At 56.1% G+C, this 115,343-nt stretch carries 101 protein-coding genes and 9 pseudogenes (2 of these 110 cut by a window edge); 39 read left to right on the forward strand and 71 right to left on the reverse strand.

All coding sequences use genetic code 11. The features are described from left to right. Positions 1–351: the 5' end (the start) of a TonB-dependent receptor gene (locus ACHQGU_RS07725; RefSeq protein ID WP_395494550.1), read on the reverse strand. The gene continues 2,205 nt to the left of window position 1, outside the view; only the first 351 of its 2,556 coding nucleotides appear in the window; its start codon is at positions 349–351; the stop codon falls past the left edge of the window. Positions 352–796: 445 nt separating this feature from the next. Here ACHQGU_RS07725 and ACHQGU_RS07730 point away from each other — a divergent pair, with 445 nt between their 5' ends. Both ACHQGU_RS07730 and ACHQGU_RS07735 read left to right on the forward strand, forming a co-directional pair. Next, on the forward strand, positions 797–1,213 hold the full coding sequence (locus ACHQGU_RS07730) for an RNA polymerase sigma factor (protein WP_395494551.1): 417 nt from the start codon (positions 797–799) through the stop codon (positions 1,211–1,213). A 46-nt stretch (positions 1,214–1,259) separates the two neighbouring features. Next, the gene (locus tag ACHQGU_RS07735; RefSeq protein WP_395494552.1) at positions 1,260–2,213 is read left to right on the forward strand and encodes a FecR/PupR family sigma factor regulator; all 954 of its coding nucleotides are present in this window, start codon (positions 1,260–1,262) and stop codon (positions 2,211–2,213) included. Between the two features lie 85 nt (positions 2,214–2,298). Here the strand turns inward: ACHQGU_RS07735 and ACHQGU_RS07740 are convergent, their stop codons facing one another. Together ACHQGU_RS07740 and ACHQGU_RS07745 are read right to left on the reverse strand one after the other, a co-directional pair. Further along, positions 2,299–3,762, reverse strand: coding sequence for an NAD(P)-binding domain-containing protein (locus tag ACHQGU_RS07740; protein ID WP_395494553.1), 1,464 nt, complete (start codon positions 3,760–3,762; stop codon positions 2,299–2,301). Beyond that, the gene (locus ACHQGU_RS07745; protein ID WP_062250009.1) at positions 3,759–4,766 is read right to left on the reverse strand and encodes a LysR family transcriptional regulator; all 1,008 of its coding nucleotides are present in this window, start codon (positions 4,764–4,766) and stop codon (positions 3,759–3,761) included. Before ACHQGU_RS07745 ends, ACHQGU_RS07740 begins: the two co-directional genes overlap by 4 nt. A 130-nt stretch (positions 4,767–4,896) precedes the next feature. On the opposite strand from ACHQGU_RS07745, the gene ACHQGU_RS07750 reads away from it, so the two are divergent. The 3 genes from ACHQGU_RS07750 (at position 4,897) to ACHQGU_RS07760 (ending at position 9,961) form a co-directional block, all read left to right on the forward strand. Continuing rightward, positions 4,897–6,018: a peroxidase-related enzyme gene (locus ACHQGU_RS07750; protein ID WP_395494554.1), complete on the forward strand. Its 1,122-nt coding sequence runs from the start codon at positions 4,897–4,899 to the stop codon at positions 6,016–6,018. A gap of 41 nt (positions 6,019–6,059) precedes the next feature. Beyond that, complete coding sequence (locus ACHQGU_RS07755) at positions 6,060–7,352, forward strand: MFS transporter (protein ID WP_395494555.1); 1,293 nt, start codon at positions 6,060–6,062, stop codon at positions 7,350–7,352. A gap of 149 nt (positions 7,353–7,501) precedes the next feature. Next, positions 7,502–9,961, forward strand: a complete 2,460-nt coding sequence (locus tag ACHQGU_RS07760; protein WP_395494556.1) for a TonB-dependent receptor plug domain-containing protein — start codon at positions 7,502–7,504, stop codon at positions 9,959–9,961. Between the two features lie 106 nt (positions 9,962–10,067). Here ACHQGU_RS07760 and ACHQGU_RS07765 read toward each other — a convergent pair whose 3' ends face one another. From ACHQGU_RS07765 to ACHQGU_RS07790, 6 genes are all read right to left on the reverse strand, one after another. Next, entirely contained in the window at positions 10,068–11,483 is a 1,416-nt protein-coding gene (locus tag ACHQGU_RS07765; protein ID WP_395494557.1) for an efflux transporter outer membrane subunit, read from the reverse strand. Positions 11,484–11,511: 28 nt separating this feature from the next. Continuing rightward, positions 11,512–14,550, reverse strand: a complete 3,039-nt coding sequence (locus ACHQGU_RS07770) for an efflux RND transporter permease subunit (RefSeq protein WP_395494558.1) — start codon at positions 14,548–14,550, stop codon at positions 11,512–11,514. After that, positions 14,550–15,578 carry an efflux RND transporter periplasmic adaptor subunit gene (locus ACHQGU_RS07775; RefSeq protein ID WP_395494559.1) on the reverse strand — a complete coding sequence of 343 codons (1,029 nt, stop codon included), beginning with the start codon at positions 15,576–15,578 and terminating at the stop codon, positions 14,550–14,552. The genes ACHQGU_RS07770 and ACHQGU_RS07775 overlap by 1 nt, the downstream gene beginning before the upstream one ends. A gap of 99 nt (positions 15,579–15,677) precedes the next feature. After that, positions 15,678–15,995 carry a multidrug efflux SMR transporter gene (locus ACHQGU_RS07780; RefSeq protein WP_062272424.1) on the reverse strand — a complete coding sequence of 106 codons (318 nt, stop codon included), beginning with the start codon at positions 15,993–15,995 and terminating at the stop codon, positions 15,678–15,680. A gap of 1 nt (position 15,996) precedes the next feature. After that, complete coding sequence (locus ACHQGU_RS07785) at positions 15,997–16,572, reverse strand: TetR/AcrR family transcriptional regulator (RefSeq protein WP_395494560.1); 576 nt, start codon at positions 16,570–16,572, stop codon at positions 15,997–15,999. A gap of 229 nt (positions 16,573–16,801) precedes the next feature. Then, positions 16,802–19,123, reverse strand: coding sequence for a TonB-dependent hemoglobin/transferrin/lactoferrin family receptor (locus ACHQGU_RS07790; RefSeq protein WP_215755303.1), 2,322 nt, complete (start codon positions 19,121–19,123; stop codon positions 16,802–16,804). Between the two features lie 159 nt (positions 19,124–19,282). On the opposite strand from ACHQGU_RS07790, the gene ACHQGU_RS07795 reads away from it, so the two are divergent. After that, positions 19,283–19,870 (forward strand): biliverdin-producing heme oxygenase, encoded by a 588-nt coding sequence (locus ACHQGU_RS07795; RefSeq protein WP_395494561.1) that lies wholly within the window; start codon positions 19,283–19,285, stop codon positions 19,868–19,870. A gap of 79 nt (positions 19,871–19,949) precedes the next feature. On the opposite strand, the gene ACHQGU_RS07800 is transcribed toward ACHQGU_RS07795, so the two are convergent. From ACHQGU_RS07800 to ACHQGU_RS07840, 9 genes are all read right to left on the reverse strand, one after another. Continuing rightward, a complete protein-coding gene (locus ACHQGU_RS07800) occupies positions 19,950–20,270 on the reverse strand; it encodes an antibiotic biosynthesis monooxygenase (RefSeq protein ID WP_253559305.1) in 321 nt (106 codons plus the stop codon). 23 nt (positions 20,271–20,293) lie between these two features. Next, positions 20,294–21,103, reverse strand: coding sequence for an ATP-binding cassette domain-containing protein (locus ACHQGU_RS07805; RefSeq protein WP_395494562.1), 810 nt, complete (start codon positions 21,101–21,103; stop codon positions 20,294–20,296). After that, on the reverse strand, positions 21,100–22,152 hold the full coding sequence (locus ACHQGU_RS07810; protein WP_395494563.1) for a FecCD family ABC transporter permease: 1,053 nt from the start codon (positions 22,150–22,152) through the stop codon (positions 21,100–21,102). Before ACHQGU_RS07810 ends, ACHQGU_RS07805 begins: the two co-directional genes overlap by 4 nt. Beyond that, positions 22,149–23,135: a hemin ABC transporter substrate-binding protein gene (locus tag ACHQGU_RS07815; RefSeq protein WP_395494564.1), complete on the reverse strand. Its 987-nt coding sequence runs from the start codon at positions 23,133–23,135 to the stop codon at positions 22,149–22,151. The genes ACHQGU_RS07810 and ACHQGU_RS07815 overlap by 4 nt, the downstream gene beginning before the upstream one ends. Next, entirely contained in the window at positions 23,135–23,416 is a 282-nt protein-coding gene (locus ACHQGU_RS07820) for an antibiotic biosynthesis monooxygenase family protein (RefSeq protein WP_395494565.1), read from the reverse strand. The genes ACHQGU_RS07815 and ACHQGU_RS07820 overlap by 1 nt, the downstream gene beginning before the upstream one ends. A 357-nt stretch (positions 23,417–23,773) precedes the next feature. Further along, complete coding sequence (locus ACHQGU_RS07825; RefSeq protein ID WP_395494566.1) at positions 23,774–24,661, reverse strand: TauD/TfdA dioxygenase family protein; 888 nt, start codon at positions 24,659–24,661, stop codon at positions 23,774–23,776. Positions 24,662–24,676: 15 nt separating this feature from the next. Then, positions 24,677–25,963 (reverse strand): MFS transporter, encoded by a 1,287-nt coding sequence (locus tag ACHQGU_RS07830; protein WP_395494567.1) that lies wholly within the window; start codon positions 25,961–25,963, stop codon positions 24,677–24,679. Positions 25,964–25,976: 13 nt separating this feature from the next. After that, positions 25,977–27,335 (reverse strand): LLM class flavin-dependent oxidoreductase, encoded by a 1,359-nt coding sequence (locus tag ACHQGU_RS07835; RefSeq protein ID WP_395494568.1) that lies wholly within the window; start codon positions 27,333–27,335, stop codon positions 25,977–25,979. Between the two features lie 97 nt (positions 27,336–27,432). Then, positions 27,433–28,674, reverse strand: coding sequence for an acyl-CoA dehydrogenase family protein (locus tag ACHQGU_RS07840; protein ID WP_395494569.1), 1,242 nt, complete (start codon positions 28,672–28,674; stop codon positions 27,433–27,435). A gap of 300 nt (positions 28,675–28,974) precedes the next feature. On the opposite strand from ACHQGU_RS07840, the gene ACHQGU_RS07845 reads away from it, so the two are divergent. Both ACHQGU_RS07845 and ACHQGU_RS07850 read left to right on the forward strand, forming a co-directional pair. Then, positions 28,975–31,413: a TonB-dependent receptor gene (locus ACHQGU_RS07845; RefSeq protein ID WP_395494570.1), complete on the forward strand. Its 2,439-nt coding sequence runs from the start codon at positions 28,975–28,977 to the stop codon at positions 31,411–31,413. After that, positions 31,413–31,940 (forward strand): flavin reductase, encoded by a 528-nt coding sequence (locus ACHQGU_RS07850; protein ID WP_395494571.1) that lies wholly within the window; start codon positions 31,413–31,415, stop codon positions 31,938–31,940. The genes ACHQGU_RS07845 and ACHQGU_RS07850 overlap by 1 nt, the downstream gene beginning before the upstream one ends. Here ACHQGU_RS07850 and ACHQGU_RS07855 read toward each other — a convergent pair. After that, entirely contained in the window at positions 31,910–32,299 is a 390-nt protein-coding gene (locus tag ACHQGU_RS07855) for a MurR/RpiR family transcriptional regulator (protein WP_395494572.1), read from the reverse strand. The genes ACHQGU_RS07850 and ACHQGU_RS07855 overlap by 31 nt on opposite strands. A 282-nt stretch (positions 32,300–32,581) precedes the next feature. Next, positions 32,582–33,377: pseudogene (locus ACHQGU_RS07860) on the reverse strand (IS5 family transposase). Between the two features lie 180 nt (positions 33,378–33,557). On the opposite strand from ACHQGU_RS07860, the gene ACHQGU_RS07865 reads away from it, so the two are divergent. From ACHQGU_RS07865 to ACHQGU_RS07875, 3 genes are read left to right on the forward strand one after another with little or no spacing between them, the layout of a single operon-like run. Next, complete coding sequence (locus ACHQGU_RS07865) at positions 33,558–36,761, forward strand: efflux RND transporter permease subunit (RefSeq protein WP_395494573.1); 3,204 nt, start codon at positions 33,558–33,560, stop codon at positions 36,759–36,761. Continuing rightward, positions 36,761–37,957: an efflux RND transporter periplasmic adaptor subunit gene (locus tag ACHQGU_RS07870; protein ID WP_253551184.1), complete on the forward strand. Its 1,197-nt coding sequence runs from the start codon at positions 36,761–36,763 to the stop codon at positions 37,955–37,957. The genes ACHQGU_RS07865 and ACHQGU_RS07870 overlap by 1 nt, the downstream gene beginning before the upstream one ends. Next, positions 37,954–39,588 (forward strand): efflux transporter outer membrane subunit, encoded by a 1,635-nt coding sequence (locus tag ACHQGU_RS07875; RefSeq protein ID WP_395494574.1) that lies wholly within the window; start codon positions 37,954–37,956, stop codon positions 39,586–39,588. Before ACHQGU_RS07870 ends, ACHQGU_RS07875 begins: the two co-directional genes overlap by 4 nt. 343 nt (positions 39,589–39,931) lie before the next feature. Here ACHQGU_RS07875 and ACHQGU_RS07880 read toward each other — a convergent pair. Beyond that, positions 39,932–40,328: pseudogene (locus ACHQGU_RS07880) on the reverse strand (SDR family oxidoreductase); the annotation flags it as partial. On the opposite strand from ACHQGU_RS07880, the pseudogene ACHQGU_RS07885 reads away from it, so the two are divergent. Continuing rightward, positions 40,322–40,477, forward strand: a pseudogene (locus ACHQGU_RS07885) (helix-turn-helix domain-containing protein); the annotation flags it as partial. The pseudogenes ACHQGU_RS07880 and ACHQGU_RS07885 sit on opposite strands and share 7 nt — an antisense overlap. 53 nt (positions 40,478–40,530) lie before the next feature. Here the strand turns inward: ACHQGU_RS07885 and ACHQGU_RS07890 are convergent. Together ACHQGU_RS07890 and ACHQGU_RS07895 are read right to left on the reverse strand one after the other, a co-directional pair. After that, on the reverse strand, positions 40,531–41,838 hold the full coding sequence (locus tag ACHQGU_RS07890) for an MFS transporter (protein WP_395494575.1): 1,308 nt from the start codon (positions 41,836–41,838) through the stop codon (positions 40,531–40,533). A 218-nt stretch (positions 41,839–42,056) separates the two neighbouring features. After that, positions 42,057–42,896 carry an alpha/beta fold hydrolase gene (locus ACHQGU_RS07895; protein WP_395494576.1) on the reverse strand — a complete coding sequence of 280 codons (840 nt, stop codon included), beginning with the start codon at positions 42,894–42,896 and terminating at the stop codon, positions 42,057–42,059. A 731-nt stretch (positions 42,897–43,627) separates the two neighbouring features. On the opposite strand from ACHQGU_RS07895, the gene ACHQGU_RS07900 reads away from it, so the two are divergent. Then, positions 43,628–44,701: an alkene reductase gene (locus ACHQGU_RS07900; RefSeq protein ID WP_395494577.1), complete on the forward strand. Its 1,074-nt coding sequence runs from the start codon at positions 43,628–43,630 to the stop codon at positions 44,699–44,701. A gap of 11 nt (positions 44,702–44,712) precedes the next feature. Further along, a complete protein-coding gene (locus tag ACHQGU_RS07905) occupies positions 44,713–45,183 on the forward strand; it encodes a hypothetical protein (RefSeq protein WP_395494578.1) in 471 nt (156 codons plus the stop codon). Here ACHQGU_RS07905 and ACHQGU_RS07910 read toward each other — a convergent pair. From ACHQGU_RS07910 to ACHQGU_RS07930, 5 genes are all read right to left on the reverse strand, one after another. After that, positions 45,134–46,792 (reverse strand): recombinase family protein, encoded by a 1,659-nt coding sequence (locus ACHQGU_RS07910; RefSeq protein ID WP_395494579.1) that lies wholly within the window; start codon positions 46,790–46,792, stop codon positions 45,134–45,136. The genes ACHQGU_RS07905 and ACHQGU_RS07910 overlap by 50 nt on opposite strands. Then, positions 46,789–47,010 carry a hypothetical protein gene (locus ACHQGU_RS07915; protein WP_395494580.1) on the reverse strand — a complete coding sequence of 74 codons (222 nt, stop codon included), beginning with the start codon at positions 47,008–47,010 and terminating at the stop codon, positions 46,789–46,791. The genes ACHQGU_RS07910 and ACHQGU_RS07915 overlap by 4 nt, the downstream gene beginning before the upstream one ends. A gap of 327 nt (positions 47,011–47,337) precedes the next feature. Next, on the reverse strand, positions 47,338–47,976 hold the full coding sequence (locus tag ACHQGU_RS07920; protein WP_395494581.1) for a hypothetical protein: 639 nt from the start codon (positions 47,974–47,976) through the stop codon (positions 47,338–47,340). Between the two features lie 123 nt (positions 47,977–48,099). Next, the gene (locus ACHQGU_RS07925; RefSeq protein ID WP_045542134.1) at positions 48,100–48,321 is read right to left on the reverse strand and encodes a hypothetical protein; all 222 of its coding nucleotides are present in this window, start codon (positions 48,319–48,321) and stop codon (positions 48,100–48,102) included. Between the two features lie 106 nt (positions 48,322–48,427). Further along, entirely contained in the window at positions 48,428–48,724 is a 297-nt protein-coding gene (locus ACHQGU_RS07930) for a hypothetical protein (protein WP_395494582.1), read from the reverse strand. Positions 48,725–48,910: 186 nt separating this feature from the next. On the opposite strand from ACHQGU_RS07930, the pseudogene ACHQGU_RS07935 reads away from it, so the two are divergent. From ACHQGU_RS07935 to ACHQGU_RS07960, 6 genes and pseudogenes are all read left to right on the forward strand, one after another. Further along, positions 48,911–49,159: pseudogene (locus ACHQGU_RS07935) on the forward strand (hypothetical protein); the annotation flags it as partial. A gap of 245 nt (positions 49,160–49,404) precedes the next feature. Continuing rightward, positions 49,405–49,815, forward strand: a complete 411-nt coding sequence (locus ACHQGU_RS07940; protein WP_395494583.1) for an AAA family ATPase — start codon at positions 49,405–49,407, stop codon at positions 49,813–49,815. Further along, complete coding sequence (locus tag ACHQGU_RS07945; protein ID WP_395494584.1) at positions 49,724–50,584, forward strand: DUF1837 domain-containing protein; 861 nt, start codon at positions 49,724–49,726, stop codon at positions 50,582–50,584. The genes ACHQGU_RS07940 and ACHQGU_RS07945 overlap by 92 nt, the downstream gene beginning before the upstream one ends. Then, a complete protein-coding gene (locus ACHQGU_RS07950) occupies positions 50,571–54,074 on the forward strand; it encodes a DEAD/DEAH box helicase (RefSeq protein ID WP_395494585.1) in 3,504 nt (1,167 codons plus the stop codon). Before ACHQGU_RS07945 ends, ACHQGU_RS07950 begins: the two co-directional genes overlap by 14 nt. A 38-nt stretch (positions 54,075–54,112) precedes the next feature. Next, positions 54,113–54,769, forward strand: coding sequence for a hypothetical protein (locus tag ACHQGU_RS07955; protein ID WP_395494586.1), 657 nt, complete (start codon positions 54,113–54,115; stop codon positions 54,767–54,769). After that, positions 54,769–55,458: a PIN domain-containing protein gene (locus ACHQGU_RS07960; RefSeq protein WP_395494587.1), complete on the forward strand. Its 690-nt coding sequence runs from the start codon at positions 54,769–54,771 to the stop codon at positions 55,456–55,458. The genes ACHQGU_RS07955 and ACHQGU_RS07960 overlap by 1 nt, the downstream gene beginning before the upstream one ends. 401 nt (positions 55,459–55,859) lie before the next feature. On the opposite strand, the gene ACHQGU_RS07965 is transcribed toward ACHQGU_RS07960, so the two are convergent. Continuing rightward, positions 55,860–56,468 carry a TetR/AcrR family transcriptional regulator gene (locus ACHQGU_RS07965; RefSeq protein WP_395494588.1) on the reverse strand — a complete coding sequence of 203 codons (609 nt, stop codon included), beginning with the start codon at positions 56,466–56,468 and terminating at the stop codon, positions 55,860–55,862. Between the two features lie 100 nt (positions 56,469–56,568). On the opposite strand from ACHQGU_RS07965, the gene ACHQGU_RS07970 reads away from it, so the two are divergent. The 3 genes from ACHQGU_RS07970 to ACHQGU_RS07980 all read left to right on the forward strand — a co-directional run bounded on the left by ACHQGU_RS07970 (position 56,569) and on the right by ACHQGU_RS07980 (position 59,118). Then, positions 56,569–57,975 (forward strand): coniferyl aldehyde dehydrogenase, encoded by a 1,407-nt coding sequence (locus ACHQGU_RS07970; RefSeq protein ID WP_395494589.1) that lies wholly within the window; start codon positions 56,569–56,571, stop codon positions 57,973–57,975. After that, positions 57,972–58,643, forward strand: a complete 672-nt coding sequence (locus tag ACHQGU_RS07975) for an NAD-dependent epimerase/dehydratase family protein (protein WP_395494590.1) — start codon at positions 57,972–57,974, stop codon at positions 58,641–58,643. The genes ACHQGU_RS07970 and ACHQGU_RS07975 overlap by 4 nt, the downstream gene beginning before the upstream one ends. A 79-nt stretch (positions 58,644–58,722) precedes the next feature. Then, positions 58,723–59,118, forward strand: coding sequence for a hypothetical protein (locus ACHQGU_RS07980; protein ID WP_395494591.1), 396 nt, complete (start codon positions 58,723–58,725; stop codon positions 59,116–59,118). Positions 59,119–59,462: 344 nt separating this feature from the next. On the opposite strand, the gene ACHQGU_RS07985 is transcribed toward ACHQGU_RS07980, so the two are convergent. Both ACHQGU_RS07985 and ACHQGU_RS07990 read right to left on the reverse strand, forming a co-directional pair. Then, positions 59,463–60,257, reverse strand: a complete 795-nt coding sequence (locus ACHQGU_RS07985; RefSeq protein ID WP_395494592.1) for a hypothetical protein — start codon at positions 60,255–60,257, stop codon at positions 59,463–59,465. Between the two features lie 348 nt (positions 60,258–60,605). Further along, positions 60,606–61,601: a TIR domain-containing protein gene (locus ACHQGU_RS07990; RefSeq protein WP_395494593.1), complete on the reverse strand. Its 996-nt coding sequence runs from the start codon at positions 61,599–61,601 to the stop codon at positions 60,606–60,608. A 197-nt stretch (positions 61,602–61,798) separates the two neighbouring features. Here ACHQGU_RS07990 and ACHQGU_RS07995 point away from each other — a divergent pair, with 197 nt between their 5' ends. Continuing rightward, positions 61,799–62,407: a hypothetical protein gene (locus tag ACHQGU_RS07995; RefSeq protein ID WP_395494594.1), complete on the forward strand. Its 609-nt coding sequence runs from the start codon at positions 61,799–61,801 to the stop codon at positions 62,405–62,407. A gap of 528 nt (positions 62,408–62,935) precedes the next feature. Here the strand turns inward: ACHQGU_RS07995 and ACHQGU_RS08000 are convergent. The 6 genes and pseudogenes from ACHQGU_RS08000 to ACHQGU_RS08025 form a co-directional block, all read right to left on the reverse strand. Further along, positions 62,936–63,712, reverse strand: coding sequence for a hypothetical protein (locus ACHQGU_RS08000; RefSeq protein ID WP_395494595.1), 777 nt, complete (start codon positions 63,710–63,712; stop codon positions 62,936–62,938). Positions 63,713–64,342: 630 nt separating this feature from the next. Next, positions 64,343–65,719, reverse strand: coding sequence for an esterase/lipase family protein (locus ACHQGU_RS08005; RefSeq protein WP_395494596.1), 1,377 nt, complete (start codon positions 65,717–65,719; stop codon positions 64,343–64,345). Further along, positions 65,716–66,360, reverse strand: a complete 645-nt coding sequence (locus ACHQGU_RS08010; protein ID WP_395494597.1) for a hypothetical protein — start codon at positions 66,358–66,360, stop codon at positions 65,716–65,718. The genes ACHQGU_RS08005 and ACHQGU_RS08010 overlap by 4 nt, the downstream gene beginning before the upstream one ends. A 131-nt stretch (positions 66,361–66,491) precedes the next feature. Next, positions 66,492–67,580: a CHAT domain-containing protein gene (locus ACHQGU_RS08015; RefSeq protein ID WP_395494598.1), complete on the reverse strand. Its 1,089-nt coding sequence runs from the start codon at positions 67,578–67,580 to the stop codon at positions 66,492–66,494. Positions 67,581–67,678: 98 nt separating this feature from the next. Further along, positions 67,679–67,954 (reverse strand): annotated as a pseudogene (locus ACHQGU_RS08020) (type II restriction endonuclease); the annotation flags it as partial. 555 nt (positions 67,955–68,509) lie between these two features. Continuing rightward, on the reverse strand, positions 68,510–69,145 hold the full coding sequence (locus ACHQGU_RS08025; protein ID WP_395494599.1) for a TetR/AcrR family transcriptional regulator: 636 nt from the start codon (positions 69,143–69,145) through the stop codon (positions 68,510–68,512). A gap of 105 nt (positions 69,146–69,250) precedes the next feature. Here ACHQGU_RS08025 and ACHQGU_RS08030 point away from each other — a divergent pair, with 105 nt between their 5' ends. Then, positions 69,251–69,820 carry a hydrolase gene (locus tag ACHQGU_RS08030; RefSeq protein ID WP_395494600.1) on the forward strand — a complete coding sequence of 190 codons (570 nt, stop codon included), beginning with the start codon at positions 69,251–69,253 and terminating at the stop codon, positions 69,818–69,820. Between the two features lie 95 nt (positions 69,821–69,915). Further along, on the forward strand, positions 69,916–71,235 hold the full coding sequence (locus tag ACHQGU_RS08035; RefSeq protein ID WP_395496400.1) for a DHA2 family efflux MFS transporter permease subunit: 1,320 nt from the start codon (positions 69,916–69,918) through the stop codon (positions 71,233–71,235). A 3-nt stretch (positions 71,236–71,238) separates the two neighbouring features. On the opposite strand, the gene ACHQGU_RS08040 is transcribed toward ACHQGU_RS08035, so the two are convergent. Then, positions 71,239–71,817: a TetR/AcrR family transcriptional regulator gene (locus ACHQGU_RS08040; protein ID WP_395496401.1), complete on the reverse strand. Its 579-nt coding sequence runs from the start codon at positions 71,815–71,817 to the stop codon at positions 71,239–71,241. A 134-nt stretch (positions 71,818–71,951) separates the two neighbouring features. On the opposite strand from ACHQGU_RS08040, the gene ACHQGU_RS08045 reads away from it, so the two are divergent. Together ACHQGU_RS08045 and ACHQGU_RS08050 are read left to right on the forward strand one after the other, a co-directional pair. After that, positions 71,952–72,935 carry an SDR family NAD(P)-dependent oxidoreductase gene (locus ACHQGU_RS08045; RefSeq protein WP_395496402.1) on the forward strand — a complete coding sequence of 328 codons (984 nt, stop codon included), beginning with the start codon at positions 71,952–71,954 and terminating at the stop codon, positions 72,933–72,935. 62 nt (positions 72,936–72,997) lie between these two features. Beyond that, on the forward strand, positions 72,998–73,204 hold the full coding sequence (locus tag ACHQGU_RS08050; RefSeq protein ID WP_395494601.1) for a hypothetical protein: 207 nt from the start codon (positions 72,998–73,000) through the stop codon (positions 73,202–73,204). A 277-nt stretch (positions 73,205–73,481) separates the two neighbouring features. Here the strand turns inward: ACHQGU_RS08050 and ACHQGU_RS08055 are convergent, their stop codons facing one another. Further along, the gene (locus ACHQGU_RS08055; protein WP_395494602.1) at positions 73,482–74,378 is read right to left on the reverse strand and encodes a LysR substrate-binding domain-containing protein; all 897 of its coding nucleotides are present in this window, start codon (positions 74,376–74,378) and stop codon (positions 73,482–73,484) included. 98 nt (positions 74,379–74,476) lie between these two features. Here ACHQGU_RS08055 and ACHQGU_RS08060 point away from each other — a divergent pair, with 98 nt between their 5' ends. Both ACHQGU_RS08060 and ACHQGU_RS08065 read left to right on the forward strand, forming a co-directional pair. Beyond that, positions 74,477–75,670: an MFS transporter gene (locus tag ACHQGU_RS08060; RefSeq protein WP_395494603.1), complete on the forward strand. Its 1,194-nt coding sequence runs from the start codon at positions 74,477–74,479 to the stop codon at positions 75,668–75,670. Positions 75,671–75,737: 67 nt separating this feature from the next. Beyond that, positions 75,738–76,190, forward strand: a complete 453-nt coding sequence (locus ACHQGU_RS08065; protein ID WP_395494604.1) for a GFA family protein — start codon at positions 75,738–75,740, stop codon at positions 76,188–76,190. 179 nt (positions 76,191–76,369) lie between these two features. Here the strand turns inward: ACHQGU_RS08065 and ACHQGU_RS08070 are convergent, their stop codons facing one another. Then, complete coding sequence (locus ACHQGU_RS08070; protein ID WP_395494605.1) at positions 76,370–77,266, reverse strand: AraC family transcriptional regulator N-terminal domain-containing protein; 897 nt, start codon at positions 77,264–77,266, stop codon at positions 76,370–76,372. A 219-nt stretch (positions 77,267–77,485) separates the two neighbouring features. Here ACHQGU_RS08070 and ACHQGU_RS08075 point away from each other — a divergent pair, with 219 nt between their 5' ends. Together ACHQGU_RS08075 and ACHQGU_RS08080 are read left to right on the forward strand one after the other, a co-directional pair. Next, positions 77,486–78,400 carry an SDR family oxidoreductase gene (locus ACHQGU_RS08075; RefSeq protein ID WP_395494606.1) on the forward strand — a complete coding sequence of 305 codons (915 nt, stop codon included), beginning with the start codon at positions 77,486–77,488 and terminating at the stop codon, positions 78,398–78,400. 5 nt (positions 78,401–78,405) lie between these two features. Then, positions 78,406–78,765, forward strand: a complete 360-nt coding sequence (locus tag ACHQGU_RS08080) for a hypothetical protein (RefSeq protein WP_395494607.1) — start codon at positions 78,406–78,408, stop codon at positions 78,763–78,765. 19 nt (positions 78,766–78,784) lie between these two features. Here the strand turns inward: ACHQGU_RS08080 and ACHQGU_RS08085 are convergent. The 5 genes and pseudogenes from ACHQGU_RS08085 to ACHQGU_RS08105 all read right to left on the reverse strand — a co-directional run. Then, positions 78,785–78,906 (reverse strand): annotated as a pseudogene (locus tag ACHQGU_RS08085) (TetR family transcriptional regulator); the annotation flags it as partial. A 51-nt stretch (positions 78,907–78,957) separates the two neighbouring features. Further along, positions 78,958–79,113, reverse strand: a complete 156-nt coding sequence (locus tag ACHQGU_RS08090) for a hypothetical protein (RefSeq protein WP_395494608.1) — start codon at positions 79,111–79,113, stop codon at positions 78,958–78,960. Positions 79,114–79,273: 160 nt separating this feature from the next. Beyond that, positions 79,274–80,514: pseudogene (gene tnpC / locus ACHQGU_RS08095) on the reverse strand (IS66 family transposase); the annotation flags it as partial. Positions 80,515–80,632: 118 nt separating this feature from the next. Then, positions 80,633–80,740, reverse strand: a pseudogene (locus ACHQGU_RS08100) (hypothetical protein); the annotation flags it as partial. A 41-nt stretch (positions 80,741–80,781) separates the two neighbouring features. After that, positions 80,782–81,381, reverse strand: coding sequence for an SDR family NAD(P)-dependent oxidoreductase (locus tag ACHQGU_RS08105; RefSeq protein WP_395494609.1), 600 nt, complete (start codon positions 81,379–81,381; stop codon positions 80,782–80,784). A 66-nt stretch (positions 81,382–81,447) separates the two neighbouring features. Here ACHQGU_RS08105 and ACHQGU_RS08110 point away from each other — a divergent pair. After that, positions 81,448–82,634, forward strand: a protein-coding gene (locus ACHQGU_RS08110; RefSeq protein ID WP_172155878.1) for an IS3 family transposase whose coding sequence is annotated in 2 segments (ribosomal slippage) — positions 81,448–81,718 and positions 81,718–82,634 — 1,188 coding nt in all. Because the reading frame shifts where the segments join, the coding sequence is not laid out codon by codon here. 20 nt (positions 82,635–82,654) lie between these two features. Here the strand turns inward: ACHQGU_RS08110 and ACHQGU_RS08115 are convergent. Both ACHQGU_RS08115 and ACHQGU_RS08120 read right to left on the reverse strand, forming a co-directional pair. Further along, positions 82,655–83,251, reverse strand: coding sequence for a hypothetical protein (locus ACHQGU_RS08115; RefSeq protein WP_395494610.1), 597 nt, complete (start codon positions 83,249–83,251; stop codon positions 82,655–82,657). Between the two features lie 328 nt (positions 83,252–83,579). Beyond that, a complete protein-coding gene (locus ACHQGU_RS08120) occupies positions 83,580–84,209 on the reverse strand; it encodes an HD domain-containing protein (RefSeq protein WP_240283618.1) in 630 nt (209 codons plus the stop codon). Positions 84,210–84,303: 94 nt separating this feature from the next. On the opposite strand from ACHQGU_RS08120, the gene ACHQGU_RS08125 reads away from it, so the two are divergent. Next, the gene (locus ACHQGU_RS08125; RefSeq protein ID WP_395494611.1) at positions 84,304–85,296 is read left to right on the forward strand and encodes a GlxA family transcriptional regulator; all 993 of its coding nucleotides are present in this window, start codon (positions 84,304–84,306) and stop codon (positions 85,294–85,296) included. A gap of 565 nt (positions 85,297–85,861) precedes the next feature. Continuing rightward, positions 85,862–86,797 carry a LysR family transcriptional regulator gene (locus tag ACHQGU_RS08130; RefSeq protein WP_395494612.1) on the forward strand — a complete coding sequence of 312 codons (936 nt, stop codon included), beginning with the start codon at positions 85,862–85,864 and terminating at the stop codon, positions 86,795–86,797. Here the strand turns inward: ACHQGU_RS08130 and ACHQGU_RS08135 are convergent. From ACHQGU_RS08135 to ACHQGU_RS08190, 12 genes are all read right to left on the reverse strand, one after another. Next, entirely contained in the window at positions 86,794–87,018 is a 225-nt protein-coding gene (locus tag ACHQGU_RS08135; protein WP_395494613.1) for a DUF2274 domain-containing protein, read from the reverse strand. The genes ACHQGU_RS08130 and ACHQGU_RS08135 overlap by 4 nt on opposite strands. A 2-nt stretch (positions 87,019–87,020) precedes the next feature. Continuing rightward, positions 87,021–88,223 carry a TrbI/VirB10 family protein gene (locus ACHQGU_RS08140; protein WP_395494614.1) on the reverse strand — a complete coding sequence of 401 codons (1,203 nt, stop codon included), beginning with the start codon at positions 88,221–88,223 and terminating at the stop codon, positions 87,021–87,023. Continuing rightward, on the reverse strand, positions 88,220–89,221 hold the full coding sequence (gene trbG, locus ACHQGU_RS08145; protein WP_395494615.1) for a P-type conjugative transfer protein TrbG: 1,002 nt from the start codon (positions 89,219–89,221) through the stop codon (positions 88,220–88,222). Before trbG ends, ACHQGU_RS08140 begins: the two co-directional genes overlap by 4 nt. Continuing rightward, complete coding sequence (trbF, locus tag ACHQGU_RS08150) at positions 89,218–89,901, reverse strand: conjugal transfer protein TrbF (protein ID WP_039733100.1); 684 nt, start codon at positions 89,899–89,901, stop codon at positions 89,218–89,220. Before trbF ends, trbG begins: the two co-directional genes overlap by 4 nt. Before the next feature lie 5 nt (positions 89,902–89,906). Further along, positions 89,907–91,292, reverse strand: coding sequence for a P-type conjugative transfer protein TrbL (gene trbL / locus ACHQGU_RS08155; protein ID WP_395494616.1), 1,386 nt, complete (start codon positions 91,290–91,292; stop codon positions 89,907–89,909). Between the two features lie 5 nt (positions 91,293–91,297). Further along, positions 91,298–92,071 carry a P-type conjugative transfer protein TrbJ gene (gene trbJ, locus ACHQGU_RS08160; protein WP_395494617.1) on the reverse strand — a complete coding sequence of 258 codons (774 nt, stop codon included), beginning with the start codon at positions 92,069–92,071 and terminating at the stop codon, positions 91,298–91,300. Continuing rightward, entirely contained in the window at positions 92,068–94,521 is a 2,454-nt protein-coding gene (trbE, locus tag ACHQGU_RS08165; protein ID WP_395494618.1) for a conjugal transfer protein TrbE, read from the reverse strand. The genes trbJ and trbE overlap by 4 nt, the downstream gene beginning before the upstream one ends. Positions 94,522–94,535: 14 nt before the next feature. After that, a complete protein-coding gene (locus ACHQGU_RS08170; RefSeq protein WP_395494619.1) occupies positions 94,536–94,820 on the reverse strand; it encodes a VirB3 family type IV secretion system protein in 285 nt (94 codons plus the stop codon). After that, the gene (locus ACHQGU_RS08175) at positions 94,820–95,188 is read right to left on the reverse strand and encodes a TrbC/VirB2 family protein (protein WP_395494620.1); all 369 of its coding nucleotides are present in this window, start codon (positions 95,186–95,188) and stop codon (positions 94,820–94,822) included. The genes ACHQGU_RS08170 and ACHQGU_RS08175 overlap by 1 nt, the downstream gene beginning before the upstream one ends. Beyond that, entirely contained in the window at positions 95,185–96,189 is a 1,005-nt protein-coding gene (gene trbB, locus ACHQGU_RS08180) for a P-type conjugative transfer ATPase TrbB (RefSeq protein WP_395494621.1), read from the reverse strand. Before trbB ends, ACHQGU_RS08175 begins: the two co-directional genes overlap by 4 nt. A gap of 147 nt (positions 96,190–96,336) precedes the next feature. After that, complete coding sequence (locus ACHQGU_RS08185; protein WP_395496403.1) at positions 96,337–96,768, reverse strand: CopG family transcriptional regulator; 432 nt, start codon at positions 96,766–96,768, stop codon at positions 96,337–96,339. Between the two features lie 7 nt (positions 96,769–96,775). Further along, a complete protein-coding gene (locus ACHQGU_RS08190) occupies positions 96,776–98,776 on the reverse strand; it encodes a conjugal transfer protein TraG (RefSeq protein WP_395494622.1) in 2,001 nt (666 codons plus the stop codon). A 188-nt stretch (positions 98,777–98,964) separates the two neighbouring features. Here ACHQGU_RS08190 and ACHQGU_RS08195 point away from each other — a divergent pair, with 188 nt between their 5' ends. Further along, complete coding sequence (locus ACHQGU_RS08195; RefSeq protein ID WP_012222748.1) at positions 98,965–99,216, forward strand: type II toxin-antitoxin system Phd/YefM family antitoxin; 252 nt, start codon at positions 98,965–98,967, stop codon at positions 99,214–99,216. Positions 99,217–99,225: 9 nt separating this feature from the next. Next, positions 99,226–99,657 (forward strand): hypothetical protein, encoded by a 432-nt coding sequence (locus tag ACHQGU_RS08200; RefSeq protein ID WP_019086293.1) that lies wholly within the window; start codon positions 99,226–99,228, stop codon positions 99,655–99,657. A gap of 11 nt (positions 99,658–99,668) precedes the next feature. Here ACHQGU_RS08200 and ACHQGU_RS08205 read toward each other — a convergent pair whose 3' ends face one another. The 11 genes and pseudogenes from ACHQGU_RS08205 to ACHQGU_RS08255 all read right to left on the reverse strand — a co-directional run. After that, complete coding sequence (locus ACHQGU_RS08205) at positions 99,669–100,226, reverse strand: flavin reductase family protein (protein WP_026018703.1); 558 nt, start codon at positions 100,224–100,226, stop codon at positions 99,669–99,671. Positions 100,227–100,355: 129 nt separating this feature from the next. Further along, positions 100,356–102,095, reverse strand: coding sequence for a VirD2 family relaxase/mobilization nuclease (locus tag ACHQGU_RS08210; RefSeq protein WP_217412160.1), 1,740 nt, complete (start codon positions 102,093–102,095; stop codon positions 100,356–100,358). A 201-nt stretch (positions 102,096–102,296) separates the two neighbouring features. Continuing rightward, positions 102,297–102,965 carry a lytic transglycosylase domain-containing protein gene (locus tag ACHQGU_RS08215; RefSeq protein ID WP_176643574.1) on the reverse strand — a complete coding sequence of 223 codons (669 nt, stop codon included), beginning with the start codon at positions 102,963–102,965 and terminating at the stop codon, positions 102,297–102,299. A gap of 106 nt (positions 102,966–103,071) precedes the next feature. Further along, complete coding sequence (locus ACHQGU_RS08220) at positions 103,072–103,410, reverse strand: DUF736 domain-containing protein (RefSeq protein WP_010516012.1); 339 nt, start codon at positions 103,408–103,410, stop codon at positions 103,072–103,074. A gap of 43 nt (positions 103,411–103,453) precedes the next feature. Further along, on the reverse strand, positions 103,454–104,041 hold the full coding sequence (locus ACHQGU_RS08225) for a S26 family signal peptidase (RefSeq protein ID WP_010516013.1): 588 nt from the start codon (positions 104,039–104,041) through the stop codon (positions 103,454–103,456). Next, positions 104,038–104,514 carry a DUF2840 domain-containing protein gene (locus ACHQGU_RS08230; protein ID WP_176643553.1) on the reverse strand — a complete coding sequence of 159 codons (477 nt, stop codon included), beginning with the start codon at positions 104,512–104,514 and terminating at the stop codon, positions 104,038–104,040. The genes ACHQGU_RS08225 and ACHQGU_RS08230 overlap by 4 nt, the downstream gene beginning before the upstream one ends. Beyond that, positions 104,511–105,560, reverse strand: a complete 1,050-nt coding sequence (locus tag ACHQGU_RS08235; protein WP_395494623.1) for a replication initiator protein A — start codon at positions 105,558–105,560, stop codon at positions 104,511–104,513. The genes ACHQGU_RS08230 and ACHQGU_RS08235 overlap by 4 nt, the downstream gene beginning before the upstream one ends. Beyond that, positions 105,557–105,853, reverse strand: a complete 297-nt coding sequence (locus ACHQGU_RS08240; protein ID WP_026018701.1) for an AlpA family transcriptional regulator — start codon at positions 105,851–105,853, stop codon at positions 105,557–105,559. The genes ACHQGU_RS08235 and ACHQGU_RS08240 overlap by 4 nt, the downstream gene beginning before the upstream one ends. 97 nt (positions 105,854–105,950) lie before the next feature. Further along, positions 105,951–106,421, reverse strand: coding sequence for a DNA -binding domain-containing protein (locus ACHQGU_RS08245; RefSeq protein ID WP_395494624.1), 471 nt, complete (start codon positions 106,419–106,421; stop codon positions 105,951–105,953). A gap of 112 nt (positions 106,422–106,533) precedes the next feature. Continuing rightward, on the reverse strand, positions 106,534–106,734 hold the full coding sequence (locus tag ACHQGU_RS08250) for a transcriptional regulator domain-containing protein (RefSeq protein ID WP_010516021.1): 201 nt from the start codon (positions 106,732–106,734) through the stop codon (positions 106,534–106,536). A gap of 374 nt (positions 106,735–107,108) precedes the next feature. Continuing rightward, positions 107,109–107,891 (reverse strand): annotated as a pseudogene (locus ACHQGU_RS08255) (ParB/RepB/Spo0J family partition protein); the annotation flags it as partial. Positions 107,892–108,544: 653 nt separating this feature from the next. Here ACHQGU_RS08255 and ACHQGU_RS08260 point away from each other — a divergent pair. After that, positions 108,545–109,795: a DNA repair exonuclease gene (locus tag ACHQGU_RS08260; protein WP_176643545.1), complete on the forward strand. Its 1,251-nt coding sequence runs from the start codon at positions 108,545–108,547 to the stop codon at positions 109,793–109,795. A 2-nt stretch (positions 109,796–109,797) separates the two neighbouring features. Next, positions 109,798–113,238: an AAA family ATPase gene (locus tag ACHQGU_RS08265; protein WP_395494625.1), complete on the forward strand. Its 3,441-nt coding sequence runs from the start codon at positions 109,798–109,800 to the stop codon at positions 113,236–113,238. A gap of 171 nt (positions 113,239–113,409) precedes the next feature. On the opposite strand, the gene ACHQGU_RS08270 is transcribed toward ACHQGU_RS08265, so the two are convergent. Next, a protein-coding gene (locus tag ACHQGU_RS08270) for an AAA family ATPase (protein ID WP_176643543.1) crosses the window boundary here: on the reverse strand, positions 113,410–115,343 show its 3' portion. The gene runs 364 nt beyond the window's last position; the window shows 1,934 of its 2,298 coding nt (coding positions 365–2,298); its start codon lies off the right edge, out of view; its stop codon occupies positions 113,410–113,412.

Consider the following 115,343-nt stretch of genomic DNA (forward strand, 5'->3'; position numbering starts at 1 on the left):
TACGACATCCACATTTTCACCGCTTGCCCTGGCTTCCCGCGGAAGTTTTCTTTCGACAATAACAAAGTGAGAGCCCTGATTCTGCCGGCTGACCTGCAGGGTTGTGCCAGACAGCAGCTTTTGCAGCGCAACCTGATCATCCATCATGCCATGCACAGAGGACACTCTGACATTCCGGAAGTCTTTGGCTTTGGCAATTACCCCGGACCCGGACTGCTTCTGGAAAACAGAAAGGGCTTCCGGGACTGTGCCCGCAGGAATGTTGAACATGTGCGTCGCACCAAACGCCATGTTGCACGTGACGGTAGAGGACAGCAGTGTAAGTGTGCTGATTGTCTTAACTGAACGCATGAGAGGACCATTACCTTCGGACACGGTGCAAAATTCACTCTCTAAGATGAACCACCGCCCGCATTTCCCCCCTCATGGAGGCCAGAAATTCTGTTAAGGTTTTATGACGAAAGGAAACTTTCCTTTCCGGCGAAACCAAAATTCGTTTTGGAACAGCGTGTTACAACACGTTTTCCGGAACCCCCGGTCAACTTGCTTCAGCCCCTGAGCGCGGTGTAAGTCACTCCCACACCCGCCCCTCCCCTGATGGTAAGACGGCCTCATGCTCATGGATGCATCCCTAGATTGTGATACAGGTGAGCACAGCACGCACGATCCCTCACCACCACAGTGTGATGCACTGCCCCTCCTACCGGATGCAGACCGTATGACATGGATCACGCAGAACGTCATGCCGTATGAGCCCGCAATACGGGGCTGGCTCAACCGGACAACTCTGCCCGGCATGACGGCAGATGACATTATTCAGGAGTGTTACGCCCGCTTCTGTTCAGCGCCCTATCAGGAGATCCAGAACGGTCGGGCTTATTTTTTCTCCTGCGCCCGAAATCTGGTTTTTGAACACGCCAGACGCGCAAAAATTGTTTATATTGATACAAGTTTAGGTCTGGAAGCGCATAACGTGGCGGATACCCAGCCGAACCCGGAGCAGAATTTCTCCTCTCGTCAGCGGCTTGACTGGCTTAAAGAACAAATGATGACACTCCCCAGTCCCTGCAAAGATGTTTTTATTCTTCGGAAAATCTACAATTACAGTCATGCCACGATCGCCCAGAAACTCGGCCTTTCACTACGGGCGGTTGAGCGACACGTTAGTCGCGGCCTGCAGAGGCTGATAGAAGCCGGGCAAAGCCTCGAGTAACGTATTTTGCTTTGCATGATCCTCTTGATAATAGAATGAGAGTGCCTTGCTGTATTCTTCTCCCGTAGCAGACGGCAAGACGCGTCAGGCAGACGCAACGCACTGGGTTGCTCTCGCTGATGCTCGAGACCTCTCTCCAAGCGAACAGCAGGACCTTGCAGCATGGCTCAACGCCGATGCCCGCAACCTTGGCGCTTACGTACAAGCAAAAAGTGTTTATCAGGCTCTAAACTATAGAACTACTGCACAGAACGAACGATCGACCGCTCATCGTTCGGCTCCAACCACCACCCGCCGACTGTTTATGGGGTCGGCAGTGGCTGCAGGATTGGTCGGCCTATGCATGCCGGAAAAAGTGCATGACCATTTTGTTATGCGCTATAGGGGGCGACAGGCACCTCAACAGTATGTCTGGAACGGCAATCGCGTCACCGTAGACGCGCGCTCAGGCGCCTATTTCTCGTCATCAAAAACAAAAAATATCATGCAGGTTGCCGATGGGCGTATTGGGATGGAGATCCGGCGCAATCAAACGTGGATTTCCGCTGGTGCGTTAAAGCTTGTCGGAAAAAACACTAATTTTGATATTAAATTACAAGGAGAGACCATTATTCTGTCTCTCTATGCCGGAACGATGAACTGGCTTAGGGAGGCACAACACCACGCCATCACATCTCCGCAGGTTTTCCATTTTTCTAATTCAAAAAGTGATTGTCCAGAGCTTATTAAAAGCCATCCCCTCACCGGAGATGCATTGCTCGTGCAGCAAGCATGGCGAAACGGGCAGATTATTTTAAATAATTCTACACTTCAGGCCGCTGTCGAGGAATTCAATCAGTATTCCGACACACAATGTCTGATTTCCAGCAACAGTCTGAACCAACGCAAAATTTCAGGCAGCTTTGATTTATTGAAAATAAAGGATTTTGCGCAGGCAGTCTCATTTTTGCTTGGATGCAAAACAAAATACGAAAAAGGGAAAATATTGTTTTATGTTTGATTGCTTTCTTCCGGGAAACAAGAAGCAGACACTCCCCGACCATCTGCCGATAAGCAGATGGTCATAGTCAAAAAGCTAAACTCGCTCAGAACCCAACATCCTGCCATTCATCTCCCTGCAACTCTGACGTGTTGAACTGCTCCAGATTGCGATAATGAATAGCTCGATCTTCAACAAACAAGCTGCTGACAATCCCCTTAGCCAGTCTGTCTGCGCCGTCACTAATAGCCGGAATATCCCCACTCACTTTTCCATGGGAAAGTGTTGCCGGAAAGCAAAAGCAGTGAATTTTTTCAAGTGCCGGACAAACAACGCCGTCTTTCGGCTGAAACTCAAACGCTGGCCCCAGATCGGGGGAAAATTCCAGCTCAGGATTCAGGTAACCCGAAGGATTATCTTCCGGCGCAGGCGTAAAGCGATCTTTCCAGAAGCGAATGCTCGGTGCGATTGATTTTAGTTCCGGCCTCTGGTCAAGATCAACCGCAAAGCCCGTCGCCGCGATAAGGAAATCTGTTTCAAACACGCCGCGAGGCGTTGTCACACGCAGATGATCGTCCTCCACCGCAACAGCCTCCACCGGGCAACCAAGATGGAAAAACGCATTAGGGTGTTTTGAAACACGTAAGGTGCTGGGCCGTGGCGGCGGTGTTTGTGCCGCAAGGGTATAATCCAGAAAACGCCATTTCCACGCATCAGGCAACGCCTGAAAACCGTGAACAACACCCTGACTCCCAATGCCCGTAAACTTGTTGATCCGCGGAATATCCTTCCGGCGTATCAGCATATCCACCCGGGCTGCTCCGGCCTCAAGTGCGGCGGCTGCATTATCCATTGCAGAGGCACCAGCCCCAATAACAGTCACCCTGCGGCCCCGGAGTGCTTCAAAATCAATCGCATCTTCCGAGTGCGCACGGAACGCCGGCGGCAAGGCTTTGAAAATTTCCGGTATATAGCCGCCACCCAGACCATCGCGGCCGGTGGCCAGTGCAAGGTGCCGCGCCAAAACACTTTCTTCCCGCCCCTGCTGGCGCAGGAGAAGATCCAGAAGACCATCGTCCCGATAGCGGATATCCAGAAGCTCTGTCTCGTTTTCAACAGGAAGATCGAGAACCTTTCTAAACCAGCGCAGATATTCCATCCACGTTTCGCGCGGGATAAAGCCTAGCTCTGCCCAGGCATCCACACCAAAGCGGGACTCGTACCATGCACGGAAGGTTAGCGCAGGCAGACCAAGGCAGGGGCCAGTCAGCGTTTTGGGGGAACGTAAGGTTTCCATGCGGGCATATGTCACCCATGGCCCTTCACGCCCTGCGGGAGCGCGATCATACACAACATGATTCCGCACCCCATAGCGCGTCAGCATGCCGGACGCTGTCAGCCCTGCCATCCCCCCACCAATAATGACCACATCGCGCACAGTGCGATTGTCGACACACCGTTGCGGCACCCAGCTTTTTGCAGGCAGTTCCAGCCAGGACAGATCCTGCTTAAGCCGTTCCTCAAGCTTTTCAAGGCCACCAGGTAATTCAGAGGGGGAGGAAAGCGTCATACCTGCCAGTCTCCGGGCAATGGGGATGAGGAAGGGCCACCCAGACCATGCAGGGCCTCTTCCGTAATTTCAGCGCTGACACGTTCATGCAGCACAAAGTCTGGTAATTGTGCCGCAGATGCTGTGCGCAAAGCATCCACGACTGCCTCCAGACCCGGCGTAAGCGGGCGACCGGAGGCCTTCACAATGCCAAAAAAGAAAGGAATAGCCGTATCCAGCGGCCTGACTACCGTATCCTGCAATAGCAGGCCGCACGCTGTGGCTGGCTCTACAATAGCAACCCCCAGCTGGGCCCGCACCATGGCCAGAGCCGTGACACTGGTGTTCGTGTCAATAATGGAGGCAGGGAAAGCGCCTATTTTCAAAAACGCTTTTTCCACGCGGTTACGAAGGCGATACGGGTTGGCAATCGTCACCAGTCTGCGGGAAACTAGGTCCGCCAGCCTTACAACCGGACAGGACACCAGAGGATCTGCACGATCCAGCACAGCCACGCAACGGGACTGCCCCACCCATAACACATCGAGTTCCGGATGACTGACTGGAAAGCTCGCCGCGCCCAGATCTGCCCGGCGCTCCATAACAGACTGCACAACCTGTTCAGCACTGACTGACTGAACATGGATCGCGTCCGGCAGAAGATTGGCAGGCAGTTGCGCCAGAGCATAGGGGATTAACCCAGTAGCCAGCGCGGGAATTGCCGCGATTTCAAAGGACGCGGTCTGATTTTGCGCAATGGCTTCCACGCGTTCATGCAGACGGCGGACATTCGCCAGAAGCCTCTCGGCATCCACATGAAACTGCATCCCCTGCTCTGTGGGCACAATGCGCGGCCCATTGCGATGAAACAGCGCAAAGCCGAGGGATGCTTCCAGATCCTGAATAAGCCGCGTCATGGCGGGTTGCGAGCGCTCCAGAAGACGCGCAGCCCCCGTCAGACTGCCTACGGCGACCACCGCGCAGAAGGCTTCTAGCTGTTTGAGATCCGGAAGATCAGTTTTCATGACTCAGGACTGTATGCGCGCAGCGAACAGCCAGCAAGAAAGAATTTGGAAAATGAATGATAATCTTCTTGCTATGCGCAATCCGGATCAATATCGTGCGGAATAGAAACGATTATGGACCCGCTTCTGCATGGATATCTCGTCATTCCTGTCTGCCATTGCGGCATCTGCGCGCACCGGGGCTCAAAGAAATGAGCTGCCCGACGTCGTAAGGATGCGCTCTGATATTCTGAGCATGAGCGCACAGGCGAACGCTGCTGTCGTTTCTCCGCAGAAGCCGGGTTGCCTCACACACAGCATCCGTACGGCTCTGGCCGCCCGTATGGCGCGCCAGTCCTGCGCGCCCATGCTGGCCTCTGTTTACCTAGAAGCGTTGGAAACGCTTGCGCCGCCCCCTGCCCTGACTGCGCTGGCGCATGAAGAAGCCGCTTCAGAGCAGGATGTATTTCTGGCAGCCCTTACCCAGTATGCAGACCTCGTCACGCTGCGCCCAAAAGACGCAACCCGCGCCGATATTCTGAGCCTCCGAAATGCCGGACTGACGGATGCGGAAATAGTACATCTGGCTGAATTGATTGCTTGCGTTTGCTATCTGGCTCGCATCACGCTTGGTATGCAGGCCATGGCAGGCACATTGTCCCCTGCACAGACGGCTGAACCTGAAGCAGTTACCGGTTCGGAGAGCGTCGGCTTTACAGCCGAACCACTGGACTGGGTCCCCTACCTTCAGCCCGTGCGACTGGAAGACGCGACCCAAGAACAGCGGGCCGCAATGAAAATCACGCCCTCCAATACAAAAATTTCGGACTATGTGCTGACTTTGGCACATGACCCGGAAAGCCTTGCCGTGCGCTCTCCCTTATTCAACGCCATTATGTACGGGCGGGATGGCCTTTCTCGCGCAGGCCGTGAAATGGGTGCGCTTGGCTGTTCCCTCATCAATCACTGCCTGTATTGCGCCTCTGTTCATGCCCGGCGCTTTATCCAGCTGACAAAAAGACCGGAACTGGTGGAAATCATTTTTGCAGAAGGTCCGGAGGCCTGCCTGAATGATGAATACTGGCAGCCGATTTTTGATTTTTCTGTCAAACTGACCCGATCCCCCGGAACATTTGCGTGCTCTGATGTCGCCTTTCTAAAAGACCACGGACTATCTGATCTGGAAATTTTTGATCTGATTTGCGCCGTCGGCATTTTTGGCTGGGCCAATCGTCTGATGCATACGCTGGGCCACTCCACCTTAGCCCCCTGAGAGTGGCATTTGCCTCAACGGCGTTTTTGAAAGACACCGACATGACGGACAGACCGCATACAGCCCGAACACGCTGGGGTGCCATTATCGGATCAATCGGCGGCAATGCGCTGGAATGGTACGATTTCACCATTTTTTCGTACATGATCCCTATTATCAGCACATTGTTTTTTCCAAAGTCTGCCGGAAGTGTCTCAGCCATTCTTATGTCTACGGCCCTGTTTGGCGTGGGCTTTTTCACCCGTCCGCTAGGCGGCATTTGCCTTGGGTTATATGCAGACCGCCGCAGCAGGCAGGAAGCCATGACACTCGGCATGGGCTTAATGGCCGTTGCCGTAGCCCTTATCACCTGCGCCCCCACTTATGAACAGGCCGGGATAACAGGCGCGATCATGATTGCCGTCGCCAGACTGCTGCAGGGATTTTCCGTTGGTGGAGAGTTTGCAACGTCCACGACCTTTCTGGTGGAAATGGCGCCTGCTGGCCGCAAAGGTTTTTTCGGATCCTGGCAGATTACGGGCCAGATTATTGCGCAGGTTCTCGGCGGCAGCGTTGGTTATCTGATGACAACATGGTGCACGCCGGAACAGGTGCATGCCTGGGCCTGGCGGCTTCCATTTGCTTTTGGCCTCTTCATCATTCCCCTCATCCTGACAATTCGCCTTAAAATGTCAGGCACCGCTGCGGGTAAACGTAAATCTACACAATCCCCAGGCATGATGAAAAGCCTGACAACGCAATGGCGTGAAATTCTGACCGGGATGGGACTGGTTACTGCCAGCACGGTCTCTTTCTACATTATTTACGGATATGTCGTGACATACGCGACAAAAATTCTGCATCTCTCCCTCACCGGCTCTTACCTTGTGCAGATGTCAGCTGCTGCGTCCATGCTCCTTGTGGTTCCTTTCAGCGGATATCTTTCTGATTTTCTAAACAAGAAGGTCATTATTTTCGTAAGCCTTGCGACCTACCTTGCTATCCTCTGGCCTCTTTACGCATGGCTCGTGGCCGCCCCTTCCATTACCCGCCTGATTATCATGCAGGTCAGTCTTTCTTTTGTCAGTGGGATGTTTCTCGGATCTTACTGCACACTCATCACGCAGATTCTCTCTCCTGCGTCCCGCACCACCATGCTTGCCATTGTGAATAACATGGTGGTTCTGGTAGTCGGCGGTTTTTCTCAGCTGATCGTAACATGGCTTATCAGTATCAGCGGAAAAGCCATGGCTCCCGCTATCTTTGTCATGAGTGGCGTTGCAATCGGTCTGATTGCTGCAACCTACCTGCTTTTTAGCTCAATTTCCGAGAAATTTCCTGAAAGGGTAAGTTGATAGAAAGAGGTTTCCTATCCTTTTATATTCCACTACATATTTTAGTTGTATAATTATTTTACTAAATTTAATGAGTTTTTGTTTGTCGTTTTGAAATCATTCCATATAATCAGAAATTATTCGATTCACCCCTTTTTCTGGTATGGCACATGATGAAGAAAAACCTTGCTCTTGGTGTTATTGCCAGTCTGGATCTGGCGGGATCAGCTTACGCAGCAACCAGCACCACAACAAAAACACAGGTTGCTGAACCGGAATCCGTTCTGGTCTCCGGCGCTGTAACAACCGGTATTGGCGCACTTTCCAACAATACGCGGCGACACAGCACCACGCATGTGGACGTTGTGACTGCCAAGGAACTCATGGCCACCGGGCAGACCAATGTTATTGCCGCGCTGGCGCAGATGGCCCCTGCCATTAACTCCCCCCCGGCAGGCGGCATTGGTTCAAACAACGTGGCCCGACTGATGATCCTGCGAAATCTGGGGCCGGATGAAACCCTTGTGCTGGTGAATGGTAAACGGCGGCATCTGGGAGCAAACTTCAATTTCAATACTGGACCTGCCACGGGCTCTCAGCCCACAGATATCAGCCTGATTCCCATCAGTGCGATCGACCATGTTGAAATTATCATGGATGGCGCAACAGCCCTTTACGGGCAGGAAGCTATTGGTGGGGCGGTCAATATCGTTTTGAAATCCACGCCGGGTAAAGGCTCTATCAACCTGCAGGATAGTGGGTACTATGCTGGCGATGGCGTCGGCATTGACGGCTACGGGGATTATAATTTTGCGCTTGGCCACCACGGAGGCTTTCTGGACCTTGCCACGCAAATAACCCATCAGCAGCCCACTAATCGTTCCGGTTTAAATACGACTCAGAAGTATTTCAGCCTGCCTGATGGCTCTCTGGATCCGCGTGAGCAGAAAATCGGGAATGACGTTAACCGTATTCAGGGTATCAGCCGTTCGCTGTCCGAACTTTTTAGCGCAAACGGCTCTCTGCCGCTGACCGATAAAATTTCGCTCTACACCACCACCACCTATAGCCACCGGGATGTGGATGCTCCCGGCTTTTTCCGCACAGCCAATAATGATGCAAATGTCCGGGCAATTTTCCCCAACGGATTTTCCCCGCATCTGACAACGGAAGAAAACGACTTTCAGGTTAATGGTGGTATTCGTGGCCGGGATTTCTATGGCTGGAACTGGGATGCCTATGTGCTGTATGGGCGCGACCAGCTTCGCTATGGCGCGTATGATACAATCAGTCCCACCTACGGCCTGAACAGTCAGACGAAATTTTATAATGGCACCAATATTGCGTCAGACCTGACCGCAGGTTTCAAAATGTCCCGCGATATCCCTTCTGCCATTCTGGCAAAGCCGCTGGGTGTGGAACTGGGAGGAGAATACCGGCACGATACCTTCCAGATGACGCAGGGCGATACACAATCCTGGGGCGATGGCGGCGTTGCCATTCTGGACGGCCCTGATGCGGGACAGGCTGCGGCTCCCGGTGCGTCAGCCTATTCTGGTACCCCGCCTTCCGCTGCCGGCAACCATTACCGTGATATTTTTGATGGTCACATCAATCTTGATTTATGGGCCACCAAAAAATGGGAATGGACGCTCGGTGGCCACGCCACAAACTATTCGGATACGATTACGGCGTTTACCGGGTCTATCGGCACACGCTACAATTTTAACAAACGCTGGGCCATCCGCGCCAACATCAATACCGGATATCGGCCACCTACCCTCGCTGGACTGTATTACAGCACTATTTTCTCCACGCCGGGGTATCAGTCTGCTTATGCCTCTTCCACCAGTCAGATTGCCCGCCTATTGGGTGCAGAAGGCCGCAAGGGCGAATATTCACGCAGTTACAGTGTAGGAATAGACGCAACCCCGGTCGATAATTTCCATGTCACCGCCAATCTCTACCGCATTGGTATTAATGACCGCCTGGAAAGCACGTCCAACTTTGGTGGTGCGTCTATTGAAGGACTGCTGGAAAGCGCTGGCATCTCCGGCGTTCGGTATGTGCAATATTACACCAATCCCGTTGATACCGTGACCAATGGCGGGGATGTCAACGCAACCTATCTGCTGAATTTGCCGCAGGGCCACAGCTTGCAGTTCGGTGTTAATGTTAATATCGCTGATACGCAGATTTCCCGTTATCGCAAGACGCCGGAAATTCTGGCTGCTTACGGACAGGATTATTACAATAAATTCTCCCAGAACGATCTTCTGCATACCTCTCCCAAGAACCGGGAAACACTGTCTCTGGTCTGGCACAAGGGCCGTTATACGCTGAGCATTCAGGAGCAGCGTTATGGTAGTGTGACGTTTATTGTCAGCCCGTCTCAGCCCTCATCCACCTGGACCAAGGTTCGCCCGCAATGGAATACGGATATCAATCTGGATGTCGGTATTACAGAGCGTGCGCATGTTTCTGTGGGCGCCAACAACCTGTTTAACAAATACCCTACACAGGTAAGCCGTGCGGCTGCTGCCCCAACAGGCTCTTACCGATACGCCACATATTCTCCGTCCGGATTTATGGGCGGTTACTACTATGTGCGTGGGTCCTTTAATTTCTAACGTGCGAAGCAACACCCGCGCGATAACGAATACCGGCTGACCGCCAGAGAAGGGTGGTCAGCCGGTGCCGGTGCCCCTCCCCCTACAGCGCCTTTGTTAATGGCCCTTAATTCCCCACTGCTGTTTTGAGATCAACCACATTGGTCAAAAGCTCGGCATGTGTCCGAGCCAGATTTTCTGCACTATCACTTTCAGAAAAAGAGGCTGTCAGCAGATCTTCTTGTGAAATATCACCATGCTGGTAGCGTTTCTGAAGAACGGCCATACGGTTTTTTTCACTATCAAGCAGAACGCGCTGTCTCTGATACTGTGATCTAAATACGTTCTCGCGGGATAAGAGGTTTTCAATTTCAATCCACGCATTCAGAACAACGCCTTGATAAGAGATGCCTGCACTTCGCTGCTCGGAATGGCGGAGTTCAAGCTGGCGAGACAGCCGCCCGCCATTAAAAATCGGGAGTGAAAGCGTGGGACCAAAAGATGTATTGCGTGCATTCCACCCCAGTTCGGCAACAGTCAGAGCATCAAGGCTGATCTGCCCCGTCAGGGTAATCTGCGGGTAGAAATCGGCCTGTGCCATGCCAATCGTTGCCGTGGCGGCATGAAGGCGAGCCTCTGTTGCCCGAATATCCGGACGTTTTCTGGCCATCTCGGAAGGAATACCAGCAGCAACTTCTGGAATTTTCATCTCAAGAAGGCTTGCGGGCTTTGCCAGTTCGGGTATTTCCACATCCGGCCGCCCTGCGGCAAGCACGGCCAGAGCCCGATGGAGGGAAGCCTGTTGCGCGGCAAGAGCCTCTTTTTCGCCGAGAGCCGTCTGGTAGAAATTTTGCTGTTTTTCCAGATCGACACTCGCAAGAAGACCCCGTGCGCGAACTGCTTCCGCTATAGTGAGGAGTTGCTTCGCACGGTCCACCGCTTTGTCTGCTCTGTTCAGACGATCAGAAACCCATAGCCATTGGAAATAGGTCCTTGCCAGTTCTGCCTGTGTCGAGAGATGCATGGCGTCCATATCGGCCTGCACAGCAGAGTATTCCGCCTTTGCTGCTTCCCGCAAGCGGCGCTGGCGCCCCCAAAGGTCAAGCTCCCATGACGCAACCGCGCCAATACTATAGTTCGTATAGGAAACGCCCTCCGGCTCGTGTAACCCTGCTTCCGGAGAAAGCCCCAACAGAGGCTGCAAAACCTGCCCTACCCCCGCTGTTCCAAGGCGCTCATGTGTATAGGACGCCTGCCCATTTAGTGACGGCAGGCTTTCAGCCGAGGCAGCGCGGCGTTGTATTCTGGCAGTCCTGATCCGCTCACGCGCCAGCGCCATATCAAGATTGCCGTTTTCCGCACGACGCATGAGGCTATCCAGCACGGGATCGTTAAAAATCCCCCACCACGGCGCAGAAGAAGGCTGAGAAGCCGCATTGTTCACTGCATTTTGCCAGTGGTCCGGTAACACCGGTTTAGGCGGCACGAAATCTGGCCCCATGGCGCACCCTGCCACCGCGAACAACGCTGGAAACAGGAACATGCCTATTCTGCAAGAAGGAAAGCGCTTTTCAGACATGAGCGGATACGTCCTGAACCGGCACGTTACGGTCAAACAACACAGCGTAAAATGCCGGTACAGCAATCAATGTCAGCACCGTTCCGCCAACAAGACCGCCAATCATGACAATAGCCATTGGTCCCCAGAACACATTGAAGCTGAGCGGAATAAAAGCCAGAACAGCAGCTACAGCCGTCAGGCAGACTGGGCGTGCGCGCGTTAAAGTCGCATCAATAATGGCATCATGGAGAGACACGCTGTTGCTGTGATTGAACTGGATCTGGTCAACCAGCAGGATCGTATTACGCATGATCATGCCAGCCAGCGCAATCAGACCCAGCAACGCTACAAAGCCAAAGGGAGCACCGGTCATCAGCAGCCCAGACACCATCCCAATCAGACCAAGGGGCGCCGAAAACAGCACAAGCAGAGAACGACTGAAGCTTTGCAACTGGATCATCAAAACCAGCAGCATCAGCCCTCCAGTCAGCGGAAGAAACGCGAAAATCGCATTATCGGCCGTTGAGGAAAGCTCGACGTCTCCCCCCGTTTCAAGTCTGTAGCCTGCCGGCAGTCTCTTCCGCAGAGCTTCTATTGCTGGGATTGCACGTTCCACCACTGTCGCGGGCTGGATGCCGGTGGCGACACCTGACTGCACGGTCATGCAGAGTTCGCCATTTCTCTGCCAGAGAATGGGAAAATCGTTCGTCACCCTTAGAGTTCCAAGCTGACTGAGCGGCACGACGGCGGCTCCCGTTACGATGGGAAGGTTCCCCCACACTCCCGGATCAGAACGCACAGCACGGGAGGCGCGCACAAGGACCGGAATATGATGGTGACCATCGGGAATATCGCCGGCAATTTCTCCGGAAATAGCAGCCTGTAGCTGGGCGGCGACGCTGACGCGATCTGTTTCAAAATATGCCAGTTTCTCGGCATCAGCATCCAAAGTCAGACTAGGTGTCCGGTTTCCCCAGTCTGCCTGCACGGAAACGGCCCCCTCGGTATCCCGCAGAATGGCATCAACCTCCTGAGCAAGTGAACGCAACGTCTCCGGGTCCGGTCCTACAATGCGATATTGCACCGGGAAATCCGCCGTTGGCCCCAGAGACAGACGCTGCACATGCAGATGCACTCCTACAGGAAGAGACAGTCCTTCAATCTGGTGAATAAGGTCTTCTCGCGCTGTCAGGTCCTGTGCGACAAGAAGAAGTGTGGCGTGCGCAGCGCTCGGCGTGGCAGGGGCATAGGGAAGATAAAAGCGCGGGGCGCCATCACCAATATGCGCTTCCATATGCCGCAGCGCAGGGCTCCCCATAAGACGCTTTTCCAGAATGCGCACCGCCTTGTTGGTTTCCCCCAGAGCTGTCCCCGGTGGCATGGCAACGTCCACAATCACTTCCGGGCGATCTGACTGAGGGAAAAACTGCTGGTCAACAAACAGGAAGCCACCACATGCCAGGACCAGTAAAAGCACAGTCCCGCCTGCCACGGTTTTCTTGTAACGCAGGCTCGTTCCCAGAATAAGGCGCAAGAGTGTCGTCACCCCATGCTCATAAGAGACCGACCTATGCTTTTTGGGCTCAGGGAGAAGATGAACACCCAGAAAAGGGATGAAAAACACCGCGACAATCCAGCTGAAGAGCAGCGCCGCGCCACTCACCCAGAAAATCTCCCCGGCATATTCACCCGTTGTCGACTGAGCCAGGCCCACCGGCAGAAAGCTGATAACCGTCAGCACTGTGCCTGTCAGCATCGGAAAGGCCGTATGGCTCCATGCAAAGGATGCCGCTTCTTCCCGGCTACGCCCCAGTTCCAGCTGCACAACCATGGCTTCGATACTGATAATGGCATCGTCCACCAGTAGCCCGAGCGAGAGGATGAGTGCGCCAAGCGAGATACGGTCCAGCCCGATATGCTCCATACCCATGTAGAGGCTGACGCCGGACAATGTCAGCGGCACGGAGCAGGCCACAATAATCCCGGCTTTCCAGCCCAGACTGACAAAGGCCACCAGAAGAACAACACTCAGAGCCACAACAAACTTGATCAGGAACGTATTCACCGCCTCACGGATCACGCTGCTCTGGTCCTCCACCTGCGTCAGCATCATGCCTGCGGGAAGTTCTGCCGAAGCCGCCGCCTTCTGAAGCGCCTTGCCGAGCGTCAGTCCATCTGCGCCGTCTGCCATTGCGACTGCGATAACAACGGCGGGCTTCCCACTGTAGCGGATTAGCGAAGGCGCAGGATCTGCATAGTCACGGCTGACCTGCGCAATATCTCTGACCCGCACAGTGCCGGAATGGCCGGTTATTGGCGTATTTTCTACCGACCGGACGCCATCAAGGGCTCCGGAAACACTCAGAGGAACAACGGTCGTAAAATCCACCGAACCGCCAGAAGCCAGTCCTGATCGGCTCTGAAGCGATCTGGCAACCTGCTCGAGACTTATACTCTTTGCGGCACTCTGCTGCGGATCAATATCGACCGTAATCTGCTGAGGAATTTCGCCGCTAATCTGGACTTTCCCCACACCATGAACGGTCTGGAAAATCTTCTTCAAATATTCAGATGTTTTTATGAGTTCAGCATTTTCTCCACCAGTCAGTGCAAACACGTACCCATAGACATCCGCATAATCATCATTGGCAGCAAGAGCGACGCCAGACGGCAAGCTGGGACCAAGATCGGATAACTTGTTGCGGATCTTCTGCCAGATACCCGGAACACGTTCCTTTCTCTCATCATCCTTGAGAAAAACCTGCGTCACACACGCAGCCGGGACGCAATAGGTGCTGAGAATATCTATAGCTTCGACATCACGCAGCCCCTGTTCAAGCGGCTCCGCAACCTGCCTTTGCATCTGCTGCGCACTTGCCCCCGGCCATTGCGCAGAAACAATCATGTTCTTGAGCGTAAAAGCCGGATCCTCTGCACGCCCAAGGTGAAAAAAACCGTATCCCCCAGCAAGAAACAAACAGGCCATCATGAAGCTGACAAGTGCTGGGTGTCCGACAGCCCACCGCGAGACGTTGAAACGCTCCATCATCAGCGTTCACTCACCTGACTGACACACTGAACCGCCTGATCCTGATGGAACGACGCATCACTATTGGTGACAATCCGTTCCCCGGCCTTCAGTCCTTCCACTAACGCATCTGCCCCTCTCAACCCGGCAATTTTTACGTGTCGCAGAACAAGACGAGGCTCCTGCCCTTCTGTCACCCCCCACAAATGCGCATGTACCTGATCCTCTGAAACCAGAGCTGTGAGCGGCACCCGCGCCACACGGGACACCTCATGCGGTGCAAGACGAACCGTGACGAGGCTGTTGACTGCCACAGGCAGCGGATGGGCCAGCTGCAGTTTTATCTCCTGCGTCTGACTTGCCTCATCCACACTGCCAACGTCTCTGATAAGAGCGGGAACGGACTGGCCATGCTGGCTGGCAGGCACACTTACCTCCGCCGCATCCCCAACCGTCCAGGACGAGGATGAGGGAACCTTGAAGTGGACTTCAGCCGCGCCTGCAGACTGCCGGATGATTTCACTTCCGGCCCCAACGAGGCTTCCCGGAATGCCCGTGACGCTGATGATCTGACCATCTTCGGGAGCCCGCACTCTGGTTTCAGCCACCTGAATCTGAGCCTGCGTTAAAGCTGCAAGGGCTGATTTGTATTTTCCCTCAGCCAGCCGCCATGAAGCTGCACGCTCTTCGACTGTTCCAGAGGACAGTCCCCCTATCGCGTCCAGCCCCCGGCTTCTTTTGTAGGTCGCTGCGGCCTGATTGAGTTCGGCGCGGGCAGCATCAACTTCGCCCTGAGCCTGCGCTTCCACCTTCAGCAGAAGTCTGTCTTCAAATACCGCCAGAACATCGCCCTGATGAACATACTGGCCGTTGACGACAGAGATTGCTGTAAGACGCCCCGCCTGCGTTGGAGCAAGAGGAATACTTCTGCTCGCCCTGTATCGCCCAACAAAAACAGTCTTCCCAGATGAGGCATCCTGCACCTTGAGAACCCGCACAGCAGGAAGAGACAGATGCTTTACCGGAGACGATGTCGGTTTGCAGCCCAAAAGGCAGCAGACCGCAAACAGAGGCAGCGTCCTTTTCAGGATCTCTGAACAGGTTCGACACAACATGGTAATTTCCGAAAGTAAAGGCAGACTTCGTTTTTACTGCGGAGCAGCAATAACCGAAATGCCGACCAAGATAAGAAGTATTCCGGCAGCCTGATGCCCACTAAGCTGATCCCGAAAGTAAATCCACCCTGCAAGATTAGCCAAAACAATAGAAAGACCAGCAGAGCCTGCGTAGACAATGCCCATAGGAACAAGGCGAAGAGACAGGGCAAGAAATATAAAGGAGGAGATGTAGCCAATCACCATGACGATTGTGGGAAGAATCCTGGTAAAATCCAGAGCTTCTTTTTGAGCGGCAGTCGCCACAACCTCTGAAAGCACTGTCATGAAGATAAAGAAATATCCTCGCATTTTAGTGCGCTTTCCCTGGAGGCTGCGTTAACTGCGCCATGAGGCTATGGAGATCCTCACGGGTGTTCTGGTCAAGAATATCAGCTTCCAGAATGTCCCAGAGAGAAAGGCCATCAGCAGCCATGCAGGCAAGCAAAAGCGCTGGCGTCATGCCATCAAACAGGCCAACAGATCGGATAACGCTCCAGTAATGCTGTATCCATTCCTGGCTGAGTTGTGGGTCAATCAACATAGCGGCCAGCAGATGGCGAATGATGACTGGCGTCTCATGTGTGCTAACCTGATTGAGGCCAATATAAGCCCGCGCAGCACGCCCGAACTCGACCGGGTCATTCTGTATCGACGTCAGAATTTCATGCTTAAACAGGTCCATCTCACGCATAAACAGACCATCAAGCAACGCTTTCTTATTAGGGAAATGGTGCAGCAAACCGCCTTTACTGACGCTTGCCTCTTTTGCCACCAGTTCCAGCGTAAAAGCCTGAATACCATTCGTGACGAGTATCCGCCCTGCCGCATTAAGCAGATCGTTTTTCACCACATCTGGTTTGTTGACGCGTTTTGGTTTCCTGTTCATGAAAATTCACATACCGTCCAGACGGTATGTTTTCAAGGAAAAGAATGAGGGGATGATGGAATATCTCCCCCTTAGGGCGGAGGAAAGCGCAAATTTCTGCGCTCCCCCTCACCTTGCTGATCATAAACCTAACATTAAAATATTTTTCCAATCCATTGATATATAATAATATTTCTCCGAAAAATAGACTGCTCCATTTCTTAAAATTTCCATACAAAATTCAGAGGCTTCAAAACTCAATCCGGGCTGTCACTTTGAAAGAGCGCCCCGGCTGCGTGTAGTACCGCTCGGAGAGAGAGCTGGATGACTGACCATATGGCAGAGAAGCCGCATTATAATACGCCTTGTCAAAAATATTATACATCCCGGCCTGAATACGCAGCGGCTTATAAAATGACGGGCTATACCAGCCCGTCATGTCAAAAATAACATAGCCGGGCGTTTTCCACTGGTTGGTTAATGTGCCGGTTGAAGTCAGATATTTGGCATTGTCACGCCCGGACGCAAACGTGCCCGACAGATCAGCACCCCAGCGTTTTGTCTTATACCCAAACCCGATAATACCGCGAAAAGGGGAAACCGAACTCAGGTGGAAATTCCGATCCTGGTCACGGCCATCCGCATATGCCAGTGATCCCCATACATGCCAGTGGTCATCAAACGCCCAGTTGCCGCTGGCTTCCACCCCATAAATACGGACATGCGCCAGATTAGTAGAGCCGTAGCACAGCATATAACCAGTGCAGCCGCTGATCCCCATCATGTCTATGAAGTTATGATAGTGGTTATCATAGAAGGAAATTTTTGCACCGCGTTCTGAATTTCCATATTTCATACCAACTTCCCATCCCCGGCTATTTTCAGGCTTAAGGTCCGGGTTACCAACAACCTGATAAACAGGCGGGGTGCTGTAATTCAGATATTCCTCGGTTGCAGAGGGTGCACGATATGCTTCGGCATACTGCCCATACAGAATAAGGTCTTTGGCAATACGCGCTTCTACCAGAACCTTTGGGGAAAAGTGAGATCCATGCGCCCCGTGGGGCAGTCCTGCATAACCGGCATTAGCCATGTAGGAAGCCGTATTGTGCGGGTCACGCTGGAAGTAATCAAACCGGAAACCGGGCGTAATATGCAGCCATTCACCCCGACCAATGCCAATACGATCCTGAACAATGGCCCCCATATCCGTCCCATGGACTTTGGGCATGTCGGAAAAATTATCGTGGGTATAGGCGTTTGATACAGCCCGCTGGCCCGTTTGAGTCTGATAGGTATCCGTCAGAAAGACTTCCCCACCATAAGTCAGCACGTGATGCAGAGGACCAGTGAAAATGTTGTTTGTGGCTGAGCCAGTTACACCATAGGACTCTACAGGCAAAGTCAGGTGCTGGTGCATATAGGCCGTAGGTCTGGCGGGGTCATTGTTTGTAATATCCGTATCGGTCTGAATGCTTTGCCAATACGCCAGAAAATGGGCCTCGCTAAACAGGGCGGTAGGACTACTCGCCTGATAATCGTAATTAGCAGATACACGAGACCGCTGGTTCTCACTGCGTGTACGATAGACATTTGTCGCCGTTGTTTCTGATGTCCTCGTACGTTCGTCATAGTTTCGGTCAAACCATTCGCCAGTCAGACCAATCCTATGGCCGCCCGCAAAATAATGCCGGATTTTCCCCAGAAAACTCCCCTGATCATATGAGGCAGGGTTTCTTGCAGTTCGTGTCCGTCCATATCCGTAAATATCGCCGCGGTTGCCGGTTTCGCTCCCGTTCTGATAGCCTCCCTGGAGCAGAAAGACCGTGTTTTTATAACGTGCAGCAAACGCCTGATTCAGCAATGCCGCCTCACTGGCTCCATTGTAGGTCAGTTTGGTCAGCCCCCCGAAGGTTTTGCCCGGTTTAAGCAAGTCTTCCGGATCCAGCGTGCGCAGGGCTATCACTCCTCCCAGCGCGCCTGTGCCAAAAAAGCTGGAATCTGCGCTTTTAACCACGTCGATGGCGCCAAGCGCATTGAAGTCGAAATTATTGACGCCCCCCTGAGCAGAATTGAAAGACCCTGCATAGGCTCCATCATTTGCCCAGGGCATACGCACACCGTCTATGGTGGTCAGAATGCGGTTCTGATCAAGGCCACGAATGTTGATACTGGAATTACCATTACTGTAGTTAACCGAAGCATCTACTCGTCGAGCAAAGTCTTCCAGGCTGTCTATCTGTCGGTCACGTAATGTTTTGAGGGTAGTTGTGGTTGTCAGCACCCCCGCCTTCCCCACCGCACTATGATCCTTGTCTGGATTAAACTTCATGGAATCCAGAATATCAGTCTTGCCCTGCACTTTTACGGGCCCCAGCACGACTGTAGCGGGCGAAACCGAGGGGGATTTTTGACTATTTTTACCTGCACTGGCCTTGGTTGATGTTTCTGTTTTGGCGGGAACGGGTTCCGTCGTGGCCGCAAAAACCGGTGTTACGCAAGCATACGCCAGTGCTGTTGTCGCCAGCATCCGGTAACGCATGGCCCGGCAGAAAAGAGGCAGCGTTATCATTGTGCATCCGTCATGTTATTAATTGAGAATCATTCTCATTTTATGATGCACAGCAGATCAGGTTTCAGCAAGCCCTTATTGCATATGATTCTCATTTGCGTTAAATAAGACACACATTCGCATCGTTCTGAATGCGTTTATGTCGTAAGGGCCAAAAACATGACCAGAACGTCTGACCCCCTCTCCCTTTCTCTACGCCTAAAAGACGCCACTTACACGCTTCATGAGGATCTGGATAAAGGCATCATGGCGCATGGCCTGTTCTCCAACGCTGATAAATACAAGAGCTTTGTGAAACTACAGTATCTGTTTCACAGGGATGCTAATGCTCTGTACAACCATGCTCAGCTGCTGGAGATCATCCCGGATCTGACCGCCAGAAACCGCTTTACACACGTTTGTCAGGATATGCAGGATCTCGGCCTGCCCTTCCCCGAGGACGTGAGCCCCGTAGACACACCGGATGCGTCTACCGCTGCCGGGTGGCTCTACGTGGCAGAAGGATCCAAACTGGGTGCTAATTTTCTAACAAAGCTTGTTGAGAAAATAGGCTTTACCGATACCTTCGGTGCCCGCCACCTTGCCGCAGATCCGGGAGGACGAGGCGCATCCTGGAACGCATTCAAAAGCGCTATTGACCATGCAGGGTTTGACCCTGTTCTGGCGACAACCGGTGCGCGAGCAGCCTTTATGCGCGTCAAAAAATATATGACGACACCGGATTTAGTGATCAGCATACCTGCTTAACCACCCAAACAATAGAATGGCCTGAAATCCCGAGGGAGTTTCAGGCCATTAAAATTTTCTTATACTACAATTTTAAATATCAGGCTGTGACATCCTGCAACACGGTGAATCCTTCAAACACAGGAGGCCCGGCAGTCAGAGCGCGTCCCTGCCCCGCTCCTGCATGGGCCTGACGAAACTGCTCAGACTGCGTCCAGTCCACAAACGCATTATATGAATCCCACACAGTGTGAGAGGCATAGAGCCTGGCGCCTTCTTTTTCAGGCCCTTTCAGAAACTGAAAACTGACAAAACCGGGAACAGTTTTCAATAAGACTTCACGTTCCAACCAACGTTTCTGAAAAGCATCTTCATTTTCCGGAGCCACCAAAAAGCGATTCATGGCAATATATTGAGACATGGGCTGTTTCTTTCCTTCAACCATTATTGGCAAATTATATCATGCGGTAAAACGTAGGGTTTTCCGGTAACGGCATGCAGGTTCACCCGCCCCTCTTCCAATCCGAACACGCGGCTCGCCAGCGCATTGGTTAAAACCTGTTCCGGCGGCCCCTGTGCGTAAATAGCGCCCTCATGCACCACCACAATATGGTCCGCGCAGGCTGCCGCCCAATTCAGATCATGCACGACCAGCACAACTCCCCCACCAGCTGTGGCATGGGCGCGCGCCAGATTAAGCACCAGATGCTGCCGGGACAGATCCTGAGCCGAGATTGGCTCGTCCAGCAACAAAAAACCCGGCGGCCTGCCCGTATCCTTCACCGCTGCCTCCAGTTGCATCAAGACCCGCGCCAGATGAACGCGCTGGCGCTCACCTCCTGACAGGTCCATGACGTCGCGCTCAGCAAAGGCTGCCAACCCAACCCGTTCCAGCAACACGTCCGCAAGCTCCAAACGGGTTGCGCTACTCATGAAGGGAGCAGAAACCTGGGCACCCATTGCCACGAGGTCACGCAACGTGAACCGGGCGCGTAATGGGCAATCCTGCATCAACATGGCCCGACTAGCCGCCAACTGAGCAGGCGGAAGTGTGGTTATAGGAGCATTTCCCAACCACACATCGCCACTGGTTGCAGGCAGCAATCCGCTAGCAAGCTGGAGCAACGTGCTTTTACCGGCTCCGTTGGGGCCGATAATGGCGGTTAGCTGAGCAGGCTCAAAATCCAGAGAGGCTCCGTGCACAATATCTTTGCCTCGAACGCGCCAGCCAGCGTTCCGCAAGGATAGTCTCATGACAGTGCCTCCCTGTCATGCACACGCGTGAGCAGCCAGACAAAAACGGGTGTGCCTAATACCGCTGTCACAATCCCCACAGGCACATCGGCTGGCATGGCAATAACCCGTGCCAGCGTGTCTGCCGCTATCAGCAGAATTGCCCCCAGCAAGGCACTCCCCGGCAGCACCAGCCGGTGGTCCGGCCCCGTCACCAACCGCACCAGATGCGGAACCACAACGCCCACAAACCCAATGGCGCCAACAAAGGAAACCGTGGGCCCCACCGCGCAGGCAACCGAGAACATGGCGAGCCGCTTGATACGCTCCACAGGGTAGCCCATCAGTCGTGCATCACTCTCCCCCAGTAGCAAAGCGTTCAGGGGCGACGCCAGATATGCCGTTATCCCGGCCGCCACCGACAAAAAGGGACATAACAGACCAATACGCGACCATGTCGCACCGGCAAAACTGCCCATGGTCCAGAAGGTCAGATCACGTAAGGCCGTGTCATTAGCACGGAAGATAAGAATACCTGTTAGCGCGCCAGAAAATGCGCTGAATGCCACACCCGCCAGCAGGATCATACTGACAGAGGTCGCCCCGCCGCGCGTTGCAAACAGATAGAGCAAACAGGCTGCCGCAAAACTGCCCAGCATGCCCGCCATGGGCACGACCCACGCTGCCCCCATGATCGCCGCATGCACGCCCACGCCCCCTAAATCCAGCCATGCCCCGCCCAGCACAATCATACAGGCTGTGGCCAAAGCTGCGCCGGAAGACACGCCGATCAATCCGGGATCTGCCAGTGGATTCCGAAAAAGCCCCTGCATGACAGCACCAGCCACAGCCAGAGCCGCTCCGGTAAGACCCGCCATAACAACACGCGGACCACGGATCTGGGTCAGCACAACCCGATCTGCAAAGCTATCAGCCTGCGTATCACCTTGCCACAGAGCCGTCAGATGTACGCCTGTCGCCCCCATATTGAGGGAGGCGGCCATAATCAGCATCAGCAATGGCAACAAAGCACACAGAAACAGAACTGCATGCCGCCGGGCCATGGTCATGCAGGATGACCCACCGCGGCCATCATTCTGGCGAGATCAAGGGCGGCCTGAGGCGTGCGGGGGCCAAAGCCCAGCAGACGCTCCCCTTCCATACTCACAAAGGCATGATTGCGCCCAGCCGGGGTCAGTTTAAAGCCAGGGTCAGCCTGAAGAGCTGAGCGAATAGCAGCAGCGGTCTGATCCATGAGCAGGATAATATCAGGCCGAAGTGCAACCAGATTTTCCTGATCCACGATTTTATAACCCTGCATGCCAGTTCCGGCGTTCACGCCTCCCGCAAGACGGATCATGGCGTCTGCTGCCGTTCCTGTGCCGGCAGCCATAGGGCGATTGTTTGTCATGCGCATAACAAACAACACACGTGGCTTTCCTGCATGCGCACTCCGCCATGCCTCCAGTTGCCTGAACTGTCCGGCTATGGAGCTGCACAATTCCTCGCCTTTCTGCCTGGCGCCAACGATATCTGCCAAAAAACGAATGCGTCCTTCAATAGCCTCAGGGGATGGTGTCGCATCCACAAACACAACCGGGACACCGGAGGCCATAAGCTGATCCATGGCAGCGGGTGGCCCTGAATCATTCATGGCCAGAACCAAATCCGGCCGCAGGGACAAAACTCCCTCGGACGAAATGGCGCGCATGTAACCAAGATCTTTTTTCTCTTTTCGCGCCTGCTCTGGCCATGTGGACGTTTGATCCACGGCTAAAATCTCATTTGAGCACCCTAGCGCATAGAGTGTCTCAGTTATGGGGCCACCAATGCTGGCTATTCGTGTTGCACCGCGGAGTGTAACGCGCCGCCCCCGGCAATCTGTTACAATACGGTCAGCACCTGTATTTGTCGCCTCTTGGGCTAAGCCGACACGCGGCACAGAGGCTGAAGCTACTCCAAAAGCCAGCATGGCTCCCACAGAGCGACGAGACAGCAAAAACCCAGCTGACCGCTGACCCTCGCCCCTGTTTGTTCCCCATTCTGTTTTCATCAGGCTGCCTGCTCCTGCCCAGCGACAGTGCGGAGCACGTCATACCCACTGAATTCGCGCTTTTCGAGTGTCAAAACGTCACCCTGCTCCATGCCTTTATGTGCGACATGAAACAGTTCCGACTTACGCCATGCGTCGTAAGCCTCTCGCGATGCCCAGACTGTCTGGGACGCATAGGCAAGATAATCTGACGCGGGAGCTCCCCTCAACAGGACCTCCCGGTCAAGCCAGCGACTTTTGAACTCGGCTTCTTTTTCCGGACGGACTTTAAAACGATTCATAGCAACAAACATTGCCCCTCCATCCAATAAAATGTCTTCAAAGCCGCCATTTTTCGCAAAAGCAGCAAGGTCTTGAGCGTCACATCACGCCAACCCTCACACAAACGCAAATGAGAATCAATATCATATAAAGACGCGCACCTATTTGTGTTTGAATTGCCATTTTTCTCCATGTCCCCAGGAGGGGCTGAGTCTCATCAAACCCCTCTCAGATCAACTCATCCTGGCTTTCTACGTAGTATCGGAAAGAAGAGAGACCAGATGCTCCCGTTACGAGCGACCATGCAGGACACAACGCCCCCCCCCCCTGCACTCGTATATAATGACCAGATTATCTTCTTTTAAAACAATCTTACGTTACGGTTTATGCACGAACTGGCTTTGCCGTCCGTCAATACTTACAGGCACATCTCCCTTAACGGTTATTCGCCGTAATTCCCGGGCCTGCTGGTCAAAATCAGCGGGGGCGTAATGTTGTGTCGCCCGGTTATCCCATATAGCAACGTCCCCTTCTTCCCAACGCCATGTGACCGTGTTTTCTACCTGGGTGATGTAGCCTTGCAGAATATCGACCAGCGCATTGGCTTCACGCGTGGGGAAACCATCCAGCCCAATAATAAAGTGACCCAGAATAAGCGTTTTTTCCCCACTTTCCGGATGTACCCGCACGACCGGATGTTCTGTCACATATAATTTTGAAAGAAACTCCGCACGAAAGGCGGCAATCTCTCCTTTTTTGCCATCAAATTTATAATAGTTCGTATCATAATCATTGGAATGAATGCCCCATGCCGTATCCGCCAGAGCTTTTAAGGGCTGTGGCAAATCATCATAGGCCGTGGCCGTGTTGGCCCAGATTGTGCTGCCTCCATAAGGCGGAATATGAAGAGCCCTCAGAATGGAAGCCTTGGGGTAATCCGGCACAAAAGTTACATCTGTATGCCAGGAATCTGTTGAACGCCCATGCCGGGACTTAAGCTCAAAAGTGTATTTTGTGCCTTTTGGTGCCGCAATGGTTGGGTGCAAAATTGGCTCACCAAAAACACGGCTGAGCGCTTCATGCTGGGCATCATCCAAAAACTGCTTTTTAAGGAAAATCACCTTGTTTTTAACAAGCTCTGTGCGTAAAAAATCTTTCTGCACGTCTGAAAGCGGCTGTTTGGCATCAATACCATGCAGAACTGCGCCTAAGCGGCTTCCAACTTTTTCGACAGACAGACGTGTTTTTTCAAGAGCAGAAGACATCAGGAAACCCCTTTATCAGCGTCGCGCAAAAGAAAATGAAGACGGGAGATGAGAACGCGCAGCAGAAGCCGCATCAAGTTCTTCTGGAAGTTTGATAAAGTAGACCAATAAACCGCTTAAGACGAACAACGCTGCATAAACAACCATAACGCCACCAACACCAAAAAACGGCTGAAAGACATAAACAATAAGCGGCCCGATCCAGACACTGCACCCGGCGCCAAAGTTCAGAAAAGACATGGCAAGCCCTTTCCTGTCGGGCAGTAAAGATGGCGCCAAAGCTGAAAGTGGAACATAGCCAGCAAGAGTCAGTCCGAAAAATGCCGCCGAACCGTACAACGCTATGGGAGAGATATGACCGAAATGCGCAGGAACCCAGTAAAGCAATAAACTGGCCAGGCCACTCCCTACGCCCCCCACCCACATAATCGTGCCGCGCCAGGAAACACGGTCGCTCAAGGCTCCGAAAAAGAGATTACAGACAATATTACTTGCAAAAATAGTTTCTAAAAACCGCATCCACTGTGCGTTTGAAAGACCAAGTGTGCTGATGAAGTAAAATGGCATAAAAACAATAATGCCATGCGTTGCGCTCGAATTTATGGCTCGCACAATGCAGGTTAAGACCAGTGAGGGATGAGCACGGATAACACCTACAAGCTCGCCCGGAGCTGGGAGCGCCACCTGAGAGTGAGGAAGAGCGCCTGCTCCTGCCTCTTTATCCCGCAGAACAAGAGCTAGCCCGCCCCCTAAAATGACAGCCACAAAGGCCACCCAGAATGTGCCATACTCTCCAAAAACAGGCAGAGAAAAACTGGCCACAACGGTCCCAAGGGTTGGCAGGCCGCATGTAAAGCAGAACCAGAACAGGCCAGAAGCTAACCCCCGCTGGCTTATCCGAACTTCTCTGACCAGCAAGGTCAGAATACCGTAAGCCAGTAACGGGTATCCAAAACCTCTTACGCCATAGGTCAAAAGTATTTGCCACCCGGAATGGGACGGTACGGCCACGGCAAGAAAAAGAACCTGAGGCACAACCCATAACAAGATGCCGGCAAAAATAACTTTGCGGCACCCAAAACGGTCACACAGAACGCCAGATCCCCATGCAGAAACCGCCGCAGCAAGCCCGTAAACTGTAAAAACAAGAGCAACAAAGTGCTCAGTGAGACCATGCCTGACAAGAAAAGGAGAGAGGTAACCAACCTCGACCCCGTCTCCAATCATAAACAGTAAAAGCCCAATATACTGGAAGCTAAAGTCAAAGGGGCTTTTATCGGGAACCTGTGCCAGTCTTGTCATGCCTCCCTCCCCTTTATCCAGCCCGTCTGGCTTCAGGCAGTTCATGCCGTGCAGCCGGGTGATCAGCTGGCGGACGCGCCGTTTGATTTTCAGGAAAAAGAGTTTCCCTCAATGTTGCACTGGCAGAGGCTCTGATACGCCCACGCTTGCGCAATTCCGGCACAACCAGTCTGCCAAAGTCTTCAAAGCTTTCCGGGTTAATCAACTGAATCAGATTAATGCCGTCCGTTTCAGTATCATCCAGCCATTGTTCCAACTGGTCAGCCACAGTGCTGGCAGACCCTATAAAGGTGCGAGCCCTGCCAAAACTTCCAGCCGGATTGGCAGCGTTATCCAGGGTCCACTCCCGCCCACTCACGGTCGGGTCAAACTGACGCAGCACAGACTGGCTCGCTTCTGTTTTCTGGTAACGAATAACACTCTCGCGTGGAATTTTTGAGAAATCCACGCCTGTCATGGAAGAATAATGAATAATAGATCCTACAGGATCATAGTATTGATAGTATTCCTTGAACTTTTCCTGTGCGGCCTCATCCGTTTCAGCCACCACCACAGCGACGGCTGTAATGAATTTTACATTCTCCGGCTTACGACCATGCGTGACCGCTTGCTGCCGAATACGGCGTACATTCCCACGCACACCCTCCGCGCCAGCCCCCACCACAAACACCACTTCTGCATGGCGTGCAGCAAAGTCTGACCCTCGCGCCGATGTCCCTGCCTGCAAAATAACAGGCACGCGCTGCGGGCTAGGTTCTGTGACGTGCCCGTCGGGAACGGTAAAGTAAGTGCCTTTATGCGCAATCGGATGTACTTTATCTGGGTCTGTATACATGCTGTCATTCAAATCTTTTTCTCGAACAACCGCATCATCCTCCCATGAATCCTGCCAGAGTTTATAAGTAACCTCCAAAAACTCCTCAGCAACATCATAGCGTTTATCGTGCGCAACCTGCTGCGTTAACCCTAAATTGCGGGCAGCACTCTCTTGTTGAGAGGTCACAACATTCCAGCCAATTCGTCCGTTACTCAGGTGGTCTAATGTACTAAACTTTCTGGCTGCCAGATAAGGCTGCTCATATGTTGTGGAAAGCGTAATACCAAAGCCAAGCTTTTCGGTCGCCGCTGCCATGGCAGAAACCAGCAACAATGGATCTATCAGGGGTGACTGAATGCCATGCCGCAGTGATGCCTCCGGGCTGCCCCCGTAAACATCTATCTGACCAAGCGCATCCGCAATAAACAGACAGTCAAACCCACCCCGCTCGACTGAACGCGCAAGATCTGTCCAGTATTTTACGCTGGTATAGCGATGCGTCTGGTCACGCGGATGCCGCCACAAACCATAGTTAAGATGCGAAACGGTCGCCATTGTAAACGCATTTAAAATAATGGGCGCTTGCGTTTTGGCCTGATATGGCATTGGTTTACCCTTGAATTCTGGAGGCCGAGGGCCGCCGAACGCCGCTTTAAACAGCTCCAACCCGCCACTGCTCAGGCGGGAGTTCTCCATTCACCAGAAAATCGCCTACTACCCGTGTGCGATAAACCCGTGGGTTATGACAGCCAATTGTACGGATATTGCGCCAGTAACGGTCCAGCGCCGCCCCACGCAGGGTGGCTGTGCCGCCTAATGTGTCAAACAGTTGAGATGTCGCGTTAAGTGTCAGGGGGAAAATAATTTCTTGCGCCTGCCAGACTTCCAGCTCCGCTTTGATGACAGACGGTCCGCGTTCGTCTTCCTTGCTATCTGCCGCAATTTGCAGCGCATCTGCTGCATGCCGCACAATGGCACGGGCAGCATGCGCGGCAGATGCAACATGGCCTACAATTTCAAGAATTTGAGGGTCATGTGCTGGCAGAGCATGGTTTGCATGGCTAAAGCCGCGCTTGCGGTTTTTAACGGCCTGCGCCACATCCAACGCCGCAGCCTGGGTAATACCGGCGACAGTTGCCAAATGGTACAACTGGAAAAACGCCTGTGAATACGCAAAACCCGTATTGCCTACCCGCAATTCATCATGCTCAACGCGCACATCTCGAAAATGTGCCGTGCCACTCGCAGTCAGCCTCTGTCCGACCCCATCCCAATCGTCGAGAATTTCAAGCCCCGGATCATGCCGTGAGGCAAGGCACTTAACGGTCTCACCGTCCTCATTCGAGCCAGTAACCGTTAGCCAATCAGCATAGAGAGAGCCCGTGGTGAAAAATTTGCTCCCATTAATCACCCAATGGTCGTCCTTGCGCGTAAAACGGGTCGCAAACGCATCGCGCGCTGTGCCTTTTTCCGCAGCCGCAGCTCCGGCTGTCTCCCCTTTACCCAGCCGCTCAAACCACCGGCTGGTATAGTCAGATGGCACTTCGGAGCGGAGATGTTCAATAAACCCAAAATGAGCCCGCAAAGCCTGCGCAACATTAGAATCTGCCGTTGCAAGGTCAGTAATGAATGAAAACAGTTCATTCAAAGGTCGACCAAGCCCACCAAACTCTTTGGGGACAGTAAATGCGGTTAACCCGCTTTCTTTTAATTGCACAATTTGTTCAAACGGCAGAATTCTTTCCACTTCCGCTTTTGCGGAATGAGCTCTGATCTCTTCCAGCAGAGATGAGTATTGCGGACTAACCGCATTGTATCCGGTCGAACCCGCCTCACCCCACAGTGTTGCAGCACGATCCTGCTCAACTGTTCTATTGCGTTTTAACACCCTCATCTCCCACCTTTATGGAAGCAGCCTTTAAAGCCTGCATGCTGACGCAGGGCTTTTTAGAAGCGACTCACGACAAGTGATTTTAAAAAATCAATCAACCCGAATCGCATTTAATCATATTAAACGATTCAAACAAGTTATAAAAATGACGACTAGAAATTTAATTCGCATTGACTCGTGAAATAGACAAACATAATACGATTTTATGTGTGTTAATGGAATCGGAATAATTTAACACCATAAATTATAGTGTAATTGAGCGTGTAGCTCAGGCGGGAGCGTATGGTGGACAGGACATTTTTCGTGTATCTCGTCAGCTCAACAGCGCTGGCCTTCTCTTTCCCTCTTTTGTCGCCTGTCGCAAAAGCACGGGAAACTCTTCTCACAAATCAGCAAGACCCAACCAAAGCCGCAGTAGCGCATCAAAAGGCACGCCAACCCGCACATGCAGGGCGTCCCCATTCGGCCACTAAGGCTCAAACCATTGCACAGGTTGAAGATGTCAACGTGCAGGGACGCAGGCAGGCCAACTGGGTTGTTACCCCCGTTACTGCCGCAACAATTGCCAATTATGTGCCGGGTACAAACGCACTGAAGGCGCTTACAACCTTGCCGGGTGTTATGTACAATTCAGGAGATCCCCAGGGGTTAAATCTTTGGGGGCAATCTTTCCTGATGCATGGGTTTGACCAGAGCCAGATTGGCATGACACTGGACGGTATGCCTTTGGGGGACCAGCAATGGAGTAACTCCAATGGCTTAAGTCCTTCTGCTGCCATCTCGTCTGAAAATATTACCCGCATGGATGTTTCAGCCTCTGCCGGGTCTGAAGGCGCTGCCAGTATCAGCAATCTTGGCGGCACTGTTCAGTTTGTCTCGCGAGATCCGTCGCACAAAACAGGGGCCACCGTTAACCAAACCTTTGGCAGCAACGCCATGTTTCATACATTTGTGCGTGCAGACAGTGGGGATTTAAACAAACAGGGCACGCGCTTCTGGGTGTCTTATATGCGTAACGACACAAACAAATGGCGTGGCGGCCAAAACCAGTTCATGCAGCAGGTTAACGCCAAATTATTGCATCCTGTTGGAGAAAAAAGCCGCATCACTGCGTTTTTCAACTACGCAGATGAGCAGATGCAAAATTATCAGGACTACAATATGGATATGTTCCGCAATGGCGGCTATCATATTGATAATCTGCTTGGCACGCCTAATGGGTATGAAACGGCTTATCGTCTTGCTCTGGCGCAAAATGGCCGCCCCGGCGGCGCTGTTCCTGCGGCTTACCAAAAACTCCAAAGCCCCTACACCGCCTCTTTCTATGATGGTGCAGGAAGTCAGCGACAATATTTTGGTGGCGTTTCAGCCGACCTGGCCCTGACAGATCGCTTGCGCTGGAACAGCACCTTCTACGGCCATCGCTCGTGGGAGGTCGGGACGGTGACAAGTCCGCTCATTCAGTCCACCAACGGCGCGCCTTTTGTGGAACAGGCCACCATTCCCACAACCCGACGTTTTGGACTGACCTCGTCCCTCACCTACACCATTGCCCGAAACGAGATTAATGGTGGGGTTTGGTATGAAAATACCCATTTTAATGCCGATAAACGTGCTTATGATGAGCCATTGCTCGAAGATGTTCTGAGCGGTGCCGCAAGACCTGTCGATGGCTTGCACCTGACATCAGATTACCGACGTGAATATGAGCAGGTTTTCAATACCAATACTTTTGTCGCCTATCTGCAGGACACCTACCGTCCAATCGATAGCGTGGCACTCCATTTTGGCTTTCGTTCTGTCTTAAACACCACCCGCGTGGGCCAGCTTGCCAACTGGGAGCCCTACACACGGACGACCGCGATTGCTGGCGGTGCGGGCCTGACAACCAGCAAACCTTTCCTCCCCCATATCAGTGGACAATGGAGTTTTCTGCCTGGGCATCAAATCTATTTTGATATTGCCAATAACGTAAAAGTTCTGCCCGTCTCTGGCTATAATAGTGGCGCATCACCTTTTGCAACCACGCAAGCCGCCTTTGATGCCTCCCGCAACAGCATTACGTCTGAGACAGACTGGAACTACGCTATAGGGTATCGTTACCATTCTCACATTCTTGATGGTAACGTTTACGCCTATCACACTGATTTTTCGAACAGACTTCAGAAAATATCCAGCGGCAGTCCCAATAATCCCTACACTGTCATCAGCAACGTTGGCGCCGTCGCAATGAACGGGGTTGATGCAGGCCTTGTGCTGCGCCCGGTCAAAGGCCTGCAAATCGGCAGCAGTATCAGCTACGATCACGCCACTTACTCTGACAATGTAACGCAAACAACAACCGACGGAGTTGTGACGTATGGGATCAAAGGGAAACAGGTCGTTGCCTATCCCCGCTTTATGTATAAAGGCCAGATTTCCTACAGGTGGAAAAATGCAGAAGTCCATGCTGACACACAGTTTATCGGCCAGCGCAACCTCAGCTACACTGGCGATGAAAAAGTGCCTTCATATTGGCTGACCAATGCCGGCGTGCGCTACGACCTTACCAGCCTGATTGGCAATGTATCGGGCACGTCTGCTTTCAAACGCATCAGTCTGGACTTCAATGTCTATAATATCACCAATCAGCACTATATTTCCACAATGGGCCAGAATGGCTTTCCTATGTCGGGTGATTATCAGTCCGTCGTGCTTGGTGCGCCACGTCAGTATTTTGGCTCTATTCAGGTTGATTTCTAATGACTCTTACAAAAACAGCTCCGACCTCCACGCATACAGCGCATGTTGACGCCCTCCTCTTTCGCGAAGGCATGTCACGGCTACCCAGCGGCATAACCCTGATTACCACAGGCGGCCCGGCTGGCCTGCATGGCTTTACAGCAACGGCGGTGTGTAGCGTTTCAGACGCACCTCCAACCCTTTTGGTGTGTGTAAACAGAAACACTTCCGCGCATGACCACATCCTATCCCACCAATGTCTGGCCGTTAACGTGCTGGCTGAAGGACAGGAACATTTATGCAGCGCCTTCAGCAGCCGTAAATACACCATGGCAGAACGCTTTGCTCTGGCACGGTGGAAAAACGGTATAACCGGCGCACCATTACTGGAAGGAGCCGTGGTCTCCTTTGAGTGTCGTGTTTCTCGGGTTATCGACACACCCACGCATAGCATTGTTATCGCTACAGTAGAGCATGTCCAGTGGGACGAGACAGCAGAAAGCGGATTAGTCTGGTTTCAAAAGTCTTTTGCTCTGGCGAAAAAATAAGCTGGATAAATATCGTCTTCCGACGCCCTGACACGCGCGTTGAACCCCAGCGCCACCGTAGAAAGACGATGCCTGAAGATGGCCTGCAGATCCTTGAAGCCTTTATAGCCCAACGATTGTGCAAAACGGACACAGCCCGAGACATGCACCCCACATTTTTCGGCCAGGACATGAACCGAGTCAACCGCAATATAATTTGGGTTTTGCGTTATATATAAAAAAATTTTCTGATATGACTTACTCAATTCAGCATATCGGTCATAAATGACACGGATTAACTCTTCATACGTGCCTGGAGGTTCCCCTACGGTGGCTGCCTGCTTCTTTTCCGATACCTTCATTTTTTCCCAACTATCCATTCCACAAGACACACCCTAAGCCGATGGTTCTGATTATGCGTTAGATTAAGCCTCCTGCGTCTCCCCCTCCCCCATAATCGCAACGCCATCCTTTGCGGCAAGAAGAGTGTAATATTTTCTAGCCACCCAAAAGTGTCGCAATCTTGTTCTTACTGCAACAGGACGGCATTTCCATGTCATCGTCCTGTCTTATCGTAAATAACCTTTATGATTGCCCGTGGCCTTATTGTACACATCAGCCATTGGAAATGATGAGCTTTATTTGGGCAGTGTTAGGGCCTGTTAGCACTTGATCCAGTCTGCTGCGGCAGCGATGTGGATGACTGCGAGGAACGACGTTGCTGTTTTTTCGTATCGGGTTGCGACAGCGCGCCACTCCTTGAGGCGAGCCCAGAGGTTCTCGACAAGATGTCGACACCGATAGGCCCATTTTGGGCAGGCGACCCGCCCATCGCGTCGTTTCGCAGGAATGGCCGGTCGGGCTCCCATGTCCCAGATCCGTTCACGGAAGGCGTCCGAGGCATAGCCCTTGTCCGCTACCACCCACAAAGGAATGGCGGGAAGGCTATCGAGCATATCTGGAGCCAGCGGCAGTTCATGGGCCTGGCCGGGCGCCAGGGCAAAACCAACAGCCTTTCCATGCCTGTCTGCTATCACGCAGACTTTTGTGCCATAGCCGCCGCGAGAGCGGCCAAGTGCTCCACGATGGTCTCGCTCTTCAAAAGAGCCCCTTTTTTGGGGCTCCCGCCGTCTTGTGGTGAGCTCTGATATTCGTGCCCTCCAGAAAAGTCATGCCGAGTGCTACTCCCTGTTGTTCCTGAACCAGTGCGAGCAGGCGTTCCCACACACCCAGCTCCGTCCAGCGGATGAAAAGCTGGGCCGCTCGTCACCACGGCCCCAGTTCAGCGGGGATGCTCCGCCATTTCGCGCCATTCTCATCACGCCAGAAAATTGCTGCTATCTTACGCCGCAGATCATGGGGCTGCGTCTTGCCCCTTGGGCGAACCGCCTCAATCAGAGGTTCCCAGATCGCCCATGTCTCGTTCGTAAAGGCGCCTCTTCTGTCTCCTTCTTCCATCTCTACAATATGGGAAGAAATTCAAGATCTAACAGGCTCTAGCTTACCACAGCCTCAATCATTGAATTTTTATTTATTAAAAATTTATATAAGCCGATAATATTTTTTTTAAAAGATTTCCGCATAACTCCAATTCTATCGTGCGCTGAATTCCACTGATTCCAGCAAGGAAGGAAACGCATGAATGCCATCGTTGTGACGGCGCTGAAGCGACCTTACACATTTATTGTCCTGTCGCTTCTTATTCTCGCCTTTGGTGTGCTGTCCCTTTTCAACGCCCCGACCGATGTGTTTCCAAATATCCGGATCCCGGTGGTATCCGTAGTCTGGACATACGGTGGCATGCTGCCTGAGGAATTTGCTGGTCGTATCACCTATAATTACGAACTGGCCGTAACCTCCACGGTTGAGGGCATCGAGCATATGGAAAGCAGCTCCTACTATGGCAGGAGCATCGTCAACATCTACTTTCAACCTGGCACGGATATTGGAGAAGCTGAGGCTGAAGTCACAGCTATTTCTCAAACGGTTATCAAACAGTTACCCGATAATATCCCTGCCCCCATGGTCATGCGGCTGGAAGCATCCTCCGTTCCGGTTCTCGCCCTTCAGATTACGTCTGAAAAACAAACTCCGTCTGACCTGTATAAAATCGCCATGACGCGTATTCGGCCCATTCTGGTAACGGTTCCGGGCGCAGTTCTCCCTCATCCTTATGGCGGCATGGACAGCTTCATTATGGTTGCCTTGAACCAGAAGCAGTTACAGGCACACCATCTTTCCGCAATGGATGTGCAGAATGCCCTGCGCAAACAGAACATCGTTCTGCCGGCTGGCGATCAGAAAATAGCCACCACAGACTGGATGGTTCAGACCAACGCTACGCCCCGCTCCATGAAAGAGCTTGGCGACATTCCGGTCAAACGTGTTGGGAATGCCGTTATCTACGTGCATGACGTGGCGCAGGTTTACCGTGGAGGACACCCCCAGACCAACCTTGTGCTTGTTCAGGGCCGCCAGGGTGTGGAAGTGGTCGTGATGAAAAGTGGTGACGCCTCGACACTGGATGTTGTGGCACACACCAAGGAACTTCTACCCCGTCTCCAGAAACTTGTTCCGCCTGACGTGCATATTTCTCTCCTTAGTGACGCGTCTGTTTTTGTGAAAGACGCCATCAAGGACGTTGTGCGTGAAATGGTGACAGCCGCCATTCTGACCGGGCTTGTTGTTCTGTTGTTCCTGGGGTCATGGCGCTCCACCCTTATTATCGCCACATCCATTCCCCTCGCCATTCTCACGGCCATTATCTGCCTTCTTCTGTCTGGACAGACCATCAATGTCATGACGCTGGGCGGGTTGGCACTCGCTGTCGGCATTCTGGTGGATGATGCCACCGTCATGATTGAAAACATTGATACCCACCTTGAAGAAGGCAAGGAGCTGGAACCGGCCATTATTGACGCCGCCAACCAGATTGTGGTGCCCACACTGGTATCCACCTTGTGTATCTGCATTGTATGGACACCACTTTTTCGTTTGAGCGGTGTCGCAGGCTGGCTGTTCATGCCCATGGCAGAAGCCATTGTCTATGCCATGCTGGCATCCTTCATTCTGTCACGCACATTGGTGCCAACCATGGCCAAATATCTTCTGGCCGGTCAGGTCCATCCGGGTCTGCACAGTGATGAACATCTTGCTCTGCCCAAAGGTTTTCTGGGGCGTTTCCAGAACCGATTTGAACACGCGTTCCATAATTTCCGCGCCAGCTATGGTCGGATGCTGGAACGTATCATTGCGCGCCGCGGTCTTTTTGCCATGGGCTTTCTGGGACTATCGGTCCTTTCACTAGGATTGTTCCTGATCTCCGGCCAGGATTTCTTCCCGGAAGTGAAATCAGGCATGATGCAGATGCACATGCGTACCCCCTTAGGCATGCGCATTGAAACAACAGGCCGCATCGTCTCTCTGGTTGATGATCGGATTCAGAAGCTTCTTCCGGGGAAAGTCTCTGGTATCATCAACAACTGTGGCTTGCCCGAAGGGCCTCATAATCAGGCTTTCATCCCCACCCCCTCTATCGGCACGCAGGATTGCGACCTGACAATTTCGCTCAAGGATGAGGAATCTCCGGTTTGGACGTATCGCAAGCTCCTCCGTAGCGATTTATCTGCCAAATTCCCCGGCAGCGTGTTTACCTTTCAACCCGCTGATCTGACAGAAAAAATACTCAACTTTGGATCACCCGCACCCATTGATATTCAGGTTTCTGGCCCGGATATTCGTGACAATTACCAGTATGCCCGCCTTTTGGTGAACAAACTGCGCGCCATTCCCGGCACGGCGGATGTGGTGATCCAGCAAACCATGAAAACGCCGACCTTGTTCGTGCAGGGCAACCGGACGTTCGGTCAGGCTACCGGCATGACCGAAGCGGATATTGCCAATAACGAACTGATGACTCTTTCTGGTAGCCAGACTGTCGATCCCCAATACTGGCTTGACCCGAAAACAGGCATCACATTCCCGCTGAACGTCTATGTCTCACAAGACCAGCTGACCCATTATAATGATTTGCTGACCATTCCTGTTGATAAAGGCGACAATGACCCTAAAGGCACGGATATGCAGCTTCTGGGCAGCATCAGCACCGTGACGCCAACAGGTACACCGGGACAGGTATCCCACTACAATTCCATGCCGGAAATTGATGTCTATGTTTCAGCTGAAGGCACTGATCTGGGCTCTGTTCTGGCCAGGGTAAAACAAACCGTTGCCAGCACACAAAAGGACCTTCCGCAAACAGCTGCTGTCGATATCCGCGGGCAGGCCGTGACCATGCATGGAGCGTATGCAGAACTCATTGCCGGTCTGGTTGTCTCTGTTGTGCTGATCTACATGCTGATTGTTATCAACTTCCAGTCCTGGATTGATCCTTTCATCATTATTTCCGCACTGCCGGGTGCTCTTGCCGGAATTGCCTGGAGCCTGTTCCTAACCCAGACACGTCTTTCTGTTCCGGCATTGACGGGCGCCATCATGTGCATGGGAACAGCGACGGCAAATTCCATTCTGGTTGTCTCTTTTGCGAAGGAGCGTTTCGCCCTGCACGGTAATGCCCTAGTTGCAGCCGTAGAAGCCGGATTTGGACGCATTCGTCCGGTTATCATGACAGCCTCTGCGATGGTGATCGGCATGGTGCCGATGGCAACCAGTAATTCGCAAAATGCGCCGTTAGGTAAGGCCGTTATCGGCGGCCTTATTGTCGCAACGGTTTCAACGCTTCTGTTTGTGCCGTGCGTTTACGCAATTTTCCACAATAGCTCTCATACAAAAAACCGCAGTCCGTCTGAAACGGACCATACAAATGGGCAGGAGGCCGTCTGATGTTCAAAATTACAAAAAACCGACTGTTTGTCGGCGCCCTGCTCTGTGTGCTTGTAGGATATGTGGCGTATCTGGAACTCCAGCATCTCCGTAATCAGGTGACGCTGCAGGCAGACGCAACCCATGCCAGTGTTCCCGATGTAGCCGTGGTCCAGCCCAAGCCTGCACCGTCCACACTTGCCATGACCCTGCCGGGGAATATCAACGCATGGTACGAAGCGCCCATTTATGCGCAGGTCTCCGGTTATGTGAAAATGTGGAACAAGGATTACGGCGCGCCTGTAAAAAAAGGGGATACCCTGGCGGAAATCAACGCCCCGGGGCTGGATGCGCAATATGCACAGGCCAAGGCTGACCTTCAGGTAACACAGGCCAAATATGGCCTTGCCACTGTTACGGCAGACCGCTGGAGGTCTATGGGAAAATCACAGGCCGTATCGGGGCAGTCTGTTTCTGTTCAAAACGCAAATGAACAGTCAGCCCGTGCTGCGTTGGAGGCTGCCCAGCACAATGTGGACCATTATGATGCGCTTGAACGCTTCAAAACCATTGTGGCCCCGTTTGACGGCGTTGTAACGGCCCGAAACATTAGTGTGGGAGATTATGTTGGCGCAGGCGGTGGCAATCTGAACGCCAATGGCACGGCCAGTGAACTGTTTACCGTAGCAGACACCCATGAGATGCGTCTTTTTGTCTCCGTGCCTGAGGTGTTCTCCTATGTTCTCAAACCCGGACTGAAAGCCCGGGTGACGGTGCCGCAATATCCCAATCAGGTTTTTACAGCCAACTTTCTGACCATAGCCAAGGGCTATGATCCCAATACGCGCACAGCCATTACAGAATTTACAATCGATAATGCTGACCAGAAATTGTGGCCCGGCACTTTTGCCACCGTTTCCCTCTCCGCCCCGGCAGAAGGCGGGGTTTATACAATTCCAACTGGTGCCTTGGTATTTCAGGAAAAAGGGATGCAGGTTGTCACGGTCGATGCCCAGAATAAGGCGCACTACAAAAACATAACCGTAGGCCGCATGTCAGACGCTTACACCGAGGTGGATGCCGGCCTGACGCCGACCGACCATATTATTAACAACCCTCCGGCTGATCTCCTCGAAGGACAGACCGTGCGCCTGAGTGCGCCTGAAAAAGGATATCTAACATCCGCCAGCAACAGTGATGAGGAGGATGACGAATGAGCATTATCCTTACACGCCCCCGGATATCCCGCCGAAAGAAAGCGCTTGTGGCTAAAGGCGCTGCGCTTGCGACACTCATGGCGCTTAGCGCATGTGATCTGGCCCCTGCCTATCAGGCTCCCCACTTCATTGTGCCTGCATCATGGCACGGGCAAGGATTGTTCCATGAGGCACAGCCGCAAGAGACTGTCATACGGTCCGACTGGTGGACGCAGTTTAACGATCCGACACTGAATACGCTTGAAGCACAGGCAATGGATGGCAATGCCGATCTGCAAGTCGCCGCTGAACGCTTTATTCAGGCGCGATCCATTGTTATGGAAGCCCGGTCTGACCTGCTGCCGCACTTTGCACTGGCATTTGGCTCAAGCAATAACAAAAGCTCTTCAGATCGGCTGTTCCGTTACAAAGGGCCGATTACTGCCACTGATGAGTTCTATGGGGGCATGGCCAGTTGGGAGCCTGACATCTGGTCTTCCATTCGCAACCGTGTGCGCGCACAAAAATATTATGCGCAGGCACAGGCCGCACAATATGCGTCTGCCCGGCTCAGCCTTCAGGCCGAACTGGCAACTGATTTTTTTGCCCTGCGCGGGCTTGATGCACAGAACGCCATCTATGAGCAATCCATCAGCTATTATCAGCAGGCGCTCCGCGTCACCCAGACACGACTTGATAATCAGGATGCAACCGGCATTGATGTGGCGCGCGCCAAAAACCAGCTTTACATGACGCAGGCTCGTCAGCTGGATGTACAGGCGCAGCGTGAAGTGCTGGAACATGCTCTGGCCGTTCTGGTCAATGCGTCCCCCTCATCCTTTCATATTCCTGAAGTCGTCGATCAGGATGCGGCGGAACCTGTTTTTCCACTAGGAATTCCATCCGAACTGCTGCAACGCCGTCCGGACATTGCTGTAGCTGAGCGCGAAATGGCGCAGGCCAACCGGGCCATTGGCATTGCACGTGCAGCATTTTACCCACACGTGTCTTTCAACGCGAATGGCGGCTTTGACGCCAACGGGTTTGATCTGGCCAATCTGGCAAACAGCATGTGGTCTTACGGAGCCTCTGTCACCATGCCGCTGTTTGAAGGCGGCCTGCGCAGAGCCCAGCTTCAACGCACATGGTCAAACTACCGCGAAACACGCGACCATTATCGCATGGCGGTTCTGTCTGCCTTTAAGGATGTTGAAAACGGCCTGTCGATGACGGCACGCCTGCGGGCAGAAAATAGCCGGCTAAAGCAGGCCGTTGACGCCGCCATGCAGTCGCAGACATTAACCATGACGCTCTATAAAGGCGGCGCTGACGGCTATCTGGATGCGTTAATTGCACAGGTCAACACGCTTGATGCCCGTATTGAACAGGCGCAGGTGCAAGCCCGCGCACTTCAGGCCGCCGTCGGTATGGTGCGCGCTTTGGGCGGTGGCTGGAACGACAAACTCCTCCCCTCGCCTGATCAGACCATGACGTTCACGGGCTTTCAGTATGAAGGGCTGCATCACCCCTCCCCGGCTGGCGGCATTGATATTCCCCCCAACCCCGAACAGTATGAAAATCTGACAGCCAGTGCGCCTACACGTCCCATAACCGGCGTAAAAACAGGCACGCCAGCACCCTCTGAAAACTGATGAATACGCCATAAAAAAGAATGATTTGCCTTATATTTAACTGAATTGTCTCAGCTTTTTTCGCAACGAAAAGCTCGGGACAATTCAGTCGCGGCGATATGATGTAGAGAAGCCTCTGCCCCCATCAGATATAATGAAACATAGAGGCCGTTGCCACAAAGCCTGAACTAAACCGTAACCAAGGCTCATTTTCTCGACCGCCTTGAGTTTTCGTTTTACAATGCAGGTCTTGTTATCCCTAATGCTGCTGGCTGTTGCGCTGAGGTTCCTCTTGCTAAAGCGAAGAACCTCAGCGCCAGTTCGTATATTCCTGTCAGTCGCTCCACAGACAGCGTTCAAATACTCACCATCCCTGTTCCGTGGGAAGAACGAACAGTTCTGCAACATCCATCCGAGGCGGTGATTTCAGAGCAAACGCGAATATTGTGCTTTGGTCCAATCTCCATTCTAAGCCCATCGGAGAACGCCGTAACTGCGGCCTTGGTGGCGCAGTAAACGGCCAGGCCGGTAAAGACTTTCCGGCCCGCGATTGAAGACATGTTGAAAATATGGCCCGAATGCTGTGCGATCATCTGAGGGAGCACTGCTGCCGTTGCGTGAAGGACGCCCGATATATTCACGTCCACCATCTGTTTCCACTCATTCACTTTCAGACTGTCAACGGTGGATAAGGGCATCAGGCCAGCATTATTGACCAGCACATCTATCCTGCCGAATTGCGCAATGAGAGCAGCAGCAGCGTGTCCGACGTGCGAAGGACCTGCTGTTGCAGACCAACAAGTCCATCATCGAGATCGCGCTCACCATTGGTTATGAAAGCCCGAGCCATTTTGCCCTAGTCTTTCGCAGAGAAACCGGCGTTACCCCACGCGATTACAGAAAGCTATAACGGCTTAGCAGCGACAGGTCCTTCCATTTTCCCTCCCAGTGCCGATGCAATAATCATGCTCTGTCCCGCCACGCCAGAAGGCAGAGAGCCTGCATACAGACCGCCCCCAGCGGTAGCCACACAAATCCAGCCATAATCCAGAATGACAGCTCCGATGGCTGCGTAACACTCCCTTCAACGTAATGGCCTTGTGACAGGAACTGCGCCAGAACAAAGCCTGTCAGCCCCATGGCCAGCTTTGTAACCCATGTGTTGATCGAAAACGCCAGACCTGCCGATCCGGTCGAGGTGCGGGGGTCACCATCATCCACGGCTTCCGCCAGCAAGGTGTAATACAACGGAGACATCACGCCCTGAGCCAATGCGAGAAAAGCGACGGACAGGACGAACCCCGCCATGGACGCACCCGCCACAGCCATTGCCAGATAGGCTACTCCTTGCGCGATCAGGCATAGGATGCCGCTCCGCACATTCCCTACACGTTTGCTCAGCGGCAGGCACGCCGGCACACCCGCGAACAGCAGCACGGTGATGAAAGTAATGATATTGGCCCCGAGTTGCTCCGTGCCTCCCAGAATGATGCGGGCATAATAGAGAGCAAACCCGAACAGTGCCGCCTGCCCTACAAAATAGAAGAACGCGAGCAGATTGCTCAGCACCCATCGCCGGTTTCCCAGAAGATGACGCAACGTGATCAAAAGGTCCTGCCGAACGGGGGCTGGCGGATGCCGCACGGTGCAACCGCGCGCCACGCACAACCACAGAATACTGCCCAGAACCGACAGGGCCAGCACATAGACCGCCATCCCATATCGGTGCTGCGCCGCACTATCACCCCCACCCAGCCAGGTGATAGCGGGAATGGTCAGCAGCGCCACAAGCAGCGATCCAGCCTGACAGCCCATCATGCGGAATGCATTCAGGCCCACGCGCCCTGTAGCGGAGCGGCTCATCATGACAGACAGTGCACCATAGGGCGTGTTGATGCACGAATAGATGGCACCAAACACGATATAGGTCAGCCCTGCCCAGAGGATTTTCCCATCAGGCGAAAGCGGCAGAGCCAGAAAACACAGGAAACCCGTTACGCCAAAGGGAATGGCAAGGAAGCCGATCAGACGTGGGACGATCTGGCCGCCGACGCGATCAACAGCATAGCCGATGGCCGGATCGCAGAAGGCATCCACAACACGGGCTACGAGCAGTATCCATGATACGGCCAGCAGCGGCAGACCATAGATATCTGTGTAATAATACATCAGGTAAGATGACGTCATGCCCCACATCATATTGGAGGCCGCATCCCCACAGCCGTAGGCCATCTTTTCTTTCACGGAAAGCGTCTGCTTGTTTTCCACCATCCTGCTTTCCCTGAAATTTTTAGGCTATGCCACGCTATCATGTGGTTGTGAAACGACAAGCCGGGACAGCCCTCCTCACTCCATTGGCATGCCCATACGTGCTTTAAGGAATACGGAAGAGCGCCATAAGCAGGACTTGTTTACCCCTTATCTTACTCCCCCTTCCTGTTTCAGGTGGCCTTGAGGCTGCTCAAAAAGAAAACGGACAACTTTGTTTTTTAATTCAACGCCTCAAGCAGCGCTTTATGAAAGGCCGCGGGATCCTGTAGCTGTGGCGTATGTCCCACATTGGGAAATTCAACCAGCTTTGCACCGGGAATAGCCGCTGCTGCTGCCTTACCCAGTTCAGGGTAATGCCCCACCTTTGCGCGCACATCAGGGGGAGCGCCGTCACTCCCTATCGCTGTTACATCTTTGTCCCCGATCATCAATGTTGTCGGAGCAGTGAGACGTGGCAGATCATAGATCACTGGCTGTGTTGCAATCATGTCGTAAAGCAACGCAGAATTCCACGCGACACTATCGGCATCTGGCCCCCGATACATCCCGGCAAGCATCTGGACCCACGGTTCGTAGTCCGGTCGCCATTCATTCGCATAATAGACTTTTTGTTCGTACGCCCGGATCTGCTCAGCCGTCTTGCCTCGTTCACGGACATACCATTCATCCACTGTTCGATACGGCACACCCTTTGCCTGCCAGTCTTCCAGCCCCAGAGGATCAACCAGAACCAGTCTGGAAATATCCTTTGGAAACATGAGAGCATACCGAACAGCCAGCATCCCCCCAGTAGAGTGACCAACCATAGAAACCTGCGAGATGTTCAGGTGCTTCAGGAGAGCATGAGTATTGCTGGCAAGCTGTCCAAAAGTGAACTGATAGGCCTGTGGTTTGCTGGACTTGCAAAAGCCGATCTGGTCTGGGGCGATAACCCGATAGCCTCGGTTAGCCAGAACGTGAATTGTGTTTTCCCATGTTGCGGCACAGAAATTTTTACCGTGCAAAAGCACAGCGACCCGCCCGTTGGGATGCTCGGGCCGGATATCCATGTAGGCCATGTGTAACGTCTGTCGCTGGGACTGAAAGGAATATTCCGCAACAGGCCAAGGGTATGAAAAACCCTGTAATTCAGCCCCATAAACAGGACCATCCTGTGGTGCTGCCTTAACCTGTGAACTGAAAAGCGGTATTGTGGCTGCCAGCAACAAACAAAGTACGGAACATCGGCCTGATTGAACGCTCTTCATCCTTTAACGCCTTTCCTGAGACGGATTTCGTCGAGACTATTGGGTAAGGACAGGAAAAAACAACAAACGGAGCTTGCGTTTCCTTCCTGGCGTCATTCAAAAAAGCCAGTTTGTGTAACTGGACAGGCGGCTTGAGCTGGCTGGCTACCTGATCTACAGCTCAAAATATATTATCGCAAAAGAGATAAAGAGCACTCACCATCACAAAGGCTTGAGCATCACGGCGGTCTTTAATCAGGCACTCCAGCTTTCTCCCAGAGAAGGCCCCCTCCAGAAAAATCAACATCTCCTGTGAAACAGCAACAACGGAAAGCCGCTCTTCAGGATTAACTTTCTCTGAGAACAGCCTGACCGGTATTTTCAGTTTTAAATACAGGATTAGAGAAAATTACCGAATTCGCCCCAATTCTACAGCGTCCTGCGGGTGAAAGCTCTTTTCGGCATCCTCTTCCAATCCGTGAGCTTAGAAACACGTCTCTTATTGTAATCGACGAGAGATCTCCCCAACTCATAAGAAGCGCGTCTTTTAGGAAGGATCTGTCATGCCCAGCCTGTTTGAGCCGATTAAACTGGGAAGCATTTACGCCAAAAACAGAATTCTCATGGCGCCGCTGACGCGCGGCAGAGCGACCCGTGAGCATGTTCCTACCCCCATCATGGCCGAATATTATGCGCAACGTGCCGGCGCTGGTTTGATCATCTCGGAAGCAACCGGAATCAGCCGGGAAGGTCTTGGATGGCCGTATGCGCCTGGCCTGTGGTCTCAGGAGCAGGTAGACGCCTGGAAGCCCGTTACGGCGGCTGTGCATGCAAAGGGCGGAAAGATTGTGGCCCAGCTCTGGCATATGGGACGCATGGTGCATTCCAGCGTGACAGGTCAACAGCCTGTATCCTCCTCGGCTACAAAGGCCCCTGAGCCACTCCATACTTACGACGGCAAGCAGGCCCCCGAAATTGCACGTCCCCTGACCAAAGATGACATTGCCCGTATCCTGAACGATTACAAAAAAGCCGCCCGCAATGCTTTGGACGCTGGCTTTGATGGTGTCCAGATTCACGCAGCCAATGGTTATCTGATAGATGAGTTTTTACGAGACGGCACCAACCATCGTTCGGACGAATATGGTGGTTCTCCGGAGAATCGTATCCGTTTTCTGCGTGACGTTACGGAACGGGTGATCGCTACGATTGGCGCGGATAGAACGTCCGTAAGGCTTTCACCCAATGGCGACACACAAGGTTGCATCGACAGCCATCCCGAGCAGGTTTTCGTACCAGCTGCAAAACTTCTCAACGATCTCGATATTGCTTTTCTCGAGCTACGCGAACCCGGCCCCAATGGCACATTCGGCAAGACTAATCAGCCAAAACTACACGGTCCGATCCGCGAAGTCTTCACAAAACCATTGGTTCTAAATCAGGATTACACACGGGACGAAGCAATTGATGCGGTTGCAACCGGTGTGGCTGACGCCATCGCATTCGGCCGGCCTTTCCTTGCTAACCCAGATCTGGTGCACCGCCTGGAAAACAACCTTCCCTTGAACAAGGACGATATCCGCACTTGGTACACGCAAGGAGAAGAAGGCTATACCGATTATCTATGTGCGCAGTAAACCGTCTTCGCATGGAGAAAGGTGCGGATCTGATTGCCATGCGATCGGAACTTCCGAAGACCGAGCGCGAACTGAACAAGGCCGTTCAGGCGATCCTCGATGGCTTTGCCAGTTCTGCTCTCAAGACACGCATGGAGCAACTTGAAGCGCGCAAGGCCGAGATCGAAGCACGTCTGGCTGACGCGTCGTCTCCTCCACCACTCCTTCATCCGAACATGGCGGAGCTGTATCGCCAGAAGATCGGTGCCCTCCACGACAATCTGCAAAACAAAGCCACCGGGACGCAGGCCAGAGAAGCCATCCGTTCTCTGATCACCCGGATCAGGCTCATTCGTCGCCTACAGCAGACCCATGTGTGTTTTGGCCTTAACCAAAGCGCTATTTCCCGGCTGCATTTCTGCATCGGGTTAGGGTTTGGATTTGGATTTGGATTTATTTGTAGGGGATATGATTGCGGGGGCCTGCGACCGCCGCCGTCATAAAACGAGGTTCCCTCTGGTTTCCGTTGGCATGGGCGAGATCAAGGATCCCCATCAACTCGCCGCGTAGAGAGATATGAACCTCGCCCCGCTTCTCGCCGGGGTTGAGCACGATCCCACCAATCAGCGAGCGAATGGCCTCTGCGGCCTCCCTGCCCCCATCCGGGTCGTCCAGCTCCTCGGTGAACCGCTCCACGTTGCGCCGGTAGTGGGTGTCCATGTGGGGATGCATATCTGGAATATCGGCAGGTGCTTGCGCCAGACGCTCCATGATGTCCGCCTTCTGGCGTTCCAGGTCATCCATCCGCGCCTTCATGGAGGGTTGATACATCCCCTCCTCAATGGCGGCGATGATGCCTTGAATGCCACGCTCAATCTTTTCCAACGCCTTGCGGTCCGCGACGGCCTGTCCGCGCCGTTCGTGGTTGAGCCGGTTCACTTCCTCCGCGAATGCCCGCACCGCCTCGGCTACGCTGTCAGACGATACCAGCCGGTCTTTCAGTCCCACCAGAACCCGCTCTTCGATCCGTTGGCGCGGGATGGTGCGGTTATTCGCGCAGGTGCCCCGGCGATGGTGGTTCAGACAGCCGAACCGGCTGTTGACGATCAGGCCCACCCTACCACCACAGCAGCCGCAGGACAGAAGGCCGGAAAGAAGAGAGACAGGTCGGTTCGCCAGATGCAGCCGCCGGGCGCGGCCTTCCAGCGTGTTCGTCGGGCAAGGGCCGACTTTCTCCTCTATGGCCTTCTGTCGCAGTCGCACCGCCTGCCACAGGTCATCATCCACGATTTTGAGATGCGGAACTTCGGTCTTGACCCACTGGCTTTCTGGATTGGGGCGGGACACCCGCTTGCCCGTGTTCGGGTCTTTGATGAAGCGTTGGCGGTTCCACACCAGCACGCCCACGTATAACTTGTTGTTTATGACCCCTGTTCCGCGCGAGACATGGCCCCGGATCGACGTATCACCCCAAGCGCGGCCCAGCGGGCCGGGGATACCCTCATTGTTCAACGCCACAGCGATCGATCGGGGGCTTTGCCCGGCGGCGAAGGCACGGAAGATGCGGCGGATTACCTCAGCTTCCTCGGGGATGATCTCACGATCCCCCCGGATCGCCTCGCCATTGGCGTCCTGCTTCTTCACCACGCGATATCCGTAGCAGAGCCCGCCACCAGCCTTCCCCTTCTCCACCCGGCCCCGAAGCCCGCGATGGGTTTTCATGGCAAGGTCTTTGAGAAACAGCGCGTTCATCGTGCCTTTCAGGCCGACATGCAGTTCCGAGATTTCCCCTTCGGCCAGCGTGACGATGACGACGCCTGCAAAACGCAGGTGTTTGAACAGGGTCGCGACATCAGCCTGATCGCGTGAAATGCGGTCCAGCGCCTCGGCCAATACCACATCGAATTTCCCGGTCTGCGCATCACGAAGTAACGCCTGGATGCCGGGCCGCAGGATCGTGCTCGCCCCTGAAATGGCGGCATCCTGATATGTGCCCCCAATCTGCCATCGCTCCCGCGCCGCGTGCTCACGACAAAGGCGGAACTGGTCCTCAATTGAGCTTTCACTCTGGTTATCTGAGGAATATCTAGCGTACACCGCAACTCGGCTCATGTGCAATCTCCTTCTATCTGAACTTTTTTGGCTTGGTCCTTTGCATTACTGGGCCCGTTGTCATTGGCGGCGGTCAGCGTCGCGAAGTGCTCCCGTGCCATTCTGCGACCGATAAGACTGGCAACTTTAAAAACTGCTTTCTGCACAGCTTTTTCGACACCTTCCGGCGTCAGATTGTCATTCGCGGCAGTGTGCTCTGCCACTTTAGTGTGAGTCATTGGCTTTCCCCTGTCTGGAGCGCATGACGCCACTATTGCACACCGGACTTTAGCAGTAGCCGGAAGGCACGCTACCGCAATTTCATACGCCACGAAAAAGTGATCAAAAATTCTTAATATTTTTTGTCTTTATTTTCAGTATATTGCGCGTTTTTTCGCGACTATCAGGCGTTATGAAACACCTCATCGAAGAATCGAAATTTAGCACAAATTCTGACCCTTCGAAGATACGGGCCAACCCTCATGGGCTGGCCCGTGTCACCGAATAAGCGCTATCCGCTAATGTCTCTTCTTTCTTTCGGTATTTCATTCTTAGATAAAAACGAATTATGCACTTTTTGCGCGTTCAATAGCCTGACGAACCCGCTCTGTCTGTGCGGACACATCGCAGACTTCATCAATATGGATCACCTCTACAGGTGCAACGCCCATGTAGCGCATCAGACGTTCCTCAATACCAATACGGAATTTTTCAGCATTTTCAGAGACCGACTGCCCGGCACTCGTAACGGTCCCGGCAACCTCAATGTAGACTGTGGGGTGTCCTTTGAAATACAGACCGAAATCCGCAAATCCTCTGTTTCCCAATTCTCGAATGGGTGGCTGAACCATAATATTGAGGCCGCTCTCCTGTGCTTGCAGCAGGCGCCGATAAACAGCCAGTTCCACAATGGAGCCGATCCGGTAGTTATTGACGCGAACCTGCTCCTGCCAGGCAGGGAGATCCCGGTGATACGCTGCCACACGCTGACGAAAGGCGCGCCATAAGGCCTTGTCACGGTTATATCGGGCGACCAGTTCGTGGCCTCCATCACAGAACTCCAGCATCTGCGGCGTCGGCGTCACCAGCAGATCATGAGAAAGCTGAGCGTAACGCTCAATGTCGTTCGGACGGAAAAAACCAGCGAACATCCAGGCTGGAAGAGCATTATTAAAACGATCATTGTTCGGTAAAGCGGGTATCATTTGAAGTGTCCGTGAGGTGGACGCACGTTCCCCATTGCTCGGCGAGCATTCTGAGAACATACGTGTATTATGAAAAGGGAAAATTAAGCTGTAGCGGCTTACTGCTCATTCGCAGCATTGGCTTCAGTCATCGCGGGAAGAGGCATCACTACCCAGCACCCTGTTGGCAACCAGCCTGACCTTGTGGCCAACCATGCGTGTCAGGATGACCACGCCTTCCAGGACACTGTCATCCACGTTACCGGCAAGAGCCTCACTAACAGCAAAATCAAGCAGCCTGTGCAGGGCGACAATTTGCATGAGGTCCACCTCGGTGGCGGACGAAATCGTAGTACGATCAGACATTGTTTTCTCTCGTTCAAAGCATGAAGGAACGAGACGCCCCAACCCAATCCTCACTCCCCGACGATGCAGAGAACAAAATCCTATGGGGAATTTAGGGGCGTGCGCCTCAAAAGCCCCCAGTCCTGAAAAATGACACCTTCACACCCGTCATCAGGGCGCACCGCAGGTGCAAGAGACCCGCAATCAGAAAAAAAGAGCGGCTTTGATTTTTGCGTCGCAAAAATGCCGCGATAGAATAAAAAAACGTAGCGATTTCATGCGCTTGCGCAGCATGCGTATGAAATTGCGGTAGCGTGCCCTCACACACGCAAAAGCCGGGACACGCAGGAAAAGGGAAAACGGCTGTTTTCTGGCGTTTTTCAGGAAGCATGACGCCCATGACGCTTTGCATGACACCTGTCATGACACCGTCATGACGGCAGAGATGGCAGTTCCGGACAGTGTCACAGGATGCGTGACACATTCCCGACTGATGTCATGACGCTGTCATTCCAGCCTCTCGGGGAGCGCAGGAAGTGCGATAAAAATGACACCCGAGTGACACCGTCATGACGGTGTCATCCACTCCATGAAGAGAAAATTTACGGGAAATTTCATGTACACTAAACACGCCTTGCTCAATGCGGCCTTCATCACCTTTTCCAAAACGCTGCTGCTCAAGGGCAGCGATAACGTCAGCCGCTTTGGCAAGATCGTCCACTCCTACACCATGCAGCAGGCTGTCTCGGACGACAAAGCCCTGCGTGATTTTATTGATTACATTATTTTGGATGAACAGTGCCATCTGAAGAAGCATAAAATCATAGCCCAGCATTCTGGTCACTTCTGGAACGCGTGATGCCGTAATGAAAGCGCCATAAGGCAAGGCTGCACAGAATGGTGGAAGTTATGCTACAAAAATAGTGCGCTTTGACCGCGATAGGAGGGGAACGGCTGGTCTGCTTTCTGTGGGTTATCGGTAAAACCGGACACTCACATGGACGACCCTCGCAAAGGCTTTCCCCACTCCCTCCCGGATCGCGGCTATTTGACTCCCAACGTACCGAGGCAGATAATCTCAATCTGCTGAATCTTGGAATTGGCATGCACGGACGGTTTGTAGACCAACGGGTGAAAGAAGCTCTTTCGGATACGCCCGTGGTCCTGACCATAGCACCGCGCCGAGTTGCTAAGACTACGCTCGTCCGCAAGGCGGATGAGGCTAGCCGGACCTATATCATGCTGGACGACCAAACGGTTCTTGCCGCCGCTAAATCCGCTCCGACAGGTTTCAGTCGGAGGCTGGTTCAAGCCATTTTCGACGAGATCCAGCGCACGCCTGACTTTTTGTTAGCGATCAAAAAGACGGTCGATGTGGTCTATTCTCAACTGAGACGATTCCTGCTGACGGGGTTCGGCGAACATGCTGACCTTGGCGCGCATGGCCGACAGCTTGGTAGGACGGATGGAAACCATCCAAATAAAGCCAGTAGAGGATCGCATGGGCTTGTATGAAAGCTGGTGTGACGCCACCAAAAACGAAACTAAGCGAAAGCACTATTGGACTTATGTCGAGAAGGACGGCGGACGTGACGAAATTCGCGCTGACCTAGCCGAGACGATCCGTTCACATTACGATCGACTGGAACGCATCGCCGAAGACGTGGAACGGCTCGGCTATAAAATCGCCGCGAAAATTCTCAGCGCGGCGATGCCCCAGACACCCAAGGGACGTTCCGGCGATCTTGGTGAGATTCTCGCGACCGAACTGGTCGAGGAAGAAATCGGCCTACGCGTTCCCGTTCGCCGCCTGCGCTACAAGGATGGTCGCAACATGGCGATGCGCGGCGACGATTTTATTGGCGCGGGATACGATGCGGCTAGCGAAAAGCTATGGCTCCTGAAAGGCGAAGCCAAAAGCAACAAAGTGCTCGGCAAGGCAACGGTCACGAGCGCCCGCAAGGTGCTCGACCGCGACAACGGCCGCTGCACGCCCGATTCCCTACTCTTTGTCGCCAACCGCCTGTTGGAGAGCAATGACCCGGACGACAACGCATTGGGGCGCAGCCTGCGTGACGAGGTGGGCCTAAAGTCCCTTCGCGCCGATCGCATCGATCACATGCTCTTCACTGTGTCTGGCAACGGCCCGCACGCTTCGCTGAAGGACGACCTCGATGCCACAGGGACCAATCGTGACCACTATGTCTTGAACATTCACGTCGAAGATCATCAAGACTTCATCGCAGCCATGTATCAGGAGGCGGAAGACCTTGGAGACGATTGACGAACTGACCGCATTCTTGACGACAGCGACGGCTGACGGTATTCTCGGCCGCCTCCTCTATCGTGGCGCGGCGTGGTCGTTGATGCGCGAAAAAGGGGTGCTGCCAGCGAATGCGCCGCCCCTCGGCGCGACGATAGAAACGGACCTCGCGGAACACGGCTTCGCCCTGCTTCGGGGCGCAATGGCCTTGCGGGCGCAGGCCGGTGCTTCGCCGTTGACCAGCAAAGCATTCGAGCGCGCTGCCAACGCTTTTGAGGCGCTGGTGCGCAACGGCGATCCAGAATCACCCGATCGCGGTTTTCGACGCATCATTGCTGCCGCAGCCTATCACCTGGCTGGCTTCTCGGCCGTCGCCTATTCCCTGTTCAACGAGACGACGGGCGACCTGAATGCGTCTCCGGGCGAGACGGCGATCCAACACCTGATTCTGCGCGATCTTGTCAAGTTACGCGGATATGTTCGCGACTGGCTGGCCGCCGAGGTTCATGGCGATGAGCAGATCGCCGCCGCCCTGACGGGCAAAGAACCCGATATCGATGAAGTGATATCGACGATCCTCAACACGACGATTTGCCGGGCGCTGGCCCATTTTGATTTTGCACTGGAGACCGGCGAACCCGAGCCGATCGAGATCGCGCGCGCGCTTCTGGGCACTGCGGTCAGCCTGGCTGACAACGCGGAAAATGTGCCGCTGTGGTGGATTTCGAACCTCTGCTGCCATCTGATCGACGACCTTTGGCGGCATTCGCTCCACCAGACTCTGCCGACCGAGCCGCCGGAGGGGACGGAGGAAAAATATCCGGACCTGCGACGGCTGTTCATCTCGTCGCTCTATGCGCGCAAGACCTCTGAGGTGGAGTTGTGGCCATCGCAGCGCGAGGCGGCGCAACGCTCCACTGACATCAAGGACGACTTGGTCGTCGCCTTGCCGACCAGCGCCGGCAAGACGCGTGTGGCAGAAATCGCCGCGCTGATGACGCTGTCGTCGGAGCGCCGGGTGTTGATCGTTACGCCATTGCGCGCTTTGTCCGCTCAAACCGAGCGGTCCTTCAGAAAAACCTTCGCGCCCCTCGGCTTCAGCGTCTCTTCGCTTTATGGTGCCAGCGGTCTTTCGGCTGGAGATGAAGATGCCTTGCGCTCCCGTGAAATCATTATTGCGACGCCCGAAAAGCTCGACTTCGCACTGAGAAGCGATCCGTCGCTGATCGATGATGTCGGCCTTATCGTCCTCGATGAAGGCCATATGATCGGCCCGAGCGAGCGCGAAATCCGCTACGAAACGCTGGTGCAGCGCCTGCTGCGTCGCGCGGACGCGGGCGAACGCCGTATCGTCTGTCTCTCCGCCATTCTGCCCAGCGGCGACGAACTGGACGATCTCACCGCCTGGATCCGCTCTGACGAACCGGGCGAGCCGGTACGTTCCGACTGGCGCCCGACGCGGCAGCGGTTTGGTGCGCTCACCTGGCGGGGTAAGGACGCATTGCTCCGGCTCGACCTTGATGACGATGGTCCGTTCCTCGACAAATTCGTGGTGCAGAAACCGGCGCGGGGGAAAGAGAAGAAGCCCTATCCGCGTAAGAACTCGCACCTCGCTTTGTTCGCGGCGTGGGAATTCGCCAGCCAGGGCAAGCGGACTTTGATCTTCTCCACCCAGGCGAATTGGGTCGAGAGCTACGGTAAGCAGGTCGTGGACCTCTGCAAGCGTGGCTATTTAGAGTCGCTGCTGGAGGATGAAGCGTCGATCGCGCGTGCCTTGGAGGTCGGCAAGGAATGGTTGGGCGAAGACCATCCGGCCGTCGCTTGTTTGAAGGCGGGTGTTGCCATCCACCATGGCCGGCTGCCGAGTCCATTCCTTCGTGAACTGGAAGCCCTTTTGTCCGAGGGTGTGCTGAAGGTCATCGTCGCATCGCCGACGCTATCGCAAGGCCTCAACCTCAACGCCGCCGTCCTGTTAGTGCCAGCGCTGTATCGGGCGTCCGAGAAGATCAAAGGCGAGGAGTTCGCGAATGTCGCCGGGCGCGCCGGACGCGCCTTCGTCGATGTTGAAGGCCTCATCGTCCACGTCATGTTCGATAAGATCGACTGGCGAAAGAGGGAATGGAGGAAACTGGTTGCCTCCGCAAAGGCCCGCACGCTGAAAAGCGGCCTCATCCAGATCGTCGCCGAAATTCTTGAGCGCTTGTCACGAGAGGGTGTGCTGGATCGTGATGACGCTTGGGAATATCTCGCCAATGCCCGCGAAGCCTGGCGATCACCGGCGGAGGAAGCTGCGGTCGCCGAGCGTCTGGCTGCCGGCGCGGAATACGACGATGACGACGACGATGATGAAGACGCGGGCGATGACGAGGAAGAAACCATTGACGAGGAGCCGCTTTCGCAGATCGTCGAACGCCTCGATGCGACCGTGTTCGGTCTGATCGAGGCGCTGGACGCTGATCGGGCCGACCTTCCGAAGCTTCTGGACGAGGCGCTCAAGGGATCGCTTTGGGCGCGCCAGATTGCCCGTGAGGACGAGGACATCGCACCGCTGCACAGAAAGATATTCGAAGCACGCGCCGACCTCATCTGGAAGACCACCACGGCGCAAGGGCGGCGCGGACATTTCGCCATGGGCGTAGGACTTGAGGCGGGTCTCACCATCGACGCCATGGCCGACGAGTTGGCCGAGCTCCTCGACCGCGCAGACGAAGCGGCGTTGAGTGGCGAAATCGACGAACTTGTCGATGCCCTCGGCGGTCTCGGCGACCGCCTGCTGTTCATGCGTCCTTTCATTCCTGACAAGGCGAACGCGTTACCAGCTAATTGGAAGGCAGTCCTAGGCAAATGGGTGTCCGGCGAGGATGTTGCCAAGATCGGGCCGCAGAACATGCGGGCGGTCGAAGATGCCTTTACCTATCGTTTGGTTTGGGCCTTGGAAGCTGTCCGTACCCGCCGCATGTCCCTCGGCTGGACGCCGGATACGGTGGCGGGTGGAGCCGCTGCTGCGGTCGAGACCGGCGTTCCGCAATTCATGATGTCGATGTTGATCCGGGCCGGTCTTCCGTCGAGGCGCGCGGCCATGGCGGCGGTCGAGGACGCCAAACCGGTCTTCGTTACGCCTGCTGAGATGCGGGTCTGGCTCGAATCTGATGAGATCACGGCCTACACCGATGCTGGCGATTGGCCAACGCCCGACACGGCTGCGCTATGGGCGCGGTTCCGAACCGAGGCCCTCAGCGGCGGCATCCAGAAGTGGTCGGTCGAACACTATAAGCGGCTGCTCGACATCGCAGTCGCTCCGCCTGCCGGCCTATATAGGATTGTCACCGATGAGGGTGATGGGCGGACTTGGCTGACGACGCCCGATTACCTGCAGATTGCCGCCTTCAAGAAGCCTGCGGTCGATCCCAAGCCCAGCCTATTTTCGGGTCGATTGCCCGGCAACACAAGACTGGTGGAGGCGCTTCGTGTCGGCCGCGGAAAGCTGCGTTGGCCGCAGGCCGATGCGTAGGAGGCGACAGTAGTCAAAGATGTTCCGAAAGAAGCGATATGACAGATAAACTCGAAGTTTTCCAAGACATGGCCATTCACGGCGAGATCGAGAAGCGGCCTGAACTGCGCGAAGCGTTGATCGCAGCGGCGGTTAGTCCTTGGCGAGTGGATCTGGAACGATCGGCCGAGGTGGCGCGCAACGCTGTAACCTCGGAAGATGTCGTCCTTTTTCGTCGAGATGCCAGCCAAGACCATCCGGCGGCCGGGCTCACCCTATGGGGAACGAAGGACGGCTATTATGTCCCGAATATCGTACCCTTGGAGATGGGGAGTCTCACCTTCGCCCAATACAACGCCGTGCTCACGGATTTTATCGTGCGTATTGCCGCGCCGGTCACTGCCCTATTCGGTTTTACCATTTCGACGACCGAACCTCGGCAGACGCTCGATGATTGGTTGTCAGCAGACGCCGCGCTGAAGCTCAAGCGCTTTTCCGGTGCGGCCAACAAGTCCACGGGAGCAAGTCACCCATTGGATGAACGCCGGTGGTTCGATTTTCTTGTCGCTGTGCATCGCAGCGGCGACAAACCCGGCGCTGACAGGTTGGCACGTTGGCTGCATGAAGTGGACGGCTGGGACGAGGATTCCGCGCATAATCTTGCGGGCGATTTCGAGACCGCAATCGCTCTTCTTGCCTATTATGACGAGCAATAATGCGGATGGACGCACACGCGATTGCATCAGCGGGCGTTCCGGTGCTGTGCATCGACACGTGCTCTATTCTGGACGTCATGCGTGACCCAACACGTGAGACAGCGAAACCCCACGATCGGCAGGCAGCCATCGATCTCGTGACGGCGGCGGAAGCCGGTCGTCTCATATGCCTTATGGCTGAACAGGTGGCGATCGAGTTTTCCGATCATGACCAGCCCGTACAGGATGAGGCCGAACGCAATCTCAAGAAGGTGCGGGAGCAACTCGACCGCATCAACAGGCTCTCCGCAGTCTTTGGCGCTCCGGGTAACGTCAACCTTGCGCATCTTGACGATCATGTCGGTCGTGCAAGAGCGGTTGTCGGGCGTTGGCTTGCCAAGCTCGACAGGGTCGTGCCCAGCCCTCAGACTCCCGCCAAAGCATTTGCGCGGGTCAACGCTTGTATCGCTCCAGCGAGACGCGGCAAGGAGTCCTCCAAAGATTGCCTGGTCTATGAAACCTATCTTGAAGCGGTGTCGATTTTGCGGGGTGCCGGGGTGACGACACCCATCGTTTTCCTTTCGTCGAACACCAATGAATATTTGACAGAGGGCAGGATTTTGAAGCCCGAAATCGCAGCGGAATTCGGTGCAATAAAACTTGACTATGCGCCCAATATGAGTGCGGCCAAGCACGCGCTAGGCCTCTAGTAAAAGAAGATGCCGTGTCAAACGTCCGAGATGGCTTCGTTCGCGACCTAAATACCACCGTGACCCGCCTATAACCGTACAAAACTAAGTATCTTCACAATCCGCAAAGGGGTATGATGATTTCATAGTTCCTATCATCATTGGGCGCTGCTCACCTGATGAGTTTCGAACCTCGAGCGAGTAGGAATGCGCGCGCAAGTTCGCTATCAGGAGTTTCCAGCAGAGTGCTGGATGTTTCATGTCGGATTCCGGGAAACTCTCCCAACCGCCTGATGTCTGACATGAGGCGAAACCGGTAGGTCCGTTGAGCGCGTAGCAAGCAGACAAACTGCTTTGGCCTTCATCTCGAATACTCAAGCAAGCAATTAGCTCTTCGCAAAGCGGACATTGCTTTTGCCCTATCAAACGCTGTCGCACATTCCATCCAGCAACACGTCCAACGCGGCCGGAACCGGCGCTGGTCCGACCTTTTCTTCAAGCAACTGATTACTGATCGCCAGCATGGCCAGACCATGCACCTGCGCCCAGCTTGCTGCTGCCAGCGCCCGAATAGCGACGGGACGGAAGCTGCCATCCTCTTCGCCCTTCTGCAGAAGTTCCAGAAGTATTCCGAATGTATCCATGGCCGCGTCATGCAACTGCGGGTCTATCGTCTTATCCGCATCGGAACTGAACATCAGCCGATAAAGACCGGGATTTTGACATGCAAATTCAATACAGGCCTGCGCTGTGACCGTGAATTGTGCACGCGTGGAAGGTAGGTCCAAGGACATAGCTTCCTGCATGGTCTCTCCAAGCCTGACGAAGCCAATCCGGGCCAGTTCCCGAAGCAGTTCTTCCCTGTCCCGGAAATGCTTGTAAGGGGCAGCGTGACTGACGCCCGTGCGCCGCGCCACCTCCCTTAGGGTGAAGGTCCAGTTCTGGTCTGCGGCCAGCATGGCGAGCGCCGTGTCAATAAGGGCACGGCGGAGATCGCCGTGATGGTAGGGGCGATCCTTGGTTTCACTCATTCGTGAGGTCCATGTTTACGGAAGAAACTTTCATTGACACCGGCTTGTTGTGCTCCATATCCTGCCTACATAAGTTTCTCATGTAAACATGGAGGGCGCAATGTCCGATGCTACGCCCGCTGACCTGCACCGTATTCTCAACCGCCAGCGCGCCGCATTCCTGCTGGCCGGCCCACCCGATCTAAAGCAGCGTCGGGCCGATCTGCGGCGTCTGAAAGCCGAAATCCTGAAGCGGCGGACCGAGATCGTATGCGCCCTGAAAACGGATTTCGGTCAGCGGTCCGAACGGGAAAGCGCCATTGTGGAACTGATCCCGCTGGTGCAGTCGATCAATTATATGATCCGGCATGTCGGATGCTGGATGAAGCCGGAACGCCGACACGTGTCGGCCTATTTCCAGTGCGGTCGCGCCTGGGTGGTCCGGCAACCGGTGGGCGTCGTAGGGATTATCGCCCCGTGGAATTATCCGGTCTCGCTGGCCCTCGTGCCGCTGGCGACGGCGATTGCCGCCGGCAACCGGGCCATGCTCAAACCCTCGGAATTCACCCCGGCCACATCGGCTGTGATCGGAAAGATTGTTCAGGCCATTTTTTCACCGGAGCAGGTTTCCGTCGTCACGGGGGACGGTGAAGTGGGCGCGGCGTTCTCGGCGTTGCCGTTCGATCATATCCTGTTCACCGGCAGCACAACAGTCGGAAAGAAGGTTGCTGAAGCGGCGGCGCGCAATCTGACGCCCGTTACCCTGGAACTGGGCGGCAAGTCTCCCGTGGTGATCGAGCCCGGTTTTTCCATGCAGCGGGTGGCAGACCGTGTGGTGTTCGGCAAGCTGACCAATGCCGGGCAGACCTGTATCGCGCCGGATTATGTGCTGGTTCATGAAAACGACAGGGAAATATTTGCCAAAGCCTGGCAGGAGGCCGTGAAAAAGCAGCATCCGGGTGGTTACGCCGGCTCTCCGGATTACACAGCCATCCTCAACGCGCACCATTACGCGCGACTGACCGGCCTGATCGACAATGCCGCTGCGCAGGGCGCACAGGTGATCCGTCTGGGGAGTAATTCAGATGAGAGCCATGTGCTGGCACCCGTGCTGCTGTTGGATGTGACACCGCAAATGGCAGTGATGCAGGAGGAGATTTTCGGACCGGTCCTGCCTGTGTTGACCTACCGCACACTGGACGAGGCAGTTGCCTTCATCAACGCGCGCCCCCGGCCTCTGGCCCTGTATTATTTTGGCGACAACCGCTCTAAACGCGACAGACTTCTGAAGCACACGGTTTCCGGAAACGTGACGATCAACGGCACCCTGCTGCACATTGCGCAGGACGATCTGCCCTTTGGCGGCGTGGGGGACAGCGGCATCGGAGCCTATCACGGGAAGGAAGGCTTCATCGCGCTCACCCATGCCCGTGGCGTTTACAAACAGGGCCGCCTCAACGCGGCAACGCTGCTTCAGCCGCCGTTCGGCAAGCTCACCGACGCCATCACAAATCTGATCCTGCGATGACAACGCGCGTTCTGCTTGTCGGTGGTACCGGCCTCATCGGACGTTCTGTCGATGTGGACCTCGCCACGCGGCCAGATACCGTCGTCACCAGCCTGACGCGTCGAAAATCATCGGGCTCCGATCATGTCATTGATTTTGAACGGCTGTGTTCTGCGCCCGAAATGACATTGCGTGATGTGGCTCCTTCCGGAATTGATGTGGCGATTTCCTGTCTGGGCACGACAATTCGTGCTGCGGGATCGCGGACGGCGATGTTTCGCGTCGATCACGACTACGTCCTCACTTTCGCCAGAGGCGCATACGCATCTGGCGCGCGCCAGTTCATTCTTGTTTCCTCTGTGGGGGCCGGTGGTCCCGGTTTTTACCTCAGAACCAAGGGCGCGATCGAGCGTGACGTCAGGGCGCTTGGTTTCCGTCGCGTGGACATCCTGCGCCCCGGAATGCTGCTGGGCCATCGGGCAGAGGCACGGCCGATGGAGGTAATCGGTCAACGACTGGTGGCGGCCCTTGCGCCGCTCATGGTCGGCAGGCTTTCCCGATATGGCGCGATTGACGCGAAAACCGTCGCGAAGGCGATTGTCGGTCTCGTGGGCCGGACGGGCGATGGATACCGGACGTATGACAATGCGGATCTGCACCGTATCGCCAGTCAGATTGTCAGCCGATGAGTAGTGCCCGGTCGGGATCAGTCTGGACATTTTTACTCAGCCTTCGAGCCGACCGGCGGAACAAACGAAAAACATCACAATGAAAAACACGAGATCTGCCACCCTGTTCATGATTGTTGCCGGGCTGTACAACATCGCTGGCATCCTGACATTCAGCCAGTTCTTTACGAGCGATGCACTGACCCGACTTGATCCGGAGACATTTTCCACACTCGGCATGGTCTCGATCATGCTATGGGGCTTTGCCTATCTCTCCGTTAGCCGCATCTTCAGTCAGGCACGCCCGCTGCTGTGCGTGTTCTTCGTGGAGAAGATGATCTACGCCTTCCTGTGGGCAAGATGGCTTCTGGCCCACCATGCGATGCTCGACCAGGCCTCATGGATGGCGCGGTTTTTCTTCAGTATTTACGGGTTGGGCGACTTTCTGTTCGGTCTCGGCTTCGCGTTTCTTGCACTGCGAAGAAACAGACCATAGCAATTGACATATCTTTGGGAATGCGGGTTCGTTTGACGTTATTCAGATCTGGTAGTTGGTGTTGCGATTTTCCGCCTGACCGCCTGTCGACTTCAAGAATGAAGCAGACAGGCAGCACTCGCCTCAAAATAGTCAATTAACGCTTCGATATGCTTTCCGAATAGCAGACATGAACTGCTTCGCTTTCTGCGAATTATTCAGCTCAGTAGCATGTTTCCAGATTTTTACGGACAATATATCAATAACATCTTTCCATCATGGCTGATGTCGAAAAGCGAAAACGAATATAATAAAAATACTGCATTGGTATTATATTTAATAAATCATATGCCATTCTAATAAAATTATTTATTTAGATTCTCTTTTATTTTTTCTATCAAACGAGACATTTTCTCCCGAGATTTAACTCCTTTATTTTCAAGTATGTATTCACGATTTTTTAGCTTTGTCTCTTCTGAAATATTTGGATTAGAAATTTGATTTTTTTTGAACCAGATATTTTCCGATATCGCAAATAGCTCATGAAAGTCAGCGTAAATATCTTCATCAAAAAACAACTGATATTTATACAAAGATTCTAAAAATCTATCGCAATTAGATTTTATTATTTTTTCGTTTTTTTTGCTTAATATATGAAATAATAATTTTATTTTCTCTGGAGATGAATTAACTGTTGATTGTTGATTTTCATCTAAACCTAATGAAGTAAGGTATTGATTTAACTGTATTTCATCCATATTCTCTATGGGGGGCAACATCGATGGCTCAAGAGCAATTTCATTTATTACTTCGAAAGTGGTTCGAAGCAATAACCAGCATTCAGATAGACCTTCGTATTCTTTTTCGCTAAATCTAATTTTTCTATCAAGAGATCTTCCTGTTGTCGTTTTAAATTCTTCGGTGGCGCGTGTTATTTCTCCAGTTAATTTTGCAAGTTCTTTATTTTCTTCCTTTTTTAATGAGCTTGTAAACTCTGAAAGTTCTTTTTGAATTGATTTTTTGTAATCTTCTAGGGAAGTTGAGAATTCATTTTGCAAAACACTTTTAAAGGTTTCCCTTCCAAAAAATGCAATTGCACCAAACACTATAGCCGTAACGAAAGGAGTTGCGACCCCCATGGCGTTCCATAAGTTTTCCATTACTCAGTGCTCCTGCTTGAGTTCGACTTTACTATCCTATTTTATCATGACCATGTAAAAGTATCAGAAAACTCTGTTCTTAAAATAATCGGCGCCAATCTTATCAAATAATTAACCTGATAGGTAAGCCAAAACTGAGCAGTAGGCAAATAAAAATGAAGATTAATGTCTACTCCCGTGCAATTATTCCTCATAATTTCCCGATCCGTCCTCCCAAGCTTTCTGTCACCTCTTTTCGTATAATTTACGCCTTCATCTGGATCGTTTGAAGCGCCTTGCGGCTAGCCAGAAAGCAGACTTTGTTCGAAACCATTTTTCCAGCGATCATCGTAATTCTTAAGTTTAGCCTTACACTTCAGGTTTCCTAGTATACTGAAGCAAAGATATGTCACCAGCGATATGCTTTACCGTTGCATATACAATCGCTCCATCTGTGTCTTCGAGTTCTAATGGTACATTGATTTTGAATGTGACAGGCTGCGTCTGGCCACCATTGATGGAAATATTGGTAGCGTAAAGATAAGTTCTATTTGATGTGTCAAGAATGGGGTTCAGACTTCCCTTGAGTCCTGGAAGAGAGCCGGTTCTATGCATCGTAACAGAACCAAGGTTGTCCATTCGGGGCAACGTAATTTCCATAGTTCCATCTGGGTCCACCTTGTCATATATCGCTGCGGGAAAAGTAGGATGCGACACTAGTAGTTTTGTGGATCTCCGGGTCTTTAAATCAAATGTTACGTCGCCATCATCATTGGTTTTGATACTATTGTAGGTTCCATTGTCGGCCTGCAAAGTAATCTCACAATTTTTTATAGGTGTACCTTCATCATCTGTGACGATCACAGAAAACTTTCTGGCTACGCCGACGTGATGACGCGCCAGAATGCTAAAATCGCGACGAACCAACTCTGTCGGAATCAATCCGCCCGAGCTAATAAGCTTTTTCGTAATAAGAGAGACTAAGTCTTCGGGAGAACGATTTTTTAACGAGACATAGCCCACCGTGCACAATATTCCCGGTATTTCAGTATCATCAAAACGTGCTGGCAATATATACTCTTCAGCAGATTGGAACGCACGAGCCTGAGCCGACTTTCGCTCCTGATTAGTCCAAAGCTTACGAGCATAGGCTTTAGAGATAAACATCACAGTAAATTGGGCTTGTTTGTGATAAACATCAGAGAGATGACTGTAGAGGTCTTTCCCCCATAAATCGGCTTCCTCGAAGAGATCATAAAATACTTTTACGCCACGTTCATCAAGAAGGTTAGCGACACGATCAACGTAATCTCGCTCTTCTCCCGCGAACGATAACGCGATGTCATACTTTCGTTGTTCATTCATGGTTCACCATAGCGATAGAATAATCCTGCGACTAAGGTTGATTTTTCTGAAACGATCAATCCCCCGTGTTTTCTTAGAAAAAAGAGCCTACGCGGATGTCTCGTGGATGAGAATAGCCCCCGATACCGGACATGCTGCTTCCCCCCCCTAGCCTGGCGGGTAGCAGTATATAAGAGTGCTTTTGGAGTGATGTATTCGTGGATTTTCAAGTTCTTGAAGTTTTTACCAGTGAGGTGAAATCGATTTCGGCTGCGTGCGGTCTCGGTATTGCGACGGTTTTCTCGTATCACCGATTGATGTCGGCGCAGTTTCGCCTATCCAGATCAAAGAGGGAGAAAATCTATGGCTTCTTAAAGAAAAATCCCGATATTGAAAAAGCAAACCCTCTCGTCCTTTATTATGCAGTATACGAGGCAATGGGTTCTGCTTTTTCCACATACGAGATTACGGCGGCCTACCTCCGTAGCAATCCAATTGCTATGCTTAATGACATCAAATCGGTCCGCAGCATTGTTCAGTGGAATGTTGGCCAGGGCGAGTTTATCGCGATAGGAAATCGGGATCGACAATGGTTTGAAAAAGGAACAAACAGCATCTTGGGTGGTATCGGGCTTGCATATTTAATAATTATGCCGATTGCAGTCATTTATCAGCATGAATATCCACATTTTTCTTTTGCATTGGTTCTAACCTATTTATTGCTGGCGGTATTGTGTGTTCCCTTGGCGGTAAAGTGGGCGACAGCAGCTCGTCTTTTGAATATTGACAAATACTATCCCAAGATCGACAAACAGAAGTTGTTCTGATGTTGTCACATTAACCTTTTGTAGTTAAGCGCTGGCGTGATTTCGGGGTTTCAGGCGTGGAGAGCGATTGCGGTTTTCTATTGGGCGAACGCCTGGATGCGGTAGATGTGTCGAGAGATTGAGTTAAAGCTTTTCGACAGGCTAAACGTGAAGGGGTTGAGAACCCTCCAATTGGTCTACTTGACATTGAGCGAGCGAGCCAATCCCCACTCATGGAAGAAGAGGGGGCACAATAACTTTTTCCTATCTTGTGAAATCTCTTTCTGGCGTGGACCTCACAGCCAGCTTATTTGGCGGTCATCAAGATACGATACAGGGAGCCGCAGGAAGGGCAGCGGCAGCGACCGGGGCGTTCGTATTCGCTGGTGAGTGCGTTGCTGATTTCTATCTTACACAAGCGCATTGAACCGCTCCGCGATTGCCGACGACGTCCGCTTCTGAAGGCCCATGCCCCGAAGCGGACATTCTTCTTTCCCCCATAAGCACTCTTCCCCGCTGAATACTTCACGAGGAAGGGCGATATTTTCCTTAATCGTTTTTAACCCAGAACCTTTTTTTTGCAGTTCTCTGCAAGGTCCATCCAGCCTGCCGCATGGCGCGGCCAAGTGCCCGTTGATGGATCGTAGATATTGGCCATTGATAATGAAGCAGATCTTCGACCACCAACCGTGAGGTGATGTGGCCTGTCTGAGAGGCAGCCCAGATTTCGAGCACTTCGGGCATCCTGGCGTCCAGCCGCTCCTCGAATGTCGGAAGCGGCGGAGGGGGAGGAGGTGCCTGCTCCCCCTCTTCGCGTGCAGGATCAAACTCCTCTACGATGACTGAAATACGCTCATCGGGCGTTTCTGGGCTTTTGCGCAGCGTTCCGAAGAGATGCTTAGCCAGAAATTCAGCGTGCTCTCGCAGGGTCAACTCTGCTTCGGGGTCAGCAACCGCCCCGGCCTCGATTTCTTCCCACGCTTTGTGCAGCCCGATGGGTTCCCAATATGAGCGGGAGTAATGCTCCGCCAGGTTCTCCTGAGTGACCACCACCCACCGGCCCTGTATCACGTTGAAGATTTCAATGCGTTCGGGGAGACATTTCCGTCGCCGGCTTTCCTTTAGCCATTCCCCGCGTTTTTCCTCATTATGTACGGGAGTGTCGCCGCGCTGCTGCGGATCATAAGACTGCCTGCTGGCCTTACGCCGGACGTCCGTCCAGATGTCATCCGGATCCCCAAAACCCCTTACACTCAGAGGACAAAGCTCCAAGATATTCTCCGAGGTGGCCGGACGCCATTCCCATGTAATAACATTCCAGACCATGAGACTTCCTGTCTGTGAATTATATCTGGTATTTCTTGTCAGCCAGGCCTCCCGGGCCGGGCGTGACAGCATTCTCACTGCGTCATCACGCATGATGATATTTCTCATTGGTTTCTACGTTTCGTTCTGGACGGATCGGAGAAACCGGTTGAGGCGGCCCTGTAGGCCATGGCGATGCGTAGACGCGCGTGATCACCCGGCCCTCTTTCGAAGGTCGAAGCGTGTGTAACTGTCTGATAAGCCAGTGTTTCATGGCGATCAGACGTCAATTTGTAGGGATTTATGATGGAAGTGGTTGCGGGGGCAGGATTGGTTCTCAGCTTGCGGCAATCGCAAGTTGAGAGCCAATGGAGTTTAAGTGACTGTTTTTCGAGCCTTTTTTCTGCATGCGCCTGACCTGACGTTACTTACGCCATCAACGCCCCCCTCCCCGATCCGAATTTGAGACGGTTTTGCTAAGCTCCAAGGCACTGCTCGCTAATCTTCTTAAATCTCAAAAATAGCTGACCTGCGGCTTACGCCCTCATGTCGGACATCTGCGCTCCCGAACAGATTTTCGCAAACGCGGACGTTTGTCGCGTTCTTTTCTTCAAGAGCCTTAAAATATAGCCACACACATAGACCAAGTAGTCAATCCGGCCGCTTAACCACAAACGCCGGACCGATGAATTTTTGCCCTGCGTCCTTCGTTTCGAAGACAGGACGCAAGATTGCTGGTCCTGCTATACCTTCTATCTCGACCTTAAGAGAAACCAGTTCGGGTCCGTTGTAATCGAGCGAGCGAACGAACTCCTTTTGCGATTCCGAGAAGGCACTTTCGTCTACTCCATCTGCATCACTGGATAATCTCGCTCGTTCCAAATAGAGTATCCCTTCGACTTCCGCTGCCGGACCATCGATCTCAAGTAGGACCTCAATCGGCTCCTTGTGCTCAATGAACAGCTTAGCAGGTGTTAGAGAGATGACGGTTTGCACCGACATTGCAAGAAGACCATCAGCATCAAAAAAGTCCTGAAGCGCCATCAGCACTTCATCCGCTTTAATCAGTGACATATGATTCTTGTCGGTGAGCCGGATTTGGTGAGCGCTCACGATAGAGCCCTGAAGGTTGACCGTACCATCACCACCGTCCTTAGACTTCACAAGTACGGCTCGCACCCCGTCCCAAAGTAAATGGGTCATAGTCTCAAACCTGTTGCCGACGAAGAAAAACGTACGCATATCCGGCCACGGCTTCTGAAGCTGTTCAAAGGCGGTCAACGCGCTCGCTAGACTAGATTTCGTCAGACCAAGAACATCTGAAATTGCAGGATTGTAGACGTCATGACTCCTCAAGCGCCCGCCTGCCCCACGCTCCCATACAGGTGCCGATCCAGGCTGGGGAAAGAGATGATAGACTGCAGGGTAGCGAGCGTCGTTTGCCAGCGTCTTCGACTGCTCCTCACTCAGGAATTGAGCGCGCTCTTGGCCGAGCGCGCTGGCAAGCGCGACGACCGCACCATTATGCGGTGTTCCAAAAGTTATAAGTGATGAAATCCTTTCGAAACCAAGTCTCTCATGGAACTGGCCCGACTGGAGATAAAAGCGTGAAACGAGGCCGCCCATGCTGTGAGCCGCAATATGGATGTTGATGTTGGCCCCATGATCGCATGTCGCTTTCTGGATCGCCGATGCTAATGCCTCTGCGCCGATGTCAAGCGAGAGCCGCCAATCGTAAGGGACAGGAATAAGCGTAGGTTTTGCACCTGCTTCGTCGAACATCCGGTCACCCGTTTCGCGATTAATCAATTTTCCGAAGGTGCGTATCCAAATATCGTAGACATCTACGATCCCCACAGCTTTTCGTAGGATTGCCTTTGGTTCCAAGTCTGGCGAAAGCAACCGGTTGAATTTGTCTTTACTATAACCACAGAGTAAATCCAAAGTACTCCCCGGCCATACCTTACCCTTATTGTCCCAAAGTTCTGACCCCATTAAACCCGGCACAAAAATTAAGACATCTGTCATCGGCAGTAGTCCCGTATGGCCTCTAGGCACTTCAAGACACTGTCGCGCTCGTTGGCGGGTATCGCTTCGAGCGACTGCGCGCATAATTCCATACGCTTTATGGCACCGACTAGGTCGTCTCGATTTTCGCAGAAGTCAAAAGGACAACCTCTAGTCTCCTCATGAAACCCAACATTGTAGATGCTCGACCAGACCTGAGCCATGGTCATCATCGCTATTGCTGCTTCAAATGGCCTTCCAGCCTTGCTGGCATATTCACGGATCCCATATGACGAAATCGCGACTTCTCTGCCTTCGCCCACCGAGAAATAATTCCACTCCAAGCTGAGCGTGTTATCTCCATTATCAATCGTATATGCCAACATAGGCGCAAACAGCCCTACTATAACATCGACGTTAATACGTTTGCGCGTCTCGGCCAAAAATGGAAAAAACTCCTGAACCGCGATGTTCTGAGAGAGTTCGTCCCAGTCATTCTCCAGAATACGCCTCCTCCCAGTCTCAAAGCGAGAGCGAAACGCGTCGCCGATCATACCCACCCCCATCGGCAGTGATGCCTCCACTGGATAGAAAGTGAACTTAGACTGGCGACGACTAACATGGTCTAGGACACGAAAAAGGAGTCCGGCACGCGCACTCACGTCGAAGACTCCGATCTTACGGGTCGACTGTGATACACGTGACCGCACTCGTCTCGTGCGTGCTGTTGCAGAAGAATTGAAATTCATCTTCGCTGTATTGGCATATAGTAAGTTAACGGGTGCTTTGATTGTCATTTTTTCACCCGAGTAGTGAACAACTGACCACAACCTGAACGACGGTATAGCACAGGCACCCCCCATTCAACGGCTGCAACGCCGATATTGTCAAATGCAACGCCCATTGCAATGCGACCTGCATTAACCGCCCGATCGATGTTCCCGCTCTTCAGTAACTCTCCGTATAATGCTCCACAGAAAGAATGAATAGACCGCAACGAGACCGGCATCTGGTTCGCTACGATTGCAGGCACACCCGCCTGTACCATTCTCTCCGCGATTGGGATAAGCGGAGCGATGTCAGAACCCACGTTCGCCGTATCGCAAGCCGAGAGCACCACGAGACGCGTTGATTTCGACGAAAGTACATTATGTACCTGCGCGGCGCTAAGAGGATGCGATTTCTGGCTGCCGTGTTTTGCAAAAATGAGCGCGTTCGGTGCTCCGTGCCCGATGAAATGCACAATGTGTGGGTCGAAAGCTTGCACAGCCTCTCTCACCCTCGAAGAGTCCGAAGCTTCGCAAACCATAAATTCCATAGCTTTGGCGTCAAGCTGCGGTGTGGTCGCGGCGATGAGAGTTTTCATTGTGTTTTGAGTCTCAATCCACTCAACGGAGGGTTGATCTGATGGTTGCGAAACAACAAGTATAATCCTAATCCCACCGTTTAAGTTGAGATTTTGCAGCGGCCGAGAAGGAGTGGACGTAACTAGTCTACAGATCGACCGAGCGAAGTGCGGGGCTACTTTGAGGTCGGGCCAGATCAAAAACTCCCACGGGATGCTCTTGAGGCCTGGATCGGTAATGCACAGCGAAAGCTGGACGGCACTGCCGTGGGACGCTGCATCGTATATCTGTCTAACTGGACCAGCAAATAGAACTCGAGATAGCAAGACGCCGATTGCCTCTAGGTCGGCTGGCTTCAATTTCTCACCACCAGATAGGCTCGCTTCAATTCTGGTACGTGTGTTCGCAAGCTGTTCCACATCAATTTGGGTGGTCGAAGGCGCGAGAGCGACATTGAAGTCTGTTCTGGCAGAATGAACCATGCAGTTTGAAGCATCACGATGGAGAATTAGGTCAATCTTCACGTCTTTTGGCATGTCAATCTTGGTAATCTTTTATGTTCATCGCCGACCATCCTACACTTCAACGTTTTTGACATATTCTATCTGGGCCAATGACAGACCATTGAATGGTTATCAGAAATTCGTAGCTTCGGCTTCCAAAGGACCGCATGATTCGCCCCTTTGAATATCTGACGCTGCTCCGCAATCGAATGGACAATAGCCTCCAGAGAAGAGCCATAATAGGCAGCCCCGAACGTGCCAGCGGCAATTTCGACGACAACCTACCGCAGCCAACGGCGGATATACCGGAAATTATTGAGGCGCTCACCCCACAGAAACCAGCTCTGATAAGTTCTTGCCGGATCATCCCGCCAGCGAAGGATAAGGTCTCGAATAAGGTCGGTCATCAATCCAGAAGCTAAAATTACATTCGCTACTGACCCTGATTGTAACAGCAGCTCACGTCAATGCGGATAATCGCAAGTGGTTGCGCGGTATGATACCCCCGCTTTGAACCTGCCCCCTCTAAACCTATGGAATTAAACAGTTCTGCAGAAGAAGGCCTCAGTTTACGCATAGCAAAACCCCGCTAAGCCGTTGACTTAGCGGGGTTTCAGAAACTGCAAGTGGTTGCGGGGGCAGGATTGGTTCTTAAATTGCAACAATCGCAAGTTGAGAATAAAGCGAGCTTAAACGGCTATTTCTCTAAACTTTTTTTGCATATGGCTGACCATTTCACTCATGCCATCAATAAGCCACCTGGAGAGTTCTAAAAACCCTCTTTTCCGCCTGTATAAAAATCGTAACCCATTGATATCGCTACTACTGGAAAAATCAAAATAGGGGTTTTTAGAACCCTCCACCTGCCCTTTCTAAACTGAGGGCAATTTTACTCAGAACTAAGGCCTTGTCTGCCAAGCGGAATAAATCGAAAAGCGGACATCAAATTTACCGCGTCCAAATTACTGCGCAATCGCCCGAAAAGGCCCAAGCCGGGATGAAAGATACAGCCGGTTCATGCAGCGCAGTTCATCCGGCGCCCCCGGCGCTGTCGGCGCATCGCCATGGACCATGCCGACCATGACTTTCATATTGTTCAGAACGACAGCAGCAATGTCATCCGCCGTTTTCTGATCCAGTCCGGGGGCGCAGGCCCGCAATGCCGTCGCTATACCAAGCAACGCCTGACCACGTGACTGTGCACGAAGCTCTGTCCTGTCCGTCCGTGCCGTCATCAGCGCCGGAAGCGATTGCACGCGGGGATAGAACCTGACGATCAGGTCAATCAGACCATCCGCCAGTTCGTCGGGGGACAGGCCTGATGCATGGCGTCCGATCGCTTCATATTCTTCCTGCAGGATCGCCATATGCTGCTGCAGCAACGTTTCGGCAATGGCCTCCTTGTTGGGAAAGAAGCGGTAGAGCGACCCAATCTTCGCCCCTGCCCGCGCGGCTATTTCCGCCATTGTCGTCGCATCGTAGCCACGTTCCGCGATGAGGTCGGATGCGGCCGCCAGCAGTTCGGCCACGCGTTGCCGCCCAACCGCCCGCCGGGGCTGAAGGGGTGCGCGCTTTTCGCTTGACGTACTTGAGTCCATCCTCAAATAGTGTCCCTGTTTGAGTGTATGCTCAATTTCTATCAACTCCTTCCATGCCGGACAACAACCCGGCATGCAGGAGCCTGATAACAGGAGAAGACCGCCATGACATCGTTTTCCGCGTCCCGGACCGCCCTGATCCTGATCGACCTTCAGAAGGGCATCATCTCCCATCAACTGGCCCCTTACACGGGCGGGACGATTGTCGAACGCTCCAAGACCCTTGCCGCACGCTTCCGCGCCGCCGGTGCGCCGGTCATTCTGGTCAATGTCGCATTCGCCCCCGATTTTGCCGACGCCCCGCATACACCCGTTGACCAGCCGTTCGCACCGCCTCCCGGTGGCTTTGCTGCTGACTGGACCGATCTGGCCGAAGGGCTGGCCCAGCCGGGCGACCTGCACGTCACCAAGCGGCAGTGGGGTGCTTTTTACGGGACGGATCTTGATCTCCAGTTACGGCGGCGCGGCATCACCACCGTGGTCATTGGTGGCATTTCGACGAACCTTGGCGTGGAATCCACCGCCCGTGCGGCACATGAACATGGCTACGCCGTCGTCCTCGCCGAAGACATCACCTCCACCTTTTCCGAAGAGATGCAGCGTTTCGCATATGACTGCATTTTCCCCCGCCTTGGGCATGTAACGACAAGCACCGCAATCGAACTGGCATCCTGAAGGTAGAAGACACAGCCTTGCAAGACGCTCCTCCCTCCGGTCGGCTGCCTGCGGGCATCTGGAAAATCGTCAGTGTTGCGGCCATCGGCGCCTTCATGTCGCAACTGGATGCGACGATCGTCAATGTCTCGCTGCCGGATCTGGCCAGCACACTGCATGCACCGTTTTCCACGGTGCAGTGGGTAGTCAGCGGATATCTGCTGGCGCTGGCCCTGGCACTCCCCCTGAACGGATGGCTTGTTGACCGGTTTGGCGGCCGGACCATCTATCTGGGGTGTTTTGCCGGATTTACGGTAACATCCGCCCTGTGTGCGCTGGCCTGGTCCGCGCCGTCGCTGATCGCATTCCGCATCCTGCAGGGCATGGCGGGTGGCCTGCTGGCCCCCATGGCCCAGATGACGATTGCCCGCGCCGCCGGAAAGGACATGCCACGGGTTGCAAGTGCCGTCACGCTTCCCATACTGCTCGCGCCACTTCTTGGCCCCGTCGTGGCCGGTGGCATCCTGTCGGTTGCCTCCTGGCGATGGATTTTCCTCATCAATCTGCCATTCGGGCTTATCGCGCTGCTGCTCGCCAGCATGTTCCTGCCCGATGACAGGCAGGAATGCCGTCCGCGCAGGCTCGACATCGCCGGACTGATGCTGCTTTCCCCGGCCCTGATCGCCCTGCTTTATGGCACCGATCATATGGGACAGCGAACGGGTCAGGGTCTCCTGTGCCTTGCTGTCGTCATGGGTATTCTCTACTTGCGGCAGGCGCATCGGAAAGGAGAGCGTGCACTGATTGATCTGGCGCTGTTCCGGGCGCCGATCTTCTCCGCTTCCGCGCTGATCATGTTCATGCTGAACGGGGTTGCGTTCGCGGGACAGATGCTGCTGCCGGTCTGGCTCATCCATGCCTGCGGCATCCCTGCGGAACGGACGGGCTGGTTCATGGCGCCGCTGGGCCTGGGCATGATGTGCACATACCCGCTGACAGGACGCCTGACCGGGCATTTTGGCATCCGCAGGCTGACCCGTTTCGGGGCCATCTGTTCCGGTCTTGGCACCCTGATGCTTGCCATGCTCGCCTTCTCCGGTTTCAGTATCTTCGTTCTCGCAATAGCGCTTTTCCTGCGTGGAGCAGGAACCGGGGTCATCGGGATTCCTGCGATGAGTGCGGGCTATGCATCCGTCGCACCTGCGGAAATCCCCATGGCGACCGTCGCCCTCAATATCGTGCAGCGTATCGGTGGCCCGACCCTGACCACGCTCTGCGCCACGTTACTGGGGTGGCGTCTGTCGCATGCCACCACTCCCCCTGCGGTCTCACTGGCTTTCACGGCGGCCTTCGGTCTACTCTGCGTCTTTCACGGCCTGCTGTTTTTGACGACATTCAGACTGCCGAAGGGCATGCCACGCCGTCCTCCGCCGTAACGCTCACCCTTCGGGACGCGAACCTGCAATCAGGACATCAACGAGGCGTTTCGCACGCGCCTCCCATCCCGGGCCGGTCGCGTAGTTCGAAACGCCACCAAGGGCGCACAGCAGATCGACCGGTTCGATATCAGGCCGGATGTCACCGCTTTCCATGGCACGGGCAACAAGCCCGTCAATCGCAGCGGTAAGAACTGTGCGGGAGTCCGCATAGATTGCGTCCGTTCCGCCGAGGAGGCTGTTCAGGGCGGGCGCGATCACCTGCTTGGTCGCGATGTAATCGACGAACAGGTTCAGCCACGCGCGCAACGCTTCGACGGGCGTATGAGTTTCCGCCAGACGGGGGGCGGCCGCTGCGAGCCGGTTCAACTCATCACGATAGACTGCCTCGATAAGGGCGTCACGATTGGCAAAATGGCGATAAAGCGTGCCAATCCCTACGCCGGTCCGCCGCGCAATCTCATCCAAAGGAATGTCAATTTCGCCTGATCCGAAGGCGGCCCGTGCCGTTTCCAGCAGGCGTTCGCGATTTTTACGTCCATCGCTGCGTGGCCTGCGACGGCGCGTCTGGTCCTCTTCCACGTCTTTCCCTCTTGTTAAACGGAGCAATGCTCCGTATATAAATAAGCGGAGCATGCTTCCACATAACTCCCCGGGCGCCCTTTCCACAAGGAATGGCGTTCCCTTCATGCTGGAGGCCTACTATGGCACAGACTATGACACTGCAATTTGGTGCAACATCCACCACCGAGGATGTCCTGCGCAATGTTTCCCTTACCGGCAGGCGCGTTCTCGTGACCGGTGTTTCAGCAGGGCTTGGCATTGAGACAGCCCGTACGCTGGCAGCCCACGGGGCCACGGTCGTGGGGGCCGCACGCAATCTTGCGAAAGCGGAACACGCAACCGCACAGGTTCGAGCTGATGCGGAAAAAAGCGGCGGATCATTTGAGTCGCTTGAACTTGATCTCGCTGATCTCGCAAGCGTTCGCGCCGCCGCGGACCGTCTGAACGCAACAGGCAAACCGTTCGATCTGGTCATCGCCAATGCAGGCGTGATGGCTACTCCTTTCGGGCATACGAAAGACGGGTTCGAAACCCAGTTCGGCACCAATCATCTGGGGCATTTCGTGCTGGTGAACCGGATTACCGGCCTGCTGCGGGCAGGCTCCCGCCTGGTCAATCTTTCCTCCTCCGGACATCGCTTTTCGGATGTCGATCTTGCCGACCCGAACTTCGCACATACACCCTATGACCCCTGGCTTGCTTACGGCCGGTCAAAGACCGCCAATATCCTGTTCGCAGTTGCTTTCGATGCCCGACATCGGGAACGAGGTATACGGGCCACTGCAGTTCACCCTGGCGGGATTATGACGGAACTCGTGCGTCATCTGCCGAAAGGCGAACTTGAAACAATGGTAGCGCAGATCAACGCACAGGCGGCTGCTGACGGCAAACCGCCTTTTGAGTTCAAAACAATTCCACAAGGTGCTGCGACTTCAGTATGGGCAGGTGTCATTGCTGCCGCCGATGCGGTAGGCGGCCATTATTGCGAGGACTGCCACGTCGCACAGGCCATTCCCAATGATGCACCTAAAGGGCTGCTTGACGGGGGTGTCCGTGCTTATGCCGTTGATTCGGCGCATGCCGAGGCCTTGTGGGCAAAAAGCGAAGAAATGGTCGGAGAGCGGTTTGCGTCATAATTCCCGTCAGCATTCCAGCCGGATCTGAAAGAAACCTGCTGTCTGCCAGGTCAGGCTCCCCTATGAATGAACTGACAATTTCCTGCCTGTCGATCCACTTTACATGCCCGGTGAATCGGCAGGTTGCGTTTCCTTTATTACCCCTCAGGCTGTATTCTCTTAGCCTGCTGGAAGGCACCGGTATCGACGTCACCGAACAATGGTTCTGTTTCAGTGATCTCCGTCCTCTACCCGGATATCAAGGAAAGGACGGCCACGGGACGGCCTGATCAACGCCCAGGAATATCTCACTAGGGAATATCTAAACGGTAATTGCCGGTGGTTGTTGTGAGAGGCGACACCGCCGATTTGAACCCAATTTTCCTAAGGCTTTGGAAGAAAACAGTTTTCTTGAAAACGATCTCAATATCCGCATAGTAAAAACCCGCTAAACCATTGACCTAACAGGATTTCAGAAAACGTAAGCCATTGCGGGACGTAATTATCCCGAATTACGTTGCGTGACACAAAATCGGAGGTTCATGATATTTCTCCGTCGGTCAATTGTTACCGTCCAGCCATTCCTTCCCTTGCAAGCCACTCAACGAAATGTACTGCGGGCGCGGTCTTGTTGGTCCCTTCGGGGAGCAATGCGACGTAGCCGGTGCGGTGCACCCGGATCTGTGGAAGCGGTGTTACAAGCTGTCCCATCGCAATATCGATATCGAGCATAGGCAAAGGGCCGATCCCGATACCCAACCCGTCCAGCACAGCTTGCCGGGTGATGAAAAAATGGTCGAACAGGGTCCGCGGGCGGCCAATGAGATGAGGCAATTCCGCTGCTTCCAGCCAGTCGATCCAGTCTCCCGGTCGCGTCTCGCTGGCCAGAAGCTGGTGGCCTTCAAGATCGGCAGGACCGAAGATCGGTCGCTGAGCGAACAACGAAGGGCTCATGATCACCGTATCAACATCGTCCAGAACATGAGTGGCACGATGATGTGGCCACGCACCAGAACCCGCCACGCCACGACGGATAGCGACATCGAAGCCACCACGGAGTTCCTCGTGCACCGTTGAGACGGTCGTCACCACGACTCCCACGGATGGATAGACGCTATGGAAAAGGTCCAGCTTTGGGATCAGCCAGCGCATTGCAAAGCTGACCGGGGCATTGACGCGCAGGATCCGTCTCGCATCAGGTCGTCCGCATGCTTCGGCAGCCGTCGTCATCCGCTCGAAGGCGCCGCTGACCTCGGCCGCAAAAATACGCGCCACCGGTGTTGCGACCATGCGCCGGCCGGATCGGTGAAAAAGTCGCTGCCCCAGCCAGCTTTCCAATAGGGCAATCTGACGGCTGACCGCACCATGGGTCAGGCCGAGTTCTGATGCAGCCTCGGAATAGCTACCCGTACGGGCCGCAACTTCGAAAACACGCAGAGCATTGAGAGGCGGTAGATGGCGCATGGGATCCGTGATGAAAACTGACAGGTATGGTGATAATATTCCCGCTATTCCCAGAAAAGTCACATGTCTAAAGTGTTCTGCGAAAGGACGGTGTGCACATGCAGATGAGCGCCATCACTGAATCCGCATCACAGCAGCTCACGTGTGCCCAGGAACAGCGGCGGGGACTGATGGCTGCGTGTCTCGCTCACGCGCTACACGATGGCTTTACAGACGGGCTGTACGCCTTCTTTCCAGTCTGGCAAGCCCAGTTCGGCCTTTCCTATGCCGGGCTTGCGATCGTGCGTGCTCTCTATTTCGGTACGATGGGTGGTCTTCAGGTGCCTGCGGATCGCCTGCTGAATGGTATGTCACCGCGCAACGCGCTCGTTTTGTCCACATTGATTGCGGCAGGCGGTCTCGCGGTCATGGCGGTTCCGATGGGATTTGCCGGATTGTGCTGCGGCCTTGTCCTCGCGGGCATCGGGTCGAGTATCCAGCATCCGCGCGCATCGCACCTGATCACCGAGTGCTATGGCAGTGCGGCCCGACGCCCACTCAGCCTCTATAATTTCTCCGGCGATCTGGGCAAAGCGACCCTGCCCGCTCTCATTGCACTTTTGCTGCCCGTCTTCACCTGGCGCCCGATAACGGGCACCCTTGCCCTGCTGGGACTGGCCCTGTCCCTGGTGCTGATCAAGCTCACACCCCGGAAAATTACGCCTGCCGCAGCGATGTCCCCGCATCAGGGATCTTCCAGCAGGCACACCGGTTTTGCATGGCTGTTGACGATAGGGGCTTTCGATACCGCAACACGGATGGGTTATCTGCTGTTCCTGCCTTTTCTCATTCATGGCCGTGGTGGATCGTCGGCGACAGTCGGAATGGCCCTGGCGCTCCTCTTTGCCGGAGGCGCGTTGGGAAAGGCAACATGCGGGTGGCTGGGCGATCGTCTTGGTATCGTCAGAAGCGTCGTTGCCACGGAAACGACGACATCACTGCTGATCATCGCTACGCTGTTTACGCCACTGTCGGGGACACTGGTGCTTCTTCCCCTGCTCGGGATTGTCCTGAACGGGACATCCTCCCTCCTGTACGGAACAGTGCCTGAGTTGGCACCCGGTGGAGATACGGGCCGGGCCTTTGCCGTGTTTTACACCGGGGTGATCGGCGCAGGTGGACTGGCGCCAATTGCCTATGGCCTCCTCGCTGATCATGTCGGTCGGACCACAGGTCAACTTGCGACAGCCGCGACAGCCCTGCTTATCGTCCCAATGGTACTTCAACTGGGCTTTTCCATGAAAGCCGCGTGAGGCCGCCCAGAGCAGACGACAACCGATGCCGGAGACGTGGACTATTTATGCTCAGGAGGAAGAGATCATGACAAGCGTAACGAACAGTCGGACAGGCGGCTGCCACTGTGGTGCGGTACGCTTTGAAGTGATGCTCAGCGACGGCCTTCAATCCGTCCGTCGCTGCAACTGTTCTTATTGCCGCATGCGGGGATCGGTGGTCGCCGCGGCAGCACTGGATGGGATAAAAATTCTCCAGGGTGAGGATGTGCTGACGACCTACCGTTTTAATACAAAAACGGCACAGCACTTCTTCTGTTCTCGATGCGGCATCCATACGCATCATCAACGTCGGTCTGATCCGAACCGTCATGCCGTAAATGTGGCCTGTCTTGACGGGGTTAGTCCTTTTGATTTTCCGGAAGTGCCAGTAACGGACGGAATCAATCATCCGAATGATACGGGAAAGCCGGCGCGACTGGCCGGGATCCTGCATTTTGAAAGTGCTTCAGCACCCCTGAAATACTCCAGGATGGGATAAAATATTGAAATTTCAGGTCTGCTTTTCGCAAGGGGCATCAAAGCCCTTATTATGTATGCGAAAAGGCCGCCTGTCTGCTAATTTCATCTGGTAGACAGGCAGCTTGAACGGGGAAAGCTTGTAGTTCCTGACACAAGAAATCTTGATACGGACGCACCTTCGCATCCGCTCCAGCATAGTCAGATAATAAAGGACCGAAGTCCCATCACGTCTCGTTTGGGCGCTATCCCGAACCTGCGAACATAGTCCCGACTGAATTGCGACGCGCTTTCGTAACCAACTTCAAACGCCGCGTGCGAGACATTGGCGTCCTCTGATACCATAAGGCGGCGCGCCTCAAGCAGTCGCAACTGCTTTTGATACTGGAGCGGCGTCATAGACGTCAATGTCTTGAAATGCTGATGGAAGGCCGAGAGGCTCATGCGTGCAACGGCAGCAAGCTGCTCAATCCTCACCGGCTTTGTAAAATTTGCGCGCAGCAGATGAATGGCTTCAGCAACCCGTTGCAGGTGACTGTCAGGCAGGACGAGTTTACAGATTTCGCCCGCATGAGGCCCTGTTAACAGCCAGAAACATATTTCCCTCATGATCGCTGGCCAGAGGATCGGAGGTGCCGTCGGATTATCGAATAGCCGTATGAGTCGCCGGATGCAGTCGGCCAGATCTTCCGAAAGTTCGGCGACGAATACTCCAATTCCCTGATCATTTGACGGTAAAGGTGGCTGCGTAAGTTGCGTCATAACCTCACGCAGGATACCTGCATCCAGATCCAGGGTGATACCGATATATGGGCACTCGTGACTTGCCTCCGTCACACGGCCAAGAGCGGGTATTTCGACGCTAACCAGCAGGAACCCCATGGCACCATACTCGAAGATGGCATCGCCAAACTCAACTTCCTTGGCGCCCTGAAGAGTAATACAGAGTGATGGTTTGTAAACCATGCCATTCGGGGGCGTCTTTTCGCTCAACCTAATGATATTCAGGCCGTCGAAAGACGTCGTGAAAAGCCCGTCTGTGCCACAACCCTGCCCGTCCAGATAGCAGGTTACAGCCCTGGCGAGAGATGAAGACATTTCCTGCTCCAGCCAAAATTCCAACAGTTCCCATCTACACTCTGCTCATCGTCTGAGCCAGAGCATTGCAGGATCGGGCAAGAAATTTGAGAGTTCGGGCATTCGTCTCATCGCCATGCTCGCCTAAGTATTGGGTATCTGCCGGGATCAATGGCCAGTGCCGTCGAAATACCAGCCCCTCTTCCTGAAGAGAATTCCTTGCGTGTACAGGAGCCCAACATGAGCAAATGGACGACATCAAACATTCCAGACATTCGCGGCCGCTCATTCGTCGTGACCGGGACGGGCGGCCTCGGGTTTGAGGATGCATTGGCGCTCGGGAAAGCTGGAGCGACAGTCATTCTCGCCGGACGAAACCCTGGCAAAGGCGCGGAAGCCATCTCCCGGATAAAAAGGGAAGCTCCGAAGGCATCCATCAGCTTTGAGGCTCTTGATCTGGCTGATCTTGCATCGATAGCCGCGTTTGGTGAACGTCTGCGCAGCCAGCACGACCATCTCGACGTGTTGATCAACAATGCCGGGGTAATGATGCCCCCCACACGCAAAGTGACCTCGGATGGTTTCGAACTGCAGTTCGGAACCAACTATCTTGGGCACTTCGCACTGACCGCGCATTTGTTCCCCCTGCTTCGCAAAGGGCACAATCCGCGAGTTGTAACGCTCTCCAGCATCGCGGCGCGTGACGGCCGGATCGCGTTTGATGATCTTCAGGCAACACGTAATTATAAGCCCATGCCGGTCTATAGCCAGTCCAAGCTGGCCTGTCTGATGTTCGCGCTGGAGTTCCAGCGTCGCAGTGAAGCGGGAGACTGGGGGATCACCAGTATCGCCGCGCACCCTGGTATTTCGCGTACCGATCTTCTTCCGAATGGGACTGGCGCTTCGAGTGTCTTCGGCATCGCGCGACGGGTATTGTGGTTTCTTTTCCAGCCAGCTGCCCAGGGCGCGCTGCCGACCCTTTTCGCCGCCACGTCCTTCGAGGCAAAGGGAGGCGGCTATTATGGCCCCGACAGACTGAGTGAGACGCGTGGATATCCCACTACTGCCAGAATTCCTCCTGCCGCACTCGACCGGCCGGCTGCCGCTCGTCTGTGGGATATTTCCGAAAAACTTGCCCATGTGCAGTTCGGGTAAGCACCATGCACAGGACTTTCCTGCTTGCTGCCTACATCTGGCTGACCTTCAGCGGCACACTGCATTTTCTTGTCGACGTCGTTTCACAATATGTGCGACACAAACGTGTACCGGGACCGGAGACAACCCTGTATTATGGCCTCAACACATCATTCGCACTGGGCCAGGTTGTCTTTGGTCTCCTCTGCCTCTGGCTGGCAAGGCAAGCGCCAGCACTCATTGATCAAGGAGCGGTCACAGCGATATCGTTTGCTGCTGCCGCAGGCTGGACTGCGATCACGTTCGCCTTCATGCGTTATTGGGAACCGAAGATGAATATTGCCGTCTTCGTGGTCCTGTTGACCTGCGCGACGCTTATCCGTTGAAAGTTAGGTGCAGCAGGAATCACGCTCGTGATCCGGCGATAAGAATGTCGACAAGCCGCTTTGCACTGGTCTCTCCGCCGGGCCGACAGAAAAAATCGAAACGCCCGCCAGAGCACGCAACAAATCAAGCGGCGCAATATCGCCGACGGACAGAACACGGCCAGTGCCAAGGATCTTCGGATCAGCTTCCGTCTAGAACATCCCGCGCCGGACGCCGGTATCCATGAAGTTCACGCCGGCAGCGGCCACATCGACCAGAACCTCACCTGGATCTGGTGCTGGGTCGGGCCTTTCGACCAGCTCGAGAACTTCGGGGCCACCCGGTTCGCGCATTACGATAGCGTGCATGTCAGTCTTCCTTGGAATGATCAGTAAAGGGGTTATGCGTCAGGTCACGACTGCGGAGCTGCAAGCAGCTTCGTGGCGTTCAGGGCCTCGCGGGCGGACTGGCCGTCGCTGTAATCGTGCCAGAGAACGGTAAGCATCCGACGAGGGCCGCAGGCATGAGTCAGGCCGCCTGTGTATGATTGGCGTGTCGGGTGTTTTTCCAATTCCAGGGTAGCAGGTCGGGGAGACGGGGATATCGTTGATCCGTCCGATGACATCAGCCAGCCAGGCATGGGGATCGACATCGTTGAGTTTCGCAGTGACGATCAGGGCATACATGGCAGCCGCTCTCCTGCCGCCGCGGTCCGAACCCGCGAACAGCCAGACCTTGCGTCCTACGGCGATGCCACGCAGGCTCCGTTCTGTCGCATTATTGGTCAGGCAGATCCGGCCATCATGGAGGAACGCCGTGAAGGTATCCGGTCGTCTGAGGATGTAGGCCATGGCCTGCGCAATGGGTGATTTTGTGGACATACGGCTGCAGCTGTCACGCATCCATTCCATCAGGTTTTCCACGATGGGCGCGCCAAGCTGCTGCGGCACGGCACCATTGATGGTCCGTTCCACCTCGAACAGGCTGTCGATCCGCCTTACGGCTTCCACGGCAAGAGGTGTCCTGCCCAGTTCGGCCAGCCGGAACAAGCCGCGTCGGGCATGCACCCAGCAGCCCGCCAGCGTTACGGGCGCGGGCAGCCGTCCCGGCTTTCGTAGGCATCGGCCTGCACGATGCCACTCCAGCCATCGAGGTGAATGGTGGGATGCTCGCCCCTGCGATCGCGGGAGTAGCCGAACCAAGCAGCAGGAGGCGCGGGACCGGCAAAGGGACGGTCCGGTCATCGCGCACATAGGTCCATAACCGCCCGGTCATGGTGCGACTGCTGGCCAGAACTGGTACGGTGGTATCATCGGCATGTAACCGCTCTCCAGCAAGGACATGCTCTTTGATCAGTGCCGTCAGCGGTGCCAGTGTTGCGGTGCAGGCCCCCACCCAGTCAGCCAGGGTGGACGTATCCAACGCAATTCCTTCCCGGGCAAAGGCTGCCGCCTGCCGGTTCAGGGGCTGATGGTCCCCAAACTTCCCGACCAGGACAGAGGCCAGAAGGTGCGGTCCCGCCCGTCCGCGGACAAGAGGATGGAATGGGGCTGGCGGCTGGGTAATGGTCTCGCAGTCCCAATAGCTGAACTTCTCGCGCACTGTCTGGATAACCCTGAACCGGCGCGGAATGACCTCAAGGGTTTCCGTGATGCTCTCGCCCAGTTTCGTCAGTCTTGCCTAGCCACAGCAGGGACACTGCGTGGGGCGGGAATGACAACGCGCTCGCGCGGCAGGGCTGGCAGAAGGGGTCTGCGTCCGGCATGGCGTGTGGGCCAGGATCAGTGACCGGGATCGCTGTACCGAGTACATTGGCCGGGTCATCCACGGGCATGCCCGTTTCCAGAACTTCACGACGTTCTCTTTTCCGCGCACTTCAGGATCGCCGTGGTTGGAAAACACAATGGTGTCGTCAAAGAATGTCCCAATCAGCTCCGCATCCCTCTTTTCGAAGGATGCGACGAACTGCCGGACTGTTTCTCCTGCATCTGACATCTGGACTGTCCTTTGCTGGGAATGGTTCCGGTAGGCCGGGATCAGGCGGAGTAACCGCCGTCGATCGTCAGCAGGGAGCCCGTGATGAAGCTGGATTCAGGGCTGGCGAGATAGGCCACGAAGCTCGCGACTTCCGTATCCGACCCCAGGCGGCCGAGCGCCATGCGGGGACGCAGCATGTCGCGCATCGCGTCGTTCCTGATGTTGTCGGTTTCGGTCGGGCCGGGCTCGATCGCGTTGATTGTGATTCCGCGCGGCCCGAGATCGCGGGCAATGGCGCGCGTCATGGAACTGACGGCCCCCTTGGTCATCGCGTAGGCGAAGGAGCCGGGGAACGCGGTGTAATGCGCGACCACGCTGCTGTTGTTGATGATCCGTCCGCCTTCCTTCATGTGCGGGACGGCTGCCTGAATCGCGACGAAGGTGCCGCGCACATTGAGGGCGAACATCTTGTCAAAGGTGTCGAGCGCGAACTCGTCCACCGGTCCACCGAGCACGATGCCGGCATTGTTCACCAGAATGTCGAGGCCGCCCAGCTCCGCGACCGTGCGCGACACGGCAGCCTTGATTTCATCGGCACTGGTGTTGTCCGCCTTGATGGCGAGGGCCTTGCCCCCGGCAGCGGTGACTTCGGATGCCACAGAAGTGGTCCACATTTTTCGGACAGGGCGATAAGCTATCATCTGGCCTGAACGAGGACGGGTTTTATGGGCAAGGTTACGCGGAAACGGTATGCGGCGGAGTTCAAGTCACGGGTTGCCCTGGAGGCGATCCGTGGCGAACTGACACTGGCGGAGTTGGCGTCGAAACATGGCGTGCATCAGACGATGATCGCCCAATGGAAGCGCCAGGCGATCGAAGGCATGGCAAGCCTTTTTTCTGGTAAGTCAGTAACGGAACCTTTAGTCAGCCCTGCTGATGTAGAGAAACTGCACGCCAAGATCGGCCAGTTGCTGGTGGAACGGGATTTTTTGCGGGATGCCTCTGCTCGGTTGGGCGTGATCAGAGGCGGCAGATGATTGACCCGAAGCGAGCGCGTCTGCCGATAATCCGGCAATGCACGCTGCTGCAACTCAACCGGTCGGGCGTCTACTATCGGCCTGTGCCACAGAGCGAGGCCAATCTGGAGCTGATGCGGCTGATCGACGCCCAGTTCCTGGAAACGCCGTATTATGGCTCACGGCAGATGACATGGCATCTGCGCCGCCTGGGACATGAAGTGGGCCGCAAGCGGGTCCGGCGGCTCATGGCGACCATGGGCCTGCGGGCGATCTACCAGAAGCCGCGCACGACCGTGCCCCATCCGGAACATCGGAAATATCCATATCTGCTACGGGATCTGGTCATCAATCGGCCTGACCAGGTCTGGTGTTCCGATATCACATATATTCCCATGAAACGGGGATTTCTCTATCTTGTGGCGATCATGGACTGGTTCACGCGCAAGGTCCTGTCCTGGCGTCTGTCGAACACGATGGACGTGGAGTTCTGTATCGAGGCGCTACAGGATGCCCTCATGCGCTATGGCGCCCCGGACATTTTCAATACTGACCAGGGGTCGCAATTTACGACACCCCGTTTCACCGGGATACTGGAAGAGCGTCAGATCCGCATCAGTATGGACGGGCGTGGGCGATGGCTGGATAACGTGTTCATCGAGCGTCTGTGGCGGTCGCTGAAATATGAATGCGTCTACCTGCACGCGTTCGAGACCGGATCAGAACTGAGGGCCGGGCTTGGCAGATGGATCGCCCACTATAACGAAAGGCGTCCGCATACGGCGCTGGCTGGACGAACGCCCGATGAGGCGTATCATGACGTGCCGACGCCATCTGGTCCGGGGTTAACCCCGGACCAGATGGCCAACAGCAACGCCGTCAGAATGGCGGCATAACAACAACCGGGTATAGCTTATCAAGCCCACAAAACTGTCCGAACGGACGGGACCATGTGTGTCGCCAATGCGTCTCCCAAGGCCAGTACCCGCTCGGGACGTACGTCTAGCAGCGATAAAGCAAGCTGGTATACCTCGGGATATGGCTTGCCAATCCACCGTACTTCGCGGTCCTGAGCTTCATACCAGCTTGCCAATGCGCCTGCACATATCAAGCGGCGGTCGCCACGGATGACCTGCTGATCCGGATTAACGCATATCATAGGCAGATTTTGATCGGCGCATTGTTCAAGCATGGAGAGATATGGCGTAATGTCCTCCTCTCCCAGGTGTGCATCCGGTCCGGTGTTGAGCAGAAAATCTGCTTGATCTGGATCAGTCACAACCTCGATATTGAGATCGGCGTATACATCCATATCCCGTCTCGGACCGAGATGAATCATACGATGGCCGCAAGCGGCAAACCAGGGATCAATGCGCCGAGCCAGCATTTGATGGACGCATTCGCCACTTGTCATGAGGGCGTCATAGAGATCGGCTCTCACACCGAGGCGCCAAAGTTCCGGTTCGACAGATGCATTACGCCGATAAGAGTACAATCCGCTTTTTTGCTGCACGCAGGCGTTTCAAGCACTCGATCACGCCGGGGTACGGCGACACGCCATTATGAACACCCCCCCATAAATCAACGATATATCCGTCATAATTCTGGTTCAGGTCAGCAAGTCCATCGCACCATCTCATAAAAGCGTTACCCTTCCCGGTCGCTATTGAAGCAAAGTTACAGCGTAATAGGTATCGCAAGGCCCGCAGCCTGCTAAAACAAGTAACAGTGTCCGGTAAGACCGGAATGGTTTCCAGACCGATGAGAGGACCGAGCCGGGTAAGCAACCCGGCCGGCATGCAGGGACTTGTCGAACCTGTTCCTATACAACAGTGACGTTATCAGCCGCTCCAATGCGAACAACGGATAACGCTGCAAAAATTGCCCCTGTGGAAATGAGGGTCCTTGTCAGCGAGAACGTCGGCTTTCACGTTACCAAATGTTGTTTCTGGCTTGTGTTTGATACCGTCGTAGAAAGCCTGAATAATGTCTTCCTTGAAATGCGGTGTACGAGGAAATGTCTTGATGACCGTATCTCGTTCAATAGCCGTATATTCGTCGTAGGTAAGACCGAGAACATCCATTTCCACACCTGCAGTCACGAGTGCAACAATCGGATGCATATGTTTGGGAATGCCGGGCGTGGTGTGAAGCGCAATCGCCGTCCAGACCAGGTCAATATCCTGCGGGGCAATCCCCCGACCGGAAAGAAACGCTTTCGCCGCGTTGGCTCCGTCCACTTCGAAACGCTCATGGGGACTGCTGTAAGGGGGCATCAGCCCGAGATCATGAAACATGGCTCCTGCGTAAAGGAGCTCACGATCAAAATTCAGTCCTCTGTGTGCACCGGCCAGGGCGCCGAACATATAAACGCGGCTGGAATGGTTGAACAGAAGCTCTGTTTCGGTGTCGCGCACGAGTTCCGCGATCTCTTTCGCCAATTTGCTGTCGGGTATCTCGATGGTGGGCATTGGTTTCCCTTTCCCTGTATGTCTGCCCAAATCATATCTTTTAGATACAATGTCTCATATTGTCGTTTGACGACGAAACAGGACATTTTACATCATGGCAGGACACGGAAAGAATATGCGCAAAATTGGCATTCTGGCGCTCCCCGGTGCACAGATGCTGGATATTTCAGGCCCGTTGGATGTGTTCGCAGAGGCTAATAGCCAGATCGGCTATAAAGCGTATGCTCTTTTTGTCGTGGGTATCTCTGACCGGCCGATTGAATCGTCATCTGGAATGCGGTTTCTACCGGACTGTACCGTAGATGACGCTCTCGGGCGGTTCGATACCCTCCTGATTGCCGGTGCGCCGGGCCTGAAAAACACGCATTATGAGCCGAAAATTGTCGACTGGATTCGCCGTGTCGCACCAGATTGCCGTCGCTATGGCTCCATCTGCACGGGCGCGTTGCTCTTAGGGGCCTCAGGTCTTCTTGATGGTCGGCGCGTGACGACCCATTGGGCCGTAGTCGATCAACTTGCTCGGGCATGTCCCGCCGCAGAAATCGAGGCCGATGCACTACACGTGCGAGATGGACCGCTCCGCACAGCCGCCGGCGTGACCGCTGGCCTCGATCTCGCACTCTCTCTGGTCGAGGAAGACTGCGGTCTTGCGCTCGCAAAAGATGTCGCATCCCAGTTGGTCATGTTTTTCCGACGGCCGGGAGGCCAGTTGCAATTCAGCAGACGGGGTGAAGTCAGACCTGCCGGACGCTCAATCATCCAGGATATCCAAAGATGGCTCATTGCTCATCCCGACGAAGACGCCAGTACGGCGGCTCTGGCGAACCGAGCGGGGCTCAGCGCCCGTCATTTCACACGGATTTTCAATCAGGAATTAGGCATAACTCCGGCTCAATGGGTCGAGCAGATCCGCATTGATCTTGCGCGTGCCAGACTGGAGGCCGGGGATTATCCCAAGCAGGTCGCTGTCGCTTTTGGCTTCAGGGACATCGACACATTCCGTCGTGCTTTTCAGCGGCAAACGGGTGTCACGCCCGCAGTTTACCGACGACGATTTGGAGGAATGGATGAACAAACAGAGACATAAAAATGGCAAATGATTATTCGGAACAGAAGCATAGATCAGTGTCATCCTCCGGGAAAAGAGCCAAATCCGCTGCATTATGTGTGAACGATATGCCGAAATAGCGGATATAACTTAACTAAAACGAAAGGTAATTTTATATCCCAGTACGACAAATATTTCACCAGAATCCATAAACCATTAGAATATAATTCGTTTTCACAGAATTATAAATAATGAAAAGTTGCAATCATATTTTACGTCGCATTTGCATTCCTCATGTCGTAATTCAAAAGTATTTTGTACAATATGGTAAAAATTTCATTTCGTTCATGTGATACGGCATTGAATTACGTGTTCATATTAATTTTCTGAAAAATTCCATTATATGGCTAATAGGCACTTCTATGCGGCGATCAGACGCAAATCTTTCCTGTGTCTTATCTTCACGTAAAATGTCCTAATTTACCGTTCTAAAACAATGCAGGTAATGGACGACGTCTACTATCCTAGAAATCAGGAGAGAACCCAATGTCAGAGTCAGATCCACTTGTCGAAAACTCTTTAAATTATTGTTGGATCTCTTATTATGGCCACTGATACCACGCGTCGTCCACCATTCGATATTTGGCATCTGCTTTGCGTCCACGCAGTCGCAGAATATGGTAGTATTCAAGCTGCAGCCCGTAATCTCGCAGTCAAACAATCCTCGATCAGTCGCTTCCTCCAGAAGTTAGAGCAGAGGATCGGAGTGGAACTATTTCTTCGCTCTCCATCCGGAACTACACCGACACCCGCAGGTGTAGAATTCATCAAAGCGGCCCACGATATCCTGAACCGGGTCGCGCATATGCGTGACATTGCCCAGCGGGCCGGGCGTGGTGAACACGGTACACTTACTATCGGCTTACAAAATTGCATCGCACCGGGTCGCGTGCTCGAACTACTGCGTTCCTTTCGAAGCGATTACCCTGACATAGAATTGCTTTTTTCCGAAGGATCCAGAGCTTCCCTTCTAAATGATCTAGATCTATGCGTGACTGATCTGGCGATCGTAACCGATGCCTCCCCGGTCAACAGTGCGTCTGGATTTACACTCTGGAGCGAACAGGTCATCGCAGCGCTCCCAGTCTCACATCCATTAGCCCATGAGGCGAAACTCTGCTGGCATGATCTCCGAAATGATATCTTTCTAATCGGACGTGATAATGCTGGTGAGGAATTCAAGAACCTCCTGCTGCGTAAGCTGCGACGTCAGGGTTCTGCACCAAACCTACAGTACCACGATATTGGCAGCGTACGAATTCTGGCGCTCGTCGCCGAAGGTATGGGAATTGGTCTCCTGACTGACGCCTGGATACGGATCCGATCAGGCCTTGCACTGAAAAATATCAGGTTCATGGATATTTCGGATGGCAACAGTCCATCGCATCTCGATTACATGGCTGTCTGGCGAATCGACAACGCTAGTCCCGTGCTAAAGAAACTTATCGATCATTTTCATGCGGAACACGCACGCGTTTAACTGGTTTTCTGACGCCGGTTCTTCGCAAACCCACGATCCGACGCCATGAACCTACGGATCATCGGTACGATCAGCTTTGCCGGATCTACGGGACCATCCTCCGAATTCGCTCTGGCGATGGCCTGTGCATAGGCCTCAAGATCGCGAAACACCGAAGCCGGGACTTCTACGGTAAGTTTCACGGGTTTTTCGTCGGGAATATTCCTGATTTTCAACTCCATGTTCATTCTCCTTCATGCAGATGCCAGGGTTTCAAAACCAGATCACGATTGACGATCAGCGTGAATGGCAGGCCGGGCCGGTCGGTCAGCGTGGGCTGCACATCCATGCTGCGGTCGATCAGGCGGTTTCCCACCATGGAAAGCCCGTTGCTAGCGCCGCTGCGGATCGCCTGAAGCAGGTTGTTCTCACCCCATGATGTCCCGGCTTCGGACCCGACGCTCAGCATGGTTGTCACCAGTGCTGCCCTGAAAAGCTGGCCCCAGTGCTGATCCACCAGATCCTTGAGCCCGGTCTGGCCGATCGCATCGGCACCCGGGATCCTGTCGAGCACAATGCTCTCGCCATCGGGACGGATGAGACGGGTCCAGATCACCTGCGTGCGCTGCTGCCCGAAAGAGACGCTGCTGTTATAGGTGCCGAACAGGGTGCTGCCCTGGGGCACAAGCAGATAGCGTCCGGTCGGACTGTCATAGACGTTCTGTGTCACATGCCCGATCAGCTGCCCCGGCAGGTCAGAACTGACTTTCGAGTTAAGCGCGCCCGCGATGACCGTTCCCGCCTGAATGACGTATGGGGAAACAGGCGGCGTCAGGCGATCCGGGCTGACCGTGACGCGATCAGGTTGTCCCGCCAGAAAGGCACGGTTGGCGGCCTGCCGGTCGTTTGTGCCCGCAGGGGCAACCGGAGTGGTACCCCCTGCAGAGGGCAACGCAGGGGCGGACGCGCTGTCCTGCCGCCCGGCATTATGCGTCTGCACGAACAGCTTGCTGGCAATGGCCGCCTCGACTTCCTGTTCGGCGCGCCGGTCGCCCATGCCGGAAACCGGTCCGGCCCTGCCTTCCTGCTGCGCTTTCAGGATTGGTTTGCCCAGATCACCAGGCAAAGGCAGTCCCAGTTTCGGCACACCGGTATAATCCTTCGGCAGGGCATCCAGCCCATCGGCCGAGGGGCGCGCATCGGAATCCTGCACGGCAGACGCTGGTCTCTGCCGGGCGGAATTCTGCAGCGCATAGCCCAGCGCCAAACCGATCCCGATCATACCCGTGCCCGCCAGCCCCCAGACAACATAGCGCGACAGCCGCACGACACGCGGTCGTTCCGCCCGCAGACGCAGATCGGGCGGCGATGGCGGGACCGCAGGGGATGCGTTTTCTGTGCCGCCTTCCCCTCTTTCGTCCCGGTGTTCTTCCTGCCCGTCCGTCATGTCCGCCGTCCATCGGTGCGTACGATACGCACCCGCTGCTCGGAATGCTTGTCGCCCAGCCGCAGTTCGGCGGCCGCAAACAGCCGGTCCACGATCATCCAGTTCTGTCGCACCCGGTAGTTGACCAGTTCAGGCCCGCCATCCGCCCCCAGCACGAACAGCGGCGGCAGTTCCCCCTGCCCGATCCCGGCTGGAAAGGCGATGTAGACCTTGTGGCCGTCATCGAAGGCCCGGCCGGGCAGCCAGGGCGGCGTGCCCCCTTTCACCGGCTGGATGGCATAGCGGAAATTCAGAGCATCGAGATTGAGGCCCGTTTCAATGGGAGTGGCGTCATCGGCCGCACTGTCCTGTCGGTGCAGGGCAATGAGGTCGTCCTCGGGGTAATCCCACGAGACCGACGCCATATACGTCGCCGGGGTGGAACGCAGTTCGGCGAGATAGGTCCGCCGATCGGTGTTAACGATCAGGTTGGTGGTGAGGTCCGGCCGGGTCGGCTTGACCAGGATATGGATGCGTTTTGTCGCCCCTGCCCCGCTCTCGGTATCGCCGATGATCCAGCGCACCGTGTCACCGGCGGCGACCGGCCCGGTGCCCACCAGCTTTTCACCCTGCTGGAGCATGATGTCGGTGATTTCGCCGGGCGAGGTATAAACCTGATAGAGGGCGCCCGGAGAATAGGGATAGACCTGCACCGCATTGATGAACCCGGCCCGCGTGGGCTGGATGCGCGCCGCCAGATTGGCCTGGGTCACACGCGCTGTGGGGTCGGCAACTTCGGGGGCCGGACGCGCCGCGCGCAGTGAGGGCAACGGCTTGAGCTGTCCCGGCAGGGGAAGCGGTTTCGGGACTTCCACCACCCGCACCGGTTTCAGTGGGTCCGGCAGGCGCGTGGCCTGAACAGCGTCATCGTAGCGGATGACCGGCGGATGGTAATGCTGCGCACATCCGGCCAGAGGCAGGATCAGCAGCGGCAGGACACGAAGAGCGCGACGGATCATTGGCCAAGCTCCTTCGACCAGTTGATGGCGGATACAAAAACACCCAAGGGATTTCTGCGCAGATGATCGGCATCACGTGGCGGGCTGAGCCTGACCGAGACAATGGCGGTCCAGCGCTCGGTGCCGACAAAAGCCCCGTCGCGGTAATGCCGCTCGACCCAGGCGATCCGGAAACTCGCGGGCGACGCCCGGATGACGGACGACACGTCCAGTTCGACCTGCTCATGCCCGATGCGGGCAAAGGGATCGTTCTGACGGGCATAATCGTTGAGCGCCTGAGCACCGGACGTGGTGGTGAAAGCGTAGGCGCGCAGCCAGTCCTGCCGCACCACCACGGGATCGGAGGACAGGCTGCGGACATCCTCGATGAACCGGGCCAGATACCAGGCGATCTGCGGGTCAGTGGGCACATAGGCGGCTGTTGCGGGCGCCACGACCTGCGCCTCGCCCAGACGGTCCACCTGCACCACCCACGGCGTGATGGTGCCGCGTGCGGATTGCCAGACCAGCCCGGCCCCGAGGCCTGCTGACAGGAACAGGCTGCCAAACGCCATCAGCCGCCAGTTGCGGGCCTGCACGCGGGCGGAACCGATGCGCTCATCCCAGATCTGGGCGGCTTTCTGATAGGGAGTAACCGGCTCCGGCGTCGTGCCGTAGCGCACCGTGGAGCGACGGAACATCGTCCTCATTCCTTTTCCGACAGATCAATGGAGGAAGATCCGCCCCCGCCATCGGCGGAGCGGATGACATGCGCCGCCTCGGCGGCATGGGTCGCGGCCTGCCGGCGCTTCATCCCGCACGCCCAGCGCGGGGGCTCACTGGCGGATGATGCCGACGAGGATGACCCCGTTCCGCCTGCCGATGCCCCCGTCTCAGCAGCGCCACCACCCGAACCGGTTGTCCGGCCACCGGTCGCGGTAAAGGCTGCCTTGCCGCCCGTTGAGAAGCTGTCCTTCATGGCACTGGCGGCACTGGCGGCCTTGTTCTTCACGGCACCTGCAGCCGCAGACCCGGCCGCCCGGCCAATCCCGCTCACACCCGCAGCCATCCGGGCACCGGCACTCCCGCCAACCGCTGTCGCGGACCCAAGCGTGTAAGCCGTGGATGCAGCGCCTGCGACGGCGGCCCCACCCCGCGCGGCTGCTGCCGTGGCGGCCAGGGCTGCCCCACCACCAGAAACAGCCGCACCGACGCCAGCCACGGCAGCGGCTCCCATGCCGGCGACGGCCATACCCGTGCCGACAGCAGCGCCCGCGCCAAGTTGGGGCGCACCAGCGATCAGCCCGTTGGCCAGACTGCCCCCGAAAATCGCAAGGCCCACAATGGCCAGTGAGGCTATGACCACAGACAGGGCCTGCCCGACCGTGGGCTGCACATCGCCATAGGAGGTGGTGAACTGGCCGAACAACGTCGCGGCAATGCCGCTGATCACGGCCAGCACCATGATCTTTACGCCCGAGGAGACGACATTGCCCATGACCTTTTCGGCAAGAAAAGCCGTGCGGTTGAACAGGGCAAACGGGATCAGCACGAACCCAGCCAACGTGGTCAGCTTGAATTCGATCAGGGCGACAAAGAGCTGCACGGCCAGAATGAAGAAGGCGGCGAGCACGATCAGCCAGGACAGGCAGAGCACGAAGATCTGCGCAAAATTGGTAAAGAAAGCGACGGGGCCAAGCAGTTTATGGACTGAGTCCAGCAGCGGCTGTGCCGCATCGAACCCGGTCTGGGCCAGCCGACCGGGCCGCAGGAACTGGTCCAGCGACAGCGTGCCCCCACCAGCTTTCAGGCCAAGGGCAGCGAAACTGTCAAAGACGGTCTTCGACAGGCTGGAAAAATTGCTGATCAGGAAGGAAAAGAACCCGATATAGAGGGTCTTTTTCACCAGACGCTGGATGACATCCTCGTCCGCCGCCCAGGCCCAGAACAGACCCGCCAGCGCCATGTCGAGCACGGACAGCGATCCCGCGAGCGAGATCATACTCCCCTTCACCAGACCGAAGCCGGTATCGATAGTGGTGGTGAAGGTGTTCAGAAAGGTGTCGATGACGCCGACATCGTTCATGGCCATGGCGGTCAGTTCCCGCTGCTGCCGAACATGGACACCGTGCCGGGAGTGTAGGCGTCATGCTGCGCGAAATGCTGGTACTGCGCCTCGCTCTCCGCTTCCGTGGCCGCATTCCGCGCCCGCTCCAGCGCTGTAGCCCTGCCGTTGGCGGCAAGCTCGGCCTGAATGTCCGAAAGCTGCCGGGATTGCAGGGCCATAAGCTGGTTGCCAGCCTGCGCCGCCTGCAGGGCGCCTGTGGAACTCTGGCTGGCCGAAACAAGCTGGGTCATGGCACTGCTGTCGGAAGGAATATTCCCCACCACCCGCGCCTGCAGTTTCAGCGCGTCCTCAAACCCGCCCACGGAATTCTGCCACCTTGTCTGCGCCTGGCTGAACAGGGCGCTGTCGGACATGCCCGACGAGACGGATGTGTAGGCCTGCTGGTATTGCTGCTCGACGGACTGGACGCTGTAAGCGATGTTCTGCGCCTGCGCGAGCAGTGCCGTGGTCTGGGAAATCGTCGATTGCAGCGATGACAATGTCGATAGCGGCAGGCTTGCCAGATTGCGCCCCTGGTTGACCAGCATCTGAGCCTGATTGGCCAGTGACGTAATCTGGTTGTCGATCTGCTGGAGGGTCCGTGCCGCGATGAGAACATTCTGGACATGGTTGGCTCCGTCATAGACCGCCCACTGCGCATGGACGGGCACAACCGGCATGAGAAAAAACAGAGCGGCGCCCATAGCCGCGGCATACCCGGGACGGAAATGTCTTGCCCGGATACGGAAAGATTTTTCCGTCATGGCACGGCTCCTTCCCGCAGGAGGTCCGCCGCCCATATGACACCCCGCGCCTCGAACCAGGCTTGAAGAAAACCGTCTCGCCCATGTTCCGCCAACACCGCGTCGATTTGGCGATGGTCGTCCTTCCCGGACGCCGCGCACAGGGCGAGTGCGACAGGCCCGAGCCCCAGTTCGAACAGGCGGTTTCCCCGCCGGGTCTGGCAGTAGTATTCCCGCTTTGACGCGGCACGAGCGATGATGATGATCTGCCGTTCGTTCAGCCCAAAATCACGGTAGATGGCTGCGATCTGCGGCTCGATGGCCCGCTCGTTGGGCAGGAAGATCCGCGTGGGGCAGCTTTCCACCACCGCTGGCGCAATCGGGGAATTCGCGATATCGGACAGGCTCTGAGTGGCAAACACCACCGAGGCGTTCTTCTTACGCAGAGTTTTCAGCCACTCCCGGAGTTGCCCTGCGAAATCGCCGTCATCCAGCACCAGCCAGCCCTCATCGATAACCAGCAGCGTCGGACGCCCGTCCAGACGGCCTTCGATGCGATGGAAGAGATAGGACAGAACGGGAGAAGCAGCGCCGGAGCCGATCAGACCTTCGGTCTCAAACACCACGACGTCGGCCTTACCCAGCCGCTCAGCGTCCGCGTCGAGCAGGCGACCATAAGGACCACCAAGGCAATAGGGAGCCAGCGCCTGTTTCAGGGCGTTGGACTGAAGCAACGCCACCACGCCTGACAGGGTCCGTTCATGAGCGGGCGACGACGCTAGGGAATTGAGGGCCGACCAGAGATAAGATTTTACCTCCGGTGTCAGGCTGACGCTTTCCCGGACGAGGATCTGCCCCAGCCATTCCGCTGCCCAGGCGCGCTCGGTCGGATCGTCGATACGGGCCAGCGACTGAAGCAAGACGCCGCTACCCTGTTCGCCTGCCCCATGATCTGCGCCCTCCTGTTCCGTCAGGCCTCCACCAAGATCATGCCAGTCCCCGGCCATAGCCAGTGTCGCGGCCCGCAGCGAGCCGCCAAAATCGAAGGCGAAGACCTGCGCGCCCGCATAGCGCCGGAACTGCAGGACCATGAGCGCCAGCATTACGGATTTCCCCGCCCCTGTCGGTCCGGCGATCAAGGTGTGGCCGACATCGCCAACATGCAGGGAAAACCGGAAGGGCGTGGCCCCGGCTGTCTTGCCGTAGAACAATGGGGGTGCGTTGAAATGCCCGTCCTGTTCAGGCCCCGCCCAGACAGCGGAGAGCGGAATCATATGCGCGAGGTTCAAAGTCGAAACCGGCGGCTGGCGCACATTGGCGTAGACATGACCGGGTAATGATCCCAGCCACGCCTCCACTGCGTTCAGGCTTTCCGCCATGCAGGTGAAGTCACGCCCCTGAATGATCTTTTCGACCAGACGCAGCTTCTCGGCCGCGATCGAGGCAGAGCCATCCCACACCGTGACGGTCGCAGTGATATAGGCCTGCCCGACATCGTCGGCGCCCAGCGACTGCAAAGCCAGATCAGCGTCGGCCGCCTTGTTGGCAGCGTCATTGTCCACCAATACCGAGGCCTCGTTGGTCATGACCTCGCGGATGATGGCGACGATGGATTTCCGCTTGGCAAACCACTGGCGACGGATCTTCGTCAGCACCTTCGTCGCATCGGTCTTGTCGAGCAGGATCGCCCGCGTGGACCAGCGATAGGGAATGGCCAGACGGTTCAGGTCATCCAGAATGCCGGGAAAGGTCCGGCTGGGAAAACCCGTGATCGTCAGGGTTTTGAGGAAGGCACTCCCCAGTTTAGGCTCCAGACCGCCTGCCAGGGGCTGATCCACCAGCAGGGCGTCGAGGTGCATCGGGATTTCCGGCACGCGTACCCTCTGGCTGCGGGTCGAGATGGTGGAATGCAGGTAGGTGAGCGTCTCGCCGTCCTTCAGCCAGGCGGCTTCGGGCATGAAACCGTCCAGCAGGGCCAGCAGACGGTCAGTCCGGTCGATAAAGCCCCTGACCAGACCCTGCGGATCATGCCCGTCGCGCTCCATGCCTTCATAGAGCAGGCGCTCGGCACGGCCCGAGGTTTCCGCGGGTGGCAGCCAGACCAGGGTAAGAAAATACCGGCTCTCGAAATGCACGCCTTCATCCTCGAAGGCCTCCCGGCGTTCCAGATCGACCATCTGGCTGGCAGCGTCGGGGAAATCACTCTCGGGATAGAGGGTCGCCGGGGTACGCTGCGCTTCCACAAACACGGCCCAGCCCGAACCCAGACGCCGCAGGGCGCTGTTCAGTCGCCCCGTCACGCCCACCAGTTCAGCCGGAGTGGCGCTGTCCAGATCGGGACCACGGATGCGCGCCGTGCGCTGGAAAGAACCATCCTTGTTCAGGACCACACCTTCCCCAACCAGCGCGGCCCAGGGCAGGAAGTCGGACAGGACAGCGGCACGGCTGCGATATTCACCAAGAGACATCATGGCCCAGCCCTCCCCTATGCGCGAAGCCAGGCGGGGTAGCGAAGATGCCGCCGCCCCACCTCGATGAACAGCGGATCGCGCTTCGCCCCCCAGACTGCGAGGGTATGCCCCACGATCCAGAACACTGCCCCCACCAGCCAGAGCCGCAGGCCGAGGGCTATGGCGGAGGCCAGCGTACCATTGGCAATGGCCACGGCCCGTGGCGCACCACCCAACAAAATCGGTTCCGTCAGGGAGCGATGCACGGGCACGAAATAGCCGGGCACGGCCCCGGCTTCAGGATCGAAGAGAACCGCCATCAGATCAGCGCTCCGCCCGAGAAGGAAAAGAAGGACAGGAAGAAGCTGGACGCCGCAAAAGCGATGCTGAGTCCAAAGACGATCTGGATCAGGCGGCGGAACCCGCCCGAGGTTTCGCCAAAGGCCAGAGTCAGACCGGTAATGGTGATGATAATCACCGAAATGATCTTGGCGACCGGCCCCTGCACGGATTCCAGGATCTCGTTAAGCGGTGTCTCCCACGGCATCCCCGTGCCGGACGCCCATGCCGATGACGCAAAAACTAGCGACAGCAGCATCGATGTTCCGAACACACGAAAATCCGGCATACGACGGTCAGGACGTGCTCCAGCGCATACCACGGCGCGCTTGCATGACGGCGGCATCATGATGATTCTCCATTGGCAGAGAATGATGTTTCGGAAGAAGAGAGGCTGACCGGGCGGAGGCGATAGGCTCCGGTCGTGGGATCGAGACCGTCGATTTCCGCCAGTTCAGACAGGCGGCGTGCCGTGCCGCGTCCGGACAGGACTGCGATCACGTCGATGGTTTCGGCGATCATGGCACGCGGGACCGTGACCACCGCCTCCTGGATCAGCTGCTCCAGGCGATACAGGGCAGCGAGCACCGATCCGGCATGTAGCGTACCGATACCACCCGGATGGCCGGTGCCCCACGCCTTGACCAGATCCAGCGCCTCGGCCCCACGCACCTCACCGATCGGAATACGGTCGGGACGCAGACGGAGACTGGAGCGGACTAGGTCAGAAAGGGTGATCACACCTTCGCGGGTCCGCAGGGCGATGAGGTTGGGCGCGGTGCATTGCAGTTCGCGCGTATCCTCGATCAGCACGACACGATCACCGGTTTTCGCCACCTCGGCCAGGAGGGCGTTGACCAGCGTGGTCTTGCCCGTCGACGTGCCGCCCGCGACCAGGATGTTCTTCCGTTCTGCGACAGCGCGACGCAGAAACACCGCCTGCCCCTCCGTCATGATCCCGGCGGCGACATAGTCATCGAGGGTGAACACGGCGACGGCGGGCTTGCGGATGGCGAAACTCGGGGCCGTCACTACTGGCGGCAACAGCCCTTCGAACCGTTCGCCGGTCGGCAATTCCGCCGATACGCGCGGTGCTGCTTCATGCACCTCCGCCCCGACATGGTGTGCGACCAGACGCACGATGCGCTCGGCATCGGCAGGCGCGATCGTCTCGCCCGTGTCCGCCATGCCGTCAGCCAGACGATCGATCCACAGCCGCCCATCGGGATTGAGCATCACTTCGACGATCGCGGGATCAGCGAGATGCCGGGCAATCGCCGGCCCCATAGCCGTACGCAGCATGGACATGCCGCGCTGTCGGGCACCACTTTCAATCGGTGTAACCGCCATGGGAATCCCCGCTTTTTCGGATCATCCGGCCTCTCCGGACGACGACGGGGATCATTAGAGAGTGCTGTTTTCTCCCGTTTTCAACAGCATTTTCCTGCGATCGTACAGGATCGTAGTGAATGCGGTTTTTACTTGCAGATCGCGGGATCAGGTTTCCGATGTAGGAGGCACATCCTCCGGGATCTCTTGCCGGAAGAGTGGCCCCCGGCTGAGTCGCCGCCCAAGGGCGGCCACGAACGCCTCGTAACGTTCCGCCCCCTGCGCCCGCGCCGCCGCTGCGGCCGGTTCCGGCAAGGACGGGCTGACCGTCATCCAGTAGCGGATGAACAGGGCCAGCGTCTCAAGGCTGATCCCGAGATCGCGCTCCATGCGGGCGACCTGCCGGTCAAGGCGGTCCAGCCTGCGGCTCATCGCCGCCTCCCGCCGCTCATCGGCATCGGGCGACAGGAAGGATGCGATGGCGGCCTCCGCCACCAGGGACAGGGACAGATCGCGCCGCGCCGCATGGGCGGTCAGGGCGTCCAGCAGCTTCGGTTCCAGATAGACCGACAGCCGCGCCTTCTTGGGGGATGTTCTCATCACGCCCTCACAGCCCAAGGTCATTGCCACGGTCGAGGCCGGCCTGCCGGGCAATCCGCGTCAGGTCGGCACGATCCCGTGCTTCCGGATCCGGTGGCAGTTCCTCGCCAAACAGGTCCGGTGCGGTGCGCGCCCTGTGCTTGCCGGCATCCGCCGGGTCATGCTCGCGCGACCATTTCCGTCCCGTGCCGAGGGATTCATCGCTATCGGCATCGTCGGATTTGTCGGGTGCTGCCGACACCCCCGCCTGCTCCGGTGGCGGGGTGACAGGAGACAGACGACCACTCCAGTCATCGGGCCGGATAGGCCGTGGCAGTTGCGCCGGATCAGGCGGCGGCAGGATGCGCTCGACGAAGCGGCGGTCCCGGAAATACCGCGCCTTCCGTGCCCGGATCGGTGGACACCCCGCCACCATGACCACTTCCTCCCGTGCCGGGATCTGCATGACCTCCCCCACCGTCATCAGGGGCCGCGCGCTCTCCTGACGCGAGACCATGAGATGCCCGAGCCAGGGCGACAGCCGGTGCCCGGCATAGTTCTTCTGCGACCGGATCTCGGTGGCCACACCCAGACCGTCGGACACGCGTTTTGCTGTACGTTCATCGTTGGTGGCGAAACTGACCCGCACATGGCAATTGTCGAGAATACTGTTGTTCTGGCCGTAAGCCTTGTCGATCTGGTTCAGGCTCTGGGCGATCAGGAACGCCTTGATCCCATAGCCTGCCATAAAGGCCAGAGCGCTCTCGAAGAAGTCCAGACGGCCGAGGGCGGGAAACTCGTCAAGCATCAGCAGCAGGCGACGGCGCCCCGCCCGACCGGACAGATCCTCCGTCAGCCGCCGCCCGATCTGGTTGAGAATCAGGCGGATCAGCGGCTTGGTGCGGCTGATATCCGAGGGCGGGATGACGAAATACAGGGAAACAGGCCGTTCGCCGTCCAGCAGATCGCCGATCCGCCATTCGCAGCGACTGGTCACGGTGGCCACCACCGGATCGCGGTAGAGGCCGAGAAACGACATGGCGGTGGATAGCACGCCGGAGCGCTCGTTGTCCGATTTGTTGAGCAGTTCCCGCGCGGCCGAGGCCACGACGGGGTGAGGCCCGGCCTTCCCGAGATGCGATGTCCGCATCATGGCGGACAGGGTCGCCTCGATCGACCGCTTGGGGTCGGAGAGGAATTTCGCCACCCCGGCGAGGGTCTTGTCATCCTCGGCGTAGAGCACATGCAGGATCGCGCCGACCAGCAGGGCGTGGGAGGTCTTTTCCCAATGGTTGCGGCGCTCCAGCGAACCCTCGGGATCGACCAGGATATCGGCGATGTTCTGCACGTCACGAACTTCCGACGCCCCACGTCGCACCTCCAGCAGCGGGTTGTAGGCCGAGGACGCCGGATTGGTGGGGTCGAACAGCAGCACCCGCCCGAAGCGATTCCGGAAACCAGCGGTGATCTGCCAGTTCTCACCCTTGATGTCATGAATGATGGCCGAACCCGGCCAGCTCAGGAGAGTAGGGATCACCATGCCTACCCCCTTGCCGGTGCGGGTGGGCGCGAAGGTCAGGACGTGCTCAGGGCCATCATGCCGGAGATAGGCCCGGCGGTATTTCCCCAGCACCACGCCGTCCTCACCCAGTAGCCCGGCCGCGCGGATTTCCGCATCCTCGGCCCAGCGGGCGGAGCCATAGGTCGCGGCCCGCTTCGCCTCGCGGGCGCGATGGACGGACAGCGCCACGGCGGCTGCGAAGGCCAGCACCCCGCCGGAGCCCGCGATCCAGACACCGCGCGCGAAGACCGCCGGGGCGTAGGCGTCGAACTCGTACCACCACAAGAAGAACAGCGGCGGGGCATAGACCGGCCAGCGATGCAGGATCGTGAACCACGGTCGGCCGAGTTCTGGCTGGAACGCCAGCGCCCAGGCCGTCCATTGTGTCGCCATCCACCAGGACAGCACGATCATGGACAGGACCAGCAGAGCCTGTCCCCACTGGATACGTGCTCCCGGCTGGTCCATCGAGTCCTCCCCTCGTTATGGGAGACAGCGAAGAACCGGGATTTTCCCGCGTGCAAGCATGATCCGGCACCCATCGTACCAGAGCGGGCTGGAGCGAAGAAATACTTGCGCGTTGCGGAATCCGGTCTTGCACGCCCGACCAGGAATCCCTATCTTACGGAAGATAGATAAAAAGGAAGGGTGGTTCCATGTCTACGACCGTGACCTCATCCGACGTGCAGAAAAATTTCGGCGCCTATCATGACCGTGCGCTCACCGAACCGGTGAAGGTCACGAAGTATGGTCGGGAGACGGTTTATATCGTCTCCGCCCAGACCTTTCACGCATTGAAACAGGCCCAGCGCGAAGCCATCGCCGCGACCGATCTCAACGATCATGAGATTGCGCTGATCGAAGCTGCGGAGATCCCCGAGGAACACCGCTACACTGTCGGTCAGTAAGCGCGCATCGTGCCCATTCCCGAACCGACGCCAGGCCTGGTCATCTCGTATTCCTATCTCTGGCATAACCAGCATCGCGCCGGAGCCGAGGAGGGCCGGAAAGCCCGGCCCTGTGCCATTGTGGTTGCTGCCGCCGATGCTGACGGCGACTGCCAGGTTTATGTGGTGCCGATCACCCATTCCCAACCGGACGACCCACATGCGGTGGCACTCCCGGCAAACGTCAAACGACGCCTTGGGCTGGATGACGAGCCATCCTGGATCATAACCGCAGAACTCAACCGGTTCGTGTGGCCGGGCTATGATCTGCGGCCCGTTTCGCGCAACCAACCCGACTGTTTTGCCTGGGGCTTCCTGCCGGTGGACATATTCGCGGCGGTCAAGCGAGGGATCGTCGCTCACCAGAAGGATCGAAGCCTGCGGCAGACCCCACGGGAATAATCATCTGGGGATTACGATTTACGTGTCAGGACACTCGGTGGCAGTTTCGGGCGCATCATCGTGCGCCGGTCCAGCACAGGCCCGTCGGTCACAAAGGTGCCATCGCCAATGCCATGCAGGGGTGACCTCCCCTTGCTATGCGGGTCGGCATGCGCAGCGACCCCTTCAAGAATGACGATGCCATACGGCTCGATGATGTCGACGACACGGCATTCGATATTCGCGAGACACTTATCGAGAAGCGGGGCTTTCACCTTGTCAGCCTTCCGACGCGCAAGACCGAATTTCTCGAACTTGTCCGTATCCTTCCCGGAGCAGAGACCGATCCCCACGACAGTGTCGAGCATGTCTGCGGACGGAATGGCGATCACACATTCGCGCGTCTTCTCGATCGCCTTCCATGAGTAATTCCAGGGACCGGTGGTAATCGCGAAACGCGCGTCGAAATCCAGCACCATGGTCCAGGTGATCGTCATGACATTGTCGCGCCCAGTGTCATGCGTGGTCACGAGCGTTACCGGCCCGGATTCCAGAAAGGTAAAAGCTCGATCAAGGGGAAACGGCTGCATGGCAGTCTCCATCAGGTTGTCGCCGATCCTAAACTGGTAGCAGGGCACCTGCGTGCTCTGTATTGCGCTGCGTCAACGGTATCATGAAGAACAGGAAGTACATGCGAAGAAAAATCAGAGCATCAGACTTTACAGCCCAAGCCCGCGTTTCCGCGCGAACGACCAGTCGATCCCCCCATCCCCGCGCATGATGCCTGACACCTCCCGCCCTCGCTGCTTTTCCAGCGACGGCGACCATGGCACCAACTCGAAGCCCAGCCCGTCGTCGATCATGGCGAACCGGCCCGACGCCAGATTGAAACGCTGGCGGTAGGTGCCGGCAACGGGGTCACCCTCCCCGCTCCGCCGGAACGGCATCCCCGATTTCCCGGCGAGGCTCCGGCCCAGCGTCTCCAACTCCCGCTGACGCAGCGTGGCGATCAGGTTCCGGGCATAACGGATGCTTCCGCCGTCGCGGCTGGCCAGCCCCTGCTCCACCAGATGATCCGTCCGCTTTTTCATCGCCTCTTTGACCTCGGCGCCGAACCCGGTGGACGCCAGGGCAAGAGGCTCCCGCGTGATCGCCTGCCGGTCGAGCCAGCTAGCGCCCTCCGCCGTCACCTGCCGCTCCAGCGTGACGTCGGAACGCACAGCCAGCGCGACACGATCACGTCCCTGTTTATCGCTGAAACGCCGCAATTCCACGATCGAACCGACCGCTCCGTCACCAGCGGCTTCAAGGTCCGGCAGACGGACATGATGCGTTCGCCCATCAATTCCATCGATGACGGCATAGGCCGTGCCACGCAGCTCATCGTCGAGACCACGATCAACCAGCCGGCCGATGACGGGATCGGTGGTATCCTCGGCGGCGATTACCCATGATGATGCGGCACGGTCGATCTTCTGCTCCGTCAGCCCCCGGTGGATCCGTTTGATGATATCGTTGCGCTCGCTGATCTCCCGCAGCGTGGCTTCCGCACTCTCGTCCATCCGCCAGCGATCCGGCCTGACTTGGTGCGCCAGCCCCATGGTTTCCAGACGGCGCAAGCGACCCAGCTTCACGGTGGCAAAAGCGTCCGGTGTTTCGCCCGGCGCGCGCCCCAGAGCGATGACACCATCTTCCCCGGCGTCCCTCTGAAGCTGACGGTCAAGCTGGGTCCAGCGATCGGCATTCACCTGCCGCTCGACCGCCTGGTGGATGTCGTGATCAGTGCGTGGCCCGAGTTCCAGCGTCACCAGATCCTGGGCACGAGCACGCATTCCTTCGCGGATATAATCACGGGCGATCACCAGGTCGGAACCGTCCTCCGCAACGCCCCGGACGATAACGTGCAGATGCGGGTGTGCGGTGTTCCAGTGATCGACGGCGACCCAGTCGAGTTTCGTGCCGAGATCGGCCTCCATCTGCCCCATCAGATCCCGCGCGAAAGCCCGCAGATCCGACATCTCCGGTGCGTCCTCCGGAGAGACAATAAAGCGGAAATGGTGGCGGTCGCCATCGCATCGTTCCGCGAAGTCTGACGCGCGGATGTCGTCGCTGTCCTTGCCGAACAGGCGCGCGTCCTCCCCGTCTCGCGTCACGCCCTCCCGACGGAGATACCGCAGGTGTGCTGCCAATGGTGTGGCGCGCGGGGCATGGCGCACGACACGGGCCTTGATCACGACGCCCCGTGAACGGCTGGTCAGCAGGCGATTGGCGGCATGGGCGGCGGCTCTGCCGCGCCCGAAACTGGAGCGACGCCCGGCACTGATTTTCCCAGCGCGGGAGACCCGACCACCAGCCCGCTGCACGGATGCCAGCACCTGCGTCACGAAGGGGCGCGCCTGACGGCCGCGGGTGGAGCGGATACGGCCTGGCCGGACCCGGAATTCCTCGTCCCTGCTCATGGAGAAAGCCCTACACCGCGCGAAATATCGCGTCGGATCAAAGAGATGATACCTCGACGCGAGGTGCGGGAAATCCACGCACCTCGCGACAGGACTTCAAAAACCCCGGAAAACCGCCACCCCAACCGAGCCGCGATGTGCGGCCTTTTATCCAGCCCTCGCCCTCGCCCTCGCTTTTTTCCGATCTTTCGCGGTCCTCACTCACGATTTCCGTCCCTCTTGAACCGACAAAGGTGAGACATTGGGAAGGCCGCTGAAATGTCCAACGAACAGCGTCCGTACTGCATTCCCACTGCCATTCCGCTGCATGATTTCAGCGCGCGGCATGATGATGTCTGGATGATCGGATGGCGCGATAAAGAGCCAGGCAGCCTGCCATTCACGCCTGGGCCATACCGTCCGCGATGTCCCCTGCCCTGCGAGCGGACTATCGCCACGCAACCGTGCCCTGACCGCTTCCACGTAAGCCAGTGTTTCCTGCGGTAGCGGTCGGCCCGTCGCCAGATGTTCGTCGTAGCGGCCCGGTCCCGCATTGTAAGCTGCCAGAAAACCACCATCGCCGTAACGCTCATGCAGTATGCGGAGATAGGCAGCACCAGCAAGAATGTTGTCATGCGCATCAAACGGATCGGCACCAAGAGCGAGCATCCTGCGTAAATCCGTCCAGGTCGCAGGCATCAGTTGCATGAGCCCCATGGCACCTTTCGCGGATACGGCCTTCATGTCACCAGCGCTTTCGGATTGCAGGACAGCAGCAATCCATTCTGGTGGAACCTGCATCCGCGCGGCTGCCTCCGTGATCAGCAAATCATACGTTTTAGCCTGCGCTGACATGGGTACACATACCATCCATCCCAAGGCGAACAGCATGCCGGCCGTCTTCGCTGTCACTCTCCGGCATCTGCTTACGGCACCACGAAGACAGACCGGAAAGAGAAAAGACATCCAGCCGTGTGGCACTGTTCCGTGAACACGATCAGCGCCGGTCATCGCGTTTCACCTGACGGTTCCAGACCAGTTGCCAGTCACGCCCTCCACGACCGACCTGAAACAGGCTGGCACGAATGGGTTGCGTGAAAATTGGATCATCCAGCAGCACGGAGACATATTCGCCCGCTCGTTCGCCGGTACGTGTCCATCCTGCGCCGACCTCAGGACCGGCATCCCCGTCGCCGAGATGAATACGATAATCCGGCGCGTTTTCTGCCGTTCCTGCCCCAACCGACAGGAAGGTGAGTTCTGCATCCAGTGCCAGTGTCCGCAGCCTGCCTGCAAATCCGTCAGGCGTGCGTATGAAAGATCCGATCTGGGTCATGACAAAGATTCCCCTGTTTCGAAGTCAATTGAAAAATGGGCCGTCATTCGATTGGCGATTCATGGCGGGGCGCAAAACTGCGCGATGGCATGAACAATGGTTCGGGCGGCGGAGGCTCAGGATCGCCCGTCGTAATCCACAAAGGGATGGCGCGCCCAAGCACACTGTCGGCAGGAAGTGGACCGAAATATCGCCCGTCGAGACTGGCCGGGACTGCCGGGTTCATGACGAAAACCTGTCCCGCCACAAGATGCTGACAGCCCTGCCAAACCGGTAGAACCCGTCCCCGATGATCAGCGGCTCTGGCCTCGCCGACCAGATGCCCGTCAACCGTCACGCTGTTGCCCGAACGACAGACCGTCTGTCCCGGCAGGGCTGCCACGGGCTTGAGCAGCGGCACGCCGAACGGCAGATAGCCGCGCTCGGACAGCAATAGCGCCTGCTGCTCCGGCAGGCGGATGGCGACAATATCGCCAACATGCAGGGCACTCCCAGGACGCAGGCGATACAACCCGGTCGGCACACTCGCCGTTTCGTTCCAGATCAGACGGGGTGATACATGAATCGCAGCGGAAATACCGATGGCCACCGTCGCGAAATAGGTTGTGAAAAACCATGCACGACGGGTCATGACAGTGCCCTCCGCCGCAGCCATGCTTCATGTCGTTCGCGCGTATACGGTCTGTGCACCTGCCCTGCTATCATCCGCTGGTGCAGATGTCGCCAGTGATCGGGACAGACCATGCATGGATCGATCTTCTGTGCTTCGACGCCGTCAATGGCTTCCAGCACCTGCCGGACCTTCGGCCAGCCATTTTGTCGCAACAGGCTTTCCGCCCCGGGACGCACAAACGGCACGGTCTGGCGTGCTTCATGAGCCTCAACAGCACGCACGATATCGATACATGACATGACGGTGCCAAAATCATTGGCGGTCCAGCGGATGAATGCGAAGACATTGCCCGGCGCAAAGCTCAGCAGCCGCCGCCGGCGATCAAGGATGCGGTCCTCGACCGGATGCCCAAAGCGGATCCAGTGCTCGATCCGCTTCTCGATCCATGTCAGTTCAACAGTGGTCGTGACGGCACTGCGGGCGGCGCTCATGACGTCCTCCCGACGGTTTTTCCACCGTTTCTGGGCACCTCTACATCAGTACCGTTAGATTCTTTATAGTTAGATTCTAAGTTAAGGTTACCATAACCTGTTGATCCGGCGATCTTAATCGGTCCTTTTTGGGACTGATGGCACGCGGTCATTCCGATCGATGGCATGTGGTGACTCACATCCAATGGCACGTGGTGTTTCACACATCGCCCACCGCTCCCTGTGGATAATCCACGGGGCCGGAAAACCAGCAGATCGCCGTTTTTTGCACCCGTTTCGATGGCAAGCTGATAGCCTGGCAGGCTCTGCCGCATGACCAGATCATGCAACTCAGCGGTGAAGCGGGAAAACCCGGACAACGTGGCGGATTTGGCATGCAGGTGGGTAAAGGCGAAACGCCAGCCCCGGCGCTGCTGACCGGCGTGCTTGCGCACCAGCCGGTAAAGCCAGCGTTCCACGCCACCGGTAAGACGGAAATAGGCCGGATCAATCCGCAGAACGAGGCTGTCCTCCAGCAATCCAGCGTAAAACCATTCCGGAAGCGTGATCTCGACCCGGCCGGCGTGGCCGTTGGCTGCGGCATGCCGTTCCTTCCACTGGTTCAGCCAGGAAAAGGCCTGCAGGTATCCACCCTGTCGCCGCAGCGTTGTGCGCACGGTCGTTGCCTGCAGCCGTGCCAGCCCTGCCCGCAGCCGGTCATAGTCGCGTGCGCCCGTCCCACGTCCGATGAATGTCAGGATTTCGCGCGGGGTGGCGGTCATGAAGGGCGAGGTCCGCAACCCCGTATCACGGGCCTCAATGATCTGGCTCGCGGCCCAGATCAGGATATCAGCGTCCCATATGGTTGCCATACCCCGCTCATGGGACGCTTCCACCCGGATCGAGACTTCACCCATGGTAAGGTCAATCGGCACGAAACGTGGCGATTTGGCGAGGCTGAAAAACGGCCATGCCATGAGATCCTGAACATCACGCGGCGGAAAGTCTCCGGGCAATGCCTGGAACACCCCTGTTGCCCGACGGGAGATTGAAAACAGGGCGGTCATGCGCGCTGTCCTCTCGTGGCTGAAACGTAACGGGCCTGGACACGAGCCATGGCGGTACGCCGGTTATGCGGCAGATCCACTGCACCATCTTCGGCGGTCGACAGACGCACATTGAGATCGGCCCAGGCGCAGAGGTCTTCCACGGCGTAAACAATGCGACCACCAATCTTGCGATAGAGCGGGCCGGTTCCAAAGGTGCGGTGCTTTTCAAGAGTTCGTCCGGACAGCCCGAGGAAATTCGCGGCATCCGGCGTGCGGAGATAGTGGGGTGGCAGTGTCGGCAGGACACGCATATCGGCCTCCATGTCGCCTCAAAGGACCGCCGCGCAGACCCGGCGGTTTCTGACGACACGGTGCAGGAAGAGGCCCGACTGGGGGGGATGACAAAGTTCAGGGGGAGAAACTGTCACCACCTCGCGTGCGACCCTGCAGCAGGGAAAGATACCCGCCATTCAGCCAGATCTCTCCGTCGCGCAGAAGACGATAAAGCGCTTTGTAATAAGCCGTTGCCCGCCATTCGTCGGCCGACATTCGGTTCAGATCGACACGGAAAAGCGCGCTGGCAATACGCCGATAGGGAATCCCCGCCTGCCTGCCATCATGGGCACAGAGCATACGCACCTGCCGCTGGCGCTGCTGGGCGCTCAGCCGGAGATGGTTCGACGGGGAGCCCAGGGGTTCACGAGCCAGAAAGCGGCGCATACGGACCACGCTCTCCATCCGGATGTCGAAGAACGCATCGTCAGTCAGGATGAAGGATCGCGCCTCTCCCAAGTGCTCCGCAACCAGCAGGCAACGGAGCCGTTGTCCCTGCACATCCAGCACAGCATGACGCCCGTCCGATGCGTCGTACGTTACCACGATATGGGGCGCCATCAGGGCATGCGTCCGTGCGTCGGCCCGCAGAAGAACAATCTCCGGGGCGATTTCAGGCCGCCAGAAAGCAGGTGACGTGGATGCAGGCTGCTCCGGGTCAACAAGGAAAATCCAGCCCCCATCGTCGCGCCATGGCGATCAGAAGGTCCGGATCACCCCGCGCCTGGGGAACCGTCCGGTCATAATCGTCATGATAGCGAGGATTACGCCGCAGCCATTCCTGGGCGAACCCGGCGGGATCGAGGGGTTCCAAGGTACGTCTGAGCGACGTCGCATCCCAGGTATAGATGGCCGGCACGCGGGCCTCCAGGCGGATTTTCGGGAGTCAATCCACTATCCGCAGGGAGGAAAAGGTCGGGTAGTCCCAAAGAATCGAGCACGTGATACCTGATAAGACACGCTGCTATAAGATATTCACATAGATCCAACCGACGAATACAAGCAGAAACTCCGTTCGGTCCACGGTCTGTCAGGTAAGATACACTGGTCTGGACAGACTCGCCCGATGCTTTCAAAGCATCACCTGATCTTCTGGCAGCATCACACGTTCAGAAAACGATACGATAAGGACGTGTATTATAATACGTAGCACGATAATACACAAATCGTTCCTATCCTGCAGATGGACATTCGCAGGATCTTCGGCACCAATGTGCGACATTACCGGCTGGCGGCCGGATCCTGCAGCCAGCCACCATCATCCGCCTCGAACAGGTCGCGCATGATAAGACCACCGGCCGCGAGATAGGTGTCCAGCCCAACGAAACGCACGCGACGATCCGAAGCCCGCACGGTCTTTTCTGTCAGCATGCGGCGGATGACATAGGGTTCGCGGTTATGGCTCTGGCTGACGATCTCCCAGACCTGTTCCTGACGGGCATGGTCATCGCTGATGGAAAAGGCCATCAACTGTTCCAGCTTCATGCCATCCTGCTCGTAGATATCAAGCAGTTTGTCGGACACCGTCATCAGCCGCAAGCGCTGTTTGACCACGGCCGGTGCGACGAAGAACGCTGCGGCGATTTCCTCCTCGGACATGCCCTTTTCCAGCATGTCACGAAAGGCACGGAACTGGTCCAGCGGATGCAGGGCCACACGCTGCACATTCTCGGCCAGGGAATCATCCTCGGCGAGAATGGCCGACCCGGCCTCGCGCACGACGCACGGTACGGGTGCCGTCTTTGCCAGTTTCTTCTGCTTCACCAGCAGTTCGAGCGCGCGAAAACGACGCCCACCGGCCGGCACTTCGTAGGTACCGGTCTCAACCCCGGCATCATCAACGACTGGCCGGACATTCAGGCTCTGCAGCAGTCCGCGGCGCTCGATATCGCGGGCCAGTTCCTCAATCGACAGGCCGGACTTCACACGCCGCACATTGGACTGGGACAGCACCAGCCGGTTGAAGGGGATGTCACGGGACGAACTGAGGCTGATTTTGGGAATAGTGGTCGCCATGGCGAAAAACTCCATGACGGGCGGACAGGAGACTCTCTCCCACCCTCTCAACCCGTCACGAAAATCCGCGCAGCCCTCTGACTCTGAAGGCTATACCCGAACAAGCATGCTCTCCCCTTTCCCGGCAGAAAAAATGTCGGCGATGGGGGGGCAAGCGGTCCGGCCGCTCACTGGACGACATGTGACAGCCACTGTGCGCCCAAAGTGCTGACATTCTTGATCTGTGAGCGCCCGCCGCTGCTGTTCGGCACCTGCGATCGCCTACTCAGTTGGCTCGAGCGCGAGGCTATTGAAGCAGCCAGACCCGCCGCTCGACGGCTGGATTGATCCCTAGCTAGGTTCCGGTCGCTGTCACGACGACTAGCTCATTCCGCCGCCGAGTTCACATCCCTTTCGGCCAAGAAAGCCATGTTCATCCTCACGGCTCGCGCTTCTGAAGGCTACCGCTCGAGCGCCTAAATTGGACGGGGTAGCAATGAGGATTGCAATCGCGCCCGAGACAAGGCAGACAGATTTGGTATTGCACCGTGTTGAACGTCTCTTCTTCAGGGGCTTCCAATGGAGTAGACTGTGCCCGCACGTTCCATGCCTTGATTAGCTTAGGCGAGCCGCCGGCAATAGTGTAGGGCGTTGGCTTGCCAAGAGGGGGTTAAGTGACGAGCTTTCGCTTTCTGCACGCGGCGGACATCCATCTTGATAGTCCACTGCATGGCCTTTCGCGATACGAAGGCCTGCCCGTCGAGGACATCCGTTCGGCTACCCGCGCGGCTTTTGACAACCTCGTCCACTGTGCGATCGAGGAGGCGGTCGACTTTGTCATCCTCGCCGGCGACCTCTTCGACGGCGACTGGCGCGACATGGGAACTGGTCTCTACTTCGCCCGGGCTATGGGGCGCCTCGACCAAGTTGGAATTCCGGCCTTCGTCCTCGCGGGAAACCATGACGCAGCCTCGGTGATCTCGCGGACGGTCCCATGGCCACCGAACGTCCGCCTGTTCGGAGCTAGGCGCCCAGAGACTCACCGCCTGCCGGACCTGGCCGTGGCAGTCCATGGTCAGAGCTTCTCCACGCCGGCCGTCACGGACAATCTCGTGCTCGCCTATCCACCCGCCGAGGAACACCACTTCAACATCGGCATGCTGCACACCGCTCTGGCTGGCCGTCAAGGCCACGCCGACTACGCTCCCTGCAGTGTCGACGACCTTCGTTCGCGTGGATACTCTTACTGGGCGCTGGGCCATGTCCACGAATTCGAGATCGTCAGCACCGATCCCTATGTCGTGTTTTCTGGTAACGTGCAGGGCAGGACGATTAGGGAAACCGGGCCGAAGGGCGCCGTGATCGTCACCGTCGTCGATTCCGAGATCACGTCCGTCGAGCGCGTCGAACTCGACGTGATCCGCTGGGTGCGTCTCGACGTGGATTGCACGGGCACCGCCGATGATGCCGTCACCGATCTGATCCGGGTAGAGCTCGGAAGGCTGCATGGCGCGAACGGGTCTGGCCGCCCCCTCGTCGTCCGCGTGACGCTGTTGGGCGAGATGTTGGAGGCCGGGCTGCTGCACGACCGGGCCATCACACTACGTGACGACATTCGCGCCATCGCAGCCTCGATCTCGGCCGAGCTCTACATCGAGAAAGTCAAGGTCATGGTGACGGAGCCCGCACGCGAGCGGGTCGCGCTTGGCGAGGATCTCGGGGCCCTGATCAACGACGCCTCCACCGATCCCGGTCTGGTCGCAGCGCTCGCGTCCGATTTGGAACGGTTCATGCTCGCGGCGAGCACCACCCTCGGCGACGCCGAGGAGGGGGAGCTGCGTCTATCCGCGTCGCAGGGTGACTGGGCCGGTGTGCTGCTCACGGCATCGACGGCGCTACGGTCTCGCCTGACAAGGGAGGGCTGACCATGCGCTTCTCCCGCCTCTCACTCGAGCGATATGGTCGATTTCAGGATTGCGAGATCGACTTTCGGTCTGGCAGCCCCGACCTTCACGTCATCTACGGACCCAACGAAGCCGGCAAGACGACCTCGCTTTCGGCAGTTTCCGACCTTCTGTTCGGCTTTCCCACGCGCTCGCCATACAACTTCCTGTTCGACTACTCGCTCCTCAGGGTTGGTGCCGTGCTCGAGGATGGCGGGACCACGTTGGCGTGTCGCCGCAAGAAGGGAACGAGCGGCACGCTTCTGAACGCGAGTGATGTGACGATCGAAGAAGGCCCGCTGGCAGCGATGCTGAAGGGCCAGACCCGTGAGACGTTCGGTCTATCGTTCAGCTTGGACCAGAACGCGCTCCGTTCGGGCGGTCGCGCGATGGTCGACGCGAAGAACGACGTAGGCCGGACCCTGTTTGCGGCAGGTTCCGGACTGACCGGAATAGCGGACGAACTCAGGCGCCTCGAGGCCGAGGCCGATGCAATCTGGGGACCGACGACTAGGGGAAGTAGGACGTTCACACAGGCCCAGCGCCAGTTCGCCGAAGCGTCGAAGGCCGTCAGGGACGAGGGGTTGAAGCCGAAGGCGTGGTCTGACGCGAAGACCGCCACCGAGCGCACGCGCGACGCGCTCGATGCCGCACGCAGGAAGCGCGACGGGGTCCAAGCCGAACTCCGGTCCGCAGAACGTGTCAGGCGCCTGGCACCGCTCGTGAGACGTCGCGACGAGCAACTCGATGCGCTCCGTGGCTTCGACGGTACTTTCGACCTCGGTCGCCAGCGAGAGGAATCCATCGAGGTCCTGATCCGCGATGCCGACGAATCGCTTCGCAAGATCTCGGCCACAGAGCAGCTGCGCGCCGATGTCGCTGATCGCCGCTCCAAGGTCTCTTCTGATCCGGACGTGCTTGCCGAGGCCGACGAGATCGACAGGCTGGTGGCCGAGGCTGGCGCAGAACTGAAGGCGACCCGCGATCTAGTAGGATTGGAGGCAGAGCATAGCGATGCTGGCACCTTGGTCCGACGTCTGCGCGCCGAGGCTGGCGCGAACGCCGATACCGCCCCGCCGCGCGACGTCGCCGCGCGTCTACGCAATTTCGCAAGGTTGCATGGCGAACTCACGGTCGCTGCTAGCCAGATCTCGGAAAGTCGGGAAGGTGTCGACGACCGTCGCAGGCGCGCTGCCGCCACGCTCGAGGCGAATGCCGTCGACGGTTGCGCCGACGCGCTCGCCGAGGCGGTTGATACGGCCCGCGCGCTCGGAACGGATGCCGACGCCCGCTGCGAAGCCACGCGGAGCAAGGCGGACACGGCCGCCGCGAAGTTGGCGGACCTGATCGCTCGGCTGGCGCCTTGGGCGGGACGGATCGAGGAACTCGCGCGCCTGCCAAGGGTGGATGCCACAGAGATTCAAGCTGCGCGTGATGCGCTGGCCGGTCTCGCGACCGATATCCGTCGCGAAGAGGATGGTGCGCTCCGTGCATCCGACCAAGCAGCGGCAATCGCATTGGAGATCTCGCAGCTCGCGACGGGTTCTGCCGTATCGCCCGATGAGATCACCAATGCGCGCGCGGAACGCGATCGCTACTGGGAGCCGCTCCGTCGACACGTGCTCGATGGCGACGAACTGACCTCACCGACAGACACTGTGGCGAGGTTCGAGGCGAGCGTGGTGATGGTGGACAAGCGGGACGATGCCCGCTTCGTCAGTGCCGATGCGTCCGGCCGTCTCTCATTGCTGAACCAGACCAGGGCGTCGCACGAGCTCGAGAAGGATCAAGCGGACGGCCGTGGCAAGCTGGCGCGCGATCGGCTGGAGGGGACTACCTCCGCGTGGCGCAAGCGACTGGCCGACGTCGGACTACCAGAACTCGATCCAGCGCAGTTCCAGTCATGGCAGACGGACCGAGAAAGCGCGGAAGCGGCACAGGCCGACCTATGCAATATGGTCTCAGACGCCGATCGGTCGAAATCGCGGAGGGACACGGCACGTGCCGGCCTAAGTGCTGCTCTTGGTGTAGCCGATACCGGCGGCGAACTCGCACCGGTGCTCGCCACGGCGGAGCGGCGCCGCGCAGGTGTTGAGGACATCGCGCGGAAGCGCCTGTTGGCCCAATCGGAGATGGACCAGGTCAACGCCGATGCGGCAGCGCTCGATCGGCGACAGCAGCGGGTGGACGCCAACGCCGAGGCCAATGGAACTGGATGGAAGGCCGCACTCGCCGAGGCGGGGCTCGACATCGACGTTGTGTCATGCGGCGCCGTACTCGACCTGCTCGACGAATTACGGGAGGCGACCGCCTCGGAAACACAGCTTCGTCGTCGGATCGACGGAATCGCCCGGGATGCACGGGAGCATTCCAGCGCCGTCAAGCTGCTTGCCGACAAGATCGGCTTGGAGCTTGGCGACACAGCAGTGCGCCTGCAGACCCTGCGCGAGAGGTTGGGTGTGGCTCGAGCCTCGGAGACGCTGATGAGTTCATTGGACGAAGAGGATCGTCGTCGCGAGAGCGAGATGCAAGAGGCCCAAGCGCGGTTGAAGGCGACCGAGGAATCGATTGCCCCGCTGCTGCTGGAAACTGGCTCGGATGATCGAACTACGCTTGCGGCCGCCGTCGAGCGCTCAAGGGCTATGCGCTCACTCCGTGACGAGATCGCCGCCACGGAGAAGGCGATCGTCGAGGCCGGCGACGGACTGGCGCTGCACGACCTGCTCGCCGCAGTGGAGGCATCCGATCCAAATCAAATCGCGGAGCGCCTGTCCTCGCTCGGTTCGCAGCTTGAAGAACTCAACCTGACGGCCGACGAGGCCGCAACCGTGCACGGCGACGCGCGCATTACGTTCGCGGGCCTCGACACCAAGGTGACGTCAGCAGTGGACGCGGCAGCTGATGCCGAGGAGGCACGCTCCGAACTGGAGGTGCTGTCCGAGCACTACATTCTGAAGAGGGCTCAGGCGGTCACCCTGAAGTGGGCCATTGAGAAATACCGCGAGAAGCATCAGGATCCGCTACTGCTACGTGCGGGCGACCTGTTCTCGACATTAACGATCGGAGGTTACGCGACCCTGAAGGTCGACGCCGACGGACCTATTCCCAGACTGCTCGGCGTTCGTGACGACCTGCGCACAATGGTCGAGGTCGACGCGATGAGCGAAGGCACGACCGACCAACTCTTCCTAGCGCTCAGGCTGGCGGCGCTGGAACAGTCGGTGGCGGCCGGGATCAGCCTGCCGTTCTTGGTCGACGACCTCTTCGTGAACTTCGACGATCAACGGGCTGAGGCCGGCTTCAAGGTGTTGGCCGAGATCGCAAAGACGACCCAGGTCCTGTTCTTCACCCATCATCCACATCTTGTGGAGATCGCAAAGTCGGTCGTCGGGCGCGAGATGCACTCCGAGTGCTCATTGTCGTGACGGCAATCGGCGGCCGAGGGGACGTGACGGTATCCGTAACATCCGTCGAACCCGCCTAACATTCCGTGCGGGGAATCGTCGACGATAAACGCGGGCCGAGCTAATCGGGATGTAGCCGAATTGATCGACAGTCACCGGGGGCGACACGGATCTGACCGGTCGCCCGCCGCCTCACGCCGCTGGGGCCGAAGCTGGCGTGCCCTGAGGTGGAGATGCCGCTTCGACGGCGGCAGGGTGCGTCTCGCCTTCCGCCGGCTCGCCCTCGTCCTCGTCGCTGATCCGCATCATCATCCTGTAGTGGGCGATATGACCGGTTTTCTCAAAGACCTGCTCGAACACGCGAAGGTAGCTCTGGACGGCGTTGTCGTCGGCTGCCAGATAAATGTCGTCGTGCGCGCTGTGAGACCCGTCATTGATCCATGAGAACAGCGAGGCGCAGACTTGGGCGTCGCGACCGGTGAAGAGCGCGACAATGGCATCCTGTTTCCAGCCGCCGAGGACAACGAGATAGTTCTCGACGATCCGCCGCAGCGTGTTCTGGATGGTGAGGTTGGCGCGCTCGGAATTGCGCACGTCCTCCCAGAGCAGCTCGTAGGATGTCTTCACCGGATTGAACGCGTAGTGGTGAAGCGACGAGACGTTGTCGCGCTTCCGCACTACCCAGAAAGTCTCGTCCCGTCGGCAACCTGAGGCGGGGCGATCCCGATCGTAGCTCACCTCCTTATGAAAGTAGATGTTATGCGTCAGCACAAAGACCTGCCGGACCGAGCCCTTTCCGGCGCGCACATCGCCGACCACCTTCCGGATGAGCGCGCTGACGATGAACAGAACATCGGAATCTAGGCTCGAGACGGGATCGTCGAACACCACCACCTTATCGGCTGTAGTGCCTGAGCCGGATGTGCTGCCGGCCAGCATGTGATAGAAGTAGAGGAAGGTGATGAACGACCGCTCGCCTTCGCTCAACGTCTTCGCGGCGTCGGATCCATCGAGACGAACGATCCGGTACATATCCCCGCGCTCGCTAGCGACGGCCAGCTTGAAGCTGGTGAAGCCGAATGAGAAGAGGATGCGGTTGATCTCGTCAACCGTCGGCTTAACGCTCGTGATACTAGCTTCCTTGGCCTTCAACTGAGCATCGAGCCGCGCACGCTCGCCCTTCTTTTCTGCGATCTTGGCTTCGAGGCCCTCGATCATCTTGCCGAGCTTGGTCGCTGACGCGTCGTACGTTGTAAGGTCGGTCCGGCGCTCCTCGACAATGAAGCGCCATACCTGCGAGGTCAGGGTGCGTTTCGACTTCGACAGGTCACGGATGGTCTCGTTGTATTCATCGATCACGGTGTTCGCCTGCATCAGCAGATCGCTGATCGCGCTCGCGAACTCCTTCGTATACTCGAGCGTGATCTCGCTGCTGGGTTCGCGACGCTTCGCTACCAACCGCTCGTGGTTGAGTTCGAACGCCGTCTTCAGGGCGTGGTAGCGCTCGGTGAGTGTCTCCGAATCGATAAACCTGCCAGGCGAGGCCACGAGGACATCGAGGCGATCACACACGGCCTTCGTGGCTGCTTCGTAGCGTGTGGACAGTTGCGCGATCTCTGCGAGATCCGCCTCATACTGCTCGTCGAAGAATGCGTTCAGATCTTCGATCAGATTCGCCGGGGCAACCTGCTGGCAGAATGGGCACGAGCCGTCCGCTGCCGCAAGATACTCCACGCCCTGCTTGACCCAGTCGCTGTTGCCCAGCCGACCTATCAGGGCCGCAACGACGACGTCGTCACGGCCGACAATCTTCCGTCCGAGGATCGCCGACTTTTCCAAGGTGGGGAAGGCGGTGAAGGCGATCGGCTGGATAGCGGCTTCCGGCGGCGTTGCATCCTTAAAGACGGTCGCGGCGCGCACGATGAGATCCTCAAGGGTGGCGACGTCGGTGTTGTTCTCCGCAGCCTCCTTCAGCACCTTGTCGCAGAAGGCGACCTTGCCATGGCGGTGGCCGGTCATGGCTTTCTCGAAAACCGCCTTGTGGGCTTGCTGCGATTTCCAGCATGCCTCGTCGAGGAGCGATCGCGCGTCTGCAAGATCCTTACGGCTACCTCCCGTGCCATCGT

It is taken from the genome of Acetobacter sp. KSO5, from assembly GCF_044094635.1.
Lineage (GTDB): Bacteria > Pseudomonadota > Alphaproteobacteria > Acetobacterales > Acetobacteraceae > Acetobacter > Acetobacter cerevisiae.

Bases quoted from the DNA above. Each gene is read 5' to 3' on its own strand.
- ACHQGU_RS07730 (WP_395494551.1), top strand. From the start codon at position 797: ATGACGGCAGATGACATTATTCAGGAGTGTTACGCCCGCTTCTGTTCA.
- ACHQGU_RS07740 (WP_395494553.1), bottom strand. From the start codon at position 3,762: ATGACGCTTTCCTCCCCCTCTGAATTACCTGGTGGCCTTGAAAAGCTT.
- ACHQGU_RS07745 (WP_062250009.1), bottom strand. From the start codon at position 4,766: ATGAAAACTGATCTTCCGGATCTCAAACAGCTAGAAGCCTTCTGCGCG.
- ACHQGU_RS07750 (WP_395494554.1), top strand. From the start codon at position 4,897: ATGGATATCTCGTCATTCCTGTCTGCCATTGCGGCATCTGCGCGCACC.
- ACHQGU_RS07755 (WP_395494555.1), top strand. From the start codon at position 6,060: ATGACGGACAGACCGCATACAGCCCGAACACGCTGGGGTGCCATTATC.
- ACHQGU_RS07760 (WP_395494556.1), top strand. From the start codon at position 7,502: ATGATGAAGAAAAACCTTGCTCTTGGTGTTATTGCCAGTCTGGATCTG.
- ACHQGU_RS07765 (WP_395494557.1), bottom strand. From the start codon at position 11,483: ATGTTCCTGTTTCCAGCGTTGTTCGCGGTGGCAGGGTGCGCCATGGGG.
- ACHQGU_RS07770 (WP_395494558.1), bottom strand. From the start codon at position 14,550: ATGATGGAGCGTTTCAACGTCTCGCGGTGGGCTGTCGGACACCCAGCA.
- ACHQGU_RS07780 (WP_062272424.1), bottom strand. From the start codon at position 15,995: ATGCGAGGATATTTCTTTATCTTCATGACAGTGCTTTCAGAGGTTGTG.
- ACHQGU_RS07785 (WP_395494560.1), bottom strand. From the start codon at position 16,572: ATGAACAGGAAACCAAAACGCGTCAACAAACCAGATGTGGTGAAAAAC.
- ACHQGU_RS07790 (WP_215755303.1), bottom strand. From the start codon at position 19,123: ATGATAACGCTGCCTCTTTTCTGCCGGGCCATGCGTTACCGGATGCTG.
- ACHQGU_RS07795 (WP_395494561.1), top strand. From the start codon at position 19,283: ATGACCAGAACGTCTGACCCCCTCTCCCTTTCTCTACGCCTAAAAGAC.
- ACHQGU_RS07800 (WP_253559305.1), bottom strand. From the start codon at position 20,270: ATGTCTCAATATATTGCCATGAATCGCTTTTTGGTGGCTCCGGAAAAT.
- ACHQGU_RS07805 (WP_395494562.1), bottom strand. From the start codon at position 21,103: ATGAGACTATCCTTGCGGAACGCTGGCTGGCGCGTTCGAGGCAAAGAT.
- ACHQGU_RS07810 (WP_395494563.1), bottom strand. From the start codon at position 22,152: ATGACCATGGCCCGGCGGCATGCAGTTCTGTTTCTGTGTGCTTTGTTG.
- ACHQGU_RS07815 (WP_395494564.1), bottom strand. From the start codon at position 23,135: ATGAAAACAGAATGGGGAACAAACAGGGGCGAGGGTCAGCGGTCAGCT.
- ACHQGU_RS07820 (WP_395494565.1), bottom strand. From the start codon at position 23,416: ATGAATCGTTTTAAAGTCCGTCCGGAAAAAGAAGCCGAGTTCAAAAGT.
- ACHQGU_RS07825 (WP_395494566.1), bottom strand. From the start codon at position 24,661: ATGTCTTCTGCTCTTGAAAAAACACGTCTGTCTGTCGAAAAAGTTGGA.
- ACHQGU_RS07830 (WP_395494567.1), bottom strand. From the start codon at position 25,963: ATGACAAGACTGGCACAGGTTCCCGATAAAAGCCCCTTTGACTTTAGC.
- ACHQGU_RS07835 (WP_395494568.1), bottom strand. From the start codon at position 27,335: ATGGCGACCGTTTCGCATCTTAACTATGGTTTGTGGCGGCATCCGCGT.
- ACHQGU_RS07840 (WP_395494569.1), bottom strand. From the start codon at position 28,674: ATGAGGGTGTTAAAACGCAATAGAACAGTTGAGCAGGATCGTGCTGCA.
- ACHQGU_RS07850 (WP_395494571.1), top strand. From the start codon at position 31,413: ATGACTCTTACAAAAACAGCTCCGACCTCCACGCATACAGCGCATGTT.
- ACHQGU_RS07855 (WP_395494572.1), bottom strand. From the start codon at position 32,299: ATGGATAGTTGGGAAAAAATGAAGGTATCGGAAAAGAAGCAGGCAGCC.
- ACHQGU_RS07865 (WP_395494573.1), top strand. From the start codon at position 33,558: ATGAATGCCATCGTTGTGACGGCGCTGAAGCGACCTTACACATTTATT.
- ACHQGU_RS07870 (WP_253551184.1), top strand. From the start codon at position 36,761: ATGTTCAAAATTACAAAAAACCGACTGTTTGTCGGCGCCCTGCTCTGT.
- ACHQGU_RS07875 (WP_395494574.1), top strand. From the start codon at position 37,954: ATGAGCATTATCCTTACACGCCCCCGGATATCCCGCCGAAAGAAAGCG.
- ACHQGU_RS07890 (WP_395494575.1), bottom strand. From the start codon at position 41,838: ATGGTGGAAAACAAGCAGACGCTTTCCGTGAAAGAAAAGATGGCCTAC.
- ACHQGU_RS07895 (WP_395494576.1), bottom strand. From the start codon at position 42,896: ATGGCCTACATGGATATCCGGCCCGAGCATCCCAACGGGCGGGTCGCT.
- ACHQGU_RS07900 (WP_395494577.1), top strand. From the start codon at position 43,628: ATGCCCAGCCTGTTTGAGCCGATTAAACTGGGAAGCATTTACGCCAAA.
- ACHQGU_RS07905 (WP_395494578.1), top strand. From the start codon at position 44,713: ATGGAGAAAGGTGCGGATCTGATTGCCATGCGATCGGAACTTCCGAAG.
- ACHQGU_RS07910 (WP_395494579.1), bottom strand. From the start codon at position 46,792: ATGAGCCGAGTTGCGGTGTACGCTAGATATTCCTCAGATAACCAGAGT.
- ACHQGU_RS07915 (WP_395494580.1), bottom strand. From the start codon at position 47,010: ATGACTCACACTAAAGTGGCAGAGCACACTGCCGCGAATGACAATCTG.
- ACHQGU_RS07920 (WP_395494581.1), bottom strand. From the start codon at position 47,976: ATGATACCCGCTTTACCGAACAATGATCGTTTTAATAATGCTCTTCCA.
- ACHQGU_RS07925 (WP_045542134.1), bottom strand. From the start codon at position 48,321: ATGTCTGATCGTACTACGATTTCGTCCGCCACCGAGGTGGACCTCATG.
- ACHQGU_RS07930 (WP_395494582.1), bottom strand. From the start codon at position 48,724: ATGACAGGTGTCATGCAAAGCGTCATGGGCGTCATGCTTCCTGAAAAA.
- ACHQGU_RS07940 (WP_395494583.1), top strand. From the start codon at position 49,405: ATGCACGGACGGTTTGTAGACCAACGGGTGAAAGAAGCTCTTTCGGAT.
- ACHQGU_RS07945 (WP_395494584.1), top strand. From the start codon at position 49,724: ATGCTGACCTTGGCGCGCATGGCCGACAGCTTGGTAGGACGGATGGAA.
- ACHQGU_RS07955 (WP_395494586.1), top strand. From the start codon at position 54,113: ATGACAGATAAACTCGAAGTTTTCCAAGACATGGCCATTCACGGCGAG.
- ACHQGU_RS07960 (WP_395494587.1), top strand. From the start codon at position 54,769: ATGCGGATGGACGCACACGCGATTGCATCAGCGGGCGTTCCGGTGCTG.
- ACHQGU_RS07965 (WP_395494588.1), bottom strand. From the start codon at position 56,468: ATGAGTGAAACCAAGGATCGCCCCTACCATCACGGCGATCTCCGCCGT.
- ACHQGU_RS07970 (WP_395494589.1), top strand. From the start codon at position 56,569: ATGTCCGATGCTACGCCCGCTGACCTGCACCGTATTCTCAACCGCCAG.
- ACHQGU_RS07975 (WP_395494590.1), top strand. From the start codon at position 57,972: ATGACAACGCGCGTTCTGCTTGTCGGTGGTACCGGCCTCATCGGACGT.
- ACHQGU_RS07980 (WP_395494591.1), top strand. From the start codon at position 58,723: ATGAAAAACACGAGATCTGCCACCCTGTTCATGATTGTTGCCGGGCTG.
- ACHQGU_RS07985 (WP_395494592.1), bottom strand. From the start codon at position 60,257: ATGGAAAACTTATGGAACGCCATGGGGGTCGCAACTCCTTTCGTTACG.
- ACHQGU_RS07990 (WP_395494593.1), bottom strand. From the start codon at position 61,601: ATGAATGAACAACGAAAGTATGACATCGCGTTATCGTTCGCGGGAGAA.
- ACHQGU_RS08000 (WP_395494595.1), bottom strand. From the start codon at position 63,712: ATGGTCTGGAATGTTATTACATGGGAATGGCGTCCGGCCACCTCGGAG.
- ACHQGU_RS08005 (WP_395494596.1), bottom strand. From the start codon at position 65,719: ATGACAGATGTCTTAATTTTTGTGCCGGGTTTAATGGGGTCAGAACTT.
- ACHQGU_RS08015 (WP_395494598.1), bottom strand. From the start codon at position 67,580: ATGCCAAAAGACGTGAAGATTGACCTAATTCTCCATCGTGATGCTTCA.
- ACHQGU_RS08025 (WP_395494599.1), bottom strand. From the start codon at position 69,145: ATGGACTCAAGTACGTCAAGCGAAAAGCGCGCACCCCTTCAGCCCCGG.
- ACHQGU_RS08030 (WP_395494600.1), top strand. From the start codon at position 69,251: ATGACATCGTTTTCCGCGTCCCGGACCGCCCTGATCCTGATCGACCTT.
- ACHQGU_RS08035 (WP_395496400.1), top strand. From the start codon at position 69,916: ATGTCGCAACTGGATGCGACGATCGTCAATGTCTCGCTGCCGGATCTG.
- ACHQGU_RS08045 (WP_395496402.1), top strand. From the start codon at position 71,952: ATGACACTGCAATTTGGTGCAACATCCACCACCGAGGATGTCCTGCGC.
- ACHQGU_RS08050 (WP_395494601.1), top strand. From the start codon at position 72,998: ATGAATGAACTGACAATTTCCTGCCTGTCGATCCACTTTACATGCCCG.
- ACHQGU_RS08055 (WP_395494602.1), bottom strand. From the start codon at position 74,378: ATGCGCCATCTACCGCCTCTCAATGCTCTGCGTGTTTTCGAAGTTGCG.
- ACHQGU_RS08060 (WP_395494603.1), top strand. From the start codon at position 74,477: ATGCAGATGAGCGCCATCACTGAATCCGCATCACAGCAGCTCACGTGT.
- ACHQGU_RS08065 (WP_395494604.1), top strand. From the start codon at position 75,738: ATGACAAGCGTAACGAACAGTCGGACAGGCGGCTGCCACTGTGGTGCG.
- ACHQGU_RS08070 (WP_395494605.1), bottom strand. From the start codon at position 77,266: ATGTCTTCATCTCTCGCCAGGGCTGTAACCTGCTATCTGGACGGGCAG.
- ACHQGU_RS08075 (WP_395494606.1), top strand. From the start codon at position 77,486: ATGAGCAAATGGACGACATCAAACATTCCAGACATTCGCGGCCGCTCA.
- ACHQGU_RS08080 (WP_395494607.1), top strand. From the start codon at position 78,406: ATGCACAGGACTTTCCTGCTTGCTGCCTACATCTGGCTGACCTTCAGC.
- ACHQGU_RS08090 (WP_395494608.1), bottom strand. From the start codon at position 79,113: ATGCACGCTATCGTAATGCGCGAACCGGGTGGCCCCGAAGTTCTCGAG.
- ACHQGU_RS08120 (WP_240283618.1), bottom strand. From the start codon at position 84,209: ATGCCCACCATCGAGATACCCGACAGCAAATTGGCGAAAGAGATCGCG.
- ACHQGU_RS08125 (WP_395494611.1), top strand. From the start codon at position 84,304: ATGGCAGGACACGGAAAGAATATGCGCAAAATTGGCATTCTGGCGCTC.
- ACHQGU_RS08130 (WP_395494612.1), top strand. From the start codon at position 85,862: ATGGCCACTGATACCACGCGTCGTCCACCATTCGATATTTGGCATCTG.
- ACHQGU_RS08135 (WP_395494613.1), bottom strand. From the start codon at position 87,018: ATGGAGTTGAAAATCAGGAATATTCCCGACGAAAAACCCGTGAAACTT.
- ACHQGU_RS08140 (WP_395494614.1), bottom strand. From the start codon at position 88,223: ATGACGGACGGGCAGGAAGAACACCGGGACGAAAGAGGGGAAGGCGGC.
- trbG (WP_395494615.1), bottom strand. From the start codon at position 89,221: ATGATCCGTCGCGCTCTTCGTGTCCTGCCGCTGCTGATCCTGCCTCTG.
- trbF (WP_039733100.1), bottom strand. From the start codon at position 89,901: ATGTTCCGTCGCTCCACGGTGCGCTACGGCACGACGCCGGAGCCGGTT.
- trbL (WP_395494616.1), bottom strand. From the start codon at position 91,292: ATGGCCATGAACGATGTCGGCGTCATCGACACCTTTCTGAACACCTTC.
- trbJ (WP_395494617.1), bottom strand. From the start codon at position 92,071: ATGACGGAAAAATCTTTCCGTATCCGGGCAAGACATTTCCGTCCCGGG.
- trbE (WP_395494618.1), bottom strand. From the start codon at position 94,521: ATGATGTCTCTTGGTGAATATCGCAGCCGTGCCGCTGTCCTGTCCGAC.
- ACHQGU_RS08170 (WP_395494619.1), bottom strand. From the start codon at position 94,820: ATGGCGGTTCTCTTCGATCCTGAAGCCGGGGCCGTGCCCGGCTATTTC.
- ACHQGU_RS08175 (WP_395494620.1), bottom strand. From the start codon at position 95,188: ATGATGCCGCCGTCATGCAAGCGCGCCGTGGTATGCGCTGGAGCACGT.
- trbB (WP_395494621.1), bottom strand. From the start codon at position 96,189: ATGGCGGTTACACCGATTGAAAGTGGTGCCCGACAGCGCGGCATGTCC.
- ACHQGU_RS08185 (WP_395496403.1), bottom strand. From the start codon at position 96,768: ATGAGAACATCCCCCAAGAAGGCGCGGCTGTCGGTCTATCTGGAACCG.
- ACHQGU_RS08190 (WP_395494622.1), bottom strand. From the start codon at position 98,776: ATGGACCAGCCGGGAGCACGTATCCAGTGGGGACAGGCTCTGCTGGTC.
- ACHQGU_RS08195 (WP_012222748.1), top strand. From the start codon at position 98,965: ATGTCTACGACCGTGACCTCATCCGACGTGCAGAAAAATTTCGGCGCC.
- ACHQGU_RS08205 (WP_026018703.1), bottom strand. From the start codon at position 100,226: ATGCAGCCGTTTCCCCTTGATCGAGCTTTTACCTTTCTGGAATCCGGG.
- ACHQGU_RS08210 (WP_217412160.1), bottom strand. From the start codon at position 102,095: ATGAGCAGGGACGAGGAATTCCGGGTCCGGCCAGGCCGTATCCGCTCC.
- ACHQGU_RS08215 (WP_176643574.1), bottom strand. From the start codon at position 102,965: ATGCTGTTCGCCTTGGGATGGATGGTATGTGTACCCATGTCAGCGCAG.
- ACHQGU_RS08220 (WP_010516012.1), bottom strand. From the start codon at position 103,410: ATGACCCAGATCGGATCTTTCATACGCACGCCTGACGGATTTGCAGGC.
- ACHQGU_RS08225 (WP_010516013.1), bottom strand. From the start codon at position 104,041: ATGACCCGTCGTGCATGGTTTTTCACAACCTATTTCGCGACGGTGGCC.
- ACHQGU_RS08230 (WP_176643553.1), bottom strand. From the start codon at position 104,514: ATGAGCGCCGCCCGCAGTGCCGTCACGACCACTGTTGAACTGACATGG.
- ACHQGU_RS08235 (WP_395494623.1), bottom strand. From the start codon at position 105,560: ATGACCGCCCTGTTTTCAATCTCCCGTCGGGCAACAGGGGTGTTCCAG.
- ACHQGU_RS08240 (WP_026018701.1), bottom strand. From the start codon at position 105,853: ATGCGTGTCCTGCCGACACTGCCACCCCACTATCTCCGCACGCCGGAT.
- ACHQGU_RS08265 (WP_395494625.1), top strand. From the start codon at position 109,798: ATGCGCTTCTCCCGCCTCTCACTCGAGCGATATGGTCGATTTCAGGAT.